General features: G+C 43.6%; 122 protein-coding genes, 11 tRNA genes, 8 rRNA genes and 2 other annotated features (2 of these 143 cut by a window edge). Of the genes, 140 read left to right on the top strand and 1 reads right to left on the bottom strand.

Going from position 1 to position 115343, the window contains the following annotated elements; translation table 11 throughout:
* The 15 genes from MY9_RS00165 to rsmI form a co-directional block, all read left to right on the top strand.
* A 23S ribosomal RNA gene (locus tag MY9_RS00165) occupies window positions 1-38 on the top strand; it begins 2890 nt to the left of the window's first position.
* 54 nt (window positions 39-92) lie between these two features.
* Window positions 93-208: ribosomal RNA gene (rrf, locus tag MY9_RS00170) — 5S ribosomal RNA — on the top strand.
* Window positions 209-386: 178 nt separating this feature from the next.
* Window positions 387-581, top strand: coding sequence for an anti-sigma-G factor (csfB, locus tag MY9_RS00175; protein WP_014662469.1), 195 nt, complete (start codon window positions 387-389; stop codon window positions 579-581).
* Between the two features lie 119 nt (window positions 582-700).
* On the top strand, window positions 701-1315 hold the full coding sequence (locus tag MY9_RS00180; RefSeq protein WP_014662470.1) for a 5-bromo-4-chloroindolyl phosphate hydrolysis family protein: 615 nt from the start codon (window positions 701-703) through the stop codon (window positions 1313-1315).
* A gap of 18 nt (window positions 1316-1333) precedes the next feature.
* Window positions 1334-2494, top strand: a complete 1161-nt coding sequence (locus MY9_RS00185; protein ID WP_014662471.1) for a toxic anion resistance protein — start codon at window positions 1334-1336, stop codon at window positions 2492-2494.
* A gap of 81 nt (window positions 2495-2575) precedes the next feature.
* Entirely contained in the window at window positions 2576-4018 is a 1443-nt protein-coding gene (locus MY9_RS00190) for an aminotransferase class I/II-fold pyridoxal phosphate-dependent enzyme (protein WP_014662472.1), read from the top strand.
* Complete coding sequence (gene tmk, locus MY9_RS00195; protein WP_014662473.1) at window positions 4015-4653, top strand: dTMP kinase; 639 nt, start codon at window positions 4015-4017, stop codon at window positions 4651-4653. Before MY9_RS00190 ends, tmk begins: the two co-directional genes overlap by 4 nt.
* Window positions 4654-4726: 73 nt before the next feature.
* A complete protein-coding gene (darA, locus tag MY9_RS00200; protein WP_003242755.1) occupies window positions 4727-5056 on the top strand; it encodes a cyclic di-AMP receptor DarA in 330 nt (109 codons plus the stop codon).
* 12 nt (window positions 5057-5068) lie between these two features.
* Window positions 5069-5509 (top strand): YaaR family protein, encoded by a 441-nt coding sequence (locus MY9_RS00205; RefSeq protein WP_014662474.1) that lies wholly within the window; start codon window positions 5069-5071, stop codon window positions 5507-5509.
* Between the two features lie 11 nt (window positions 5510-5520).
* Window positions 5521-6510, top strand: coding sequence for a DNA polymerase III subunit delta' (gene holB / locus MY9_RS00210; protein WP_014662475.1), 990 nt, complete (start codon window positions 5521-5523; stop codon window positions 6508-6510).
* 2 nt (window positions 6511-6512) lie between these two features.
* Window positions 6513-7340, top strand: coding sequence for a competence/sporulation regulator complex protein RicT (gene ricT, locus MY9_RS00215; RefSeq protein ID WP_003226767.1), 828 nt, complete (start codon window positions 6513-6515; stop codon window positions 7338-7340).
* Between the two features lie 14 nt (window positions 7341-7354).
* The gene (yabA, locus tag MY9_RS00220) at window positions 7355-7714 is read left to right on the top strand and encodes a replication initiation-control protein YabA (RefSeq protein ID WP_003218308.1); all 360 of its coding nucleotides are present in this window, start codon (window positions 7355-7357) and stop codon (window positions 7712-7714) included.
* Window positions 7715-7772: 58 nt separating this feature from the next.
* Window positions 7773-8516: a tRNA1(Val) (adenine(37)-N6)-methyltransferase gene (locus MY9_RS00225; protein ID WP_014662476.1), complete on the top strand. Its 744-nt coding sequence runs from the start codon at window positions 7773-7775 to the stop codon at window positions 8514-8516.
* A complete protein-coding gene (locus tag MY9_RS00230) occupies window positions 8503-8802 on the top strand; it encodes a GIY-YIG nuclease family protein (protein WP_014662477.1) in 300 nt (99 codons plus the stop codon). Before MY9_RS00225 ends, MY9_RS00230 begins: the two co-directional genes overlap by 14 nt.
* Window positions 8777-9655: a 16S rRNA (cytidine(1402)-2'-O)-methyltransferase gene (rsmI, locus tag MY9_RS00235; RefSeq protein ID WP_014662478.1), complete on the top strand. Its 879-nt coding sequence runs from the start codon at window positions 8777-8779 to the stop codon at window positions 9653-9655. The genes MY9_RS00230 and rsmI overlap by 26 nt, the downstream gene beginning before the upstream one ends.
* A 48-nt stretch (window positions 9656-9703) precedes the next feature.
* On the opposite strand, the gene abrB is transcribed toward rsmI, so the two are convergent.
* Window positions 9704-9994, bottom strand: coding sequence for a transition state genes transcriptional regulator AbrB (gene abrB / locus MY9_RS00240; protein ID WP_003226760.1), 291 nt, complete (start codon window positions 9992-9994; stop codon window positions 9704-9706).
* 494 nt (window positions 9995-10488) lie between these two features.
* Between abrB and metG the strand changes: the two genes are divergently transcribed.
* From metG to rplQ, 125 genes are all read left to right on the top strand, one after another.
* Window positions 10489-12483: a methionine--tRNA ligase gene (gene metG / locus MY9_RS00245; protein WP_014662479.1), complete on the top strand. Its 1995-nt coding sequence runs from the start codon at window positions 10489-10491 to the stop codon at window positions 12481-12483.
* Window positions 12484-12561: 78 nt separating this feature from the next.
* A complete protein-coding gene (locus MY9_RS00250) occupies window positions 12562-13329 on the top strand; it encodes a TatD family hydrolase (RefSeq protein ID WP_014475570.1) in 768 nt (255 codons plus the stop codon).
* 155 nt (window positions 13330-13484) lie between these two features.
* Window positions 13485-14798, top strand: a complete 1314-nt coding sequence (locus tag MY9_RS00255) for a ubiquitin-like domain-containing protein (protein ID WP_014662480.1) — start codon at window positions 13485-13487, stop codon at window positions 14796-14798.
* Between the two features lie 143 nt (window positions 14799-14941).
* Complete coding sequence (rnmV, locus tag MY9_RS00260; RefSeq protein WP_014662481.1) at window positions 14942-15502, top strand: ribonuclease M5; 561 nt, start codon at window positions 14942-14944, stop codon at window positions 15500-15502.
* Window positions 15495-16373 carry a 16S rRNA (adenine(1518)-N(6)/adenine(1519)-N(6))-dimethyltransferase RsmA gene (gene rsmA, locus MY9_RS00265; RefSeq protein ID WP_014662482.1) on the top strand — a complete coding sequence of 293 codons (879 nt, stop codon included), beginning with the start codon at window positions 15495-15497 and terminating at the stop codon, window positions 16371-16373. Before rnmV ends, rsmA begins: the two co-directional genes overlap by 8 nt.
* A gap of 360 nt (window positions 16374-16733) precedes the next feature.
* Complete coding sequence (gene prtG / locus MY9_RS00270) at window positions 16734-17606, top strand: sporulation-specific protease PrtG (RefSeq protein ID WP_040081075.1); 873 nt, start codon at window positions 16734-16736, stop codon at window positions 17604-17606.
* A gap of 209 nt (window positions 17607-17815) precedes the next feature.
* A complete protein-coding gene (gene veg, locus MY9_RS00275; protein WP_003218330.1) occupies window positions 17816-18076 on the top strand; it encodes a biofilm formation stimulator Veg in 261 nt (86 codons plus the stop codon).
* 160 nt (window positions 18077-18236) lie between these two features.
* A complete protein-coding gene (locus tag MY9_RS00280; protein ID WP_040081073.1) occupies window positions 18237-18422 on the top strand; it encodes a small, acid-soluble spore protein, alpha/beta type in 186 nt (61 codons plus the stop codon).
* Between the two features lie 146 nt (window positions 18423-18568).
* Window positions 18569-19438, top strand: a complete 870-nt coding sequence (ispE, locus tag MY9_RS00285) for a 4-(cytidine 5'-diphospho)-2-C-methyl-D-erythritol kinase (RefSeq protein WP_040081072.1) — start codon at window positions 18569-18571, stop codon at window positions 19436-19438.
* A 55-nt stretch (window positions 19439-19493) separates the two neighbouring features.
* Window positions 19494-20351, top strand: a complete 858-nt coding sequence (purR, locus tag MY9_RS00290) for a pur operon repressor (protein WP_014662485.1) — start codon at window positions 19494-19496, stop codon at window positions 20349-20351.
* Window positions 20348-20725: a 2-iminobutanoate/2-iminopropanoate deaminase gene (gene ridA / locus MY9_RS00295; protein ID WP_003226738.1), complete on the top strand. Its 378-nt coding sequence runs from the start codon at window positions 20348-20350 to the stop codon at window positions 20723-20725. Before purR ends, ridA begins: the two co-directional genes overlap by 4 nt.
* 194 nt (window positions 20726-20919) lie before the next feature.
* A complete protein-coding gene (gene spoVG / locus MY9_RS00300; RefSeq protein ID WP_003218346.1) occupies window positions 20920-21213 on the top strand; it encodes a septation regulator SpoVG in 294 nt (97 codons plus the stop codon).
* A gap of 192 nt (window positions 21214-21405) precedes the next feature.
* On the top strand, window positions 21406-22776 hold the full coding sequence (glmU, locus tag MY9_RS00310; protein WP_014662487.1) for a bifunctional UDP-N-acetylglucosamine diphosphorylase/glucosamine-1-phosphate N-acetyltransferase GlmU: 1371 nt from the start codon (window positions 21406-21408) through the stop codon (window positions 22774-22776).
* A gap of 22 nt (window positions 22777-22798) precedes the next feature.
* Window positions 22799-23752: a ribose-phosphate diphosphokinase gene (locus tag MY9_RS00315; RefSeq protein ID WP_003218353.1), complete on the top strand. Its 954-nt coding sequence runs from the start codon at window positions 22799-22801 to the stop codon at window positions 23750-23752.
* 84 nt (window positions 23753-23836) lie between these two features.
* The gene (locus tag MY9_RS00320; protein ID WP_041521232.1) at window positions 23837-24454 is read left to right on the top strand and encodes a 50S ribosomal protein L25/general stress protein Ctc; all 618 of its coding nucleotides are present in this window, start codon (window positions 23837-23839) and stop codon (window positions 24452-24454) included.
* 106 nt (window positions 24455-24560) lie between these two features.
* Complete coding sequence (gene pth, locus MY9_RS00325) at window positions 24561-25127, top strand: aminoacyl-tRNA hydrolase (RefSeq protein WP_003226727.1); 567 nt, start codon at window positions 24561-24563, stop codon at window positions 25125-25127.
* 59 nt (window positions 25128-25186) lie between these two features.
* Window positions 25187-25417 carry an anti-sigma-F factor Fin gene (gene fin / locus MY9_RS00330; RefSeq protein WP_014662488.1) on the top strand — a complete coding sequence of 77 codons (231 nt, stop codon included), beginning with the start codon at window positions 25187-25189 and terminating at the stop codon, window positions 25415-25417.
* Between the two features lie 69 nt (window positions 25418-25486).
* Window positions 25487-29020: a transcription-repair coupling factor gene (gene mfd, locus MY9_RS00335; protein ID WP_014662489.1), complete on the top strand. Its 3534-nt coding sequence runs from the start codon at window positions 25487-25489 to the stop codon at window positions 29018-29020.
* 135 nt (window positions 29021-29155) lie between these two features.
* Window positions 29156-29692, top strand: a complete 537-nt coding sequence (gene spoVT / locus MY9_RS00340; RefSeq protein ID WP_014662490.1) for a stage V sporulation protein T — start codon at window positions 29156-29158, stop codon at window positions 29690-29692.
* A 182-nt stretch (window positions 29693-29874) separates the two neighbouring features.
* Window positions 29875-31473 (top strand): putative polysaccharide biosynthesis protein, encoded by a 1599-nt coding sequence (locus MY9_RS00345; RefSeq protein ID WP_014662491.1) that lies wholly within the window; start codon window positions 29875-29877, stop codon window positions 31471-31473.
* Window positions 31463-32932 (top strand): nucleoside triphosphate pyrophosphohydrolase, encoded by a 1470-nt coding sequence (gene mazG, locus MY9_RS00350; protein WP_014662492.1) that lies wholly within the window; start codon window positions 31463-31465, stop codon window positions 32930-32932. Before MY9_RS00345 ends, mazG begins: the two co-directional genes overlap by 11 nt.
* A 2-nt stretch (window positions 32933-32934) precedes the next feature.
* Complete coding sequence (locus tag MY9_RS00355; protein WP_014662493.1) at window positions 32935-33195, top strand: RNA-binding S4 domain-containing protein; 261 nt, start codon at window positions 32935-32937, stop codon at window positions 33193-33195.
* A gap of 78 nt (window positions 33196-33273) precedes the next feature.
* Window positions 33274-33576: a sporulation protein YabP gene (yabP, locus tag MY9_RS00360; protein WP_003226714.1), complete on the top strand. Its 303-nt coding sequence runs from the start codon at window positions 33274-33276 to the stop codon at window positions 33574-33576.
* Window positions 33573-34208, top strand: coding sequence for a spore cortex biosynthesis protein YabQ (gene yabQ / locus MY9_RS00365; protein WP_014662494.1), 636 nt, complete (start codon window positions 33573-33575; stop codon window positions 34206-34208). The genes yabP and yabQ overlap by 4 nt, the downstream gene beginning before the upstream one ends.
* A gap of 17 nt (window positions 34209-34225) precedes the next feature.
* On the top strand, window positions 34226-34603 hold the full coding sequence (gene divIC / locus MY9_RS00370) for a cell division protein DivIC (protein ID WP_040081060.1): 378 nt from the start codon (window positions 34226-34228) through the stop codon (window positions 34601-34603).
* An 80-nt stretch (window positions 34604-34683) separates the two neighbouring features.
* Complete coding sequence (locus tag MY9_RS00375) at window positions 34684-35070, top strand: S1 domain-containing RNA-binding protein (RefSeq protein WP_003218379.1); 387 nt, start codon at window positions 34684-34686, stop codon at window positions 35068-35070.
* A 168-nt stretch (window positions 35071-35238) separates the two neighbouring features.
* A tRNA-Met gene (locus MY9_RS00380) sits at window positions 35239-35315 on the top strand.
* 9 nt (window positions 35316-35324) lie between these two features.
* Window positions 35325-35396: transfer RNA gene (locus tag MY9_RS00385), tRNA-Glu, on the top strand.
* Between the two features lie 199 nt (window positions 35397-35595).
* Window positions 35596-38079, top strand: coding sequence for a stage II sporulation protein E (spoIIE, locus tag MY9_RS00390; protein WP_040081059.1), 2484 nt, complete (start codon window positions 35596-35598; stop codon window positions 38077-38079).
* 84 nt (window positions 38080-38163) lie between these two features.
* The gene (locus tag MY9_RS00395; RefSeq protein WP_003243782.1) at window positions 38164-38901 is read left to right on the top strand and encodes a VWA domain-containing protein; all 738 of its coding nucleotides are present in this window, start codon (window positions 38164-38166) and stop codon (window positions 38899-38901) included.
* On the top strand, window positions 38867-39883 hold the full coding sequence (prkT, locus tag MY9_RS00400; RefSeq protein ID WP_014662496.1) for a serine/threonine protein kinase PrkT: 1017 nt from the start codon (window positions 38867-38869) through the stop codon (window positions 39881-39883). Before MY9_RS00395 ends, prkT begins: the two co-directional genes overlap by 35 nt.
* Window positions 39884-39986: 103 nt before the next feature.
* On the top strand, window positions 39987-41405 hold the full coding sequence (gene tilS / locus MY9_RS00405; RefSeq protein WP_041521233.1) for a tRNA lysidine(34) synthetase TilS: 1419 nt from the start codon (window positions 39987-39989) through the stop codon (window positions 41403-41405).
* Window positions 41402-41944 carry a hypoxanthine phosphoribosyltransferase gene (gene hpt / locus MY9_RS00410; RefSeq protein ID WP_014662497.1) on the top strand — a complete coding sequence of 181 codons (543 nt, stop codon included), beginning with the start codon at window positions 41402-41404 and terminating at the stop codon, window positions 41942-41944. Before tilS ends, hpt begins: the two co-directional genes overlap by 4 nt.
* A gap of 97 nt (window positions 41945-42041) precedes the next feature.
* Window positions 42042-43955 carry an ATP-dependent zinc metalloprotease FtsH gene (gene ftsH, locus MY9_RS00415; RefSeq protein WP_014662498.1) on the top strand — a complete coding sequence of 638 codons (1914 nt, stop codon included), beginning with the start codon at window positions 42042-42044 and terminating at the stop codon, window positions 43953-43955.
* Window positions 43956-44147: 192 nt separating this feature from the next.
* A complete protein-coding gene (locus tag MY9_RS00420; protein ID WP_003218395.1) occupies window positions 44148-44924 on the top strand; it encodes a type III pantothenate kinase in 777 nt (258 codons plus the stop codon).
* 11 nt (window positions 44925-44935) lie between these two features.
* Entirely contained in the window at window positions 44936-45811 is an 876-nt protein-coding gene (gene hslO, locus MY9_RS00425) for a redox-regulated molecular chaperone HslO (protein ID WP_014662499.1), read from the top strand.
* Window positions 45812-45857: 46 nt separating this feature from the next.
* Window positions 45858-46751 carry a peptidyl-prolyl cis-trans isomerase gene (locus tag MY9_RS00430; protein WP_014662500.1) on the top strand — a complete coding sequence of 298 codons (894 nt, stop codon included), beginning with the start codon at window positions 45858-45860 and terminating at the stop codon, window positions 46749-46751.
* 75 nt (window positions 46752-46826) lie between these two features.
* The gene (gene cysK / locus MY9_RS00435; RefSeq protein WP_014662501.1) at window positions 46827-47753 is read left to right on the top strand and encodes a cysteine synthase A; all 927 of its coding nucleotides are present in this window, start codon (window positions 46827-46829) and stop codon (window positions 47751-47753) included.
* 163 nt (window positions 47754-47916) lie between these two features.
* Entirely contained in the window at window positions 47917-49329 is a 1413-nt protein-coding gene (locus MY9_RS00440; protein WP_040082473.1) for an anthranilate synthase component I family protein, read from the top strand.
* Window positions 49330-49342: 13 nt separating this feature from the next.
* Window positions 49343-49927: an aminodeoxychorismate/anthranilate synthase component II gene (gene pabA, locus MY9_RS00445; protein ID WP_014478610.1), complete on the top strand. Its 585-nt coding sequence runs from the start codon at window positions 49343-49345 to the stop codon at window positions 49925-49927.
* Window positions 49927-50808 carry an aminodeoxychorismate lyase gene (pabC, locus tag MY9_RS00450; protein ID WP_014662503.1) on the top strand — a complete coding sequence of 294 codons (882 nt, stop codon included), beginning with the start codon at window positions 49927-49929 and terminating at the stop codon, window positions 50806-50808. The genes pabA and pabC overlap by 1 nt, the downstream gene beginning before the upstream one ends.
* Window positions 50790-51647, top strand: coding sequence for a dihydropteroate synthase (gene folP / locus MY9_RS00455; RefSeq protein ID WP_014662504.1), 858 nt, complete (start codon window positions 50790-50792; stop codon window positions 51645-51647). The genes pabC and folP overlap by 19 nt, the downstream gene beginning before the upstream one ends.
* Window positions 51640-52002, top strand: a complete 363-nt coding sequence (gene folB / locus MY9_RS00460; RefSeq protein WP_014662505.1) for a dihydroneopterin aldolase — start codon at window positions 51640-51642, stop codon at window positions 52000-52002. Before folP ends, folB begins: the two co-directional genes overlap by 8 nt.
* The gene (folK, locus tag MY9_RS00465; protein ID WP_014662506.1) at window positions 51999-52502 is read left to right on the top strand and encodes a 2-amino-4-hydroxy-6-hydroxymethyldihydropteridine diphosphokinase; all 504 of its coding nucleotides are present in this window, start codon (window positions 51999-52001) and stop codon (window positions 52500-52502) included. Before folB ends, folK begins: the two co-directional genes overlap by 4 nt.
* Window positions 52454-52663: a helix-turn-helix domain-containing protein gene (locus MY9_RS00470; RefSeq protein WP_014662507.1), complete on the top strand. Its 210-nt coding sequence runs from the start codon at window positions 52454-52456 to the stop codon at window positions 52661-52663. Before folK ends, MY9_RS00470 begins: the two co-directional genes overlap by 49 nt.
* A 23-nt stretch (window positions 52664-52686) precedes the next feature.
* Window positions 52687-53688: a tRNA dihydrouridine synthase DusB gene (dusB, locus tag MY9_RS00475; protein WP_014662508.1), complete on the top strand. Its 1002-nt coding sequence runs from the start codon at window positions 52687-52689 to the stop codon at window positions 53686-53688.
* A 91-nt stretch (window positions 53689-53779) separates the two neighbouring features.
* Window positions 53780-55279 carry a lysine--tRNA ligase gene (gene lysS / locus MY9_RS00480; protein WP_014662509.1) on the top strand — a complete coding sequence of 500 codons (1500 nt, stop codon included), beginning with the start codon at window positions 53780-53782 and terminating at the stop codon, window positions 55277-55279.
* Window positions 55280-55587: 308 nt separating this feature from the next.
* Window positions 55588-57137: ribosomal RNA gene (locus MY9_RS00485) — 16S ribosomal RNA — on the top strand.
* 170 nt (window positions 57138-57307) lie between these two features.
* A 23S ribosomal RNA gene (locus MY9_RS00490) occupies window positions 57308-60235 on the top strand.
* A gap of 53 nt (window positions 60236-60288) precedes the next feature.
* Window positions 60289-60404, top strand: a 5S ribosomal RNA gene (rrf, locus tag MY9_RS00495).
* A gap of 22 nt (window positions 60405-60426) precedes the next feature.
* Window positions 60427-60502: transfer RNA gene (locus MY9_RS00500), tRNA-Val, on the top strand.
* Between the two features lie 4 nt (window positions 60503-60506).
* Window positions 60507-60582: transfer RNA gene (locus MY9_RS00505), tRNA-Thr, on the top strand.
* Window positions 60583-60619: 37 nt separating this feature from the next.
* Window positions 60620-60695 (top strand) — tRNA-Lys (locus MY9_RS00510).
* A gap of 6 nt (window positions 60696-60701) precedes the next feature.
* Window positions 60702-60784: transfer RNA gene (locus tag MY9_RS00515), tRNA-Leu, on the top strand.
* Between the two features lie 40 nt (window positions 60785-60824).
* Window positions 60825-60899: transfer RNA gene (locus tag MY9_RS00520), tRNA-Gly, on the top strand.
* Window positions 60900-60913: 14 nt separating this feature from the next.
* A tRNA-Leu gene (locus MY9_RS00525) sits at window positions 60914-60999 on the top strand.
* 9 nt (window positions 61000-61008) lie between these two features.
* A tRNA-Arg gene (locus MY9_RS00530) sits at window positions 61009-61085 on the top strand.
* A gap of 27 nt (window positions 61086-61112) precedes the next feature.
* Window positions 61113-61189 (top strand) — tRNA-Pro (locus MY9_RS00535).
* Between the two features lie 7 nt (window positions 61190-61196).
* Window positions 61197-61272: transfer RNA gene (locus MY9_RS00540), tRNA-Ala, on the top strand.
* 173 nt (window positions 61273-61445) lie between these two features.
* Window positions 61446-62995: ribosomal RNA gene (locus tag MY9_RS00545) — 16S ribosomal RNA — on the top strand.
* 169 nt (window positions 62996-63164) lie between these two features.
* Window positions 63165-66092: ribosomal RNA gene (locus MY9_RS00550) — 23S ribosomal RNA — on the top strand.
* A gap of 56 nt (window positions 66093-66148) precedes the next feature.
* Window positions 66149-66264: ribosomal RNA gene (gene rrf / locus MY9_RS00555) — 5S ribosomal RNA — on the top strand.
* Together the 16S, 23S and 5S rRNA genes with 9 tRNA genes alongside form the textbook arrangement of a ribosomal RNA operon.
* Window positions 66265-66504: 240 nt before the next feature.
* Window positions 66505-66969, top strand: coding sequence for a transcriptional regulator CtsR (ctsR, locus tag MY9_RS00565; RefSeq protein WP_014662512.1), 465 nt, complete (start codon window positions 66505-66507; stop codon window positions 66967-66969).
* A 13-nt stretch (window positions 66970-66982) separates the two neighbouring features.
* Window positions 66983-67540, top strand: a complete 558-nt coding sequence (mcsA, locus tag MY9_RS00570) for a protein-arginine kinase activator protein McsA (RefSeq protein WP_041521234.1) — start codon at window positions 66983-66985, stop codon at window positions 67538-67540.
* Window positions 67540-68631: a protein arginine kinase gene (locus MY9_RS00575; protein WP_014662514.1), complete on the top strand. Its 1092-nt coding sequence runs from the start codon at window positions 67540-67542 to the stop codon at window positions 68629-68631. Before mcsA ends, MY9_RS00575 begins: the two co-directional genes overlap by 1 nt.
* Window positions 68628-71060, top strand: coding sequence for an ATP-dependent protease ATP-binding subunit ClpC (gene clpC / locus MY9_RS00580; RefSeq protein ID WP_014475592.1), 2433 nt, complete (start codon window positions 68628-68630; stop codon window positions 71058-71060). The genes MY9_RS00575 and clpC overlap by 4 nt, the downstream gene beginning before the upstream one ends.
* A 91-nt stretch (window positions 71061-71151) precedes the next feature.
* The gene (gene radA, locus MY9_RS00585; RefSeq protein WP_014662515.1) at window positions 71152-72528 is read left to right on the top strand and encodes a DNA repair protein RadA; all 1377 of its coding nucleotides are present in this window, start codon (window positions 71152-71154) and stop codon (window positions 72526-72528) included.
* Window positions 72529-72531: 3 nt separating this feature from the next.
* A complete protein-coding gene (disA, locus tag MY9_RS00590) occupies window positions 72532-73614 on the top strand; it encodes a DNA integrity scanning diadenylate cyclase DisA (RefSeq protein ID WP_014662516.1) in 1083 nt (360 codons plus the stop codon).
* Window positions 73615-73729: 115 nt separating this feature from the next.
* Window positions 73730-74830, top strand: coding sequence for a PIN/TRAM domain-containing protein (locus tag MY9_RS00595; protein WP_014662517.1), 1101 nt, complete (start codon window positions 73730-73732; stop codon window positions 74828-74830).
* 14 nt (window positions 74831-74844) lie between these two features.
* The gene (gene ispD, locus MY9_RS00600; protein ID WP_014662518.1) at window positions 74845-75543 is read left to right on the top strand and encodes a 2-C-methyl-D-erythritol 4-phosphate cytidylyltransferase; all 699 of its coding nucleotides are present in this window, start codon (window positions 74845-74847) and stop codon (window positions 75541-75543) included.
* Window positions 75536-76012, top strand: coding sequence for a 2-C-methyl-D-erythritol 2,4-cyclodiphosphate synthase (ispF, locus tag MY9_RS00605; protein WP_014475594.1), 477 nt, complete (start codon window positions 75536-75538; stop codon window positions 76010-76012). Before ispD ends, ispF begins: the two co-directional genes overlap by 8 nt.
* Window positions 76013-76102: 90 nt before the next feature.
* Window positions 76103-77554: a glutamate--tRNA ligase gene (gltX, locus tag MY9_RS00610; RefSeq protein ID WP_014662519.1), complete on the top strand. Its 1452-nt coding sequence runs from the start codon at window positions 76103-76105 to the stop codon at window positions 77552-77554.
* A 2-nt stretch (window positions 77555-77556) separates the two neighbouring features.
* Window positions 77557-77787, top strand: a binding site (T-box leader).
* Window positions 77788-77855: 68 nt separating this feature from the next.
* Entirely contained in the window at window positions 77856-78509 is a 654-nt protein-coding gene (gene cysE / locus MY9_RS00620) for a serine O-acetyltransferase (protein ID WP_003225749.1), read from the top strand.
* The gene (cysS, locus tag MY9_RS00625) at window positions 78506-79906 is read left to right on the top strand and encodes a cysteine--tRNA ligase (RefSeq protein WP_014662522.1); all 1401 of its coding nucleotides are present in this window, start codon (window positions 78506-78508) and stop codon (window positions 79904-79906) included. The genes cysE and cysS overlap by 4 nt, the downstream gene beginning before the upstream one ends.
* Before the next feature lie 3 nt (window positions 79907-79909).
* Complete coding sequence (locus tag MY9_RS00630; RefSeq protein WP_014662523.1) at window positions 79910-80341, top strand: mini-ribonuclease 3; 432 nt, start codon at window positions 79910-79912, stop codon at window positions 80339-80341.
* Window positions 80325-81074, top strand: a complete 750-nt coding sequence (rlmB, locus tag MY9_RS00635; protein ID WP_003225755.1) for a 23S rRNA (guanosine(2251)-2'-O)-methyltransferase RlmB — start codon at window positions 80325-80327, stop codon at window positions 81072-81074. The genes MY9_RS00630 and rlmB overlap by 17 nt, the downstream gene beginning before the upstream one ends.
* 6 nt (window positions 81075-81080) lie before the next feature.
* Window positions 81081-81593, top strand: a complete 513-nt coding sequence (gene rae1 / locus MY9_RS00640; RefSeq protein ID WP_003225756.1) for a ribosome-dependent mRNA decay endonuclease Rae1/YacP — start codon at window positions 81081-81083, stop codon at window positions 81591-81593.
* A 62-nt stretch (window positions 81594-81655) separates the two neighbouring features.
* Window positions 81656-82312 (top strand): RNA polymerase sporulation sigma factor SigH, encoded by a 657-nt coding sequence (gene sigH, locus MY9_RS00645; RefSeq protein WP_014662524.1) that lies wholly within the window; start codon window positions 81656-81658, stop codon window positions 82310-82312.
* A gap of 92 nt (window positions 82313-82404) precedes the next feature.
* Window positions 82405-82554, top strand: a complete 150-nt coding sequence (gene rpmG / locus MY9_RS00650) for a 50S ribosomal protein L33 (protein WP_003156421.1) — start codon at window positions 82405-82407, stop codon at window positions 82552-82554.
* Between the two features lie 34 nt (window positions 82555-82588).
* Window positions 82589-82768 carry a preprotein translocase subunit SecE gene (secE, locus tag MY9_RS00655; protein ID WP_004399676.1) on the top strand — a complete coding sequence of 60 codons (180 nt, stop codon included), beginning with the start codon at window positions 82589-82591 and terminating at the stop codon, window positions 82766-82768.
* Window positions 82769-82946: 178 nt separating this feature from the next.
* Window positions 82947-83480 carry a transcription termination/antitermination protein NusG gene (gene nusG, locus MY9_RS00660; protein WP_003225764.1) on the top strand — a complete coding sequence of 178 codons (534 nt, stop codon included), beginning with the start codon at window positions 82947-82949 and terminating at the stop codon, window positions 83478-83480.
* Between the two features lie 167 nt (window positions 83481-83647).
* Window positions 83648-84073, top strand: a complete 426-nt coding sequence (rplK, locus tag MY9_RS00665) for a 50S ribosomal protein L11 (protein WP_003156430.1) — start codon at window positions 83648-83650, stop codon at window positions 84071-84073.
* A 94-nt stretch (window positions 84074-84167) separates the two neighbouring features.
* Window positions 84168-84866: a 50S ribosomal protein L1 gene (gene rplA, locus MY9_RS00670; protein ID WP_003242022.1), complete on the top strand. Its 699-nt coding sequence runs from the start codon at window positions 84168-84170 to the stop codon at window positions 84864-84866.
* 45 nt (window positions 84867-84911) lie between these two features.
* Window positions 84912-85052: a sequence feature (ribosomal protein L10 leader region), on the top strand.
* 65 nt (window positions 85053-85117) lie between these two features.
* Entirely contained in the window at window positions 85118-85618 is a 501-nt protein-coding gene (gene rplJ, locus MY9_RS00675; protein ID WP_014662526.1) for a 50S ribosomal protein L10, read from the top strand.
* 45 nt (window positions 85619-85663) lie between these two features.
* Window positions 85664-86035 carry a 50S ribosomal protein L7/L12 gene (rplL, locus tag MY9_RS00680; protein WP_003156436.1) on the top strand — a complete coding sequence of 124 codons (372 nt, stop codon included), beginning with the start codon at window positions 85664-85666 and terminating at the stop codon, window positions 86033-86035.
* An 89-nt stretch (window positions 86036-86124) separates the two neighbouring features.
* Window positions 86125-86730, top strand: a complete 606-nt coding sequence (locus tag MY9_RS00685; RefSeq protein WP_014662527.1) for a class I SAM-dependent methyltransferase — start codon at window positions 86125-86127, stop codon at window positions 86728-86730.
* A gap of 245 nt (window positions 86731-86975) precedes the next feature.
* Window positions 86976-90557 (top strand): DNA-directed RNA polymerase subunit beta, encoded by a 3582-nt coding sequence (rpoB, locus tag MY9_RS00690; protein ID WP_009966326.1) that lies wholly within the window; start codon window positions 86976-86978, stop codon window positions 90555-90557.
* Between the two features lie 61 nt (window positions 90558-90618).
* Window positions 90619-94218, top strand: a complete 3600-nt coding sequence (rpoC, locus tag MY9_RS00695) for a DNA-directed RNA polymerase subunit beta' (RefSeq protein ID WP_004399688.1) — start codon at window positions 90619-90621, stop codon at window positions 94216-94218.
* 178 nt (window positions 94219-94396) lie between these two features.
* Window positions 94397-94645: a 50S ribosomal protein L7ae-like protein gene (locus MY9_RS00700; RefSeq protein ID WP_003242012.1), complete on the top strand. Its 249-nt coding sequence runs from the start codon at window positions 94397-94399 to the stop codon at window positions 94643-94645.
* A gap of 113 nt (window positions 94646-94758) precedes the next feature.
* Window positions 94759-95175: a 30S ribosomal protein S12 gene (rpsL, locus tag MY9_RS00705; protein WP_003225781.1), complete on the top strand. Its 417-nt coding sequence runs from the start codon at window positions 94759-94761 to the stop codon at window positions 95173-95175.
* 41 nt (window positions 95176-95216) lie between these two features.
* Entirely contained in the window at window positions 95217-95687 is a 471-nt protein-coding gene (gene rpsG, locus MY9_RS00710; protein WP_003225784.1) for a 30S ribosomal protein S7, read from the top strand.
* A gap of 52 nt (window positions 95688-95739) precedes the next feature.
* A complete protein-coding gene (fusA, locus tag MY9_RS00715) occupies window positions 95740-97818 on the top strand; it encodes an elongation factor G (RefSeq protein ID WP_014662529.1) in 2079 nt (692 codons plus the stop codon).
* A gap of 119 nt (window positions 97819-97937) precedes the next feature.
* Window positions 97938-99128: an elongation factor Tu gene (tuf, locus tag MY9_RS00720; RefSeq protein ID WP_003242008.1), complete on the top strand. Its 1191-nt coding sequence runs from the start codon at window positions 97938-97940 to the stop codon at window positions 99126-99128.
* A gap of 99 nt (window positions 99129-99227) precedes the next feature.
* The gene (locus MY9_RS00725) at window positions 99228-100184 is read left to right on the top strand and encodes an alpha/beta fold hydrolase (RefSeq protein WP_014662530.1); all 957 of its coding nucleotides are present in this window, start codon (window positions 99228-99230) and stop codon (window positions 100182-100184) included.
* A gap of 236 nt (window positions 100185-100420) precedes the next feature.
* Window positions 100421-100729, top strand: coding sequence for a 30S ribosomal protein S10 (gene rpsJ, locus MY9_RS00730; RefSeq protein WP_003156464.1), 309 nt, complete (start codon window positions 100421-100423; stop codon window positions 100727-100729).
* A 39-nt stretch (window positions 100730-100768) separates the two neighbouring features.
* Window positions 100769-101398, top strand: a complete 630-nt coding sequence (gene rplC, locus MY9_RS00735; RefSeq protein ID WP_014662531.1) for a 50S ribosomal protein L3 — start codon at window positions 100769-100771, stop codon at window positions 101396-101398.
* A 27-nt stretch (window positions 101399-101425) separates the two neighbouring features.
* Window positions 101426-102049: a 50S ribosomal protein L4 gene (gene rplD, locus MY9_RS00740; protein ID WP_003225792.1), complete on the top strand. Its 624-nt coding sequence runs from the start codon at window positions 101426-101428 to the stop codon at window positions 102047-102049.
* Window positions 102049-102336, top strand: a complete 288-nt coding sequence (rplW, locus tag MY9_RS00745; RefSeq protein ID WP_003156467.1) for a 50S ribosomal protein L23 — start codon at window positions 102049-102051, stop codon at window positions 102334-102336. Before rplD ends, rplW begins: the two co-directional genes overlap by 1 nt.
* 31 nt (window positions 102337-102367) lie before the next feature.
* The gene (gene rplB, locus MY9_RS00750) at window positions 102368-103201 is read left to right on the top strand and encodes a 50S ribosomal protein L2 (RefSeq protein ID WP_003225795.1); all 834 of its coding nucleotides are present in this window, start codon (window positions 102368-102370) and stop codon (window positions 103199-103201) included.
* Window positions 103202-103258: 57 nt separating this feature from the next.
* On the top strand, window positions 103259-103537 hold the full coding sequence (gene rpsS / locus MY9_RS00755; protein ID WP_003156472.1) for a 30S ribosomal protein S19: 279 nt from the start codon (window positions 103259-103261) through the stop codon (window positions 103535-103537).
* A 16-nt stretch (window positions 103538-103553) separates the two neighbouring features.
* Window positions 103554-103895: a 50S ribosomal protein L22 gene (gene rplV, locus MY9_RS00760; RefSeq protein WP_014662532.1), complete on the top strand. Its 342-nt coding sequence runs from the start codon at window positions 103554-103556 to the stop codon at window positions 103893-103895.
* 3 nt (window positions 103896-103898) lie between these two features.
* The gene (gene rpsC / locus MY9_RS00765; protein WP_003242001.1) at window positions 103899-104555 is read left to right on the top strand and encodes a 30S ribosomal protein S3; all 657 of its coding nucleotides are present in this window, start codon (window positions 103899-103901) and stop codon (window positions 104553-104555) included.
* A gap of 1 nt (window position 104556) precedes the next feature.
* The gene (rplP, locus tag MY9_RS00770; protein ID WP_003225801.1) at window positions 104557-104991 is read left to right on the top strand and encodes a 50S ribosomal protein L16; all 435 of its coding nucleotides are present in this window, start codon (window positions 104557-104559) and stop codon (window positions 104989-104991) included.
* A complete protein-coding gene (gene rpmC, locus MY9_RS00775; RefSeq protein ID WP_003156482.1) occupies window positions 104981-105181 on the top strand; it encodes a 50S ribosomal protein L29 in 201 nt (66 codons plus the stop codon). Before rplP ends, rpmC begins: the two co-directional genes overlap by 11 nt.
* A 22-nt stretch (window positions 105182-105203) precedes the next feature.
* The gene (gene rpsQ, locus MY9_RS00780; RefSeq protein ID WP_003225804.1) at window positions 105204-105467 is read left to right on the top strand and encodes a 30S ribosomal protein S17; all 264 of its coding nucleotides are present in this window, start codon (window positions 105204-105206) and stop codon (window positions 105465-105467) included.
* Window positions 105468-105507: 40 nt separating this feature from the next.
* Complete coding sequence (rplN, locus tag MY9_RS00785; RefSeq protein ID WP_003225805.1) at window positions 105508-105876, top strand: 50S ribosomal protein L14; 369 nt, start codon at window positions 105508-105510, stop codon at window positions 105874-105876.
* Between the two features lie 36 nt (window positions 105877-105912).
* Window positions 105913-106224, top strand: a complete 312-nt coding sequence (gene rplX, locus MY9_RS00790; protein ID WP_003156486.1) for a 50S ribosomal protein L24 — start codon at window positions 105913-105915, stop codon at window positions 106222-106224.
* Between the two features lie 26 nt (window positions 106225-106250).
* Entirely contained in the window at window positions 106251-106790 is a 540-nt protein-coding gene (gene rplE, locus MY9_RS00795) for a 50S ribosomal protein L5 (protein ID WP_003225809.1), read from the top strand.
* 22 nt (window positions 106791-106812) lie between these two features.
* Window positions 106813-106998: a 30S ribosomal protein S14 gene (gene rpsN, locus MY9_RS00800; protein WP_003156488.1), complete on the top strand. Its 186-nt coding sequence runs from the start codon at window positions 106813-106815 to the stop codon at window positions 106996-106998.
* A gap of 31 nt (window positions 106999-107029) precedes the next feature.
* Window positions 107030-107428: a 30S ribosomal protein S8 gene (gene rpsH / locus MY9_RS00805; RefSeq protein ID WP_003241998.1), complete on the top strand. Its 399-nt coding sequence runs from the start codon at window positions 107030-107032 to the stop codon at window positions 107426-107428.
* Window positions 107429-107457: 29 nt separating this feature from the next.
* Entirely contained in the window at window positions 107458-107997 is a 540-nt protein-coding gene (gene rplF, locus MY9_RS00810) for a 50S ribosomal protein L6 (protein WP_014662533.1), read from the top strand.
* Between the two features lie 32 nt (window positions 107998-108029).
* Window positions 108030-108392: a 50S ribosomal protein L18 gene (rplR, locus tag MY9_RS00815; RefSeq protein WP_003225816.1), complete on the top strand. Its 363-nt coding sequence runs from the start codon at window positions 108030-108032 to the stop codon at window positions 108390-108392.
* 24 nt (window positions 108393-108416) lie between these two features.
* Entirely contained in the window at window positions 108417-108917 is a 501-nt protein-coding gene (gene rpsE / locus MY9_RS00820) for a 30S ribosomal protein S5 (protein ID WP_003328273.1), read from the top strand.
* A gap of 13 nt (window positions 108918-108930) precedes the next feature.
* Complete coding sequence (gene rpmD / locus MY9_RS00825; RefSeq protein ID WP_003156497.1) at window positions 108931-109110, top strand: 50S ribosomal protein L30; 180 nt, start codon at window positions 108931-108933, stop codon at window positions 109108-109110.
* Between the two features lie 30 nt (window positions 109111-109140).
* Window positions 109141-109581 carry a 50S ribosomal protein L15 gene (gene rplO / locus MY9_RS00830; protein ID WP_014662534.1) on the top strand — a complete coding sequence of 147 codons (441 nt, stop codon included), beginning with the start codon at window positions 109141-109143 and terminating at the stop codon, window positions 109579-109581.
* Window position 109582: 1 nt separating this feature from the next.
* On the top strand, window positions 109583-110878 hold the full coding sequence (gene secY / locus MY9_RS00835) for a preprotein translocase subunit SecY (protein WP_014662535.1): 1296 nt from the start codon (window positions 109583-109585) through the stop codon (window positions 110876-110878).
* 54 nt (window positions 110879-110932) lie between these two features.
* Entirely contained in the window at window positions 110933-111586 is a 654-nt protein-coding gene (locus MY9_RS00840) for an adenylate kinase (protein WP_003241987.1), read from the top strand.
* Window positions 111583-112329: a type I methionyl aminopeptidase gene (gene map, locus MY9_RS00845; RefSeq protein ID WP_014662536.1), complete on the top strand. Its 747-nt coding sequence runs from the start codon at window positions 111583-111585 to the stop codon at window positions 112327-112329. Before MY9_RS00840 ends, map begins: the two co-directional genes overlap by 4 nt.
* 59 nt (window positions 112330-112388) lie before the next feature.
* Window positions 112389-112592: a ribosome-binding protein gene (locus tag MY9_RS00850; protein WP_014662537.1), complete on the top strand. Its 204-nt coding sequence runs from the start codon at window positions 112389-112391 to the stop codon at window positions 112590-112592.
* A gap of 48 nt (window positions 112593-112640) precedes the next feature.
* Window positions 112641-112859, top strand: coding sequence for a translation initiation factor IF-1 (gene infA / locus MY9_RS00855; RefSeq protein WP_003156508.1), 219 nt, complete (start codon window positions 112641-112643; stop codon window positions 112857-112859).
* Window positions 112860-112892: 33 nt separating this feature from the next.
* On the top strand, window positions 112893-113006 hold the full coding sequence (rpmJ, locus tag MY9_RS00860; RefSeq protein ID WP_003156543.1) for a 50S ribosomal protein L36: 114 nt from the start codon (window positions 112893-112895) through the stop codon (window positions 113004-113006).
* A 22-nt stretch (window positions 113007-113028) separates the two neighbouring features.
* Window positions 113029-113394 carry a 30S ribosomal protein S13 gene (gene rpsM, locus MY9_RS00865; protein ID WP_003235095.1) on the top strand — a complete coding sequence of 122 codons (366 nt, stop codon included), beginning with the start codon at window positions 113029-113031 and terminating at the stop codon, window positions 113392-113394.
* 20 nt (window positions 113395-113414) lie between these two features.
* A complete protein-coding gene (gene rpsK / locus MY9_RS00870) occupies window positions 113415-113810 on the top strand; it encodes a 30S ribosomal protein S11 (protein ID WP_009966385.1) in 396 nt (131 codons plus the stop codon).
* A 176-nt stretch (window positions 113811-113986) separates the two neighbouring features.
* Window positions 113987-114931, top strand: coding sequence for a DNA-directed RNA polymerase subunit alpha (locus tag MY9_RS00875; protein WP_003225835.1), 945 nt, complete (start codon window positions 113987-113989; stop codon window positions 114929-114931).
* Window positions 114932-115008: 77 nt separating this feature from the next.
* A protein-coding gene (gene rplQ, locus MY9_RS00880) for a 50S ribosomal protein L17 (RefSeq protein WP_003225836.1) crosses the window boundary here: on the top strand, window positions 115009-115343 show its 5' portion. The gene runs 28 nt beyond the window's last position; the window shows 335 of its 363 coding nt (coding positions 1-335); the start codon lies at window positions 115009-115011; the stop codon falls past the right edge of the window.

The raw sequence follows: 115343 nt of genomic DNA on the forward strand, positions 1-115343 counted from the left end.
GGAGCTGACAGATACTAATCGATCGAGGACTTAACCACATTTTGAATGATGTCACACCTGTTATCTAGTTTTGAGAGAACACTCTCAACTTGTTTGGTGGCGATAGCGAAGAGGTCACACCCGTTCCCATACCGAACACGGAAGTTAAGCTCTTCAGCGCCGATGGTAGTCGGGGGTTTCCCCCTGTGAGAGTAGGACGCCGCCAAGCAAGTTTAAACCCAGCTCATTGAGCTGGGTTTTTTGTTTACCCAAGATCGAGAAAAACAAACAAATACAAACACCGAGAGCTTATGTAGCCCATATACTGATTCCAAGTTTCAAAAAGGTCTAAATAGTGTATACAATATCCGTTTTAAGGGGAGGCTAATTGTACGGAGGTGGAGAAGGTGGACGAAACAGCTAAACTTAATCATACATGTGTGATTTGTGATCAAGAGAAGAATAGAGGCATTCATCTTTATACGAAATTCATATGCTTAGATTGTGAGAGAAAAGTAATTTCTACATCAACTTCTGATCCTGAATATGCCTTTTACGTGAAAAAACTAAAGAGCATTCATACACCGCCATTATATTCATAGACCTGAAAAGGTCTTTTTTTGTACGCTTTATAATAAAAAGAAGATGAAACTTGTTTAAGAATTGAACGTAGTAGATAATAATATTAAAACTGAGTATAGACACAGGAGTCGATTATCTCATGCAGAGATTTTTTCACTTTTTAATGTGGAGTTTAACTAGCAGTGCGACTTTTGTTTTCATAGGGATATTGTGCTTTTTCGGTTTAAATCAGTCGCTTTTTTTATCTCTTGTTTATGGGCTTGCTTCAGGAGCAGTCGTATACACAGCAGGTATCTGGAATGCAAGACGGTTATTTCTTAAAAAGCATGAATTGACAGGAAGAGAGTATGCTTACATTAAGGAAAACCTAGAGGAAGCAAGGCGGAAAATCATACGTCTTAGAAAAGCATTGTTTCAGGCTAAAAGCATTCAAATGTTTAAGCAAAATGCGGAAATCCTTAGGCTTGTAAGAAGGATTTATTTGCTAACCAAAAAAGAGCCAAAGCGGTTTTATCAGGCAGAGCGATTTTTTTATCAAACTCTCGATTCGGTTGTTGAATTGACAGAGAAGTATGCTTTTCTATCATCTCACCCGAAAAAAAGCAAAGAATTGTCGATGTCGTTAAGTGAGACACGCATCACTCTTACTGAATTGACCAAGCGTTTAGAGGAAGATTTAACTCAAGTAATGGGTGATGAAATTGACGAGTTGCAATTTGAATTAGATGCAGCAAAACATTCATTAAAGAAATAATGGAAGAGGGTAAAAGCGATGAACCGAGATCAAAGCGACCTTCATATAGATGAATTATTGGCAGACCCTTTTGGTGGTGATATAGCGATATCAGGTTCGGAGGCTGTAAAAGCAGAGAAAGAGCAAGTACGGCTTGTTGATGTTCTTCCTGAGGAAAACAAGGAAAAAGCAATTCAGCTTGCTGGACAGATTGATCATAAAAATATGCAAAGCATTGTCTTATACGGTTCACAAGCTCAGTCTAAACTGCTGAACTTTTCTCATGATATGATTAACCATGTTCAAAAGAAGGATGTCGGGGAGATTGGCGAAATACTTGGAGAGCTGATGAAAAAGCTGGAGCAAGTAAATCCTGTTGATCTTCAATCCAAGAAAAAGGGTTTTTTGGCACGCATGTTTGGAAGAGTATCAAATTCTCTTCAAGAGGTGCTGTCTAAATATCAAAAGACCAGCGTGCAGATAGACAGAATCAGCTTGAAGCTGGAGCACTCTAAAAATGCTTTAATCAGTGACAATAAACTATTAGAGCAGTTATATGAAAAAAATAAAGAGTATTTCGCAGCGCTGAATGTTTATATTGCTGCAGGAGAACTGAAGCTGGAGGAATTAAAAACAAAAACAATTCCTGAACAGAAGCAACAGGCTGAATCGAGTGATCATAACCAAATGGCCGTTCAAGAAGTAAATGATTTGATGCAATTTGCTGACCGATTAGATAAAAGAGTGCACGATTTGCTGCTGAGCAGGCAAATTACAATCCAAAGTGCTCCGCAAATCAGACTGATTCAAAATACAAACCAAGCGTTAGCTGAAAAGATCCAGTCATCCATTGTGACAGCGATTCCGCTTTGGAAAAATCAAGTTGCGATCGCACTGACACTTTTAAGGCAGCGGAATGCAGTGGATGCACAGCAGAAAGTATCGGATACAACCAATGAGCTTTTGCTGAAAAATGCGGAGCTTTTAAAAACCAATACAATTGAAACCGTACGGGCAAATGAACGAGGCCTAGTTGATATAGATACCTTAAAAAAGGTGCAGGAAAGCTTAATAAGCACGCTTGAAGAAACATTGACTATACAAGAAGAAGGACGGATCAAACGCCGTCAGGCAGAAGAAGAGCTCATGATGATGGAAGGCGACCTAAAGCAAAAGCTGCTTACAATAAAGGAAAGATAGTTACCAGTAAGTCTGGCTTTAAGTTCTGTCAGAGGCACGATATAATAAAGTGTAAGAAGACACATTCAAAGGATTGTTTTCATGAACACACCTTTATATAAAGCATTAATTCAACATGCGAGAAGAAATTCTCATTCATTTCATGTTCCGGGACATCACAATGGAGATGTCTTTTTTGATGACGCCAAGTCAATATTCGATCCTCTTCTCACCATTGATGTAACTGAACTGGCAGGGCTGGATGATCTCCATCATCCTTCCGGGGTAATTAAGGAAGCTCAGGAGCTTGTCAGTCAATTATATGGTTCGGCCGAAAGTTTTTTTCTGGTGAATGGTACGACTGTCGGAAACTTAGCGATGATTTTATCTGTTTGTGAACCTGGTGATACAATTTTGGTTCAAAGAAACTGTCATAAGTCTGTATTTCATGCTGTTGATTTGGGTGGTGCAGAGCCGGTTTATCTCGCACCTGACGTTGATCCAGCGATGCATGTGCCTATGCATGTTCCGCTTGGTACAATTAAAGAAGCCTTAGCAGCATATCCTGATGCGAAAGGCTTGGTACTGACCAATCCCACATATTATGGGCATAGTGCTGATTTGACCGAAATCATTACGGAGGCCCATCATTACGGGATTCCTGTTTTGGTGGACGAAGCACATGGCGCACATTTTATTTTAGGAGAGCCTTTTCCAGTCTCAGCTTTAAAAATGGGGGCAGATATTGTTGTTCAGTCGGCCCACAAAACGTTGCCTGCCATGACGATGGGCTCTTATTTGCACCTCAACAGCAGCTGCAGAGTTAACAGGGATCGGGTGGCAGAGTATTTAAACCGATTACAAAGCAGCAGCCCGTCTTATCCGATTATGGGTTCGTTAGACATTGCCCGTGCTTATGTACAGCATATTATAGAAGAACAAAAGCTTCCTGACATTTTGCAGCGAATACAAACACTTAAACAAACGTTTGATTCACTTACAAATGCAGAAGCTGTTAACCCTGCTAATACACAGGTTATAGCGGACCCGCTGAAGCTTACCATTCGTTCAAAACGCGGGCATTCTGGCTATACACTGCAAAGCATATTAGAGCGTGCCAACATATTCACTGAGCTTGCTGACGAAAATCAAGTACTGCTCGTTCTCCCACTGGGAGGAAAACGGAGAATAAACGCTGAAACCATTAGAAGCATTGATGAGGAGATTGAGAAAACGCCTCCGGATCAGCCGTTTGTGCCTGCTGAATGGGGAGCGCAGCCTGTTACTGTCTTGCCTTATCCAAAAAAGGTCTTACTTTCGTTTAAGAAAGAATATGTGGACTTTGGGGAAGCAGCAGGCCGGCTGAATGCAGAGGATATCATCCCTTATCCTCCGGGTATCCCGATGATTATGGCGGGAGAAAGAATAACAAAAGAAAGTGTGCAAAAGCTCAGCCGCTTGATCAGCATGAAAACGCATGTTCAAGGGAATATGAAAATCAAAGAGAAACAACTACTTGTTTATATAGAAGAGGAGAAATCATGAGCGGTTTATTTATTACATTCGAAGGTCCTGAAGGGGCGGGGAAAACAACTGTTCTCCAGGAAATCAAAAACATACTGTCAGCTGAAGGCCTTCAGGTTATGGCAACTCGAGAGCCGGGCGGAATAGATATTGCAGAACAAATTCGAGAGGTTATTCTGAATGAGCACAACACATTAATGGACCCAAAAACAGAAGCGCTTTTATATGCGGCTGCGAGACGCCAGCATTTAGTTGAAAAAGTAAAACCTGCTTTAGAAGAGGGGCATGTCGTTCTTTGCGACAGATTCATAGACAGTTCGCTTGCGTATCAAGGATATGCAAGAGGACTTGGGATTGATGAGGTCCTGTCCATTAATGAATTTGCCATTGGAGATATGATGCCCCATGTAACGGTTTATTTTTCAATTGATCCGGAAGAAGGACTGAAGCGTATTTATGCAAACGGCTCACGGGAAAAAAATAGGCTCGATTTAGAAAAACTGGACTTTCATACAAAGGTACAGGAAGGTTATCAAGAGCTGATGAAACGATTTCCGGAAAGATTCCATTCAGTTGATGCCGGGCAATCTAAAGACCTTGTCGTTCAGGATGTTCTAAAGGTGATCAATGAAGCATTGAAAAAAATTCAATTGTGACCTGTTTCCCAATAGTTGATATAATAATGTAAACGAGATCATGTTGTTTCCAATCTAAAGGAGGCCTTCACAGATGAAATTGATAGTGGCAGTTGTACAAGATCAGGACAGCAACAGACTTTTGAAAACCTTAACGGATCACAACTTCAGGGTCACAAAGCTTGCGACGACGGGAGGATTTCTTAAATCAGGCAATACAACGTTTATGATTGGTGTTGAGGATATACGCGTCAATAAAGCGTTGAGTCTTATTAAAGAAAACGGACAGAAACGTGACCAAATGATTGCCCCTGTATCTCCAATGGGCGGAAATGCTGATTCTTATGTCCCTTATCCAGTCGAAGTTGAAGTTGGCGGAGCGACAGTATTTGTCCTTCCAGTCGATGAATTTCATCAATTTTAAGGATTTGAAACTGTGAAAATTAATAAAGATATACGTACATTTATAGATAATAAGCAGCTTCCCTCTGTGAAAACATCTGAGATCACAGCATCATTTAAAACATCAATGGAAAACCAAAGCAGCAAATTGAAGCTTGATCAGCTTACCAGGCTGTTATCCGACATAGAGGCATTTGGAAAAAGGCTAACGAAATCGCGGAACTTTAAAGACTTAGCGAGATTTAAAGGACTTGTGAAACGTTTTGTCAAAGAAGCTGTGGACAGCGGCCTTTCACATGAAACGTCGAAAAGCTTTGATCTTTACGGGAACAGCAGAACGCTGGGACTTGTGAAAGAAATAGATGAAAAATTGATACAGCTTACAGAAGAGATGATGGATCAGGAAAAACCGGCAATTGATTTGCTGGAGCGTATTGGCGAAATAAAAGGTTTATTGATTAACCTTTACACATAGAGAGTGATACAATGGCAATATCCTGGAAGGAAATGAACGAGCTTCAGCCCAGAGTGATGAAGCTTTTATATAATAGTATTGAGAAGGACAGATTATCACACGCTTATTTGTTTGAGGGGAAAAAAGGAACAGGCAAGCTTGATGCCGCGCTGCTTCTTGCAAAAAGCTTCTTTTGTTTGGAGGATGGCGCGGAGCCTTGTGAGAGCTGCCGAAACTGTAAACGGATAGAGTCGGGGAACCATCCCGATCTCCATCTTGTTCAGCCTGATGGCTTATCGATCAAAAAGGCGCAAATTCAAGCGTTGCAAGAAGAGTTTTCTAAGACTGGACTTGAATCGCATAAAAAGCTGTATATTATTTCGCACGCAGATCAAATGACAGCAAATGCGGCGAACAGCCTGCTGAAATTTTTAGAAGAACCGAATAAAGACACTATGGCCATCCTCATCACTGAGCAGCCCCAAAGGTTATTGGATACCATCATTTCAAGATGCCAAACCCTTCCCTTTCAGCCTTTGCAGCCAAAAGCAATTGAAGACAGACTGATCGAACAGGACGTCTCGCCTCATATGGCAAGGCTTCTGGCCAACATGACCAATAATGTGGCAGAAGCAGTCGAATTAAGTCGAAATGATGAGTTTGCAGAGTCTAGAGCGAAAGTGATAAAATTGTATGAAGTCCTACACCAGCGGAAAGGACATGCTTTTTTCTTTATTCAAGATCAATGGATGCCCTTTTTCAAAGAAAAAACCCATCAAGAAATGGGTCTTGATATGCTCTTATTGATATATCGTGATGTGTTGTCCATCCAAATAGGAAATGAAGATAAATTGATTTATCAAGACTTATTCCAATCAATAAAACAGCATGCGCTACAATCAACACAACAAAGCGTTACGAATCAGATACTTGCTGTTTTAGAAGCAAAGAAACGGCTTCATTCCAATGTGAATGTACAAGGATTAATGGAGCACTTGGTGTTAATGTTGCAGGAGGGATAAGCTTGTACAATGTAATTGGTGTCCGCTTTAAGAAAGCGGGTAAAATATATTATTTTGATCCGAATGGATTTCATATAGAACATGACAGCTGCGTAATTGTAGAAACTGTCAGAGGCGTTGAGTACGGCCAGGTCGTGATTGCAAATAAACAGGTGGATGAGCATGATGTGGTGCTTCCCCTTCGAAAAGTGATACGTGTGGCTGACGAGCGCGATCTTCTCATTGTAGAAGAGAATAAACAAGAAGCACTATCAGCATTTGATATCTGCCAAAAGAAAGTGATTGAACACGGCTTGGATATGAAGCTGGTCGATGTTGAATTCACGTTTGATCGCAATAAAGTCATTTTTTACTTCACTGCTGACGGCCGAGTGGATTTTAGAGAGCTTGTAAAGGATTTGGCTTCTATCTTTAAGACAAGAATTGAGCTGCGCCAAATCGGAGTGAGGGATGAGGCGAAAATGCTCGGAGGAATCGGTCCTTGCGGAAGAATGCTTTGCTGTTCAACTTTTCTTGGAGATTTTGAACCCGTTTCCATTAAAATGGCCAAGGATCAGAACTTGTCTTTAAATCCTACGAAGATTTCAGGTCTTTGCGGACGTTTGATGTGCTGTTTAAAATATGAGAACGATGAGTATGAGACCGCAAAAGAACAGCTTCCGGATATTGGAGAAATGATTACGACAGCAAACGGTCCCGCGAAGGTCGTCGGACTAAATATTCTGGAACGGGTGCTTCAGGTGGAACTGATAAACCGTGAAAAAGTGATAGAATATACTTGGGAAGAGCTCTTGGAAGAGGGCGTCGTATCCGCACAAACCACAGATTAACGAGGTGTGGAACCTTGGATAAAAAAGAGTTATTTGATACAGTCATTAACTTAGAAGAACAAATTGGTTCACTGTACCGGCAGCTGGGGGATTTGAAGCAGCATATCGGTGAGATGATTGAGGAAAATCATCATTTACAGCTTGAAAACAAGCATTTGCGCAAACGGCTGGACGATACGACGCAGCAGATTGAAAAGTTCAAAGCTGATAAAAAAGAATCAAAAACACAGAAGACAGAGCAAACTGATATAGGGGAAGGATATGATAATCTGGCACGACTGTATCAAGAAGGATTTCATATCTGCAATGTCCACTATGGAAGTGTTCGAAAAGAAGATTGTCTTTTCTGTCTGTCATTCTTAAATAAAAAATAGGGAAAAGGCTTCCGCATAAGACGGGAGCCTTTTTCAAAGGTACTGAAAGGATAAGAAGATGGTTTCATTACGTGATGATGAAAGATTAGATTATTTGCTGGCAGAGGACATGAAAATCATACAAAGTCCAAAGGTGTTTGCTTTTTCATTGGACGCTGTGCTTCTGTCCAAATTTGCGTACGTTCCGATACAAAAAGGAAAAATTGTTGATTTGTGCACCGGCAATGGCATTGTGCCGCTGCTGCTCAGTACAAGATCAAAAGCAGACATTCTTGGAGTCGAAATTCAAGAAAGGCTGCATGATATGGCTATTCGCAGTGTGGAGTACAATAAGCTGCAGGGTCAGATTCAGATCATACATGATGATCTGAAAAACATGCCGGAGAAACTTGGACATAATCGATATGATGTTGTCACCTGCAACCCGCCGTATTTTAAAACGCCGAAACAAACTGAACAAAACATGAACGAGCATCTCCGTATCGCAAGACATGAAATCCACTGCACACTGGAGGATGTCATTTCAGTCAGCAGCAAGCTGCTCAAACAAGGAGGAAAAGCAGCGCTTGTTCACCGGCCGGGACGGCTTCTCGAGATTTTTGAACTGATGAAGGCTTATCAAATCGAGCCAAAGCGTGTGCAATTTGTCTATCCGAAGCAAGGGAAAGAAGCCAATACCATTTTGGTTGAAGGGATCAAAGGTGGGCGTCCAGATTTAAAAATTCTTCCTCCTTTGTTCGTTTATGATGAACAAAATGAATACACAAAAGAGATCAGGACCATTTTATATGGAGACAAATAATCATTTCTTCTACGTCGTGAAATGTAGGGACAATAGCTGGTATGCCGGGTATACCAACGATCTGCATAAACGGGTGAAAACACACAATGACGGAAAGGGCGCAAAGTATACAAAAGTAAGACGTCCGGTTGAATTGATTTTTGCTGAAGCTTTCGATACCAAACGAGAAGCTATGCAGGCTGAATATTATTTCAAAAAACTAACTCGAAAGAAAAAAGAGCTTTATATAGAAGAAAAGCGGAACAGCAAGGAGGCTGTATATGTTAAGGCGCCAAATGAGCTTTAATGGAAAGTCGGACATGGGAATTCTTTACTTGGTCCCAACCCCAATTGGAAATTTAGAGGATATGACATTCCGGGCGATCGATACGCTGAAATCAGTGGATGCGATTGCTGCGGAAGATACGAGGCAAACGAAAAAGCTTTGTCATGTATATGAAATTGAAACACCGCTGGTCAGCTATCATGAACACAATAAAGAAAGCAGCGGGCACAAAATTATTGAATGGCTGAAATCGGGAAAAAACATTGCTCTTGTCAGTGATGCCGGTCTGCCGACAATTTCTGATCCTGGAGCTGAAATCGTGAAAGATTTTACGGATATAGGCGGTTATGTTGTTCCGTTGCCGGGAGCTAACGCTGCATTAACAGCTCTTATTGCTTCAGGTATTGTACCGCAGCCTTTTTTCTTTTACGGTTTTCTCAACAGACAGAAAAAAGAAAAGAAGAAGGAGCTTGAAGCCCTTAAAAAACGGCGGGAAACGATCATTTTTTATGAAGCGCCTCACAGATTGAAGGAAACCTTGTCAGCGATGGCAGAGATATTAGGGGATCGAGAAATCGCTGTAACGCGTGAACTCACTAAAAAATATGAAGAGTTTATCCGAGGAACGATATCCGAGGTCATCGAATGGGCAAACGAGGATCAGATACGCGGCGAGTTTTGTCTTGTCGTAGAAGGAAGTAATAATGAAGAAGCAGATGAGGAAGAACAATGGTGGGAAACCCTCACTGCGAAAGAACATGTCGAGCATTACATCTCGAAAGGCGCTACTTCTAAAGAAGCCATTAAAAAAGCAGCAGTCGACCGCAATGTACCAAAGCGTGAAATGTACGATGCTTACCATATTAAGCAATAAAAAAACGTTCTTGTGTCATAACAAGAACGTTTTTTGTACAAGAAATGATTATTTAAGGTTTTGAAGCTGGTTTTGGATTTCGCTGATGATTTGCTCAGCGCCTTCTTTACTAAGAACCAATTTACCGCCTGCAAGTTTAAGGTTATCATCAGAAACTTCACCAGTTACTTGGCAAGTCATGTTTGGTTTATATTTTTTAAGGATGATTTTTTCATCATCAACATAAATTTCAAGAGCATCTTTTTCTGCGATTCCGAGAGTACGACGCAATTCGATAGGAATAACTACACGTCCTAATTCATCAACTTTACGTACAATACCAGTAGATTTCATAAACATTCTCCTCCCAAGAGATACTTATTTGTTTAAATTATATTTTTCTTCGTCATTATTCGACAAAATCCTTACCTTCATAGCATAACAAGGTTTCCAATAATCGTCAATCATTTTGTTTACTATTGATTGTAAGAATTAGTTCTTATAGTCAGTAATGTCTTGGAAACTACCGAAATAACAGCATTTTATAAATATTTAATAAAGCTATTATCCTACTAAAAATCCTTTTAAATCAAGACTTTCGAACCAAAGTTTTTTATTTCATTTGATTATATACGACAAAATTCGACACGAACAGACTTTTTTTATTTTCATTAAAGATTTTTAATTTTAATTATTCTTTTTCAGGGCATATGTATATATTCTTGATCTTAAAGGCTAAGATGGTATCATAGATAAAGGATAAATATAAAAAATATGCATATATGATTTGCACTTATCGCCGCTCTCGTCCTTTGGGCGGGAGCTTTTTGACATTCTGATTAGGAGGTTTCAAGATGCCGCAAGAAAACAATACTTTTTACATTACAACACCGATTTATTATCCGAGCGGAAAATTACATATCGGCCATGCATATACGACAGTCGCGGGAGATGCAATGGCACGCTATAAAAGATTAAAAGGGTTCGATGTTCGCTATTTAACGGGAACGGACGAGCATGGACAAAAGATTCAGCAAAAAGCTGAACAGGAAAACATTACACCTCAGGAGTATGTGGATCGCGCAGCGGCAGATATTCAAAAACTGTGGAAGCAGCTTGAAATCTCAAACGACGACTTTATCCGTACGACAGAAAAACGGCATAAAGTTGTCATTGAAAAGGTGTTTCAAAAGCTTCTAGATAATGGGGACATCTATCTTGATGAGTATGAAGGCTGGTACAGCATCCCTGATGAAACGTTCTACACGGAAACGCAGCTTGTTGATATCGAGCGGAATGAAAAGGGAGAGGTCATCGGCGGAAAAAGCCCTGACAGCGGTCACCCAGTTGAATTGATCAAAGAGGAGTCTTATTTCTTCCGTATGGGCAAATACGCGGATCGTCTTTTGAAATACTATGAAGAAAATCCGACCTTCATCCAGCCGGAATCACGCAAAAATGAAATGATTAATAACTTTATCAAGCCTGGACTCGAGGATTTGGCAGTATCACGTACCACTTTTGATTGGGGCGTAAAGGTGCCGGAAAATCCAAAGCACGTTGTATATGTTTGGATTGACGCACTATTTAACTATTTAACAGCACTAGGTTATGATACAGAAAATGATGAGCTGTATCAAAAATATTGGCCTGCCGATGTTCATTTAGTCGGTAAGGAGATTGTACGATTCCATACGATTTACTGGCCAATTATGCTGATGGCTCTGGATCTGCCTCTGCCAAAGCAAGTATTCGCTCATGGCTGGCTTTTGATGAAAGACGGAAAAATGTCGAAATCAAAAGGAAACGTTGTAGATCCGGTTACATTAATTGAACGCTATGGGTTAGACGAACTTCGCTATTACCTGCTTCGCGAAGTGCCGTTCGGATCTGACGGTGTATTCACGCCGGAAGGATTTGTTGAGCGGATCAACTATGATCTAGCGAATGATTTAGGAAACCTATTGAATCGTACTGTTGCGATGATCAATAAGTATTTTGACGGACAGATCGGTTCTTACAAAGGTGCTGTTACGGAATTTGACCAAACGCTCACTTCGGTTGCTGAAGAAACAGTGAAAGCTTATGAGAAAGCAATGGAAAACATGGAATTCTCGGTAGCACTTTCGACTTTATGGCAGCTCATCAGCCGCACCAACAAATACATTGATGAGACAGCTCCATGGGTGCTTGCGAAAGATCCGGCAAAAGAAGAAGAATTGCGATCCGTTATGTATCATCTCGCTGAATCATTGCGTATTTCAGCGGTACTGCTTCAGCCCTTCTTAACAAAAACACCCGAAAAAATGTTCGAGCAGTTGGGCATTACTGATGAATCTTTAAAAGCTTGGGACAGCATTACAGCTTTCGGCCAGCTGAAAGATACAAAAGTACAAAAAGGCGAGCCGTTGTTCCCACGTTTAGAGGCAGAGGAAGAAATTGCTTATATCAAAGGGAAAATGCAAGGTTCGGCACCAGCGAAAGAAGAAACAAAAGAAGAAGAGCCGCAAGAGGTCGATCGTTTACCTGAAATTACGATTGATCAATTCATGGATGTAGAGCTTCGCGTAGCTGAGGTCATTGAGGCAGAGCCAGTGAAAAAAGCAGACCGGTTATTGAAGCTGCAGCTGGATCTTGGTTTTGAAAAGCGCCAAGTGGTATCTGGCATAGCGAAGCATTATACGCCTGAAGAGCTTGTTGGAAAGAAACTCGTTTGTGTAACAAATCTAAAACCGGTTAAACTGAGAGGCGAGCTTTCTCAAGGTATGATCCTTGCAGGGGAAGCAGACGGCGTCCTAAAAGTCGTATCTATCGATCAGTCGTTACCAAAAGGCACAAGAATTAAATAATGATAAACAAAAGGTGTTTCACGTGTAACAATTCGTCGAACACCTTTTGTGTTTCGACAAGAAAGGAGTTTTTCACTTATGTTGTTTGACACACACGCGCATTTAAATGCGGAACAATATGATACTGATCTGGAAGAGGTTATTGAACGGGCAAAAGCTGAAAAAGTTGAACGAATTGTCGTAGTTGGTTTTGACCGTCCAACGATTACCCGTGCGATGGAAATGATTGAGGAATATGATTTTATTTATGCAGCCATCGGCTGGCACCCTGTTGACGCGATTGACATGACAGAGGAAGATTTAGCATGGATTAAAGAGCTTTCTGCTCATGAGAAAGTGGTAGCGATAGGTGAAATGGGACTTGATTATCACTGGGATAAATCACCTAAAGACATTCAAAAAGAGGTGTTTAGAAAACAAATTGCATTAGCGAAAGAGGTCAATCTGCCTATTATCATTCATAACCGTGATGCAACGGAGGATGTCGTGACTATTCTGAAAGAGGAAGGCGCAGAAGCTGTGGGCGGAATCATGCACTGCTTTACAGGAAGTGCGGAAGTGGCAAGAGAATGCATGAAAATGAATTTTTATTTATCATTTGGAGGGCCGGTGACATTCAAAAACGCGAAGAAACCGAAGGAAGTAGTGAAGGAAATTCCGAATGACCGGTTGCTGATTGAAACGGACTGCCCGTTTCTCACGCCTCACCCTTTCCGCGGGAAAAGAAATGAACCGAGCTATGTGAAATATGTGGCAGAACAAATCGCAGAATTAAAAGAAATGACATTTGAGGAGATTGCCTCAATCACGACTGAAAATGCGAAAAGACTTTTCCGTATAAACTGACAAAAAACGCTAGCGGGTTTTGTAAGAGCTTGTCCCTTACAGCGTTTTTCTATAAAAGTTCTACATGCTTTCTTCTCCTCATAGGATAGGTTTGTCGACAAGTCTTTCTTCCGTTTCTCAGTGTATTTCAGGATAATGAAGAAGACACTGAGCTTTTGGGAGAAAGAGAAGGGAGGGTTGACAGCCTTTTAGATACTCTATATAATCTCTCCGAGGAGAAGGAGGCGTTTTTCATCACACAAAAAATGAAAAAGCTGTTTTCCGTAAAGCTTAGCAAAAGCAAAGTCATTCTGGTTGCTGCTTGTTTGCTTTTGGCAGGAAGCGGGACTGCGTACGCGGCTCATGAGCTGACGAAACAATCAGTCTCAGTTTCTATCAATGGCAAAAAGAAACATATACGCACACATGCAAGTACAGTCGGTGATCTTTTGGAGACGCTTGATATCAAGACAAGAGACGAAGACAAGATCACACCTGCTAAACAGACAAAGATAACAGCAGATATGGACGTTGTGTATGAGGCTGCAAAACCTGTGAAGCTTACAATAAACGGGGAAGAAAAGACATTATGGTCAACAGCAAAAACGGTCGGTGCATTACTGGACGAACAAGATGTTGATGTGAAAGAACAAGATCAAGTTGATCCCGCAATAGATACAGATATTTCGAAAGACATGAAGATTAACATAGAGCCCGCATTTCAGGTTACTGTGAATGATGCAGGAAAACAAAAGAAGATCTGGACGACTTCGACTACGGTCGCTGACTTTTTAAAACAGCAAAAGATGCACATAAAAGACGAAGATAAAATCAAGCCTGCGTTAGATGCAAAGCTGACGAAAGGAAAGGCTGATATTACAATTACTCGTATCGAAAAGGTCACCGATGTAGTTGAAGAGAAGATTGCGTTCGATGTGAAAAAGCAAGAAGACGCTTCTCTTGAAAAAGGGGAAGAAAAGGTCGTCCAAAAAGGAAAAGAAGGCAAGCTTAAGAAACATTTCGAGGTCGTTAAAGAAAACGGCAAAGAAGTGTCCAGAGAGCTTGTAAAAGAAGAAACAGCTGAACAAAGCAAAGATAAAGTGATTGCTGTCGGCACAAAGCAGAGCAGTCCAAATGTTGAAAAGGTCAGCGCTTCAGGTGATTCAAAAACAGTTGTGTCCCGCAGCAATGAATCATCAGGAAAAGTCATGACTGTATCTTCTACGGCTTATACGGCAAGCTGCAGCGGCTGTTCAGGACATACAGCGACAGGCATCAATTTAAAAAATAATCCGAATGCCAAAGTCATCGCTGTGGATCCCAATGTCATTCCGCTAGGCTCCAAAGTCCACGTGGAAGGCTATGGATATGCCATTGCTGCAGATACTGGTTCAGCGATTAAAGGGAACAAAATAGACGTCTTTTTCCCAGAGAAATCATCGGCGTACCGATGGGGAAATAAAACAGTCAAAATTAAAGTCTTAAATTAATATATACTTATGATTCAGAGGGTTTTGCGCCCTCTGTTTTTTTCGTTATAATAGACAAAGTGTATTTTATGCTTATTAGACGCTCGACATAAGAAAAAGTTTCATAAATATACAAAAGTTTTTATTTTGTCTTGGAGGAAATAATGAAAATAAAAGAGATCATTGTGGTCGAGGGGCGTGACGATACGGCCCGCATCAAATTGGCTGTTGATGCAGACACAATTGAAACAAATGGTTCAGCTATCGACGATCATGTGATTGACCAAATCCGTTTGGCTCAGAAGACCAGAGGCGTGATTATTTTAACGGATCCGGACTTTCCGGGAGAGAAGATCCGCAAAACCATTTCAGAGGCTGTACCCGGCTGTAAGCATGCATTTTTGCCAAAGCACCTTGCCAAACCTAAAAACAAGCGGGGAATTGGTGTGGAGCATGCATCGGTTGAAAGCATTAGGGCATGTTTAGAAAATGTCCATGAAGAGATGGAAGCGCAGCCGAGTGAGATTTCGGCTGAGGATTTGATTCATGCCGGACTAATAGGCGGATCTGCGGCCAAACGCCGCCGCGAACGACTGGGTGATCTGTTGAAAATCGGCTATACAAATGGCAAACAACTTCAAAAACGGCTGCAAATGTTTCAAATTAAAAAAAGTGATTTTATGAGTGCGCTCGATACCGTTATGCGGGAGGAACAGAATGAATAAAGATATTGCGACACCGATTAGAACGAAAGAGATATTGAAGAAATACGGTTTTTCTTTTAAAAAGAGCTTAGGACAGAATTTCTTAATTGATACGAACATTTTAAACCGAATTGTCGATCACGCAGAAGTGACGGAGAAAACAGGTGTCATTGAAATCGGCCCAGGAATCGGTGCTTTAACCGAACAGCTTGCCAAGCGGGCGAAAAAAGTCGTGGCATTTGAGATTGACCAGCGTTTACTGCCGATTCTGAAGGACACGCTGTCACCTTACGACAATGTCACTGTCATTCATCAGGACGTGTTAAAGGCTGATGTCAAATCGGTCATTGAAGAACAATTTCAAGACTGCGATGAGATCATGGTAGTAGCCAACCTTCCTTATTACGTAACAACACCGATTATCATGAAACTGCTTGAAGAGCATCTTCCGCTGAAAGGGATTGTGGTCATGCTGCAAAAAGAAGTGGCTGAGCGCATGGCGGCTGATCCTTCATCTAAGGAATACGGCTCGCTTTCAATCGCGGTGCAGTTTTATACAGAAGCCAAAACGGTGATGATCGTTCCGAAAACCGTATTTGTCCCTCAGCCTAATGTCGATTCCGCAGTCATCCGTCTGATTCTCCGAGACGGCCCGGCAGTGGACGTAGAAAACGAATCCTTTTTCTTTCAGCTCATCAAGGCAAGCTTTGCACAGCGCCGTAAAACGCTGCTCAATAACTTAGTTAACAATCTGCCTGAAGGAAAAGCACAAAAATCAACGATTGAGCAAGTGCTCGAAGAAACAAATATTGACGGCAAGCGCCGAGGTGAATCCCTGTCTATCGAGGAGTTCGCAGCGCTGTCTAACGGATTGTATAAAGCCCTTTTCTAAAAGGGCTTTCAGCGTATCGACAAACCCTCGCATTCGTTGTCAAGGCTGCGCTTCAATGCTCACGAATTATAACATTCGCTGCGCTCCGATGCTCGCCTTTCCTAGACTTCAAGGGTTTTCAATCACGCTGAAAGGAGAAAAAAACGCTAAAGAGAAACCGTTTTAGCGTTTTTTCAACAATAGGAAAGCCCTTTTCTAAAAGGGCTTTTTGTTTTGCGCACCACATGGACTGCCGCTACATAGGCTAGAGAAGGACCTTTCATTCAATGATAAGAAAAAACTTGGACTCAGCGAAAAAAGGCGCTTTCTCAAGGCTCTTTCTTTCATGATGAGGCTTAGTCTATGTGTGGAGTGAGGAACGTGCAATTTCAAATAGGGGATATGGTAGCCAGAAAATCCTATCAGATGGATGTTTTGTTTCGAATTATAGGAATAGAGCAAACAAGCAAAGGAAATTCAATTGCCATTTTGCATGGAGATGAAGTCAGGCTGATTGCTGATTCGGATTTTTCTGATCTGGTGGCAGTGAAAAAGGATGAGCAGATGATGCGGAAAAAGAAAGATGAGAGCAGGATGAATGAGTCGCTCGAATTGCTCCGCCAGGATTATAAGCTGCTCAGAGAAAAGCAGGAGTACTTTGCGACAAGCCAATATCAGCATCAGGAGCATTATTTCCATATGCCTGGCAAAGTGCTTCATCTGGATGGTGACGAAGCATATCTGAAAAAATGCTTGAATGTCTATAAAAAAATAGGAGTGCCGGTCTATGGCATCCATTGTCACGAAAAGAAAATGTCTGCTTCTATTGAAGAATTGCTCGACAAATATCGACCAGATATCCTGGTGATCACAGGGCATGATGCGTATTCGAAGCAAAAGGGCGGCATTGATGATTTGAATGCGTACAGACATTCTAAGCACTTTGTTGAAACCGTTCATAAAGCCCGAAAAAAGATCCCTCACTTAGATCAGCTTGTTATTTTTGCGGGGGCCTGCCAATCCCATTTTGAATCACTCATCAGAGCGGGTGCAAATTTTGCGAGTTCGCCATCAAGAGTAAATATTCACGCGCTTGATCCGGTATATATCGTCGCGAAGATCAGCTTTACGCCATTTATGGAACGGATCAATGTATGGGAAGTGCTCCGTAATACGCTGACACGAGAGAAAGGGCTTGGAGGTATTGAAACAAGAGGAGTACTGAGAATTGGCATGCCTTATAAGTCCAATTAACAGTTAAAACCTGCATAGTAGATCTATGCGGGTTTTTTATTTTGCATAATGATACATAATTTACCGAAACTTGCGGAACATAATTGAGGAATCATAGAATTTTGTCAAAATAATTTTATTGACAATGTCTTATCAACGTTGATATAATTTAAATTTTATTTGACAAAAATGGGCTCGTGTTGTACAATAAATGTAGTGAGGTGGATGCAATGGCGAAGACGTTGTCCGATATTAAAAGATCGCTTGATGGGAATTTAGGTAAAAGGCTGACGTTAAAAGCAAACGGTGGCCGCCGAAAAACGATTGAGCGTTCGGGCATTTTAGCTGAGACGTACCCTTCTGTTTTTGTGATACAACTAGATCAAGACGAGAACTCGTTTGAAAGAGTTTCATACAGTTATGCTGATATTTTGACTGAGACTGTTGAGCTGACATTTAATGATGACGCAGCAAGCTCAGTGGCATTTTAACGGGCAGTGAACCTTTTGTTTACTGCTTTTTGTTTTGCCCTTTTTTTGGTTTCCAGTAATTTTAACGAAAGTTCCATTTGATTTAACAAAAGATAAAACGGTCACATATTATCGTGACGTGCACGAATGGCTATCACTTCTAAAAAAGGGGTTGTTTCGTTTGGGCAGACGTCGTGGAGTTATGTCAGATGAGTTTAAATATGAGCTGGCTAAGGACCTTGGTTTTTATGACACAGTAAAAAATGGCGGTTGGGGCGAAATTCGGGCCCGCGATGCTGGTAATATGGTAAAGCGCGCCATTGAAATCGCTGAACAGCAAATGGCTCAGAATCATAATAACCGATAAGGATGTGACCCGGGGGACGTGCCGTTCCCCGGTTTTTTATATTGGATATAAATACATAATGGGCTGAATATGGATATGTTCATCCTGTACTTCAAATGTGATACAATGTTCATACTTATGTTTAGATGGAGAAGTAGGTGAAAGCTATGCGTATTTTAGAAAAAGCGCCAGCCAAGATCAATCTGTCACTTGACGTCACCCGAAAACGCCCGGATGGTTATCATGAAGTCGAAATGATCATGACGACAATTGATTTAGCTGATCGAATTGAATTGACGGAGCTGGCAGAGGATGAAGTGAGGGTTTCCTCCCACAACCGTTTTGTGCCTGATGACCAAAGAAACTTAGCTTATCAGGCCGCCAAGCTGATCAAGGACAGATACAACGTGAAAAAGGGAGTTTCCATCATGATTACGAAGGTAATTCCGGTGGCTGCCGGTCTTGCCGGCGGAAGCAGTGATGCGGCGGCGACGCTCAGAGGGCTGAACAGACTGTGGAATTTAAATCTTTCTGCGGAAACGCTTGCTGAGCTTGGAGCGGAAATTGGCTCCGACGTTTCATTTTGTGTCTATGGAGGAACTGCACTTGCAACAGGGCGCGGCGAGAAAATTAAACATATCAGCACGCCTCCGCACTGCTGGGTCATTTTAGCGAAGCCGACAATCGGTGTTTCAACTGCTGAAGTGTACAGAGCGCTGAAACTGGATGACATAGAGCATCCCGATGTACAAGGCATGATCGAGGCGATAGAGGAAAAGAGTTTTCAGAAGATGTGCAGCCGTTTAGGCAATGTGCTCGAATCTGTTACGCTTGATCTGCATCCTGAAGTCGCGATGATCAAAAACCAGATGAAACGCTTTGGTGCAGATGCCGTGTTAATGAGCGGGAGCGGTCCGACAGTGTTTGGACTGGTTCAGTATGAGTCGAAGGTGCAGAGAATTTATAACGGGTTAAGAGGCTTCTGCGATCAAGTTTATGCGGTGAGAATGATCGGCGAACAGAACGCTCTTGATTAAATCCGTATGTTAAGTTATATTGATCTTAAAATATTCGGATTTTGGGGGTAAGTTCATGAAGTTTCGTCGCAGCGGCAGATTGGTGGACTTAACAAATTACTTGTTAACCCATCCGCACGAGTTAATACCGCTAACCTTTTTCTCTGAGCGGTATGAATCTGCAAAATCATCGATCAGTGAAGATTTAACAATTATTAAACAAACCTTTGAACAGCAGGGGATCGGTACTTTGCTTACTGTTCCCGGTGCTGCCGGAGGCGTTAAATATATTCCGAAAATGAAGCAGGCTGAAGCTGAAGAGTTTGTGCAGACTCTTGGACAGTCGCTGGCAAATCCTGAACGTATCCTTCCGGGCGGTTATGTATATTTAACGGATATCTTAGGAAAGCCATCTGTACTCTCCAAGGTAGGGAAGCTGTTTGCTTCCGTGTTTGCAGAGCGCGATATTGATGTTGTCATGACCGTTGCCACGAAAGGCATCCCTCTTGCGTACGCAGCTGCGAGCTATTTGAATGTGCCTGTTGTGATCGTTCGTAAAGACAATAAGGTAACAGAAGGCTCCACAGTCAGCATTAATTACGTTTCAGGCTCCTCAAACCGCATTCAAACAATGTCACTTGCGAAAAGAAGCATGAAAACGGGTTCAAACGTACTCATTATTGATGACTTTATGAAAGCAGGCGGCACAATAAATGGTATGATTAACCTGTTGGATGAGTTTAACGCAAATGTGGCGGGAATCGGCGTCTTAGTAGAGGCCGAAGGAGTAGATGAACGTCTTGTTGATGAATATATGTCACTTCTTACTCTTTCAACCATCAACATGAAAGAGAAGTCCATTGAAATTCAGAATGGCAATTTTCTGCGTTTTTTTAAAGACAATCTTTTGAAGAATGGAGAGACAGAATCATGACAAAAGCAGTCCACACAAAACATGCCCCAGCGGCAATTGGGCCTTATTCACAAGGGATTATCGTCAACAATATGTTTTACAGCTCAGGCCAAATTCCTTTGACTCCTTCAGGCGAAATGGTGAACGGAGATATTAAGGAGCAGACTCATCAAGTATTCAGCAACTTAAAAGCGGTTCTGGAAGAAGCGGGTGCTTCTTTTGAAACAGTTGTAAAAGCAACTGTGTTTATCGCGGATATGGAACAGTTTGCGGAAGTAAACGAAGTGTACGGACAATATTTTGACACTCACAAACCGGCGAGATCTTGTGTGGAAGTCGCAAGACTCCCGAAGGATGCGCTAGTCGAAATTGAAGTTATTGCATTAGTAAAATAATAAGAAAAGTGATTCTGGGGGTGCCCGGGATCACTTTTTTATTTACCTTATGCCCGAAATAAAAGCGATATGACCTAATTGTGTAACTATATCCTATTTTTTCAAAAAATATTTTAAAAACGAGCAGGATTTCAGAGAAAATCGTGGAATTGATACACTAATGCTTTTATATAGGGAAAAGGTGGTGAACTACTGTGGAAGTTACTGACGTAAGATTACGCCGCGTGAATACCGATGGTCGCATGAGAGCGATTGCATCCATCACGCTGGATCACGAATTTGTTGTACATGATATTCGTGTGATTGATGGAAACAATGGTCTTTTCGTTGCGATGCCGAGTAAACGCACCCCTGATGGAGAGTTCCGCGATATTGCTCATCCTATTAATTCAAGCACGCGAGGAAAGATTCAAGATGCCGTGTTAAATGAGTATCATCGTCTGGGTGACACTGAAGCATTAGAATTCGAAGAAGCTGGAGCTTCTTAAAAAATAACCAAAAAGCAAGGACTGCTGAAAGGGCTGACATAAGCCTTTTGCCGGCGGTCCTTTTTTAATTCTGATTTTTCAAACGTATTTGCACTCAATAGAAAATTCTTGCACTTCATGAAGTCTCCTTGAAATCAGAAGATATTTAGGATATATTTTTCTATGGATAAAAGGGATATTGGAGGCCAATAAATGGATAAGCGGTTTGCAGTTGTTTTAGCGGCTGGACAAGGAACGAGAATGAAATCGAAGCTTTATAAAGTCCTTCATCCAGTTTGCGGTAAGCCTATGGTAGAGCACGTCGTGGACGAAGCCTTAAAATTATCTTTATCGAAGCTTGTCACGATTGTCGGACATGGTGCGGAAGAAGTGAAAAAGCAGCTTGGTGATAAAAGCGAGTACGCGCTTCAAGCAGAACAGCTTGGCACTGCTCATGCTGTAAAACAGGCACAGCCATTTCTTGCTGACGAAAAAGGCGTCACGATTGTCATTTGCGGAGATACGCCGCTTTTAACAGCAGAGACGATGGAAGAGATGCTGAAAGAACATACACAAAGAGAAGCGAAAGCTACGATTTTAACTGCGGTTGCAGAAGATCCAACCGGATATGGCCGCATTATTCGCAGCCAAAACGGAGCGGTTCAAAAAATCGTTGAGCATAAGGACGCCTCTGAAGAAGAACGTTTTGTAACTGAGATCAATACTGGTACGTATTGTTTTGACAATGAAGCGCTATTCCGGGCTATTGATCAGGTGTCTAATGATAATGCCCAAGGCGAGTATTATTTGCCGGATGTCATAGAGATTCTTAAAAATGAAGGCGAAACTGTTGCCGCTTACCAGACTGGTAATTTCCAAGAAACGCTCGGAGTTAATGATAGAGTTGCTCTTTCTCAAGCAGAACAATTTATGAAAGAGCGTATTAATAAACGGCATATGCAAAATGGCGTGACGTTGATTGACCCGATGAATACGTATATTTCTCCTGAGGCTGTTATCGGAAGCGATACTGTGATTTATCCTGGAACTGTAATTAAAGGTGAGGTGCAAATCGGAGAAGATACGATAATTGGCCCTCATACGGAGATTATGAATAGTTCCATCGGCAGCCGTACGGTTATTAAACAATCGGTAGTCAATCACAGTAAAGTGGGGAATGATGTAAACATAGGACCTTTTGCTCACATCAGACCTGATTCTGTCATCGGGAATGAAGTGAAGATCGGCAACTTTGTAGAAATTAAAAAGACTCAATTCGGAGACCGAAGCAAGGCATCTCATCTAAGCTATGTCGGTGATGCTGAGGTAGGCACTGATGTAAACCTGGGCTGCGGTTCAATTACTGTCAATTATGATGGGAAGAATAAGTATTTGACAAAAATTGAAGATGGCGCGTTTATCGGCTGCAACTCCAACTTGGTTGCCCCAGTCACAGTCGGAGAAGGCGCTTATGTGGCGGCAGGTTCAACTGTTACGGAAGATGTACCTGGAAAAGCGCTTGCTATTGCCAGAGCGAGACAAGTTAATAAAGACGATTATGTGAAAAATATTCATAAAAAATAATCCTAAATTCGGAGGTTTATCCATGTCTAATCAATACGGAGATAAGAATTTAAAGATTTTTTCTTTGAATTCGAATCCAGAGCTTGCAAAAGAAATCGCAGATATAGTTGGAGTTCAATTAGGGAAATGTTCTGTCACAAGATTTAGTGACGGGGAAGTCCAAATTAATATCGAAGAAAGTATTCGCGGATGTGATTGTTACATCATCCAGTCTACAAGTGACCCCGTTAACGAGCATATTATGGAACTGCTGATTATGGTAGATGCGTTAAAACGCGCTTCTGCAAAAACGATTAACATTGTTATTCCTTATTACGGTTATGCGCGTCAAGACAGAAAAGCAAGATCCCGTGAGCCAATCACAGCTAAACTTTTCGCTAACCTGCTTGAAACAGCTGGTGCGACTCGTGTGATTGCACTCGACCTGCATGCGCCGCAAATTCAAGGATTCTTTGATATACCGATTGACCACTTAATGGGTGTTCCGATTTTAGGAGAATATTTTGAAGGCAAAAACCTTGAAGATATCGTCATTGTTTCACCAGACCACGGCGGTGTGACACGTGCCCGCAAACTGGCTGACCGACTAAAAGCGCCGATTGCGATTATCGATAAACGCCGTCCGCGTCCAAACGTGGCGGAAGTTATGAATATTGTAGGTAATATCGAAGGGAAGACTGCTATCCTCATCGATGACATTATTGATACTGCAGGTACGATTACACTTGCTGCTAATGCGCTCGTAGAAAACGGAGCGAAAGAAGTATATGCATGCTGTACACACCCTGTACTATCAGGCCCTGCAGTTGAACGAATTAATAATTCAACAATTAAAGAGCTCGTTGTGACAAACAGCATCAAGCTTCCTGAAGAAAAGAAAATTGAACGCTTTAAGCAGCTTTCAGTCGGACCGCTTCTGGCTGAGGCGATTATTCGCGTTCATGAGCAGCAATCAGTCAGCTATCTGTTCAGCTAAACCGTTTTTTGAGGTTTAAATCCTAATCGTTATGGGTATTGTTTGTAATAGGACAATTAAAACGATAATAGGATGGTGCTGAATATGGCAACTTTAACGGCAAAAGAAAGAACGGACTTTACTCGTTCATCTCTTCGGAATATCCGTACTTCAGGACATGTTCCAGGTATCATATATGGGAAGGATACTGGCAACAAACCAGTGTCATTAGACAGTGTGGAGCTGATCAAAACGCTGAGGGACGAAGGCAAAAATGCCGTCATTACGCTTGAGGTCAGCGGAGAAAAACACTCTGTCATGGTGACAGACCTGCAAACGGACCCGCTGAAAAATGAAATCACTCATGCTGATTTTCAAGTAGTCAATATGAGTGAGGACATTGAAGTGGAAGTTCCGATTCATCTGACCGGAGAAGCCATTGGTGTGAAAAACGGAGGCGTATTGCAGCAGCCGCTATATGCACTTACTGTAAAGGCTAAGCCAAAAGCCATTCCGCAAACGATTGAGGCTGATATTTCTAATCTCGATGTAAATGAAGTACTGACGATCGCGGATTTGCCTGCTGGCGGTGACTACTCCTTTCATCATGAATCAGATGAGGTCGTGGCTTCTATCCTTCCTCCGCAGCAGCAGGAAGCAGCTGAGATCGATGAAGAGGAATCTGCTGATGCTCAGCCTGAAGGTGAAAACAAAGAACAATAATAGCTTAAGGCGTAACCCTCCCGCGGTTACGTCTTTTGTGCTAGAATGAGAAGAATTATAGCCCGTTTATGAAGGCGGGAGTTATGTGACTAAGGGAGGATTCGCCATGCTTGTGATTGCCGGTCTCGGAAACCCGGGAAAGAACTATGAAAATACACGGCATAATGTCGGATTTATGGTGATAGATCAGCTTGCAAAGGAATGGAATATAGAGCTGAATCAAAATAAATTTAACGGATTATACGGAACCGGATTTGTTTCCGGCAAAAAGGTTCTACTTGTTAAACCGCTTACATATATGAATTTATCAGGAGAATGTTTGCGGCCTTTAATGGATTACTATGATGTCGATAACGAAGATTTGACAGTCATTTACGACGATCTCGACCTTCCGACTGGCAAGATTCGGTTAAGAACGAAAGGAAGCGCCGGAGGACACAACGGCATCAAATCACTGATCCAGCATCTTGGAACATCCGAGTTTGACCGTATCCGCATCGGAATCGGCCGGCCTGTAAACGGCATGAAGGTCGTTGATTATGTGTTAGGCTCCTTTACCAAGGAGGAGGCACCTGAGATCGAGGAAGCCGTTGATAAATCTGTGAAGGCTTGTGAGGCTTCTCTGAGTAAACCGTTTTTAGAAGTCATGAACGAATTTAACGCAAAGGTATAAAATGAAACAACAAAGTCCATACTACACCAAAATGACTTTTTCATCAGGAGGTCCCTTGTATGGCTTTGCATTATTATTGTCGTCATTGCGGAGTGAAAGTAGGCAGTCTCGAATCTTCAATGGTATCGACAGACTCACTTGGATTTCAGCACTTAACAAATGAGGAAAGAAACGATATGATTTCTTATAAAGAAAATGGAGATGTCCATGTTTTGACGATATGTGAAGACTGCCAAGAGGCGTTTGACCGAAATCCGCATTACCACGAATATCACACATTTATTCAATAAAAAGCTTTGGTGTAGACACTAGACCAAAGCGTTTTTCTGTTCTCACAGGAAACAGAGAGGAGGGGCCATATGGACAACATTCAAACCTTTATAAAAGAAAGCGATGACTTTAAATCCATCATCAACGGTTTACACGAGGGCCTGAAGGAACAACTGCTCGCGGGTCTGTCGGGTTCCGCGCGTTCTGTTTTTACTTCTGCCCTGGCTAATGAAACGAATAAGCCTATCTTTCTCATCACCCATAACTTATATCAAGCCCAGAAAGTAACAGATGATCTGACTTCACTTCTAGAGGATCGGTCTGTCCTTTTGTACCCCGTCAATGAACTCATTTCATCAGAAATCGCAGTGGCAAGCCCTGAATTGCGGGCGCAGCGATTAGATGTCATTAATAGATTAACGAATGGAGAAGCGCCGATTGTCGTTGCTCCTGTAGCTGCCATCAGAAGAATGCTGCCGCCTGTAGAGGTGTGGAAAAGCAGCCAGATGCTCATTCAAGTAGGGCATGATATCGAACCTGACCAGCTAGCGTCACGGCTGGTAGAGGTAGGGTATGAACGGTCTGATATGGTATCTGCGCCCGGAGAATTCAGTATTCGCGGAGGAATCATTGATATTTATCCGCTGACTTCAGAAAATCCGGTGAGAATTGAACTTTTTGACACTGAAGTCGATTCAATCCGCAGCTTTAATTCAGATGATCAGCGGTCAATTGAGACCCTTACTTCGATCAATATCGGTCCTGCGAAGGAATTAATTATCAGACCGGAAGAAAAAGCGCGGGCGATGGAGAAAATCGATAGCGGTCTTGCTGCGAGCTTGAAAAAATTAAAGGCTGACAAGCAAAAAGAAATACTTCATACGAATATTTCTCACGATAAAGAACGCTTGTCTGAAGGCCAGACAGATCAGGAGCTCGTGAAGTATCTCTCATATTTCTATGAAAAGCCTGCTAGTTTACTAGATTATACACCTGAAAATACACTTCTGATTTTGGATGAAGTCAGCCGGATTCATGAGATGGAAGAACAGCTTCAAAAAGAAGAAGCAGAGTTTATAACAAATCTTCTTGAGGAAGGCAAGATTTTGCATGACATTCGTTTGTCATTCAGCTTCCAAAAAATAGTGGCTGAACAAAAACGGCCTCTGCTGTACTATTCTTTATTTTTGCGGCATGTACAGCATACGAGTCCGCAAAATATCGTCAATGTGTCAGGCCGTCAAATGCAGAGTTTCCATGGGCAAATGAACGTGCTCGCGGGTGAAATGGAGCGTTTTAAAAAATCAAATTTCACTGTTGTGTTCTTAGGAGCAAACAAGGAACGTACACAGAAATTGTCATCTGTTTTGGCTGATTATGATATCGAGGCCGCCGTGACAGAAAGCAAAAAAGCGCTTGTTCAGGGACAGGTCTATATCATGGAAGGTGAGCTCCAATCGGGATTTGAGCTGCCATTAATGAAGCTTGCCGTTATTACGGAAGAAGAACTGTTCAAAAACCGTGTGAAAAAGAAGCCGCGAAAACAGAAGCTTACCAATGCAGAGCGCATCAAGAGCTATTCTGAGCTTCAAATTGGTGATTATGTCGTTCATATTAATCACGGGATCGGAAAATACCTGGGAATTGAAACCCTTGAAATCAACGGAATTCATAAAGACTATTTAAATATTCATTATCAGGGAAGTGACAAGCTTTACGTCCCTGTAGAACAAATTGATCAGGTGCAAAAATATGTCGGCTCCGAAGGAAAAGAGCCGAAGCTGTATAAATTAGGCGGAAGCGAATGGAAACGGGTTAAGAAAAAAGTAGAGACATCCGTTCAGGATATTGCTGATGACTTAATTAAGCTCTATGCCGAAAGAGAAGCGAGCAAGGGATACGCGTTTTCTCCTGACCATGAGATGCAGCGTGAATTCGAATCAGCTTTCCCTTATCAAGAGACTGAGGATCAGCTCCGTTCGATTCACGAAATCAAAAAAGACATGGAAAGAGAACGTCCGATGGACCGCTTGCTGTGCGGAGATGTGGGCTACGGTAAAACAGAGGTTGCCATACGTGCCGCGTTTAAGGCGATCGGCGACGGAAAGCAGGTAGCTCTGCTCGTTCCGACAACCATTTTGGCACAGCAGCACTATGAAACCATTAAAGAGCGCTTCCAGGACTATCCGATTAATATCGGCCTTCTCAGCAGGTTCAGAACAAGAAAAGAAGCAAACGAAACAATCAAAGGATTGAAAAATGGGACGGTTGATATCGTCATCGGGACGCATCGGCTGCTATCAAAAGATGTCGTGTATAAAGACTTAGGGCTCCTCATCATTGATGAAGAGCAGCGTTTCGGTGTAACCCATAAAGAAAAGATCAAGCAAATTAAGGCCAATGTTGATGTTTTAACGCTAACAGCAACGCCGATTCCTCGTACGCTGCATATGTCTATGCTTGGCGTAAGGGATCTTTCAGTCATCGAAACTCCGCCGGAAAACCGCTTCCCCGTACAGACGTATGTTGTGGAATACAATGGCGCTCTTGTCAGAGAGGCAATTGAACGTGAGCTTGCACGCGGGGGCCAGGTCTATTTCTTGTACAACCGGGTAGAGGACATCGAGCGGAAAGCGGATGAGATCTCAATGCTTGTCCCTGACGCAAAGGTGACGTACGCCCACGGAAAAATGACAGAAAATGAATTAGAAACCGTTATGCTGAGTTTCCTTGAAGGAGAATCAGACGTTCTCGTCAGTACAACCATTATTGAAACAGGTGTGGACATCCCGAACGTCAATACGCTGATCGTATTTGACGCCGACAAGATGGGGCTTTCTCAGCTTTACCAGCTGCGGGGGCGTGTCGGCCGTTCTAACCGTGTGGCGTATGCGTACTTCACATACCGTCGGGATAAAGTGCTGACAGAAGTAGCTGAAAAAAGGCTGCAGGCTATTAAAGAATTCACTGAGCTAGGTTCCGGTTTTAAAATCGCAATGCGTGACTTAACCATTCGCGGAGCCGGGAATCTTCTTGGCGCCCAGCAGCATGGCTTCATCGATTCGGTCGGATTTGACCTCTATTCCCAAATGCTGAAAGAGGCCATTGAAGAACGTAAAGGAGACACAGCGAAGACAGAGCAGTTTGAAACAGAAATTGATGTCGAGCTTGATGCGTATATTCCAGAAACATATATTCAAGACGGCAAACAGAAAATTGATATGTATAAACGCTTTAGATCTGTGGCGACAATCGAAGAGAAGAACGAGCTTCAGGATGAAATGATCGACCGTTTTGGAAACTATCCAAAAGAAGTCGAATACTTGTTTACTGTTGCAGAAATGAAGGTTTATGCGAGACAGGAACGTGTCGAGCTGATTAAGCAGGATAAAGACGCTGTCAGATTGACGATCTCTGAAGAAGCAAGTGCTGAAATTGACGGACAGAAGCTGTTTGAGCTTGGCAATCAATATGGCAGACAAATCGGACTGGGAATGGAAGGGAAAAAACTCAAAATCTCCATACAGACGAAAGGCCGTAGTGCCGATGAGTGGCTCGACACCTTGCTGGGCATGCTGAAGGGCTTAAAAAATGTGAAAAAGCAAACCATTTCATCAACGTAAATTTTGTTACTCTCTGGTGTATATTACATTTGATGTGACGGATACTAATTTCAAGCGAGGCGGAAGGTACATAAAGTAACTGCTTTAGGTCTTTCCCACATATATATACCATCAAATGAAAGAGAGGCACCAGAGATGAAAGCAACCGGTATCGTACGTCGTATTGATGACTTAGGTCGGGTCGTGATTCCTAAAGAAATTCGAAGAACTCTGAGAATCAGGGAAGGCGATCCGCTTGAGATTTTTGTGGATCGTGACGGAGAAGTGATTTTGAAAAAGTACTCTCCGATCAGTGAGCTTGGAGACTTTGCAAAAGAGTATGCAGACGCGCTTTACGACAGTCTCGGCCATTCAGTGCTGATTTGTGATCGTGATGTATATATTGCCGTGTCTGGCAGCTCCAAAAAAGATTACTTAAACAAGTCAATCAGCGAAATGCTGGAAAGAATAATGGATCAGCGCAGCTCTGTGCTTGAGAGTGATGCGAAATCAGTACAGCTTGTGAATGGCATAGATGAGGACATGAATTCTTATACTGTCGGCCCAATAGTGGCGAATGGCGATCCGATAGGTGCTGTGGTGATTTTTTCAAAAGATCAATCAATGGGCGAAGTAGAGCATAAAGCCGTTGAAACAGCAGCTGGATTTTTGGCTCGTCAAATGGAACAGTAGGTCTTATTCCTTTTATCGAAAATAGGTATGAAAAGAACAGCTCTCCTTTGAGACGCTGTTCTTTTTCATGCGTGCCGAAATAGGATTCCAAGGGTTGGGATATGGTATAATAACCTCGTTTTTATTTGTGCCGCGGTAATACGTGAACCGTATTGCCCTTGACGTTGGGAAGGAGCTTTTGGATGGACGATTCAATAGGCGTTAAACGGCATTGGGTTTGGCAGGGGGCATTTGTTTTAATTCTGGCAGGCGTCATCACAAAAATTTTAAGCGCCGTTTACAGAGTCCCGTTTCAAAACATTGTCGGCGATGTTGGATTCTATATATATCAGCAGGTATATCCCTTTCTTGGTATTGCGGTTATGCTGTCAACATCAGGATTTCCGGTCATTATTTCGAAACTGATGAATGATTATAGCGAAAAAAATCATCACACTATATTAAAAATATCAGCGTGTTTTTTGTCTTTAATCGGTATGTTATTATTTCTTTGTTTATATTTGGGGGCTGTTCCCATCGCGCTCTTTATGGGGGATTCGCATCTCGCTGAGTTAATTCAAGTGACCGCGTATGCATTTCTGTTGTTCCCATTTGTCGCGTTGCTTAGAGGCGGTTTTCAAGGGCGGCACGAAATGCTCCCTTCGGCTCTATCACAGATGACAGAGCAGTTTCTGCGAGTTGCAGTGCTCTTAGGGTTATCATTTTGGCTCGTCAAAAAAGGAGCCTCACTTTATACTGCGGGAGCGGCAGCAGCTTCCGGATCTCTTGCCGGAAGTTTCGTTGCATTGATAATACTCGGATTTTTTTGGTTCAAAATGGGAAGAGACAAGCAAACGGGTAGGCAAAATGAAAATGACATCACAACAAAAGAATTAGCGAAAAAACTGCTGTTATATTCGGTTACAATTTGTGTAAGCAGTTTGCTGCTTTTGTTTATCCAGCTTGTTGATGCTTTGAATTTATATGCTTTGCTATCAGGTGGTGAGGCAAGCGAAGAAGCGAAACGCCTAAAGGGAATTTATGATCGGGGACAGCCCTTGCTGCAGCTCGGCTCAGTGTTTGCCGTAAGCATTGCGACGTCACTCGTTCCGTATATTTCTATGGCTGTAAAAAACAAAGAGCTGAAGATCATGAAAGAAAAAATCACGTCATCTTTGAAACTGTGCCTTGTGCTCGGTACAGGCGCATCGGCTGGGTTAATTTGTATTCTTAAGCCGGTGAATATCATGCTGTTTCAAAATGGAGAAGGGACAGGCGCGATACAAATATTTAGCAGCTCTATTTTGTTTGCATCTATGGCGGTAACGGCAGCGGCAGTCTTACAGGGCGCGGGGTACACAGTTTTTCCTGCGATAGCGGTAGGCATGGGTGTTGCAGTGAAATGGGTGTTAAACACTCTTTTGGTTCCGCGCTATGGGATTGAAGGTGCATCGCTTGCGACAGCGGCTTCTTTTGCTGCTGTCGCCGGCCTTAACTTGTATCAGCTTCGGCAAAAGGAATGGCTCGATAAGCTTAGAGGTGTTTTGATTCCGATTATTGGATCTGCTCTTTTGATGTCAGCTGTTTTGCTTGCTTATACGCGTCTCTGGACTTTCTTGTTTCCTGCAACAGGAAGAGGAGCGGCTGTGATTGAGAGTCTTTCTGCTGTTGCTATTGGTGGCGCGGTGTTTATTTATTGTATGATGAGATTGGGAATATTTACAGATGAAGAGCTGAACAGTGTGCCATTCGGCAGCAAGTTAAGCAAATTCATGAGAAGGAGAGAACAAAATGGCGGGTAAAATTACTGTCGTCGGACTTGGTGCCGGAGACATGGACCAATTGACAATTGGTATACACAAGCTGCTGACGAAGGCAGATACGCTGTATGTCAGAACCAAGGATCATCCTTTAATTGAGGAGCTTGAAAAAGAAACGAAGAACATCCGTTACTTTGACGATATATATGAGAAGCATGATCAGTTTGAGGCGGTATATGAAGAAATTGCTGACATCCTCTTTGAAGCGGCGCAGCATGAGGATGTGGTTTATGCTGTACCGGGACACCCGTTTGTCGCAGAAAAAACAGTTCAGCTGCTGACGGAGCGGCAGGAAAAGGAAAATGTTCAAGTGAAAGTCGCGGGGGGACAAAGTTTCCTTGATGCCACATTCAATGCCTTGCAAATCGACCCGATTGAAGGTTTTCAATTTGTGGATGCCGGCACATTGTCCGCGGATGAGCTAGAGCTCAGCCATCATTTGATTATATGTCAGGTTTACGACCAAATGACGGCCTCAGAAGTGAAGCTGACATTAATGGAGAAGCTGCCTGATGATTATGAGGTCGTGATCGTGACTGCAGCAGGCAGCCGTGACGAAGATATCAGGACAGTGCCATTATTTGAACTGGACCGCAATGTCGCCTTGAATAACTTAACAAGTGTGTATATTCCGCCGATTAAAGAAGAGAAGCTTCTTTATCACGAATTCTCCACGTTCCGAAGCATCATCAGAGAGCTTCGCGGACCTAATGGATGTCCGTGGGATAAAAAGCAGACGCATCAGTCATTAAAGCAGTACATGATTGAAGAATGTTATGAGCTTCTCGAAGCAATTGACGAAGAAGACACAGACCATATGATCGAAGAGCTTGGCGACGTTTTGCTTCAGGTCTTGCTTCACGCGCAAATTGGTGAAGATGAAGGTTATTTCACAATTGATGATGTCATAAAAGGAATCAGTGAAAAAATGGTCCGAAGACATCCCCATGTGTTTAAAGATGTTAAGGTTCAGGATGAGAACGATGTATTGGCAAATTGGGAAGATATAAAAAAGGCTGAAAAAAACACATCTGAATCATCGTTATTAGACAGCGTACCGAAGACTCTTCCAGCTCTTTCGAAAGCTGCTAAATTGCAGAAAAAAGCAGCGAAGGTCGGTTTTGACTGGGAAGACGTCAGCGATATTTGGGAAAAGGTAAGTGAGGAAATGAAGGAATTTTCTTCTGAGGTTTCTGAAGCTCCTCATGAACACAATCTTAAAGCCGAGTTTGGCGACATTTTGTTCGCGCTGGTGAATGTAGCCCGCTTCTACAAAATAGAGCCAGAGGAAGCGCTGACTATGACTAATGACAAATTCCGGAGACGGTTCTCATACATTGAAGAAACAGCGAAGGAAAAGGGAATCGAGCTGGCTGATATGTCTCTTGAGGACATGGACAAACTGTGGAACGAAGCAAAAGAAACTGAGAGGAGATCATAGATATGAGATTAGATAAATTTTTAAAAGTATCACGGCTGATCAAACGACGTACACTAGCGAAGGAAGTAGCTGACCAAGGACGAATCTCTATAAACGGAAACCAGGCGAAAGCAAGCTCTGACGTAAAACCGGGAGATGAACTAATGGTCCGCTTCGGACAAAAGCTTGTAACGGTTCAAGTTAATGAATTGAAAGACACAACGAAAAAAGAAGAAGCTGCAAATATGTATACGATTCTAAAAGAAGAAAAACTCGGCGAATAGGCTTGTTCTAAAAAAATCCCCCTCCTCATACAATGCAGTAATAGTGCTAAAAGTATCGAGGATATGGGGGCTGAATAGATGAATTCATATTATGATCAAAAAGGTTCTTCGTCTGTTCCGGAACAGCATGATGTGACAATGAAAGGCCGGAAGCATTTAGATATTTCTGGGGTTAAGCATGTGGAGAGCTTCGATAATGAAGAATTCCTGCTAGAAACGGTGATGGGAATGCTCTCCGTCAGAGGCCAAAACCTGCAGATGAAAAATCTAGATGTGGAAAAAGGGATTGTTTCTATTAAAGGCAGGGTATTTGATTTAGTGTACTTAGACGAACAACAAGGGGATAAAGCTAAAGGATTTTTTAGCAAGTTGTTTAAATGACGCTGACGACACAATTCTATACAATGCTGGCGATGTCCGGTATGGGTCTCTGGCTTGGTGCTTCGCTTGATACATACCGGCTCTTTGTCATTCGTGCTAAAACAGCCAGATGGCTATTATTTATTCATGATATTCTTTTCTGGATTGTGCAAGGGCTGCTTTTCTTTTATGTCTTGCTTCATGTAAATGAGGGAGAATTCAGGATTTACATCTTTTTAGCGGTTCTGCTGGGCATTGCGACGTATCAGAGCCTTTGCAAACGAATCTATATAAAAATACTGAAATTCGTCATTTACCTTGTTGTTTCTGTTTATCAATTCTTCAAAAAACTCATTCAGCACGTGTTATTTCGTCCTATTGTGTGGACATGCGGAGCGATCATCTGGATGGCGGCATTTTTATTCAAGAAAACATACCGCCTGATCGGTTTTCTCCTGCTGTGTCTTTATAAAATAGTCATGGTTCTGTGTTTTCCGATCCGTTTTATCGTGAAACAATGTTTGAAACTTCTTCCTGTGAGAATGCGTCTAACTTTTAGACGTTTATTTGAAAAAGGTGCAGGATTTCTCAAAAAGAAGAAGAAACTATTGATAACCATAAGAACGACCATCACAAGTTTTTTGAAGAGATGAAAGGAGGACCGTCTGGTTTGAATTTTTCCAGGGAACGAACGATAACTGAAATACAAAACGACTATAAAGAACAAGTGGAACGGCAGAATCAGCTGAAGAAAAGAAGACGCAAAGGGCTGTACAGACGGTTGACTGTATTCGGCGCCCTAGTATTCCTGACGGCAATTGTGCTGGCAAGCTCTGTATGGTCCCAAACATCTTCCCTTAGCGCAAAAGAAGAAAAGAAAGAACAGCTTGAAAAAGAACTGAAAAATTTAAAGACAAAACAAGCGGATTTAAAAGAAGAAATATCCAAATTGAAGGATGAGGATTACGTCACAGAGCTTGCCAGAAGGGACTTATTCATGTCTGGAGACGGAGAAATTATCTTCAATGTGGAGAAGAAGAGCAAGTAGCCTTGTTGACACTTAAATTTTTATTTAGGTATAATTAAGCAAACGATCTTTTTATAAGCCTAAGGAGGAGCACTTTTTTTATGTCGATTGAAGTTGGCAGCAAGTTGCAAGGGAAAATTACAGGTATTACAAATTTTGGAGCATTTGTTGAATTGCCTGGAGGCTCAACCGGTCTCGTTCACATTAGTGAGGTAGCTGATAATTATGTCAAAGACATTAACGACCACTTAAAAGTCGGCGACCAAGTTGAAGTGAAAGTCATCAACGTTGAAAAAGACGGGAAAATTGGTTTATCTATTAAAAAAGCTAAAGACCGTCCGCAAGCCAGACCTAGAAATGATTTCCGTCCGAAAGAATCTTTTGAACAGAAAATGAATAAGTTTTTAAAAGACAGCGAAGATCGCTTGTCATCTTTAAAACGCAATACGGAATCAAAACGTGGAGGGCGCGGAGCAAGAAGAGGATAACTTGCTGCTTTCTATAAAATAAATGAAGCATCCGTTCATCCCGACGGATGCTTTTTTATTATCCTCACCCTCTCCAATAGTTAGAAAATTACAACATTAAAGTTTCTGTTGACGAAAGAGACAAACCTTTGTATTATATAACTTGTGCTTAGAAGCACAAAACAATATGGCGGTGTAGCTCAGCTGGCTAGAGCGTACGGTTCATACCCGTGAGGTCGGGGGTTCGATCCCCTCCGCCGCTACCATATTTGTTTGGCCCGTTGGTCAAGCGGTTAAGACACCGCCCTTTCACGGCGGTAACACGGGTTCGAATCCCGTACGGGTCATCCTAAAAAATCGGTTTCTCTTGCAGAAACCGATTTTTTTCATTTTTAGACAACATTCCAGAAATTCTTTTGATAAACGAATATCAAGGCAGAAACCGTCGAAGATTTCTTCAGTATTGTTACCTTCTTTTGACAAAATCCTATCAGTGCATTCGCTATAATGACAGGCAACGAATATAACAGGTGGGAGATGAGAGGAATGGAAAAAGCAGAAAGAAGAGTGAACGGGCCAATGGCGGGACAGGCTTTGGAAAAACTCCAATCGTTTTTTAACAGGGGAACGAAGCTGGTGACCCATCATTTGCATTCACTGTTTTTCTATAAAGGATTCATTTATGTCGTCATCGGATTTTTGCTTGGACGAGCTTTCATATTATCCGAGGTGCTTCCTTTCGCACTTCCTTTCTTTGGAGCGATGCTTCTCATCAGAAGAGACAAAGCGTTTTATGCGGTTTTGGCCGTGCTTGCAGGTGCGCTGACTATATCTCCGAAGCACTCATTGCTCATACTAGCGGCATTGCTGGCATTCTTCGTATTTTCTAAAGTGGCTGCTTTCATTACCGACGATCGCGTAAAAGCACTCCCGATTGTCGTGTTCTTCTCCATGGCTGCAGCAAGAGCCGGGTTTGTTTATGCCCAAAATGGCGCATTTACAACCTATGATTATGTAATGGCTGTCGTTGAGGCTGGACTATCGTTTATCTTAACATTGATTTTCCTTCAGAGCCTTCCAGTTTTCACTGTGAAAAAAGTGAAACAATCATTAAAAATAGAGGAAATCATTTGCTTTATGATCCTGATTGCTTCTGTGTTAACGGGACTGGCCGGCTTGTCCTACCAAGGGATGCAGGCAGAACATATATTGGCTCGCTATGTTGTATTGAGTTTTTCCTTTATTGGCGGAGCAAGCATTGGATGTACGGTTGGCGTCGTGACCGGCCTGATTCTTGGCTTGGCGAATATCGGAAACCTCTATCAAATGAGTCTGCTTGCTTTTTCCGGTTTATTAGGCGGCTTGCTGAAGGAAGGGAAAAAAGCAGGTGCGGCGATCGGCCTGATCGTTGGGTCGCTTCTTATATCTTTATATGGTGAAGGCTCTGCCGGTCTGATGACAACGCTCTATGAGTCACTAATCGCAGTCGGCCTGTTTTTGCTCACACCTCAATCTATTACAAGGAAAGTGGCGAGATATATTCCGGGAACTGTGGAGCATCTTCAAGAGCAGCAGCAATACGCAAGAAAAATCCGAGATGTCACTGCTCAGAAGGTAGACCAGTTCTCCAATGTATTTCACGCGCTGTCTGAAAGCTTTGCAACCTTTTACCAAGCATCAGACGAACAGACAGATGACAGCGAAGTGGATCTGTTTTTAAGCAAAATCACGGAGCATTCCTGTCAGACGTGTTACAAGAAAAACAGGTGCTGGGTACAGAACTTTGATAAAACATATGATTTAATGAAACAAGTTATGCTTGAAACAGAAGAAAAAGAATATGCATCAAACCGAAGGCTGAAAAAAGAGTTTCATCAGCATTGTTCTAAATCAAAGCAGGTTGAAGAGCTGATTGAGGATGAACTCGCACATCATCATGCCCATTTGACGCTCAAGAAAAAAGTCCAGGACAGCAGGCGTCTTGTTGCCGAACAGCTTTTAGGCGTTTCTGAGGTCATGGCCGACTTTTCTCGGGAAATAAAAAGAGAGCGAGAACAGCACTTTCTGCAGGAAGAGCAAATCATAGAGGCACTTCAGCATTTCGGAATTGAGATTCAGCATGTAGAGATCTATAGCCTCGAACAAGGAAATATCGATATTGAAATGACGATTCCGTTCAGCGGACATGGAGAAAGTGAAAAAATCATTGCCCCTATGCTTTCTGACATTCTGGAAGAACAAATTCTTGTGAAAGCCGAACAGCACTCTCCGCATCCGAATGGATACAGCCATGTCGCCTTTGGATCAACTAAATCATACAGGGTGTCTACAGGTGCAGCACACGCTGCGAAGGGCGGCGGCCTTGTCTCCGGCGACAGCTACAGCATGATGGAGCTAGGAGCCAGAAAATATGCTGCGGCAATCAGTGACGGAATGGGCAATGGCGCAAGAGCGCACTTTGAAAGCAATGAAACGATCAAGCTTCTTGAAAAAATCCTTGAATCCGGCATTGATGAAAAAATAGCAATTAAAACGATTAACAGCATACTGTCCCTAAGGACAACTGACGAGATATATTCCACACTTGACCTATCTATTATCGATCTACAAGATGCAAGCTGTAAATTTTTGAAGGTTGGATCGACGCCTAGCTTTATCAAACGGGGTGATCAGGTCATGAAAGTTCAAGCGAGCAATCTGCCAATCGGTATTATTAATGAATTCGATGTGGAGGTTGTGAGTGAACAGTTAAAAGCGGGTGACCTCTTAATTATGATGAGTGATGGCATTTTTGAGGGGCCTAAGCATGTGGAAAATCACGACTTATGGATGAAGCGTAAAATGAAAGGGTTGAAAACAAATGACCCGCAGGAGATTGCCGATTTGCTTATGGAAGAAGTCATCCGCACAAGGTCCGGCCAAATTGAGGACGATATGACTGTTGTTGTCGTCCGGATTGATCACAATACACCGAAGTGGGCATCCATTCCTGTTCCGGCAATCTTTCAAAACAAACAAGAAATTTCATAACGCTTTCGTATAAATCAAATTTCTTCTGGCGAAGATGGGAATATATGAATCTGAGAATCCGCGTATTCTCCAGGAGGAATGAATGTGAATAACGGACATTTAAATCAAATTTTGCTGATAACGGATGGCTGCTCGAACCATGGGGAAGACCCGCTTGCAATGGCTGCTTTTGCTAAAGAGCAGGGGATTACGGTAAACGTCATAGGTATAATGGAAGAAAATCAAATTGACCCTGAGGCTATGAAGGAAGTTGAAGGGATTGCACTTGCCGGAGGCGGCGTGCACCAGGTCGTTTATGCATCTCAGCTTTCACAAACCGTTCAAATGGTAACAAAAAAAGCGATGACGCAAACCCTGCAAGGTGTCGTCAATCAAGAACTGAAACAAATTCTCGGAAAGAATGTGGAAATGGAAGAGCTTTCTCCGGAAAAACGCGGCGAAGTCATGGAAGTGGTAGACGAGCTTGGAGAAACGGTGCATCTTCAGGTTTTGGTTCTTGTTGATACAAGTGCAAGTATGGCGCCAAAGCTTCCAACAGTAAAAGAGGCGCTGATTGATTTGTCTGTCAGCCTCAATTCCCGAATCGGGAATAACGAATTTGCGATGTGTATATTTCCCGGGAAAAAACAAGAGGTCGAGCTTGTGCTGAACTGGACACCGAAGCTGCAATCTCTTTCCACCCTCTTTGCAAAGCTTTCGACAGGAGGCATCACGCCGACAGGTCCGGCGATTCGTGAAGCGACACTGCAATTTGAAAAAATACGCTCAAGAAGGGGCATGCTGGCAGATGATGAACGACGCTTTGACGAGTTTGGCATGTAGCCTAAAGCCTGGTACGACAATCAAAGGCAAGTGGAATGGAAACACTTATACATTGCGTAAACAGCTTGGTAAAGGGGCCAATGGAATTGTGTATTTGGCAGAAGCATCAGATGGACATGTTGCCTTAAAGGTGAGTGATGACAGCCTGTCGATTACTTCTGAAGTGAATGTCTTGAAATCTTTCTCAAAGGCCCAGTCCGTTACGATGGGGCCTTCTTTTTTTGATACGGATGATGCCTATATTCCCAGTGCCAATACGAAGGTTTCATTTTATGCAATGGAATACATAAAAGGGCCGCTGCTTTTGAAGTATGTCAGTGATAAAGGAGCAGAATGGATACCGGTATTAATGATTCAGCTATTATCCAGTTTATCGCTGCTTCACCAGCAAGGATGGATATTCGGCGATCTTAAACCTGATAATCTGATCGTAACTGGCCCGCCCGCAAGGATCCGCTGTATTGATGTGGGCGGCACGACAAAGGAAGGCCGGGCGATAAAAGAGTATACGGAGTTTTATGACAGAGGCTATTGGGGGTATGGAACAAGAAAGGCAGAGCCATCCTACGATTTGTTCGCGGTTGCTATGATTATGATCAACAGTGTGCACAAAAAAGAATTTAAGAAAACAAACCAGCCCAAAGAACAGCTTAGGTCGCTCGTTGAAGGAAACCCGTTGCTGCATAAGTATAAAAAAGTGCTTCTTTCAGCCTTGAACGGAGAATATCAATCGGCAGATGAAATGAAGAAGGATATGCTCGACGCGGGGCAAAAAGCAGTACAAAGAAAACAACCTATAAAAACATCACCGCAGCCTGCCGCACGACAGAGGCAGCAAAAACCTCGTCAAGGAAAAGTAGCGAAGACCCGGTACACCCCAAAACAGAAACCGGCTAAGTCTGGGGGGTTATTTGAAACAACGCTCATCGTGATCAGTGTTTTAGCGCTTTATTTCGCCTACATTATCTTTTTCTTAATCTGAATGGCGCAAACTCCAGAGCCTATGCTTCTTCTTTGCTTGGAGGGATTGAAAGTGATAGGATATGAATATCTTTAAAATACCTGCTCATTGTGAGGAGGACATTGTGAAAAGTGTCAAAGATTTTTTAAACAAACACAATCTTACGTTAAAAGGGGCGACAATTATTGTAGGCGTTTCCGGCGGTCCGGACTCAATGGCTCTTCTTCACGCATTGCATACTTTATGCGGCCGTTCAGCAAATATTATTGCAGCTCACGTTGATCATCGGTTCAGAGGCGCGGAATCCGAGGAGGATATGCGTTTTGTCCAAGCTTATTGTAAGGCTCAACAGCTCGTGTGTGAAACGGCTCAAATCAATGTAACCGCATATGCGCAGGAAAAAGGACTCAATAAGCAGGCTGCAGCACGTGATTGCCGCTATCAGTTTTTTGAGGAAATCATGTCAAAGCACCAAGCGGACTATCTGGCGCTTGCTCATCATGGAGATGACCAGGTTGAAACAATGCTTATGAGATTGGCTAAGGGCGCGCTTGGAACGGGGCTTACGGGAATGCAGCCGGTTAGACGTTTTGGGACGGGGCGGATCATCAGGCCGTTCCTAACGATTACAAAGGAAGAGATCCTTCGCTATTGCCGTGAAAACGGCTTGAGCTACCGGACGGATGAAAGCAACGCCAAAGATGACTACACAAGAAACAGATTCAGAAAAACAGTGCTCCCGTTCTTGAAAAAGGAGTCTCCGGATGTGCATAAAAGGTTTCAGAAAGTGAGTGAAGCACTGACGGAAGATGAGCAATTCTTACAGTCATTAACGAAAGATGAAATGAATAAAGTAATCACAAGCCAGTCTAATACATCAGTTGAAATCAATTCCTCTCAATTGCTTGCCCTCCCGATGCCTTTACAAAGAAGAGGAGTTCAACTAATATTAAACTATCTTTATGAAAACGTTCCATCATCCTTTTCAGCCCATCACATTCAACAGTTTCTTGATTGGGCGGAAAATGGCGGTCCTTCAGGAGTATTGGACTTTCCGAAAGGGCTGAAGGTGGTCAAATCATATCAGACATGTTTGTTTACATTTGAACAATGGCAGTGCAAAAATGTTCCCTTTGAATACCAAATAAGCGGAGCTGCTGATGAAACGGCAGTGCTCCCCAATGGATATCTGATAGAGGCAAAGCATTATACGGATTCGCCTGAAGAACATGGGAATGCTGTTTTTATCACAAGTGAAAAAAAGGTGCAATTTCCCTTAACTATCCGGACAAGAAAAGCTGGAGACCGGATCAAACTAAAAGGGATGAACGGCACAAAAAAGGTAAAGGATATATTTATTGATAAGAAAATGCCTCTCCAAGAAAGAGACAACTGGCCGATTGTGACGGACGCAAGCGGTGAAATTATCTGGATACCTGGCTTGAAAAAATCAATTTTTGAAGATCTTGTGATTCCAAACAGCGACCGCATTGTATTACAATATAGACAGCATGAAAAGTGTAGGGGGCAAGCAAAATCATGATGAAACATGATATCGAGAAAGTACTGATCTCAGAGGCAGAGATACAAGAGAAAGTAAAAGAGTTAGGCGCAGAATTAACGAGCGAGTATCAAGATACATTTCCGTTGGCAATCGGTGTGTTAAAAGGAGCACTTCCTTTTATGGCGGATCTTATCAAGCATATTGATACATATTTGGAAATGGATTTCATGGATGTATCAAGCTATGGAAATTCTACGGTTTCTTCTGGAGAAGTCAAAATCATTAAAGATTTGGATACATCTGTAGAGGGCCGGGACATCTTAATTATTGAAGATATCATCGACAGTGGGTTAACCTTAAGTTATCTCGTAGAGCTCTTCCGATACCGTAAAGCAAAATCAATTAAGATTGTTACCCTTTTGGATAAACCGAGCGGAAGAAAAGCGGACATCAAAGCAGACTTTGTAGGTTTTGAAGTTCCTGACGCGTTTGTAGTGGGTTACGGACTTGATTATGCTGAGCGCTATCGCAATCTGCCTTATATCGGAGTGTTAAAACCGGCAGTTTATGAAAGCTGATCGGCAGCCTGCTTCCGAGATGGTTATTGTTTGTATTGGAATGATTTTCTATGGTACTATTGAACATAGTTGTGCTTACTGTGGGAGGAGGTAAGGAATGAATCGGGTCTTCCGTAATACCATTTTTTATTTACTTATTTTATTAGTAGTAATCGGGGTTGTGAGCTACTTCCAGACCTCAAATCCGAAAACAGAAAATATGTCGTACAGTACGTTCATCAAAAACCTGGATGACGGGAAAGTTGATAGCGTATCGGTTCAGCCTGTCAGAGGTGTTTATGAGGTAAAAGGGCAGCTGAAAAACTACGACAAAGATCAATACTTTTTGACTCATGTTCCTGAAGGAAAGGGAGCAGACCAGATATTTAACGCTTTGAAAAAAACGGACGTAAAGGTTGATCCCGCTCAAGAAACAAGCGGATGGGTGACATTTCTGACGACCATCATCCCGTTTGTTATTATCTTTATTCTGTTTTTCTTCCTGCTCAATCAGGCTCAAGGCGGCGGCAGCCGTGTCATGAACTTTGGTAAGAGTAAGGCGAAGCTGTATACAGAGGAAAAGAAACGCGTCAAATTTAAAGACGTTGCAGGGGCTGACGAAGAAAAGCAAGAACTCGTTGAAGTTGTTGAGTTTCTGAAAGATCCCCGCAAGTTTGCCGAGCTTGGCGCCAGAATACCGAAAGGCGTGCTTTTAGTCGGACCTCCGGGTACCGGTAAAACATTGCTCGCCAAGGCTTGTGCAGGTGAAGCCGGTGTACCTTTCTTCAGCATCAGCGGATCTGATTTCGTTGAAATGTTTGTAGGTGTCGGTGCTTCCCGTGTGCGTGACTTGTTTGAAAATGCGAAAAAGAATGCGCCATGTTTGATTTTCATTGATGAAATTGACGCAGTGGGACGCCAGCGTGGAGCGGGTCTCGGCGGCGGACACGATGAACGTGAACAGACGCTAAACCAATTGCTTGTTGAAATGGACGGATTCAGCGCTAATGAAGGAATTATCATCATTGCTGCGACGAACCGTGCGGACATCTTGGACCCAGCCTTACTTCGTCCGGGACGTTTTGACCGTCAAATCACAGTGGATCGTCCAGATGTCATTGGCCGTGAAGCTGTATTGAAAGTCCATGCGAGAAACAAACCGCTGGATGAAACGGTTAACCTTAAATCAATTGCCATGAGAACACCAGGCTTCTCAGGCGCTGACTTAGAAAATCTCTTGAATGAAGCTGCGCTTGTGGCGGCTCGTCAAAATAAGAAAAAAATCGATGCGCGTGATATTGACGAAGCGACGGACCGTGTAATTGCCGGACCTGCTAAGAAGAGCCGCGTTATCTCCAAGAAAGAACGCAATATCGTGGCTTATCACGAAGGCGGACACACTGTTATCGGACTCGTTTTAGATGAGGCAGATATGGTTCATAAAGTAACGATTGTACCTCGGGGTCAGGCTGGCGGTTATGCTGTTATGCTGCCAAGAGAAGACCGTTACTTCCAAACGAAGCCGGAGCTGCTTGATAAAATTGTCGGCCTCTTGGGCGGGCGTGTTGCTGAAGAGATTATCTTCGGTGAAGTCAGCACAGGAGCGCACAATGACTTCCAGCGTGCGACGAATATTGCAAGACGAATGGTTACGGAATTCGGTATGTCAGAAAAACTGGGGCCGTTGCAATTTGGACAGTCTCAGGGCGGTCAGGTATTCTTAGGCCGTGATTTCAACAACGAACAGAACTACAGTGATCAAATCGCTTACGAAATTGATCAGGAAATTCAGCGCATCATCAAAGAATGTTATGAACGCGCGAAACAAATCCTGACTGAAAATCGTGACAAGCTTGAATTGATTGCCCAAACGCTTCTGAAAGTTGAAACGCTTGACGCTGAACAAATCAAACACCTTGTCGATCATGGAACATTGCCAGAACGCAATTTCTCTGATGATGAGAAGAATGATGATGTGAAAGTAAACATTCTGACAAAAACAGAAGAAAAGAAAGACGATACGAAAGAATAATTCGCTTTCTCTCTAAAAACTGCCGGCTGACGCTGGCAGTTTTTTTATGTAAATGATGGGCTCAGCTGCGTCTTTTACAATCATCCAAATCTGGTATCGATTTGTTTACAAATGAGCCGCTGATCGTGTATGGTATTGTAGAATGTTTGTAAAAAGTAAAGTAGAGAAACTATTCAAAAGTGGTGATAGAGGTTGTTACTGGTTATCGATGTTGGGAACACCAATACTGTACTTGGTGTATATCATGATGGAAAATTAGAATATCACTGGCGTATAGAAACAAGCAGGCATAAAACAGAAGATGAGTTTGGAATGATTTTACGCTCGTTATTTGAGCATTCCGGGCTTATGTTTGAACAGATAGATGGCATCATTATTTCATCAGTAGTGCCGCCAATCATGTTTGCGTTAGAAAGAATGTGCACAAAATACTTTCATATCGAACCGCAAATTGTCGGTCCGGGTATGAAAACTGGTTTAAATATAAAATACGACAATCCGAAAGAAGTGGGGGCAGACAGAATCGTAAATGCTGTCGCTGCGATACACTTATACGGCAATCCATTAATTGTCGTTGATTTCGGAACGGCCACAACGTACTGCTATATTGATGAAAATAAACAATACATGGGCGGGGCGATTGCTCCTGGGATTACAATTTCGACAGAGGCGCTTTACTCACGTGCAGCGAAGCTACCGCGTATCGAAATTACCCGGCCCGACAATATTATCGGTAAAAACACTGTAAGCGCGATGCAATCTGGAATTTTATTTGGCTATGTAGGCCAAGTGGAAGGAATCGTTAAGCGAATGAAATGGCAGGCAAAACAGGAACCAAAGGTCATTGCGACAGGAGGACTGGCGCCGCTCATTGCAAACGAATCAGATTGTATTGATATCGTTGATCCATTCCTAACCCTAAAAGGGCTGGAATTGATTTATGAAAGAAACCGCGTAGGAAGTGTATAGGAGGTTTTGTAATGGATTATTTAGTAAAAGCACTTGCGTATGACGGAAAAGTTCGGGCTTATGCAGCGAGAACGACTGATATGGTAAATGAAGGACAGAGACGCCATGGTACGTGGCCGACAGCATCCGCTGCATTAGGGCGCACAATGACAGCTTCACTTATGCTCGGCGCTATGCTGAAAGGCGAAGATAAGCTGACTGTGAAAGTCGAGGGCGGAGGTCCGATTGGAGCTATTGTAGCTGATGCCAATGCCAAAGGAGAAGTCAGAGCCTATGTCTCTAACCCACAAGTTCATTTCGATTTAAATGAACAAGGCAAGCTTGATGTCAGACGTGCGGTTGGAACAAGCGGAACGTTAAGTGTTGTAAAAGATTTAGGTTTGCGTGAGTTCTTCACAGGACAAGTAGAAATCGTTTCAGGAGAATTAGGAGATGATTTTACTTACTATCTTGTGTCATCTGAGCAGGTTCCTTCATCAGTGGGTGTAGGCGTGCTCGTCAATCCTGACAATACCATTCTTGCGGCAGGGGGCTTTATTATTCAGCTGATGCCGGGAACAGATGATGAAACCATCACAAAAATTGAACAGCGCCTATCTCAAGTTGAGCCGATTTCTAAGCTCATCCAAAAGGGATTGACACCGGAAGAAATTTTAGAAGAAGTCCTAGGCGAGAAACCAGAGATTTTGGAAACGATGCCTGTCAGATTCCATTGTCCTTGTTCAAAAGAACGGTTCGAAACAGCCATTTTAGGACTAGGCAAAAAAGAAATTCAAGATATGATAGAAGAAGATGGACAAGCCGAAGCAGTATGCCATTTTTGTAATGAAAAGTACTTATTTACAAAAGAAGAGCTGGAAGGGCTTCGTGACCAAACTACCCGCTAAGCTCTTTAGCGGGTTTTTAATTTGAGAAAAGGGGCTGAAAGCAGGTTTGAAATCAAGAACAATCTGGACCATTATTTTAGGGGCGCTGTTGGTTTGCTGTATTGCTGTTGCGTATACGCTGACGAAATCCCAAGCCGGCGCATCGTCATCCGGTGAGTCTATTGCGACTATCGGAGGCAAGAGTGTGACAAGAGAAGAATGGCTGAAAGAAATGGAAGACCAGTATGGGAAGTCAACGCTTGAAGATATGATCAATGTCCGAGTCGTTGAGCAGCTGGCCAAAAAGAACAATCTTAAAGTATCCAAAAGCGAAATTGATCGGGAGTTTTTGCTGATCAAAGCGGTCAATAATTCCTTTTACGAAGATGAACATACGACTGAGAAAGAGTGGAAAGACCAAATTCGTTATAATATCCTCCTTGAACAATTGTTAACAAGGGATATCGACATCTCAAACAAAGAATTGGAATCATTTTATCATAAAAATAAGGAACTATATCAGTTTGATGATTCGTATCGAATTCGGCACATTGTTGTAAAAGATGAAGAAGAAGCGAGAGAAGTCCTGAAAGAACTGAAAGGCGGCTCAAGCTTTGAAGCTGCCGCGGCGGAGAGATCTACTGACAGATATACATCACCATACGGCGGAGATTTAGGTTTTGTCACAGAGGCATCAGACAACATTCCGTCAGCATACATTGAAGAGGCGAAAACACTCAAAACGGATGAATGGTCTCAGGAACCCATCAAGGTCAGCAATGGATATGCCATTATCCAGCTTAAAGAAAAACTAAAAGCAAGAACATTCTCATATGATGAAGTAAAGGACCAGATCAGACGGCAAATCGCAATGGATCAGCTGGGCGATAAAGCGACAGTTAAAACACTTTGGAAAGAAGCCGATGTATCTTGGTTTTATGGGGAAAAAAGTACTAAGTGATTGACAAAAAATTTTGAAATTGATAGATTATATACATAATACCAATACAAATAGTCGGAAATTGAGGTGTCGAGAATGGTACGTGTAGCAAACTCCATTACTGAATTAATTGGGAATACGCCAATCGTTAAATTAAATCGCCTTGCAGATGAAAACAGTGCGGATGTATATCTAAAGCTTGAATACATGAACCCTGGAAGCAGTGTAAAAGACCGTATCGGTTTAGCCATGATTGAAGCGGCTGAAAAAGAAGGAAAATTAAAAGCCGGTGATACAATCATTGAACCGACAAGCGGAAATACTGGAATCGGGCTTGCAATGGTTGCTGCTGCTAAAGGATTAAAAGCTATTTTGGTTATGCCTGATACAATGAGCATGGAGCGCCGCAACCTTCTTCGCGCATACGGTGCTGAGCTTGTGCTGACTCCTGGCGCGGAAGGCATGAAAGGCGCCATTCAGAAAGCTGAAGAGCTTGCTGAAAAGCACGGATACTTTGTGCCGCAGCAGTTCAACAACCCGTCTAACCCAGAAATTCACCGCCAAACAACGGGTAAAGAAATCGTTGAGCAATTCGGTGACGACCAGCTTGACGCATTTGTAGCCGGAATTGGCACAGGCGGAACGATTACGGGAGCGGGCGAAGTACTGAAGGAAGCATACCCTTCCATCAAGATTTACGCTGTTGAACCGTCAGATTCCCCAGTGCTTTCAGGAGGAAAACCAGGCCCCCACAAAATTCAGGGAATCGGAGCTGGATTCGTGCCGGACATCTTAAACACTGAAGTATACGATGAAATCTTCCCGGTGAAGAATGAAGAAGCATTCGAATATGCCCGCAGAGCTGCACGTGAAGAAGGAATTCTCGGAGGCATCTCATCAGGTGCGGCAATTTATGCTGCACTTCAAGTAGCGAAAAAACTCGGAAAAGGCAAAAAAGTATTGGCCATCATTCCAAGTAACGGTGAACGTTATCTAAGCACGCCGCTGTATCAATTCGATTAAAAAAAGCCAAAACTCCCGGTTCGCCGGGAGTTTTTTTATTTCGTGCATCAAATATGCCATGTCTGCGACGAATGTTATTCTTGGAAGAGAAATTCACTTTTTTCACTAACAACATTGCTTTACAATGAAAACAAGCAAAAAAGAAAATAGAGGAATGATACAAATGGCACAACGCAGACCGGCAGGCAAAAAAGTACCTTTTCAAAAAGACTCATTCTTACAACAATTTGAGAAACTTGCGCAATCCCGAAAACATCATGTACTTCTCGAAAGTGCAAGAGGCGGCAGATACAGTATAGCCGGTCTTGATCCAATTGCGACTGTAAAAGGAAAAGACGGAATAACGACTATTAAGCATGGTGATGACATGCTGTTTAGAGAAGGTGACCCATTACGGGCCTTCCACAGCTGGTTTAAAACACTGGAAACAGAAACGAATCATGAGTTCCCCGACTTTCAAGGCGGAGCAATCGGGTTTCTCAGCTATGATTACGCACGTTATATTGAAAATTTTAAAATGCTCTCGTTAGATGATCTAGAAACGCCAGATATTTATTTTCTTGTTTTTGATGATATAGCGGTTTATGACCATCAAGAAGAATCTCTATGGCTGATTACTCATGTAAATGACTCTGATCAGGAAACAGCGGATGTGAAGCTATCTGAGTTAGAGCAGATGTGGCTGACTGAGCTTCCCGCTGTCCCTTCGCGAGAGATGAAGCCTAAAACAGATGGTTCCTTCGCGGCGCCATTTACCGAGGATGGATTCTCACAAGCTGTAGAGAAAATCAAACAATACATTGCCAACGGAGATGTGTTTCAAGTTAATCTATCAATAAGGCAGTCACAGTCACTGCCAGCTCATCCATATCAAATTTACAAAACCTTGAGAGAAGTAAATCCTTCTCCGTACATGGCGTATTTAGAAACGCCTGATTTCCAAATCATTTGCGGATCGCCTGAACTGCTTGTCAGCAAAAAGGGCAAACGATTAGAGACGAGACCGATCGCTGGCACCCGTTCCAGAGGGAAAACGAATGAAGAAGATGAGGCGCTTGCAAACGAATTGATCCACAACGAAAAAGAACGCGCGGAACATGTCATGCTGGTTGATCTTGAGCGAAATGATCTGGGAAGAGTATCACGTTACGGGTCTGTGCGCGTGAATGAATTCATGGCGATTGAAAAATACTCGCATGTGATGCACATTGTGTCTAACGTCCAGGGTGAACTGCAGGATGGGTATGATGCTGTAGATATTATTCATGCTGTGTTTCCTGGGGGGACCATTACAGGTGCACCAAAAGTAAGGACAATGGAAATTATAGAAGAACTTGAGCCGACACGCCGCGGGCTTTATACTGGATCTATAGGATGGTTTGGATATAATCACGATCTGCAGTTTAATATCGTTATTCGAACCATTTATGCAACCGGAGGGCAGGCATTTATGCAGTCCGGCGCAGGAGTTGTGATTGATTCTGTTCCAAAGCATGAATACAGGGAATCATTCAAAAAAGCTTTTGCGATGCAAAAGGCGTTAGAGCTGAGCAAAGAAGAGACAAAAATTAGATGAGGTGAGCGGAGAAATGATTTTAATGATTGATAACTACGATTCATTCACGTACAACTTGGTACAGTATTTGGGCGAGCTTGGGGAAGAGCTGGTTGTGAAACGCAACGACAGCATCACAATCGAAGAAATTGAAGAACTGTCTCCGGACTTTCTGATGATATCTCCCGGACCGTGCAGCCCTGATGAGGCGGGAATCAGCCTCGAAGCCATTAAACATTTTGCAGGGGAAATTCCTATTTTCGGTGTGTGCCTCGGACATCAATCCATTGCACAAGTGTTCGGTGGCGACGTGGTTAGGGCAGAACGGCTTATGCACGGGAAAACCTCGGATATCGAGCATGACGGCAAGACCATTTTTGAAGGGTTAAAGAATCCCCTTGTTGCGACACGTTACCACTCGCTGATCGTAAAACCTGAGACGCTGCCAAGCTGTTTTACAGTAACAGCCCAAACGAAAGAAGGAGAAATCATGGCTATTCGCCACAATGACCTCCCGATAGAGGGCGTGCAATTTCACCCCGAGTCTATCATGACCTCCTTTGGAAAAGAAATGCTCAGAAATTTTATTGAGACATACCGCAAGGAAGTTATTGCGTGATGATATATGTGAACGGCCGGTATATGGAGGAGAAAGATGCAGTTCTTTCTCCTTTTGACCATGGTTTTTTATACGGGATCGGTGTTTTCGAAACCTTCAGGCTCTACGAAGGCTGCCCGTTTTTGATTGATTGGCATATAGAACGGCTTGAACGCGCGCTTAAGGATCTGCAAATTGAATATACTGTTTCAAAGCATGAGATCCTTGAGATGTTGGACAAGCTGCTAAAGCTAAATGATATCAAGGATGGAAATGCCCGCGTCAGACTGAACATATCAGCGGGGATCAGCGATAAAGGCTTTGTCGCCCAGACGTACGATAAGCCGACCGTTTTATGCTTTGTGAATCAGCTGAAACCAGAAAGCCTCCCATTGCACAAAGAAGGAAAGGTTTTATCGATACGGAGAAACACTCCAGAGGGATCGTTCCGGTTAAAATCTCATCATTATCTAAATAATATGTATGCGAAACGGGAGATTGGAAATAACCCGCGTGTCGAGGGAATATTCTTAACGGAGGATGGAGCTGTTGCAGAGGGTATCATATCTAATGTCTTCTGGAGAAAAGGCAGCTGTATCTATACGCCATCTCTTGATACTGGTATTCTGGACGGCGTCACGAGGCGTTTTATCATAGAAAATGCAAAGAATGCAGGTTTGGATCTCAAAACGGGCCGATATGAGCTAGAAGCTCTCTTGACAGCTGACGAAGCGTGGATGACGAACTCGGTTCTTGAAATCATCCCGTTTACTAAAATAGAAGAAGTAACCTATGGAAGCCAAAGCGGAGAAGCAGTCTCCGCTCTTCAATTGCTATATAAGAAAGAGATAAAGAACATGATACATGAAAAGGGAGGAAGAGCATGGCGCAGCAAACGATAAATCAAACACAAGTCATCCACACCAAGCCCAGCGCTTTATCATATAAAGAGAAGACGCTGGTGATGGGAATTTTAAACGTAACGCCTGACTCTTTCTCGGACGGCGGGAAGTATGACAGCTTGGACAAGGCACTGCTGCACGCGAAAGAAATGATCGATGACGGTGCCCATCTCATAGATATCGGAGGAGAATCGACAAGGCCTGGCGCTGAGTGTGTGTCTGAAGATGAGGAGATGTCCAGAGTCATTCCGGTGATTGAGCGAATTACAAAGGAGCTTGGTGTTCCTATTTCTGTAGATACGTACAAGGCTTCTGTCGCAGATGAAGCTGTGAAAGCCGGCGCATCCATTATCAATGATATTTGGGGAGCCAAACATGATCCGAGGATGGCTTCCGTTGCAGCTGAACACAATGTTCCGATTGTTCTCATGCATAACCGCCCAGAAAGAAACTACAATGACTTATTGCCGGATATGCTGTCGGACTTAATGGAGAGTGTAAAAATTGCTGTTGAGGCTGGAGTAGACGAGAAGAACATTATTCTTGATCCCGGTATCGGTTTCGCGAAAACCTATCACGACAACTTGGCAGTGATGAACAAGCTGGAGATTTTCAGCGGATTGGGATATCCGGTTCTTCTGGCAACCTCCCGCAAAAGATTCATCGGACGTGTTCTGGATCTTCCGCCCGAGGAGCGGGCTGAGGGCACAGGTGCGACTGTGTGTCTCGGCATTCAAAAAGGCTGTGACATTGTCAGGGTCCATGATGTAAAACAAATTGCCAGAATGGCGAAAATGATGGACGCGATGCTGAATAAGGGAGGGATGCACCATGGATAAAGTTTATGTAGAAGGTATGGAGTTTTACGGATATCACGGTGTGTTCAAAGAAGAAAACAAACTTGGCCAGCGGTTTAAAGTCGATTTAACCGCTGAGCTGGATTTAAGCAAAGCCGGACAAACAGACGACCTTGAGCAAACGATCAACTATGCTGAGCTCTATCACGTATGTAAAGATGTCGTGGAAGGGGAGCCTGTAAAATTGGTGGAAACGCTGGCAGCACGTATCGCCGACACTGTTCTCAAACAATTTCAGCCGGTTCAGCAATGTACGGTGAAAGTCATTAAGCCAGATCCGCCAATTCCCGGACACTATAAATCAGTAGCAATTGAAATCACGAGAAAAAAGTCATGAACAACATAGCTTATATTGCACTTGGATCTAACATTGGAAATAGAGAAACGTATTTAAGGCAAGCAGTGGCCCTGCTGCATCAGCATGCTGCAGTGACAGTCACTAAAGTGTCGTCAATTTACGAAACTGACCCGGTCGGATACGAAGACCAAGATGAGTTTTTGAATATGGCTGTTGAAATCAAAACATCACTAAACCCTTTTGAACTCCTTGAACTGACGCAGCAGATAGAAAACGAATTAGGCAGAACAAGGGAAGTAAGATGGGGGCCGCGGACGGCAGACCTTGACATTTTGTTATTTAATCGTGAAAATATTGAAACAGAGCAACTAATTGTTCCGCATCCGAGAATGTATGAGCGTTTGTTTGTCCTTGCGCCGCTTGCGGAAATTTGCCAGCAGGTTGAAAAAGAGGCTACAAGCGCTGAAACAAACCAAGAAGGTGTAAGAGTATGGAAGCAGAAATCTGGGGTAGACGAATTCGTGCATTCAGAAAGCTGAAAGGTTATACTCAAGAAGGATTTGCAAAGGCGTTAGGTATATCAGTTTCTATTCTCGGCGAAATTGAACGCGGAAACCGATTGCCGTCGGCTGTCATCATTCAAGATGCGGCAGATGTTTTAAATATAAGTGCGGACGAATTGGCACCGCCAGAAAAATAGAACAAACGAAAGGAGGAGAAAAATTGTTCAAAATCGGAGATATTCAATTGAAAAACCGGGTTGTGCTCGCACCTATGGCTGGTGTCTGCAACTCTGCGTTCAGATTGACTGTAAAGGAATTCGGAGCCGGATTGGTATGCGCTGAAATGGTCAGTGACAAAGCGATCCTTTACAACAATGCAAGAACAATGGGTATGCTTTATATCGATGAACGTGAGAAACCTCTAAGCCTACAAATTTTCGGAGGACAAAAGGATACCCTTGTGGAAGCGGCGAAGTTTGTAGACCAGAACACAACTGCTGATATCATTGATATTAACATGGGATGTCCTGTGCCAAAGATTACAAAATGCGATGCGGGAGCCAAATGGCTTCTTGATCCTGATAAGATTTATGAGATGGTTTCTGCAGTAGTAGATGCCGTCGATAAACCAGTAACAGTGAAAATGAGAATGGGCTGGGATGAAGACCATATTTTCGCGGTAAAAAATGCACAAGCTGTAGAACGTGCGGGCGGTAAAGCAGTTGCGCTTCACGGCCGTACGAGAGTGCAGATGTATGAAGGAACGGCAAACTGGGTCATCATCAAGGAAGTGAAACAATCCGTTTCGATTCCGGTTATCGGAAACGGCGATGTTAAAACACCGCAGGATGCTAAGCGCATGCTTGATGAAACAGGAGTAGACGGTGTCATGATCGGACGCGCTGCATTGGGCAACCCGTGGATGATTTACCGTACGGTTCAGTATCTTGAAACAGGTGAATTAAAAGAAGAGCCGCAAGTACGCGAAAAAATGGCCGTATGCAAACTGCATCTTGACCGCCTGATTGACTTAAAAGGTGAAAACGTAGCGGTAAGAGAAATGAGAAAGCATGCTGCATGGTATCTGAAAGGTGTAAAAGGCAATGCGAACGTTCGTAATGAAATCAATCATTGCGAGACAAGAGAAGAGTTTGTACAGCTTTTAGATGCGTTTACGGTTGAAGTTGAGGCAAAAGAGCTTCAAAATGCAAAAGTAGGATAATACCCACCTCTATTTGCTGCTCACTGCTAGTTTTGCGCTGGCAGTTTTTCTGCTTTTTTCATGAAACAATAACTGTAATGGAGTGATAACAATGAGTCAAGAAGAGCATAACCATGAAGAATTGAATGATCAGCTGCAAGTCAGACGCGATAAAATGAATCAGCTGAGAGATAACGGCATCGATCCATTTGGGGCACGTTTTGAAAGAACTCATCAGTCTCAAGAAGTTATTTCGGCATATCAAGATCTAACCAAAGAAGAGTTAGAAGAAAAAGCGATTGAAGTTACAATCGCAGGCCGCATGATGACAAAACGCGGCAAAGGAAAAGCCGGCTTTGCTCATATTCAGGACTTAGAAGGGCAAATCCAAATCTACGTAAGAAAAGACAGTGTCGGTGACGACCAGTATGAAATCTTCAAGTCTTCTGACCTTGGTGATCTGATCGGCGTAACCGGAAAAGTCTTCAAAACAAATGTAGGCGAATTGTCTGTTAAGGCAACTTCCTTTGAATTGCTGACAAAAGCGCTTCGTCCGCTTCCTGACAAATACCATGGTTTAAAAGACGTTGAGCAGCGCTATCGTCAACGCTACCTGGATCTTATCGTAAACCCAGACAGCAAACATACATTCATTACCCGAAGCAAGATCATTCAAGCTATGAGAAGATATCTTGATGATCATGGATACTTAGAAGTAGAAACACCTACAATGCACAGCATTCCTGGGGGAGCTTCTGCACGTCCATTTATCACTCACCACAATGCGTTAGATATTCCACTCTATATGCGTATTGCAATTGAACTACACCTAAAACGCCTAATTGTCGGCGGTTTAGAAAAAGTATATGAAATCGGCCGTGTTTTCCGTAACGAAGGTGTCTCTACACGCCATAACCCTGAATTTACGATGATTGAATTATACGAAGCATATGCGGACTATAAAGATATCATGAGCTTAACTGAAAACCTTGTCGCTCATATCGCCCAAGAAGTGCTTGGCACAACTACGATTCAATACGGGGAAGAGGAAATAGACCTTAAACCGGAGTGGAAAAGAATCCATATGGTTGACGCAGTCAAAGAAGCGACTGGCGTTGATTTCTGGAAAGAGGTTACTGTTGAACAGGCGCGTGAATATGCAAAAGAACACGGTGTAGAAATTAAAGATTCTATGACAGTAGGGCATATCATCAACGAATTCTTCGAACAAAAAATTGAAGAAACGCTTATTCAGCCAACGTTTATTTACGGGCATCCTGTAGAAATTTCTCCTCTTGCTAAGAAAAACCCTGAGGACCCGCGTTTTACAGACCGTTTTGAACTGTTTATCGTCGGCCGTGAACATGCCAACGCGTTTACAGAGCTGAATGATCCTATTGATCAAAGAGAACGCTTTGAAGAGCAATTAAAAGAACGTGAAGCCGGTAATGATGAAGCTCATCTAATGGATGAAGACTTTGTTGAAGCTCTGGAATACGGTATGCCGCCAACAGGAGGTTTAGGCATTGGTATCGACCGTCTGGTTATGCTGTTGACGAATGCCCCTTCTATTCGCGATGTGCTGTTATTCCCGCAAATGAGACAACGCTAATAAAGAAGAGCGGTATCCTTTCTCTATGGAGGATACCGCTCTTTTTAAATTCTTAGTATTTCTTCAAAAAAACTATTGCACTATTATTTACAAGGTGGTATATTATTATTCGTTGCCGCTAAACAAGGCGATAACGAAAAAAGAACTTCAAAAAAAGTTATTGACTTCACTGAGTCAACGAGTTATAATAATAAAGTCGCTTGAACGAAGTGAACAAAATGATCTTTGAAAACTAAACAAGACAAAACGTACCTGTTAATTCATTTTTTATAAATCGCACAGCGATGTGCGTAGTCAGTCAAACTACTTTATCGGAGAGTTTGATCCTGGCTCAGGACGAACGCTGGCGGCGTGCCTAATACATGCAAGTCGAGCGGACAGATGGGAGCTTGCTCCCTGATGTTAGCGGCGGACGGGTGAGTAACACGTGGGTAACCTGCCTGTAAGACTGGGATAACTCCGGGAAACCGGGGCTAATACCGGATGCTTGTTTGAACCGCATGGTTCAAACATAAAAGGTGGCTTCGGCTACCACTTACAGATGGACCCGCGGCGCATTAGCTAGTTGGTGAGGTAATGGCTCACCAAGGCAACGATGCGTAGCCGACCTGAGAGGGTGATCGGCCACACTGGGACTGAGACACGGCCCAGACTCCTACGGGAGGCAGCAGTAGGGAATCTTCCGCAATGGACGAAAGTCTGACGGAGCAACGCCGCGTGAGTGATGAAGGTTTTCGGATCGTAAAGCTCTGTTGTTAGGGAAGAACAAGTACCGTTCGAATAGGGCGGTACCTTGACGGTACCTAACCAGAAAGCCACGGCTAACTACGTGCCAGCAGCCGCGGTAATACGTAGGTGGCAAGCGTTGTCCGGAATTATTGGGCGTAAAGGGCTCGCAGGCGGTTTCTTAAGTCTGATGTGAAAGCCCCCGGCTCAACCGGGGAGGGTCATTGGAAACTGGGGAACTTGAGTGCAGAAGAGGAGAGTGGAATTCCACGTGTAGCGGTGAAATGCGTAGAGATGTGGAGGAACACCAGTGGCGAAGGCGACTCTCTGGTCTGTAACTGACGCTGAGGAGCGAAAGCGTGGGGAGCGAACAGGATTAGATACCCTGGTAGTCCACGCCGTAAACGATGAGTGCTAAGTGTTAGGGGGTTTCCGCCCCTTAGTGCTGCAGCTAACGCATTAAGCACTCCGCCTGGGGAGTACGGTCGCAAGACTGAAACTCAAAGGAATTGACGGGGGCCCGCACAAGCGGTGGAGCATGTGGTTTAATTCGAAGCAACGCGAAGAACCTTACCAGGTCTTGACATCCTCTGACAATCCTAGAGATAGGACGTCCCCTTCGGGGGCAGAGTGACAGGTGGTGCATGGTTGTCGTCAGCTCGTGTCGTGAGATGTTGGGTTAAGTCCCGCAACGAGCGCAACCCTTGATCTTAGTTGCCAGCATTCAGTTGGGCACTCTAAGGTGACTGCCGGTGACAAACCGGAGGAAGGTGGGGATGACGTCAAATCATCATGCCCCTTATGACCTGGGCTACACACGTGCTACAATGGACAGAACAAAGGGCAGCGAAACCGCGAGGTTAAGCCAATCCCACAAATCTGTTCTCAGTTCGGATCGCAGTCTGCAACTCGACTGCGTGAAGCTGGAATCGCTAGTAATCGCGGATCAGCATGCCGCGGTGAATACGTTCCCGGGCCTTGTACACACCGCCCGTCACACCACGAGAGTTTGTAACACCCGAAGTCGGTGAGGTAACCTTTTAGGAGCCAGCCGCCGAAGGTGGGACAGATGATTGGGGTGAAGTCGTAACAAGGTAGCCGTATCGGAAGGTGCGGCTGGATCACCTCCTTTCTAAGGATATTATACGGAATATAAGACCTTGGGTCTTATAAACAGAACGTTCCCTGTCTTGTTTAGTTTTGAAGGATCATTCCTTCGAAACGTGTTCTTTGAAAACTAGATAACAGTAGACATCACATTCAATTAGTAATACAAGATATCACATAGTGATTCTTTTTAACGGTTAAGTTAGAAAGGGCGCACGGTGGATGCCTTGGCACTAGGAGCCGATGAAGGACGGGACGAACACCGATATGCTTCGGGGAGCTGTAAGCAAGCTTTGATCCGGAGATTTCCGAATGGGGAAACCCACCACTCGTAATGGAGTGGTATCCATATCTGAATTCATAGGATATGAGAAGGCAGACCCGGGGAACTGAAACATCTAAGTACCCGGAGGAAGAGAAAGCAAATGCGATTCCCTGAGTAGCGGCGAGCGAAACGGGATTAGCCCAAACCAAGAGGCTTGCCTCTTGGGGTTGTAGGACACTCTGTACGGAGTTACAAAGGAACGAGGTAGATGAAGAGGTCTGGAAAGGCCCGCCATAGGAGGTAACAGCCCTGTAGTCAAAACTTCGTTCTCTCCTGAGTGGATCCTGAGTACGGCGGAACACGTGAAATTCCGTCGGAATCCGGGAGGACCATCTCCCAAGGCTAAATACTCCCTAGTGACCGATAGTGAACCAGTACCGTGAGGGAAAGGTGAAAAGCACCCCGGAAGGGGAGTGAAAGAGATCCTGAAACCGTGTGCCTACAAGTAGTCAGAGCCCGTTAACGGGTGATGGCGTGCCTTTTGTAGAATGAACCGGCGAGTTACGATCCCGTGCAAGGTTAAGCAGAAGATGCGGAGCCGCAGCGAAAGCGAGTCTGAATAGGGCGCATGAGTACGTGGTCGTAGACCCGAAACCAGGTGATCTACCCATGTCCAGGGTGAAGTTCAGGTAACACTGAATGGAGGCCCGAACCCACGCACGTTGAAAAGTGCGGGGATGAGGTGTGGGTAGGGGTGAAATGCCAATCGAACCTGGAGATAGCTGGTTCTCTCCGAAATAGCTTTAGGGCTAGCCTCAAGGTAAGAGTCTTGGAGGTAGAGCACTGATTGGACTAGGGGCCCCTACCGGGTTACCGAATTCAGTCAAACTCCGAATGCCAATGACTTATCCTTGGGAGTCAGACTGCGAGTGATAAGATCCGTAGTCGAAAGGGAAACAGCCCAGACCGCCAGCTAAGGTCCCAAAGTATACGTTAAGTGGAAAAGGATGTGGAGTTGCTTAGACAACCAGGATGTTGGCTTAGAAGCAGCCACCATTTAAAGAGTGCGTAATAGCTCACTGGTCGAGTGACTCTGCGCCGAAAATGTACCGGGGCTAAACGTATCACCGAAGCTGCGGACTGTTCTTCGAACAGTGGTAGGAGAGCGTTCTAAGGGCTGTGAAGCCAGACCGGAAGGACTGGTGGAGCGCTTAGAAGTGAGAATGCCGGTATGAGTAGCGAAAGAGGGGTGAGAATCCCCTCCACCGAATGCCTAAGGTTTCCTGAGGAAGGCTCGTCCGCTCAGGGTTAGTCGGGACCTAAGCCGAGGCCGAAAGGCGTAGGCGATGGACAACAGGTTGATATTCCTGTACCACCTCCTCACCATTTGAGCAATGGGGGGACGCAGGAGGATAGGGTAAGCGCGGTATTGGATATCCGCGTCCAAGCAGTTAGGCTGGGAAATAGGCAAATCCGTTTCCCATAAGGCTGAGCTGTGATGGCGAGCGAAATATAGTAGCGAAGTTCCTGATTCCACACTGCCAAGAAAAGCCTCTAGCGAGGTGAGAGGTGCCCGTACCGCAAACCGACACAGGTAGGCGAGGAGAGAATCCTAAGGTGATCGAGAGAACTCTCGTTAAGGAACTCGGCAAAATGACCCCGTAACTTCGGGAGAAGGGGTGCTCTGTTAGGGTGCAAGCCCGAGAGAGCCGCAGTGAATAGGCCCAGGCGACTGTTTAGCAAAAACACAGGTCTCTGCGAAGCCGTAAGGCGAAGTATAGGGGCTGACGCCTGCCCGGTGCTGGAAGGTTAAGAGGAGCGCTTAGCGTAAGCGAAGGTGCGAATTGAAGCCCCAGTAAACGGCGGCCGTAACTATAACGGTCCTAAGGTAGCGAAATTCCTTGTCGGGTAAGTTCCGACCCGCACGAAAGGCGCAACGATCTGGGCACTGTCTCAACGAGAGACTCGGTGAAATTATAGTACCTGTGAAGATGCAGGTTACCCGCGACAGGACGGAAAGACCCCGTGGAGCTTTACTGCAGCCTGATATTGAATGTTGGTACAGCTTGTACAGGATAGGTAGGAGCCTTGGAAACCGGAGCGCCAGCTTCGGTGGAGGCATCGGTGGGATACTACCCTGGCTGTATTGACCTTCTAACCCGCCGCCCTTATCGGGCGGGGAGACAGTGTCAGGTGGGCAGTTTGACTGGGGCGGTCGCCTCCTAAAAGGTAACGGAGGCGCCCAAAGGTTCCCTCAGAATGGTTGGAAATCATTCGCAGAGTGTAAAGGCACAAGGGAGCTTGACTGCGAGACCTACAAGTCGAGCAGGGACGAAAGTCGGGCTTAGTGATCCGGTGGTTCCGCATGGAAGGGCCATCGCTCAACGGATAAAAGCTACCCCGGGGATAACAGGCTTATCTCCCCCAAGAGTCCACATCGACGGGGAGGTTTGGCACCTCGATGTCGGCTCATCGCATCCTGGGGCTGTAGTCGGTCCCAAGGGTTGGGCTGTTCGCCCATTAAAGCGGTACGCGAGCTGGGTTCAGAACGTCGTGAGACAGTTCGGTCCCTATCCGTCGCGGGCGCAGGAAATTTGAGAGGAGCTGTCCTTAGTACGAGAGGACCGGGATGGACGCACCGCTGGTGTACCAGTTGTTCTGCCAAGGGCATCGCTGGGTAGCTATGTGCGGACGGGATAAGTGCTGAAAGCATCTAAGCATGAAGCCCCCCTCAAGATGAGATTTCCCATTCCGCAAGGAAGTAAGATCCCTGAAAGATGATCAGGTTGATAGGTCTGAGGTGGAAGTGTGGCGACACATGGAGCTGACAGATACTAATCGATCGAGGACTTAACCACATTTTGAATGATGTACACCTGTTATCTAGTTTTGAGAGAACACTCTCAATTTGTTTGGTGGCGATAGCGAAGAGGTCACACCCGTTCCCATACCGAACACGGAAGTTAAGCTCTTCAGCGCCGATGGTAGTCGGGGGTTTCCCCCTGTGAGAGTAGGACGCCGCCAAGCAATTGCACGTTAGTGCAATTATGGAGGATTAGCTCAGCTGGGAGAGCATCTGCCTTACAAGCAGAGGGTCGGCGGTTCGAGCCCGTCATCCTCCACCATTTTGCCGGTGTAGCTCAATTGGTAGAGCAACTGACTTGTAATCAGTAGGTTGGGGGTTCAAGTCCTCTTGCCGGCACCACTTTTATATGATATAATACTCAAGTCTCTTGTAAGAAGAGCCATTAGCTCAGTTGGTAGAGCATCTGACTTTTAATCAGAGGGTCGAAGGTTCGAGTCCTTCATGGCTCACCATTTTACGCGGGTGTGGCGGAATTGGCAGACGCGCTAGACTTAGGATCTAGTGTCTTTATGACGTGGGGGTTCAAGTCCCTTCACCCGCATTATATAGGATGACAGTTAGAAAAACTGGACATCCTGTCTGCGGAAGTAGTTCAGTGGTAGAACACCACCTTGCCAAGGTGGGGGTCGCGGGTTCGAATCCCGTCTTCCGCTCCAACTATACCATCCACGCCGGGGTGGTGGAATTGGCAGACACACAGGACTTAAAATCCTGCGGTAGGTGACTACCGTGCCGGTTCAAGTCCGGCCCTCGGCATTATTATTTGCGCCCGTAGCTCAATTGGATAGAGCGTTTGACTACGGATCAAAAGGTTAGGGGTTCGACTCCTCTCGGGCGCGCCATATCTTTTAATAGAATAGATAGGAAATCGGGAAGTAGCTCAGCTTGGTAGAGCACATGGTTTGGGACCATGGGGTCGCAGGTTCGAATCCTGTCTTCCCGACCATTTTCATGGGGCCTTAGCTCAGCTGGGAGAGCGCCTGCTTTGCACGCAGGAGGTCAGCGGTTCGATCCCGCTAGGCTCCACCAAAAGTTTTTTTGAAAAAAGTTGTTGACTTTGAAGAAGTGACATTGTATACTAATAAAGTTGCTTTAACAAAGCAAACAATCAAAATGATCTTTGAAAACTAAACAAGACAAAACGTACCTGTTAATTCATTTTTATAAATCGCACAGCGATGTGCGTAGTCAGTCAAACTACTTTATCGGAGAGTTTGATCCTGGCTCAGGACGAACGCTGGCGGCGTGCCTAATACATGCAAGTCGAGCGGACAGATGGGAGCTTGCTCCCTGATGTTAGCGGCGGACGGGTGAGTAACACGTGGGTAACCTGCCTGTAAGACTGGGATAACTCCGGGAAACCGGGGCTAATACCGGATGCTTGTTTGAACCGCATGGTTCAAACATAAAAGGTGGCTTCGGCTACCACTTACAGATGGACCCGCGGCGCATTAGCTAGTTGGTGAGGTAATGGCTCACCAAGGCAACGATGCGTAGCCGACCTGAGAGGGTGATCGGCCACACTGGGACTGAGACACGGCCCAGACTCCTACGGGAGGCAGCAGTAGGGAATCTTCCGCAATGGACGAAAGTCTGACGGAGCAACGCCGCGTGAGTGATGAAGGTTTTCGGATCGTAAAGCTCTGTTGTTAGGGAAGAACAAGTACCGTTCGAATAGGGCGGTACCTTGACGGTACCTAACCAGAAAGCCACGGCTAACTACGTGCCAGCAGCCGCGGTAATACGTAGGTGGCAAGCGTTGTCCGGAATTATTGGGCGTAAAGGGCTCGCAGGCGGTTTCTTAAGTCTGATGTGAAAGCCCCCGGCTCAACCGGGGAGGGTCATTGGAAACTGGGGAACTTGAGTGCAGAAGAGGAGAGTGGAATTCCACGTGTAGCGGTGAAATGCGTAGAGATGTGGAGGAACACCAGTGGCGAAGGCGACTCTCTGGTCTGTAACTGACGCTGAGGAGCGAAAGCGTGGGGAGCGAACAGGATTAGATACCCTGGTAGTCCACGCCGTAAACGATGAGTGCTAAGTGTTAGGGGGTTTCCGCCCCTTAGTGCTGCAGCTAACGCATTAAGCACTCCGCCTGGGGAGTACGGTCGCAAGACTGAAACTCAAAGGAATTGACGGGGGCCCGCACAAGCGGTGGAGCATGTGGTTTAATTCGAAGCAACGCGAAGAACCTTACCAGGTCTTGACATCCTCTGACAATCCTAGAGATAGGACGTCCCCTTCGGGGGCAGAGTGACAGGTGGTGCATGGTTGTCGTCAGCTCGTGTCGTGAGATGTTGGGTTAAGTCCCGCAACGAGCGCAACCCTTGATCTTAGTTGCCAGCATTCAGTTGGGCACTCTAAGGTGACTGCCGGTGACAAACCGGAGGAAGGTGGGGATGACGTCAAATCATCATGCCCCTTATGACCTGGGCTACACACGTGCTACAATGGACAGAACAAAGGGCAGCGAAACCGCGAGGTTAAGCCAATCCCACAAATCTGTTCTCAGTTCGGATCGCAGTCTGCAACTCGACTGCGTGAAGCTGGAATCGCTAGTAATCGCGGATCAGCATGCCGCGGTGAATACGTTCCCGGGCCTTGTACACACCGCCCGTCACACCACGAGAGTTTGTAACACCCGAAGTCGGTGAGGTAACCTTTTAGGAGCCAGCCGCCGAAGGTGGGACAGATGATTGGGGTGAAGTCGTAACAAGGTAGCCGTATCGGAAGGTGCGGCTGGATCACCTCCTTTCTAAGGATATTTACGGAATATAAGACCTTGGGTCTTATAAACAGAACGTTCCCTGTCTTGTTTAGTTTTGAAGGATCATTCCTTCGAAACGTGTTCTTTGAAAACTAGATAACAGTAGACATCACATTCAATTAGTAATACAAGATATCACATAGTGATTCTTTTTAACGGTTAAGTTAGAAAGGGCGCACGGTGGATGCCTTGGCACTAGGAGCCGATGAAGGACGGGACGAACACCGATATGCTTCGGGGAGCTGTAAGCAAGCTTTGATCCGGAGATTTCCGAATGGGGAAACCCACCACTCGTAATGGAGTGGTATCCATATCTGAATTCATAGGATATGAGAAGGCAGACCCGGGGAACTGAAACATCTAAGTACCCGGAGGAAGAGAAAGCAAATGCGATTCCCTGAGTAGCGGCGAGCGAAACGGGATTAGCCCAAACCAAGAGGCTTGCCTCTTGGGGTTGTAGGACACTCTGTACGGAGTTACAAAGGAACGAGGTAGATGAAGAGGTCTGGAAAGGCCCGCCATAGGAGGTAACAGCCCTGTAGTCAAAACTTCGTTCTCTCCTGAGTGGATCCTGAGTACGGCGGAACACGTGAAATTCCGTCGGAATCCGGGAGGACCATCTCCCAAGGCTAAATACTCCCTAGTGACCGATAGTGAACCAGTACCGTGAGGGAAAGGTGAAAAGCACCCCGGAAGGGGAGTGAAAGAGATCCTGAAACCGTGTGCCTACAAGTAGTCAGAGCCCGTTAACGGGTGATGGCGTGCCTTTTGTAGAATGAACCGGCGAGTTACGATCCCGTGCAAGGTTAAGCAGAAGATGCGGAGCCGCAGCGAAAGCGAGTCTGAATAGGGCGCATGAGTACGTGGTCGTAGACCCGAAACCAGGTGATCTACCCATGTCCAGGGTGAAGTTCAGGTAACACTGAATGGAGGCCCGAACCCACGCACGTTGAAAAGTGCGGGGATGAGGTGTGGGTAGGGGTGAAATGCCAATCGAACCTGGAGATAGCTGGTTCTCTCCGAAATAGCTTTAGGGCTAGCCTCAAGGTAAGAGTCTTGGAGGTAGAGCACTGATTGGACTAGGGGCCCCTACCGGGTTACCGAATTCAGTCAAACTCCGAATGCCAATGACTTATCCTTGGGAGTCAGACTGCGAGTGATAAGATCCGTAGTCGAAAGGGAAACAGCCCAGACCGCCAGCTAAGGTCCCAAAGTATACGTTAAGTGGAAAAGGATGTGGAGTTGCTTAGACAACCAGGATGTTGGCTTAGAAGCAGCCACCATTTAAAGAGTGCGTAATAGCTCACTGGTCGAGTGACTCTGCGCCGAAAATGTACCGGGGCTAAACGTATCACCGAAGCTGCGGACTGTTCTTCGAACAGTGGTAGGAGAGCGTTCTAAGGGCTGTGAAGCCAGACCGGAAGGACTGGTGGAGCGCTTAGAAGTGAGAATGCCGGTATGAGTAGCGAAAGAGGGGTGAGAATCCCCTCCACCGAATGCCTAAGGTTTCCTGAGGAAGGCTCGTCCGCTCAGGGTTAGTCGGGACCTAAGCCGAGGCCGAAAGGCGTAGGCGATGGACAACAGGTTGATATTCCTGTACCACCTCCTCACCATTTGAGCAATGGGGGGACGCAGGAGGATAGGGTAAGCGCGGTATTGGATATCCGCGTCCAAGCAGTTAGGCTGGGAAATAGGCAAATCCGTTTCCCATAAGGCTGAGCTGTGATGGCGAGCGAAATATAGTAGCGAAGTTCCTGATTCCACACTGCCAAGAAAAGCCTCTAGCGAGGTGAGAGGTGCCCGTACCGCAAACCGACACAGGTAGGCGAGGAGAGAATCCTAAGGTGATCGAGAGAACTCTCGTTAAGGAACTCGGCAAAATGACCCCGTAACTTCGGGAGAAGGGGTGCTCTGTTAGGGTGCAAGCCCGAGAGAGCCGCAGTGAATAGGCCCAGGCGACTGTTTAGCAAAAACACAGGTCTCTGCGAAGCCGTAAGGCGAAGTATAGGGGCTGACGCCTGCCCGGTGCTGGAAGGTTAAGAGGAGCGCTTAGCGTAAGCGAAGGTGCGAATTGAAGCCCCAGTAAACGGCGGCCGTAACTATAACGGTCCTAAGGTAGCGAAATTCCTTGTCGGGTAAGTTCCGACCCGCACGAAAGGCGCAACGATCTGGGCACTGTCTCAACGAGAGACTCGGTGAAATTATAGTACCTGTGAAGATGCAGGTTACCCGCGACAGGACGGAAAGACCCCGTGGAGCTTTACTGCAGCCTGATATTGAATGTTGGTACAGCTTGTACAGGATAGGTAGGAGCCTTGGAAACCGGAGCGCCAGCTTCGGTGGAGGCATCGGTGGGATACTACCCTGGCTGTATTGACCTTCTAACCCGCCGCCCTTATCGGGCGGGGAGACAGTGTCAGGTGGGCAGTTTGACTGGGGCGGTCGCCTCCTAAAAGGTAACGGAGGCGCCCAAAGGTTCCCTCAGAATGGTTGGAAATCATTCGCAGAGTGTAAAGGCACAAGGGAGCTTGACTGCGAGACCTACAAGTCGAGCAGGGACGAAAGTCGGGCTTAGTGATCCGGTGGTTCCGCATGGAAGGGCCATCGCTCAACGGATAAAAGCTACCCCGGGGATAACAGGCTTATCTCCCCCAAGAGTCCACATCGACGGGGAGGTTTGGCACCTCGATGTCGGCTCATCGCATCCTGGGGCTGTAGTCGGTCCCAAGGGTTGGGCTGTTCGCCCATTAAAGCGGTACGCGAGCTGGGTTCAGAACGTCGTGAGACAGTTCGGTCCCTATCCGTCGCGGGCGCAGGAAATTTGAGAGGAGCTGTCCTTAGTACGAGAGGACCGGGATGGACGCACCGCTGGTGTACCAGTTGTTCTGCCAAGGGCATCGCTGGGTAGCTATGTGCGGACGGGATAAGTGCTGAAAGCATCTAAGCATGAAGCCCCCCTCAAGATGAGATTTCCCATTCCGCAAGGAAGTAAGATCCCTGAAAGATGATCAGGTTGATAGGTCTGAGGTGGAAGTGTGGCGACACATGGAGCTGACAGATACTAATCGATCGAGGACTTAACCACACATTTTGAATGATGTCATACCTGTTATCTAGTTTTGAGAGAACACTCTCAATTTGTTTGGTGGCGATAGCGAAGAGGTCACACCCGTTCCCATACCGAACACGGAAGTTAAGCTCTTCAGCGCCGATGGTAGTCGGGGGTTTCCCCCTGTGAGAGTAGGACGCCGCCAAGCAAGTTTAAACCCAACTCATTGAGTTGGGTTTTTTGTGTTCTGTTTTATTGGTATCATAAAATTCCACTTAACTGTATAATATAATAACTTTATACCGAATTTTAAATCAGCATTCAGGTTTTATGGGCCGGGAAAATGGAAATAATAAAGGATAGAGCGAGAAAGTTGAAAATTCCTGAGAAACGGCTTATAGTAAGATTAAAGTCAAATATAGTCAAAGTCAGTAAAGGAGGGGGTTGAGTGGGACATAATATTTCTGACATCATTGAACAATATTTAAAACGAGTGTTAGATCAAAATGGCAAGGAAATTTTAGAGATTAAGCGAAGTGAAATTGCAGATAAATTTCAATGCGTTCCTTCCCAAATAAATTATGTCATCAACACCAGGTTTACAAGCGAAAGAGGATATATTGTTGAGAGCAAACGCGGGGGCGGCGGTTACATCAGAATCATTAAAATTAAAATGAACAATGAAGTTGTCCTGATCAATAATATTATTTCTCAAATTAGTACCCATTTGTCTCAAGCAGCCTCTGATGACATTATTTTAAGGCTATTAGAAGACAAGGTGATTTCAGAAAGAGAAGCAAAAATGATGGTCAGCGTAATGGACCGCTCAGTTTTACACATTGACTTGCCTGAACGTGATGAATTAAGAGCAAGAATGATGAAGGCTATGCTGACTGCTTTAAAATTAAAATAAGCGGGTGAAAAGATTGATTTGTCAAGAGTGCCACGAGAGACCAGCCACTTTTCACTTTACAAAGGTTGTTAACGGAGAAAAAATAGAAGTTCATATTTGTGAACAATGTGCCAAAGAAAATAGTGATTCATATGGTATAAGTGCAAATCAAGGTTTCTCTATTCATAATTTACTTTCGGGTTTGCTGAACATGGATTCTTCATTTCAAAATGCAGGGACTCAAATGTTCAGTCACTCGGAGCAAATATCTGCTTGTCCGAAATGCGGAATGACGTTTCAGCAATTCAGAAAAATTGGCCGCTTTGGATGTTCTGAATGTTACAAAACATTCCATAACAACATTACACCTATCCTACGTAAAGTGCACAGCGGAAACACTGTGCATGCAGGTAAGATACCGAAACGAATAGGCGGCAATCTTCATGTTAGACGGCAGATTGATATGCTGAAAAAAGAATTAGAATCCTTAATCCATCAAGAAGAATTTGAAAACGCAGCTCATGTGAGAGATCAAATTCGTTCTTTAGAACAATCACTCAAAAGTACAGATAGTGAGGAGGAACAGGGGTAATGTCGCTAAAGCATTTTATTCAGGACGCACTAAGCAGTTGGATGAAGCAGAAAGGACCTGAAAGTGACATTGTACTCAGCAGCCGCATACGTTTAGCAAGGAACTTTGAACATATTCGGTTCCCTACGCGGTATTCCAATAAAGAAGCCTCATCCATCATACAGCAATTTGAAGATCAGTTTTCAGAGCAAGAAATTCCCGGAATCGGCAAATTCGTTTTGATTAGAATGAATGATGCACAGCCTTTAGAAAAGCGTGTACTTGTTGAAAAACATCTAATCAGTCCGAATTTGACAGAGTCTCCTTTTGGCGGCTGTTTGCTTTCTGAAAATGAGGAAGTAAGCGTCATGCTAAATGAAGAGGATCATATTAGAATACAATGTCTTTTCCCTGGATTTCAGCTTCTAGAAGCAATGAAAGCCGCGAACCAGGTCGATGACTGGATTGAAGAAAAAGTTGATTATGCATTCAATGAGCAGAGAGGGTACTTAACCAGCTGTCCTACAAACGTAGGTACAGGTTTAAGGGCTTCAGTCATGATGCATCTGCCAGCGCTGGTTTTAACTAGGCAAATAAATCGAATTATACCGGCAATTAATCAATTAGGCTTAGTTGTTAGAGGAATTTATGGGGAAGGCAGCGAAGCAGTAGGGAATATCTTTCAAATTTCAAATCAGATCACGCTTGGTAAGTCCGAGCAGGATATTGTAGATGATCTTAACAGTGTTGCTGCTCAACTGATTGAACAAGAGCGATCTGCCCGAGAAGCGATTTATCAAACTTCTAAAATTGAACTTGAGGATCGGGTATATCGGTCTTATGGGGTCTTGTCTAATTGCCGGATGATAGAATCTAAAGAAACTGCAAAGTGCCTTTCAGATGTTCGGTTAGGCATAGACCTAGGCATTATAAAAGGACTTTCAAGCAACATACTTAACGAACTAATGATTTTGACGCAGCCAGGTTTTTTACAGCAGTACTCGGGAGGCGCTTTGCGTCCGAACGAAAGGGACATTCGAAGAGCGGCTCTCATAAGAGAACGGCTTCACTTAGAAATGAATGGGAAAAGACAGGAGGATGAATCGATATGATGTTTGGAAGATTTACAGAACGGGCTCAAAAGGTACTGGCGCTAGCACAGGAAGAAGCACTTCGTTTAGGTCATAATAATATTGGCACTGAGCATATTTTATTAGGACTGGTAAGAGAAGGAGAGGGCATTGCTGCCAAAGCTCTTCAAGCGCTTGGACTCGGTTCAGATAAAATTCAGAAAGAAGTAGAAAGTTTGATCGGGCGCGGGCAGGAAATGTCTCAAACGATTCATTATACTCCTAGAGCTAAAAAAGTCATTGAACTTTCGATGGATGAAGCAAGAAAACTCGGTCATTCTTATGTCGGAACAGAACATATTCTTCTTGGCCTGATTCGTGAAGGAGAAGGTGTTGCCGCGAGAGTTCTGAATAACCTCGGTGTCAGCTTAAATAAAGCAAGACAGCAGGTGCTCCAGCTTCTTGGAAGCAATGAAACAGGATCATCAGCGGCAGGAACAAACAGCAATGCGAATACGCCTACGCTTGATAGCTTGGCAAGAGACTTGACTGCTATTGCGAAGGAAGACAGTCTTGATCCTGTAATCGGCAGAAGCAAGGAAATCCAGCGTGTCATTGAAGTGTTAAGCCGCAGAACGAAAAACAACCCTGTTCTCATTGGTGAACCAGGTGTTGGTAAAACGGCTATCGCAGAAGGTTTGGCACAGCAAATTATCAATAATGAAGTACCCGAAATCTTGCGTGATAAACGTGTGATGACATTAGACATGGGAACGGTTGTTGCCGGCACAAAATATCGCGGAGAATTTGAGGATCGCCTGAAGAAGGTCATGGATGAAATTCGCCAGGCAGGAAATATCATTCTATTCATCGATGAGCTCCATACATTAATCGGGGCAGGCGGAGCAGAAGGTGCTATTGATGCATCTAATATCTTAAAACCTTCACTTGCTCGCGGTGAGCTCCAATGTATTGGAGCAACGACTCTTGATGAGTACCGTAAATATATTGAAAAAGACGCAGCACTGGAACGCCGTTTTCAGCCGATCCAGGTAGATCAGCCATCTGTCGATGAAAGTATTCAAATTTTACAAGGTCTTCGTGACAGATACGAAGCCCACCACCGTGTTTCTATCACTGATGATGCCATTGAAGCTGCGGTTAAGCTTTCTGACAGATATATTTCTGACCGCTTCCTTCCGGATAAAGCCATTGACTTAATCGATGAAGCTGGTTCAAAGGTGAGACTGCGCTCCTTTACAACGCCTCCTAACTTAAAAGAGCTTGAGCAGAAGCTTGATGAGGTTCGTAAAGAGAAGGATGCGGCAGTGCAAAGTCAAGAGTTTGAAAAAGCTGCTTCCTTGCGTGATACTGAGCAGCGCCTGCGCGAGCAAGTTGAGGATACGAAGAAATCATGGAAAGAGAAGCAAGGGCAGGAAAATTCAGAGGTTACTGTGGATGATATTGCGATGGTTGTATCCAGCTGGACCGGTGTGCCTGTATCTAAAATCGCCCAAACTGAAACTGATAAGCTTCTCAATATGGAAAACATTCTTCACTCTCGTGTCATCGGCCAGGATGAAGCGGTTGTAGCTGTTGCAAAAGCCGTCAGACGTGCGAGAGCAGGGTTAAAAGATCCTAAACGCCCAATCGGCTCATTCATTTTCTTAGGCCCTACAGGTGTAGGTAAAACAGAGCTTGCGCGAGCACTTGCTGAATCCATTTTTGGCGATGAAGAATCCATGATCAGAATAGATATGTCTGAATACATGGAAAAACACTCAACTTCAAGACTTGTCGGTTCACCTCCGGGATACGTGGGATACGATGAAGGCGGTCAATTGACTGAGAAAGTCAGAAGAAAACCTTACTCTGTCGTGCTTCTTGATGAGATTGAGAAAGCGCACCCTGATGTCTTCAATATCCTTCTGCAAGTTCTTGAAGACGGACGATTGACTGATTCTAAAGGACGTACAGTCGATTTCCGCAATACTATTTTGATCATGACATCAAACGTCGGAGCAAGTGAGCTGAAACGCAATAAATATGTCGGCTTTAACGTTCAGGATGAGACTCAAAATCATAAAGACATGAAAGATAAAGTGATGGGTGAATTGAAACGGGCGTTTAGACCTGAGTTCATCAACCGTATCGATGAAATCATCGTCTTCCATTCACTTGAGAAAAAACATCTTACTGAAATCGTGTCATTAATGTCTGATCAATTGACGAAACGCCTGAAAGAACAGGATCTTTCTATCGAATTGACTGATGCTGCAAAAGCAAAAGTCGCGGAAGAGGGCGTTGATCTGGAGTACGGAGCCCGTCCGTTAAGAAGAGCGATCCAAAAACACGTAGAGGATCGTTTATCTGAAGAACTCCTCAGAGGAAATATTCATAAAGGACAGCATATTGTTCTTGATGTAGAAGATGGCGAATTTGTCGTAAAAACGACTGCTAAAACGAATTAATATAGAAGACAGAAATGAGGCATACAGCATGTAAGTGTATGCCTCACTTTCATATCAAGAAATAGAACAAGGGAGAGGTCTTACACTATATATGGCTAAAACAAAATCGAAATTCATCTGCCAATCCTGCGGCTACGAGTCTCCAAAATGGATGGGGAAATGTCCGGGCTGCGGTGCTTGGAATACAATGGTTGAAGAAATGATTAAAAAAGCACCGGCCAATCGGAGAGCGGCTTTTTCTCATTCTGTTCAAACTGTACAGAAACCTTCACCTATTACATCAATCGAAACATCAGAAGAACCCCGCGTTAAAACCCAGCTTGGCGAGTTTAACAGAGTACTCGGCGGAGGTGTCGTTAAAGGCTCCCTCGTTTTAATCGGCGGTGATCCTGGTATCGGAAAGTCAACGTTATTACTTCAGGTTTCCTCTCAATTATCAGGCTCATCAAACAGTGTGCTGTATATTTCGGGAGAAGAATCTGTAAAGCAAACGAAGCTTCGAGCTGACCGCCTCGGCATTAATAATCCGTCACTGCATGTTTTATCTGAAACCGATATGGAGTATATTTCGTCTGCTATACAAGAGATGAATCCAGCGTTTGTCGTTGTTGACTCTATTCAAACGGTATACCAAAGCGATATCACATCGGCACCGGGCAGCGTTTCACAGGTCAGAGAATGTACCGCTGAGCTCATGAAAATTGCAAAAACAAAAGGTATCCCGATTTTTATCGTGGGACACGTGACGAAAGAAGGGTCTATTGCAGGGCCGAGACTGTTGGAGCATATGGTTGACACTGTTTTATATTTTGAAGGAGAACGTCACCATACTTTCCGCATTTTGCGGGCTGTAAAAAACCGTTTCGGATCTACAAACGAAATGGGCATATTTGAAATGCGGGAAGAGGGGCTGACTGAGGTTTTGAATCCTTCAGAAATTTTCTTAGAGGAACGCTCTGCGGGTTCCGCGGGCTCGAGTATCACTGCTTCTATGGAGGGCACTAGACCGATTCTCGTTGAAATTCAGGCGCTCATCTCGCCAACAAGCTTTGGAAATCCAAGGCGTATGGCAACGGGAATAGACCACAACAGGGTTTCTCTGTTAATGGCTGTATTAGAAAAAAGAGTGGGGCTGCTGCTGCAAAATCAGGATGCTTATTTGAAAGTGGCTGGCGGCGTTAAGCTTGATGAACCGGCAATTGATCTTGCCATTGCGATCAGTATCGCATCAAGCTTTAGAGACACACCTCCAAATCCTGCAGATTGTTTTATTGGAGAAGTGGGATTAACCGGAGAAGTGCGACGGGTTTCAAGAATTGAACAGCGTGTGAAAGAAGCGGCAAAGCTTGGTTTTAAACGCATGATCATACCCGCGGCTAATCTGGATGGATGGACAAAACCAAAAGGGATTGAGGTTATCGGAGTAGCAAATGTTGCAGAGGCGCTTCGTACTTCATTAGGAGGATAATAGATGGAAAAAGAGAAAAAAGGGGCGAAACACGAGTTAGACCTGTCATCTATATTGCAGTTTGTTGCTCCGGGTACACCGCTCAGAGCGGGGATGGAGAACGTCTTGAGAGCAAATACAGGCGGTCTGATCGTTGTTGGATATAATGATAAAGTAAAAGAAGTGGTGGATGGAGGATTTCACATCAACACGGCTTTTTCTCCGGCGCATTTGTATGAGCTGGCTAAAATGGATGGCGCGATCATTTTAAGTGATTCGGGTCAAAAGATCCTATATGCGAATACACAGCTGATGCCGGATGCCACAATTGCTTCATCAGAAACAGGAATGCGGCACAGAACTGCCGAAAGAGTAGCTAAGCAAACCGGCTGTCTTGTGATCGCTATTTCTGAAAGAAGAAATGTCATAACGTTATATCAGGAAAACATGAAGTATACACTAAAGGACATAGGATTTATTTTAACCAAGGCGAACCAAGCCATTCAAACACTTGAAAAATATAAGACAATCCTCGATAAAACGATTAATGCACTGAATGCGTTAGAGTTTGAGGAGCTTGTTACCTTTAGCGATGTCTTGTCTGTCATGCATCGTTATGAAATGGTGTTGAGAATTAAAAACGAAATAAATATGTATATCAAAGAGCTGGGGACAGAAGGACATCTGATCAAACTGCAAGTCATTGAATTGATTACGGATATGGAAGAAGAGGCCGCTTTATTTATTAAGGATTATGTAAAAGAAAAGATTAAAGATCCGTTTGTTCTTTTGAAGGAGCTGCAGGATATGTCCAGTTATGATCTGCTGGATGATTCCATTGTGTATAAGCTTCTCGGTTATCCTGCTTCTACTAATCTTGATGATTATGTATTGGCTAGAGGATACAGGCTGTTAAATAAGATACCGCGTCTGCCGATGCCAATTGTTGAAAATGTTGTAGAAGCATTTGGAGTCCTTCCAAGGATTATTGAGGCGAGTGCAGAAGAATTAGATGAAGTAGAAGGAATCGGTGAAGTACGAGCCCAAAAAATTAAAAAAGGATTAAAACGCCTGCAAGAGAAGCATTATTTAGACCGGCAGCTGTGATTTCGGTTAAAACCTGGTGAATACGGGTATATTAATGTTGGTTTTTGTTTATTCTGATATTCGTAGGGTGCATAAGACTTTGTGAAATTAAAATGTTTAAGAAGGAGGTGGGGGTATGTTAAAACGAATAGTTCAGGCGTTCTTCATTATTTTTGGTGGCGTTGTTGGTATATTTCTAATACCTGAATTGTTTGTACTGTTAAATATACAGGACATACCTTTAATAACAAACGCATATACGTCTGCGGCAATTGGGGCAATTATCTTTTTTCTCATCAGTATATGGGGTACAGAATACGTTGTGAACTGGGTGAAGTGGATAGAGGATTCATTGTTAAAAGCGCCGGTTCCAGATTTGTTATTTGGAAGTCTAGGCCTGGTTTTTGGACTTATAATTGCTTATCTTATCGTAAATGTTATTCCTTTAGACAATATACCTTACCGCATATTCAGCACAATTATCCCTGTATTTTTGGCTTTCTTCCTCGGTTATCTCGGCTTCCAGGTGGGCTTTAAGAAAAAGGATGAATTGATCAGCCTGTTTTCCATTTCCGCCAGAATGCAAAAGAAAAAAGGATCAGCTGAAGAAGAACATGAGGTTCAAGACAAGAAGCTGAAAATTTTGGACACTAGTGTTATTATTGATGGGAGAATAGCAGATATTTGCCAGACTGGATTTTTAGAGGGAGTTATCGTGATTCCGCAGTTTGTCCTTGAGGAGTTGCAGCATATTGCCGACTCTTCCGATGTGTTAAAACGAAACAGAGGACGCCGCGGTCTTGATATCCTGAACCGCATTCAGAAAGAATTAGACATTGAAGTTGAAATTTACGAAGGCGACTTTGAGGATATTCAGGAGGTTGACAGTAAGCTCGTCAAACTTGCGAAGCTGACATCCGGGGTCGTTGTGACGAATGATTTTAATTTAAATAAAGTATGCGAGCTTCAGAAGGTAGCAGTATTAAACATTAATGACCTTGCTAATGCGGTCAAGCCTGTTGTGCTTCCTGGCGAGGAAATGAATGTTCAGGTCATTAAGGATGGGAAAGAGCATAATCAGGGAGTTGCCTACTTGGATGATGGTACGATGATTGTCGTTGAAGAAGGACGCAATTATATCGGCAAGCATATTGATGTACTCGTCACAAGTGTGTTGCAGACAGCAGCGGGACGAATGATTTTTGCGAAGCCTAAGCTGTTGGAGAAGGCGCTGTAAAGGGAGAAAAAACAATGAGTTATGATGTGGTGATTCCTGCAGCCGGACAGGGAAAGCGGATGAAGGCAGGGAGAAATAAACTGTTCATTGAGCTGAAAGGAGACCCGGTGATCATACACACGTTAAGAGTGTTTGACAGCCACCGGCAGTGCAAAAAAATCATTTTGGTGATTAACGAGCAGGAGCGGGAGCAATTTCAGCAAATGCTGACCGATTATCCGTTTCAAACATCGATTGAGCTTGTTGCAGGCGGAGATGAGCGTCAGCACAGTGTTTATAAGGGGCTGAAAGCCGTAAAGCAAGAAAAGATCGTCCTTGTACATGACGGTGCCCGCCCATTTATAAAACATGAACAAATTGACGAACTGATCGCAGAGGCGGAACAGACAGGAGCGGCCATCCTCGCTGTTCCGGTAAAAGATACAATTAAACGCGTTCAAGATTTACAAGTCAGCGAGACGATTGAACGTTCAAGCTTGTGGGCTGTCCAAACGCCACAAGCTTTTCGTCTTTCTTTATTGTTGGAGGCTCACGCTGAGGCCGAGCGCAAGGGATTTTTAGGGACGGATGACGCCAGCCTCGTTGAACAGATGGAAGGCGGTTCGGTCCGTGTTGTAGAAGGCAGTTATACAAATATTAAGCTGACGACGCCAGACGATTTGACGTCAGCTGAAGCTATCATGGAATCAGAAAGTGGGAATAAACATGTTTAGAATTGGACAAGGATTTGATGTGCATCAATTAGTGGAGGGCCGTCCTCTGATTATTGGCGGAATTGAAATCCCGTACGAAAAAGGGCTGCTTGGCCATTCTGATGCAGACGTATTGCTGCATACTGTCGCTGACGCCTGCCTGGGAGCTGTGGGTGAAGGTGATATTGGCAAGCATTTTCCTGACACAGATCCTGAGTTCAAGGACGCAGACTCTTTCAAATTACTTCAGCATGTTTGGGGAATCGTGAAACAAAAAGGGTATGTCCTTGGGAACATTGATTGCACCATCATAGCGCAAAAGCCGAAGATGCTGCCATACATAGAAGATATGAGAAAAAGAATCGCTGAAGGCCTTGAGGCAGAGGTTTCACAGGTAAATGTAAAAGCAACAACGACAGAAAAGCTTGGATTTACAGGACGGGCGGAAGGAATAGCGGCTCAGGCGACAGTACTGATACAAAAAGGCTAACTTGTTTTGATGCTGGGTCTATTTGGTGGTAGAATAGATTCATACATTTTTGCCTGAGGCCATACATGACATGAAAGGAAGTATTTGAAAATGGGAAACGAAGTACGCGTCCGTTATGCACCGAGTCCAACCGGACATTTGCATATTGGAAATGCCAGAACGGCGCTTTTTAATTATTTATTTGCTCGCAATCAAGGCGGTAAGTTTATCATTCGTGTTGAGGACACTGATAAAAAGCGCAATATTGAGGGCGGAGAACAAAGCCAGCTGAATTATCTGAAGTGGCTAGGTATTGACTGGGATGAGAGTGTGGATGTCGGCGGAGAGTACGGCCCATACCGTCAGTCAGAGCGTAACGATATCTATAAAGTGTACTATGAAGAGCTCCTTGAAAAAGGGCTTGCTTATAAATGCTACTGTACGGAAGAAGAGCTTGAAAAAGAGCGTGAAGAGCAGATTGCCCGCGGAGAAATGCCACGGTATTCTGGGAAACACAGAGATCTGACTCAGGAAGAACAGGAGAAATTTATTGCTGAAGGCAGAAAGCCGAGTATTCGTTTCCGTGTTCCAGAAGGAAAAGTCATCGCCTTCAACGACATCGTAAAAGGCGAAATTTCTTTTGAATCAGATGGCATTGGCGACTTCGTTATTGTGAAAAAGGACGGAACGCCTACTTATAACTTCGCGGTAGCTATTGATGACTACTTAATGAAAATGACACACGTGCTGCGCGGTGAGGATCATATTTCTAACACACCGAAACAGATTATGATCTATCAAGCATTCGGGTGGGATATTCCACAGTTCGGACATATGACGCTGATTGTAAACGAAAGCCGTAAAAAGCTCAGCAAACGTGATGAATCCATTATTCAATTCATCGAGCAGTACAAAGAGCTTGGCTACTTGCCAGAAGCGCTGTTCAACTTTATCGGGCTGCTAGGCTGGTCACCGGTTGGAGAAGAAGAGCTTTTCACAAAAGAGCAGTTTATTGAAATTTTTGATGTAAATCGTTTATCTAAATCACCAGCTTTGTTTGATATGCATAAGCTAAAATGGGTTAACAACCAATATGTGAAGAAGCTGGATCTTGATCAGGTTGTTGAACTGACGCTTCCGCATTTGCAAAAAGCCGGCAAAGTTGGCACTGAGCTTTCTGCTGAAGAACAAGAGTGGGTTCGCAAATTGATTTCCCTGTATCATGAGCAATTAAGCTACGGTGCCGAAATTGTTGAGCTGACTGATTTGTTCTTTGCGGATGAGATCGAGTATAATCAAGAAGCGAAAGCTGTTCTGGAAGAGGAGCAGGTTCCTGAAGTGCTCAGCACATTCGCTGCGAAGCTTGAAGAGCTTGAGGAGTTCACTCCAGATAATATCAAAGCATCGATCAAAGCAGTGCAGAAAGAAACTGGCCACAAAGGGAAAAAACTGTTTATGCCGATTCGTGTTGCTGTTACAGGGCAAACTCACGGTCCGGAACTGCCGCAATCAATCGAATTGATCGGTAAAGAGACTGCGATTCAGCGTTTGAAAAATATCTAAATAAATGATTGTTGACAGGGAAGAGTATAAAGCTTTAGGCCATTACAGAAAGGATCTTCATTGGCTGAGAGAGATCCATGAGCCGGGTTTTAGAAGTGCGCCCTTAAGACCTTTGAAGAACGTTTTTAAAAATCAGTATTCAAAGGCGGCCGCCGCCGTTACAGGCTGAAGTTGGGAGAGCAGGAGTCTGCTTTTCAAACAGAGTGGAACCGCGCGGTTAAAGCGTCTCTGTCATGTTTTCATGCAGAGACGCTTTTTTTATTGGGCAGAGGAAATCAGATAGAGAAACGGGGGGAAGCATGTGTTTTTTAGAATGCTAAAAGAAGACATTGATACTGTTTTCGATCAAGATCCTGCAGCAAGAAGCTATTTTGAAGTGATTTTAACTTATTCCGGTTTACATGCTATATGGGCGCATCGGATTGCACATGCTTTATATAAACGAAAATTTTATTTCCTTGCACGCCTTATATCTCAAGTAAGCCGATTTTTTACCGGGATCGAAATCCACCCCGGCGCTACAATTGGGAGAAGATTTTTCATAGACCACGGCATGGGGGTTGTCATTGGGGAGACATGTGAAATCGGCAATAACGTAACCGTTTTTCAGGGGGTTACCCTTGGGGGAACGGGGAAAGAAAAGGGAAAAAGGCACCCAACGATTAAAGATGACGCATTGATAGCCACAGGTGCTAAAGTGCTCGGTTCAATTACGGTCGGTGAAGGCTCAAAGATTGGCGCTGGTTCAGTAGTGCTGCATGATGTTCCCGATTTTTCAACAGTTGTCGGTATCCCCGGACGGGTCGTTGTACAAAATGGCAAGAAGGTAAGACGCGATTTAAACCATCAGGATTTGCCCGATCCGGTTGCTGACCGCTTTAAGTCTTTGGAACAGCAGATTTTAGAGCTGAAGGCAGAACTTGAAGACAGAAAAGAAAGGATCAATCAAAAATGACAATCACACTTTATAATACATTGACTAGACAGAAGGAAACATTCGTTCCTCTTGAAGAGGGGAAAGTGAAAATGTACGTATGCGGACCGACAGTTTACAATTACATTCACATCGGAAACGCGCGTCCGGCTATCGTTTACGATACGGTTCGAAACTATTTGGAGTACAAAGGCTATGATGTGCAGTATGTCTCTAACTTCACAGACGTAGACGATAAATTAATTAAAGCGGCAAATGAGCTTGGTGAGGATGTGCCTACCATCTCAGAGCGTTTTATTAAAGCATATTTTGAAGATGTAGGTGCGCTCGGATGCCGAAAAGCCGACCTTCATCCGCGGGTGATGGAAAACATGGATGCCATTATTGAATTCGTAGATCAGCTCGTGAAAAAGGGCTACGCTTATGAATCAGAAGGTGACGTTTATTTCAAAACAAGAGCGTTTGAAGGATACGGAAAGCTTTCTCAGCAATCAATCGATGAGCTAAGATCAGGTGCACGCATCCGGGTCGGCGAGAAAAAAGAAGATGCTCTTGATTTCGCACTGTGGAAAGCGGCAAAAGAAGGAGAAATCTCCTGGGATAGCCCTTGGGGAAAAGGACGTCCGGGCTGGCACATTGAATGCTCAGCAATGGTGAAAAAATATCTGGGTGACCAGATTGATATCCATGCGGGCGGACAGGATTTAACATTCCCTCACCATGAAAACGAAATTGCGCAATCTGAGGCATTGACAGGAAAAACGTTTGCGAAGTACTGGCTCCATAATGGCTATATCAATATTGATAATGAAAAAATGTCAAAATCACTGGGCAACTTTGTGCTTGTGCATGACATCATTAAACAGCATGATCCGCAGCTTTTGAGATTCTTTATGCTATCTGTTCATTATCGCCATCCGATTAACTATTCAGAAGAGCTTCTAGAAAATACGAAAAGCGCATTTAACCGTTTAAAAACAGCGTACAGCAATCTTCAGCACCGTCTGAACAGCAGTACGAATTTAACGGAGGATGACGATCAATGGCTTGAGAAAGTTGAAGAACACCGCAAAGCATTTGAAGAAGCGATGGACGATGACTTTAATACGGCGAATGCGATTTCTGTCTTGTTCGACTTAGCGAAGCATGCCAATTATTATCTTCAGAAAGACCATACAGCTGATCATGTAATTACGGCGTTTATCCAGATGTTTGACCGTATTGTTTCTGTTCTCGGTTTTTCATTGGGTGAGCAGGAACTTCTCGATCAAGAGATTGAAGACTTAATTGAAAAACGAAATGAAGCGCGCCGGAATCGCGATTTTGCGTTGTCAGACCAGATTCGCGACCAGCTGAAAAGCATGAATATCATTCTTGAAGATACGGCTCAAGGCACTCGCTGGAAACGGGGAGAATAACGGATGCTTGAATTTGATACGATAAAAGATTCAAAGCAGCTTAACGGTCTTGCGCTTGCTTATATAGGTGATGCCATTTTTGAAGTGTATGTAAGGCATCACCTGCTTAAGCAGGGCTTTACCAAACCAAATGATCTTCATAAGAAATCAAGCCGGATTGTTTCGGCAAAGTCGCAGGCTGAGATCCTATTTTTTCTGCAGAATCAATCATTTTTTACGGAAGAAGAGGAAGCGGTGCTGAAAAGAGGCAGAAATGCCAAGTCAGGAACAACACCTAAAAATACAGATGTTCAGACGTACCGCTATAGTACAGCATTTGAAGCGCTTCTGGGCTACCTTTTTCTAGAGAAAAGAGAGGAACGGCTTAGTCAGCTCATAGCCGAAGCTATACAATTCGGGACGTCAGGGAGGAAAACAAATGAGTCAGCAACATGATTACGTCATAGGGAAGAATGCAGTGATCGAGACGTTAAAATCTGATCGGAAGCTGTATAAGCTGTGGATGGCGGAAAACACCGTAAAGGGACAGGCACAGCAAGTGATTGAGCTTGCGAAAAAGCAGGGAATCACGATTCAATACGTCCCGAGAAAAAAACTCGATCAAATGGTGACAGGACAGCATCAAGGCGTTGTGGCACAGGTTGCAGCGTATGAATATGCAGAACTGGACGATTTATATAAAGCGGCCGAAGAAAGAAATGAACAGCCTTTCTTCCTCATTCTGGACGAGCTTGAAGACCCTCATAATCTTGGTTCCATTATGAGAACAGCTGATGCGGTCGGCGCTCATGGCATCGTCATTCCAAAACGGAGAGCTGTCGGGCTGACAACAACAGTGGCAAAAGCTTCAACAGGGGCAATTGAACACATTCCTGTAGCAAGAGTCACCAATTTGGCACGGACGTTAGAAGAGATGAAAGAACGGGGAATCTGGGTTGTTGGAACGGATGCGTCCGCGCGTGAGGATTACCGCAATATGGACGGCAATATGCCTTTGGCTTTAGTCATCGGAAGTGAAGGAAAAGGGATGGGCCGACTCGTGAAAGAAAAGTGTGATTTTCTCATTAAACTCCCGATGGCCGGAAAGGTAACTTCACTAAATGCATCTGTCGCGGCTGGTCTTTTGATGTATGAAGTCTACCGGAAACGAAACCCTCTGGGAGAATAAAGACCCATGGATATCCTGTTAGTAGACGGGTACAACATGATTGGAGCCTGGCCGCAGCTGAAGGATTTAAAAGCGAACAGTTTCGAAGAGGCGAGAGACGTACTGATTCAGAAAATGGCGGAATATCAATCGTATACAGGAAACAGGGTTATTGTTGTTTTTGACGCGCATCTCGTTAAAGGGCTTGAGAAAAAACAGACCAACCATCGAGTTGAAGTGATTTTTACAAAAGAAAATGAGACGGCTGATGAGCGGATAGAAAAGCTCGCTCAGGCTTTGAATAATATTGCGACTCAAATTCACGTTGCGACCTCTGACTATACTGAGCAATGGGCGATTTTCGGACAGGGGGCATTGCGGAAATCGGCCCGGGAGCTTTTGAGAGAGGTAGAAGCGATTGAAAGGCGAATAGAGAGACGGGTAAGAAAAATCACTTCCGAAAAGCCGGCGGGTAAAATTGCTTTATCGGAAGAGGTTTTGAAAACGTTTGAAAAGTGGAGGCGGGGAGACTTAGATTAAGTTGACGCTTTTTTGCCCAATACTGTATAATATTTCTATCTACGTGCGCCGGGGGGATCGGAGTGAATCTACAGAACAACAAGGGAAAATTCAACAAAGAGCAGTTTTGCCAGTTGGAGGACGAGCAGGTCATTGAAAAGGTTCATGTTGGGGACAGTGATGCGTTAGATTACTTGATTACGAAGTACCGAAACTTTGTTCGGGCGAAAGCAAGATCCTATTTCTTAATAGGGGCGGACAGAGAAGATATTGTTCAGGAAGGCATGATAGGCCTCTATAAGTCTATTCGTGACTTCAAAGAGGACAAGCTTACCTCTTTCAAAGCTTTCGCAGAATTATGTATTACCCGCCAAATTATTACCGCAATAAAGACAGCTACTCGCCAGAAACACATTCCTTTGAATTCCTACGTCTCATTAGATAAACCGATTTTTGATGAAGAATCAGACCGAACGCTGCTTGATGTCATTTCAGGGGCGAAAACCTTAAATCCTGAGGAAATGATCATTAATCAGGAAGAATTTGATGACATTGAAATGAAAATGGGAGAACTACTAAGTGATTTAGAGAGAAAAGTACTCGCCTTATATCTCGACGGGAGAAGTTACCAAGAGATTTCCGATGAACTGAACCGACATGTGAAATCGATCGACAATGCCCTTCAGCGTGTGAAACGCAAGCTGGAGAAGTACTTGGAAATTCGCGAAATCAGTTTGTAATAGGAATTTAAGCTATATTGACAGTATTTTTCTGACTATGATATGTTACTAAAGATAAGAACTAATGTCTATTTAGAAAAAGGTGTAATGACATGAGAAAAAAGATTACGTTAGCATGCAAGACATGCGGAAACCGTAATTATACGACAATGAAGAGCTCTGCATCAGCGGCTGAGCGATTAGAAGTAAAGAAATACTGCAGTACTTGCAATTCACATACAGCTCATCTTGAAACAAAATAGTTTTTGCGCTTTTTAAATTGTGGAGGTCTTTTACATGCGTATTATGAAATTCTTTAAAGATGTTGGGAAAGAAATGAAAAAGGTAAGCTGGCCTAAAGGAAAAGAGTTAACGCGTTATACCATTACGGTAATTTCAACAGTTATCTTTTTTGTTATCTTTTTTGCCCTCCTTGACACAGGAATTTCTCAATTAATTCGTTTAATAGTTGAATAATGATCAGCAATACGTGCTATAATAGATCATAATATTACTTGCCAAAACCCGTTCAGCGGGTTTTTTATTGTGGCTTAAAATGAAAGTTATCATAGGCTTGCCGCCTATTTTTTGAAGCGTTATGGTAATTCACTAAAACCAAATGCGGGGAGGGAAGGACTGGACAGTCCTGAAGAGAATGGAAAAGAATTGGTATGTTGTTCACACGTACTCTGGTTACGAGAATAAAGTAAAAGCCAACTTGGAAAAACGTGTTGAATCAATGGGGATGCAGGATAAAATTTTCCGTGTAGTCGTACCCGAAGAAGAAGAAACGGATATCAAAAACGGCAAGAAAAAAGTCGTGAAAAAGAAAGTATTCCCTGGTTATGTGCTTGTTGAAATTGTAATGACAGACGACTCTTGGTATGTTGTCCGCAACACGCCGGGTGTTACTGGATTCGTAGGATCTGCCGGATCAGGTTCAAAACCGACGCCGCTTCTTCCAGGCGAAGCAGAAACCATTCTGAAGAGAATGGGCATGGACGAACGCAAAACTGATATTGACTTTGAACTGAAAGAGACAGTGAAAGTAATAGACGGACCTTTTGCTAACTTTACTGGATCGATTGAAGAGATTGATTATGACAAAAGCAAGGTCAAAGTTTTCGTTAATATGTTCGGCCGCGAAACGCCGGTTGAGCTGGAATTTACCCAAATCGATAAATTGTAATGTGAAAAAACTTGAAATTGCTATATATAAATGATAATATAGCAAAGGTACGTCTTGGACTTATCCAAGGCAACTAGCATGATATTTCGTCATTCATATAAAGAATGAAACCTTGAGTGGGAGGGTTTACCCTATTACCACATCACGGACTTAAGGAGGTGTGTCTCGTGGCTAAAAAAGTAGTTAAAGTTGTAAAATTGCAAATTCCTGCTGGAAAAGCTAACCCAGCACCACCAGTTGGACCTGCACTTGGTCAAGCCGGTGTTAACATCATGGGATTCTGTAAGGAGTTTAACGCTCGTACAGCTGACCAAGCTGGTTTAATCATTCCTGTTGAAATTTCGGTTTACGAAGACCGTTCATTTACATTTATTACAAAAACTCCACCTGCTGCAGTATTGCTTAAAAAAGCAGCTGGAATTGAGTCTGGTTCTGGTGAACCAAACCGTAATAAAGTGGCAACCGTTAAGCGCGATAAAGTACGCGAAATCGCTGAAACGAAAATGCCTGACTTAAACGCAGCAGACGTTGAAGCGGCAATGCGCATGGTTGAAGGTACTGCCCGCAGTATGGGTATTGTAATCGAGGATTAATTTGTTTCTTGTCGGGTTGCGAGTTTTAACAAGTTCGCAACCCTTATTCGTGGGAGGTTATTCCGCTATAACCACATAAGGAGGAAATTTTAAAATGGCTAAAAAAGGTAAAAAGTACGTTGAAGCTGCTAAGCTTGTAGACCGTTCTAAAGCTTACGACGTTTCTGAAGCAGTAGCTCTCGTTAAAAAAACAAACACAGCTAAATTCGACGCTACAGTTGAAGTGGCTTTCCGTTTAGGGGTTGACCCTCGTAAAAACGACCAGCAAATCCGCGGAGCAGTTGTGCTTCCAAACGGAACTGGTAAAACTCAGCGCGTTCTCGTTTTCGCAAAAGGCGAAAAAGCGAAAGAAGCTGAAGCTGCTGGTGCAGATTACGTAGGAGATACTGACTACATCAACAAAATTCAACAAGGCTGGTTCGATTTCGACGTAATCGTAGCTACACCTGACATGATGGGTGAAGTTGGTAAAATCGGTCGTGTACTTGGACCAAAAGGTTTAATGCCAAACCCTAAAACTGGTACAGTTACTTTCGAAGTTGAAAAAGCGATCGGCGAAATCAAAGCTGGTAAAGTTGAATACCGCGTAGATAAAGCTGGAAACATTCATGTTCCTATCGGTAAAGTTTCTTTCGAGGATGAAAAACTTGTTGAGAACTTCACAACAATGTACGATACAATCCTGAAAGCTAAACCTGCCGCAGCTAAAGGCGTTTACGTGAAAAACGTTGCTGTAACTTCTACTATGGGACCTGGTGTCAAAGTAGACTCTTCAACTTTTAACGTAAAATAATATTGACATGACATCAACATTCTGATATTATTCAAAATGTTGTAAAATAGAATATCATTTATACCGTAGACAGTAGGGGCCTAACCGCTTAATCATCCTACCGAGGTGTATATTATCACAGCTATTACGTTACGTATGCTTGTATATACAGCCTCCATGTCTCATGGAGGCTTTTTATATGGAATCCGTCGTCTCAGTCGTGATCACCTAACGGTATAAGTGTTACACAAGAATCTACAGGAGGTGTAACCATGAGCAGCGCAATTGAAACTAAAAAAGTTGTTGTTGAAGAAATTGCTTCTAAACTGAAAGAAAGTAAATCAACGATCATCGTTGACTATCGCGGACTTAACGTTTCTGAAGTAACTGAACTTCGTAAACAGCTTCGCGAAGCTAACGTTGAGTTCAAAGTTTACAAAAATACGATGACTCGCCGTGCGGTTGAACAAGCTGAGCTTAATGGTTTGAATGATTTCTTAACTGGACCGAACGCGATCGCATTCAGCACTGAAGATGTTGTCGCTCCGGCTAAAGTTCTGAATGACTTCGCTAAAAATCACGAAGCTCTTGAAATCAAAGCTGGCGTAATCGAAGGTAAAGTTTCTACTGTTGAAGAAGTGAAAGCTCTTGCTGAACTTCCATCACGCGAAGGCTTGCTTTCTATGTTGCTTAGCGTACTTCAAGCTCCAGTTCGCAACTTTGCTCTTGCTGCAAAAGCTGTGGCAGAACAAAAGGAAGAACAAGGCGCTTAATCTAATCAGTTTTTCATAAATTAAAACAAAATGGAGGAATTACAAATGGCTTTAAATATCGAAGAAATCATTGCTTCCGTTAAAGAAGCAACTGTACTTGAATTGAACGACCTAGTAAAAGCAATCGAAGAAGAATTTGGCGTAACTGCTGCAGCTCCTGTAGCTGTAGCTGGCGGAGCTGCTGCAGGCGGAGCTGCTGAAGAGCAAAGCGAATTCGACCTTATCCTTGCTGGTGCAGGATCTCAAAAAATCAAAGTTATCAAAGTTGTACGTGAAATCACTGGTCTTGGCTTGAAAGAAGCTAAAGAACTTGTTGACAACACTCCAAAACCACTTAAAGAAGGTATTGCTAAAGAAGAAGCTGAAGAGCTTAAAGCTAAACTTGAAGAAGTTGGCGCTTCTGTAGAAGTTAAGTAATCTTCACTTACCTGGAGGGGAAGCTCGCTTTTATGAGGCGAGCTTTTTCTTTGCCATTCTTTAAGCCATGAAAAAAGGAGGTTCTAATAATGAGTGAGCACTATTATTCAGAAAAACCTTCAGTGAAAAGCAACAAGCAAACCTGGTCTTTTAGGCTTCGGAATAAAGATTTCACGTTTACCAGCGACAGCGGGGTTTTTTCTAAAAAAGAAGTTGATTTCGGCTCCCGCCTGCTGATTGATTCTTTTGAAGAGCCTGAGGTTGAGGGCAGCATTTTGGATGTAGGCTGCGGGTACGGGCCGATTGGTTTATCGCTGGCCAGCGACTTTAAAGACCGGACTATCCACATGATTGATGTTAATGAGAGAGCCGTAGAACTATCAAATGGAAATGCGGAACAGAATGGAATAACAAACGTTAAAATTTATCAAAGCGATTTGTTTTCAAACGTTGATTCTGCTCAAACATTTGCTTCTATTCTTACAAATCCCCCAATCCGAGCCGGAAAAAAAGTTGTCCATGCTATCTTTGAGAAAAGCGCTGAACACTTAAAAGCTTCAGGTGAGTTGTGGATCGTCATACAGAAAAAGCAAGGCGCGCCTTCTGCCATTGAAAAGCTCGAGGAACTGTTCGATGAAGTTTCTGTCGTTCAAAAAAAGAAAGGCTATTATATCATAAAAGCAAAAAAAGTTTGACTCGGTATTTTAACTATGTTAATATTGTAAAATGCCAATGTATATATTTTGCTTGATATGATGAATTGTCAATATCTATGTATAAATTATACAAGTATGGAAATGCTAATAAAATCGGTATTTGTTTTTGGATGTGGTTTTCTTAATTAGAAACCCTTTTTTCTTTTGTCTTGTAAAAGTATTTTCTTTCTTTGGAAGAAATGCTTATTACACATATAATACGCATGATTTGAGGGGTGAATCAGTTGACAGGTCAACTAGTTCAGTATGGACGACACCGCCAGCGCAGAAGCTATGCTCGCATTAGCGAAGTGTTAGAATTACCAAATCTCATTGAAATTCAAACCTCTTCTTATCAGTGGTTTCTTGATGAGGGTCTTAGAGAGATGTTTCAAGACATATCACCAATTGAGGATTTCACTGGTAACCTCTCTCTTGAGTTCATTGATTATAGTTTAGGTGAGCCTAAATATCCTGTAGAGGAATCAAAAGAACGTGATGTGACTTACTCAGCTCCGCTAAGAGTGAAGGTTCGTTTAATTAACAAAGAAACTGGAGAGGTAAAAGACCAAGATGTCTTCATGGGTGATTTCCCTATTATGACAGATACAGGTACTTTTATCATTAACGGTGCGGAACGCGTTATCGTTTCCCAGCTTGTTCGGTCTCCAAGTGTATATTTCAGTGGTAAAGTAGACAAGAACGGTAAAAAAGGTTTTACCGCAACTGTCATTCCAAACCGTGGCGCATGGTTAGAATACGAAACTGATGCGAAAGATGTTGTTTATGTCCGCATTGATCGCACACGTAAGTTGCCGGTTACGGTTCTTTTGCGTGCTCTCGGCTTCGGCTCCGATCAAGAGATTCTTGATCTCATAGGAGAAAACGAATACCTGAGAAATACGCTTGATAAAGATAACACAGAAAACAGCGACAAAGCGTTGCTTGAAATTTACGAGCGTCTCCGTCCTGGAGAGCCGCCTACAGTAGAAAATGCGAAAAGCTTGCTTGATTCTCGTTTCTTTGATCCGAAACGATACGATCTTGCCAATGTAGGACGCTATAAAATTAATAAAAAACTTCATATTAAGAATCGCCTCTTCAATCAGAGACTTGCTGAAACGCTCGTTGATCCTGAAACAGGAGAAATCCTTGCTGAAAAAGGGCAGATTCTTGATAGAAGAACACTTGATAAAGTACTGCCATACTTAGAAAACGGAATCGGTTTCAGAAAGCTGTATCCGAATGGCGGCGTTGTTGAAGATGAAGTGACTCTTCAATCCATTAAAATCTTTGCTCCGACTGATCAAGAAGGAGAACAGGTTATTAATGTAATCGGCAATGCTTACATTGAAGAAGAGATTAAAAACATCACGCCTGCTGATATTATTTCTTCAATCAGCTACTTCTTCAACCTGCTGCACGGAGTAGGCGACACAGATGATATCGATCATCTTGGAAACCGCCGTTTACGTTCTGTAGGCGAGCTTCTCCAGAACCAATTCCGTATCGGTTTAAGCCGTATGGAGCGTGTGGTTCGTGAGAGAATGTCAATTCAAGATACGAATACAATTACGCCTCAGCAGCTGATCAATATTCGTCCTGTTATTGCGTCCATAAAAGAGTTCTTTGGAAGCTCACAGCTTTCTCAATTCATGGATCAGACGAACCCGCTTGCTGAGTTAACGCATAAGCGCCGTCTGTCAGCATTAGGACCGGGCGGATTGACACGTGAGCGTGCCGGAATGGAAGTGCGTGACGTTCACTACTCCCACTATGGCCGTATGTGTCCGATTGAAACGCCTGAGGGCCCGAACATCGGTTTGATCAACTCACTATCATCTTATGCAAAAGTAAACCGTTTTGGCTTTATTGAAACGCCATATCGCCGCGTTGATCCTGAAACAGGGAAGGTAACGGGCAGAATCGATTACTTAACTGCTGATGAAGAGGATAACTATGTTGTCGCTCAAGCAAACGCTCGTCTTGATGACGAAGGCGCCTTTATTGATGACAGCATCGTAGCTCGTTTCCGCGGGGAGAACACTGTTGTTTCCAGAAACCGTGTAGACTACATGGATGTATCGCCTAAGCAGGTTGTATCTGCTGCGACAGCATGTATCCCGTTCTTAGAAAACGATGACTCCAACCGTGCCCTCATGGGAGCGAACATGCAGCGTCAGGCTGTGCCTTTGATGCAGCCAGAAGCGCCATTCGTTGGAACTGGTATGGAATACGTATCAGGAAAAGACTCTGGTGCCGCTGTAATTTGTAAACACCCTGGTATCGTTGAACGCGTAGAAGCGAAAAACGTTTGGGTTCGACGTTATGAAGAAGTAGACGGTCAAAAAGTAAAAGGAAACCTGGATAAATACAGCCTGCTGAAATTTGTCCGCTCTAACCAAGGTACGTGCTACAACCAGCGTCCGATCGTAAGTGTCGGCGATGAAGTGGTAAAAGGAGAAATCCTTGCTGACGGTCCTTCTATGGAGCTTGGTGAACTTGCACTTGGCCGTAACGTAATGGTCGGCTTCATGACATGGGATGGTTACAACTATGAGGATGCCATCATCATGAGTGAACGCCTTGTAAAGGATGATGTTTATACATCTATCCACATTGAAGAATACGAATCAGAAGCACGTGATACGAAACTTGGACCTGAAGAAATCACTCGCGATATTCCAAACGTCGGTGAAGATGCGCTTCGCAATCTTGATGACCGCGGAATCATCCGTATCGGGGCAGAAGTAAAAGACGGAGATCTTCTTGTTGGTAAAGTAACGCCTAAAGGCGTAACTGAACTGACTGCTGAAGAACGCCTGCTTCACGCCATCTTTGGCGAGAAAGCCCGCGAGGTTCGTGATACTTCTCTTCGTGTGCCTCACGGCGGCGGAGGAATTATCCATGACGTTAAAGTTTTCAACCGTGAAGACGGAGACGAACTTCCTCCAGGTGTGAACCAGTTAGTACGCGTATATATCGTTCAGAAACGTAAGATTTCTGAAGGGGATAAAATGGCCGGTCGTCACGGTAACAAAGGTGTTATCTCTAAGATTCTTCCTGAAGAGGATATGCCTTACCTTCCTGACGGCACACCAATTGATATCATGCTTAACCCGCTGGGCGTACCATCACGTATGAACATCGGGCAGGTATTGGAACTTCATATGGGTATGGCCGCTCGTTACCTCGGCATTCACATTGCATCTCCTGTATTTGACGGAGCTCGAGAAGAGGATGTCTGGGAAACACTTGAAGAAGCCGGCATGTCTCGTGACGCCAAAACAGTGCTTTACGACGGACGTACTGGAGAGCCGTTTGATAACCGCGTATCTGTCGGTATCATGTATATGATCAAACTGGCTCACATGGTTGACGATAAACTTCATGCGCGTTCTACAGGCCCTTACTCACTTGTTACGCAGCAGCCTCTTGGCGGTAAAGCTCAATTTGGCGGACAGCGTTTCGGTGAGATGGAGGTTTGGGCACTTGAAGCTTACGGTGCGGCTTACACTCTTCAAGAAATTCTGACTGTTAAGTCTGATGACGTGGTTGGGCGTGTGAAAACATACGAAGCCATCGTTAAAGGCGACAATGTTCCTGAACCAGGTGTTCCGGAATCATTCAAAGTGTTAATCAAAGAACTTCAAAGCTTAGGTATGGATGTCAAAATCCTTTCTGGTGATGAAGAAGAAATAGAAATGAGAGATTTAGAAGACGAAGAAGATGCGAAACAAGCTGACGGCCTGGCATTATCAGGTGATGAAGAGCCGGAAGAAACAGCATCTGCAGACGTTGAACGTGATGTAGTAACAAAAGAATAATCTCTAGTTATAAAGGCAAGTGACATCGGTTAATCCGAAGATAAAAAGGGAGGTAGGCCCCTTGCTAGATGTGAACAATTTTGAGTATATGAACATCGGTCTTGCTTCACCGGATAAAATCCGTTCATGGTCTTTTGGTGAAGTGAAAAAGCCTGAAACGATAAACTATCGTACGTTAAAACCTGAAAAGGACGGTCTATTCTGCGAACGCATTTTCGGACCGACTAAGGACTGGGAATGTCATTGCGGGAAGTACAAGCGAGTTCGTTATAAAGGCGTAGTTTGTGACCGCTGCGGAGTCGAAGTAACACGGGCTAAAGTCCGTCGTGAGAGAATGGGGCACATTGAACTGGCTGCCCCAGTTTCCCACATTTGGTATTTCAAAGGTATTCCAAGCCGTATGGGTCTTGTGCTGGATATGTCACCTCGTGCTTTAGAAGAAGTGATTTACTTTGCTTCTTACGTTGTAACTGACCCGGCAAATACACCGCTTGAAAAGAAACAGCTTCTGTCTGAGAAAGAATACCGTGCTTATCTTGATAAATACGGTAATAAATTCCAAGCATCTATGGGTGCTGAAGCAATTCATAAACTTCTTCAAGATATCGATCTTGTAAAAGAAGTTGATATGTTAAAAGAAGAGCTGAAAACTTCACAAGGACAACGACGTACTCGTGCGATCAAACGTCTTGAAGTTTTAGAAGCCTTCCGTAACTCAGGAAACAAGCCTTCTTGGATGATCCTTGATGTGCTTCCTGTTATTCCTCCGGAGCTTAGACCGATGGTTCAGCTAGATGGCGGACGTTTTGCGACTTCTGATTTGAACGATCTTTATCGTCGTGTCATCAACCGTAACAATCGTTTGAAACGCCTTCTGGACCTTGGTGCGCCAAGCATCATCGTTCAAAACGAAAAGCGTATGCTTCAAGAGGCTGTCGATGCCTTAATTGACAACGGCCGCCGCGGACGCCCTGTAACAGGTCCTGGTAACAGACCGTTAAAATCTCTTTCTCACATGTTGAAAGGGAAGCAAGGCCGTTTCCGTCAAAACCTTCTTGGTAAACGTGTCGATTACTCCGGACGTTCTGTAATCGTTGTTGGTCCTCATTTGAAAATGTACCAATGCGGATTACCGAAGGAAATGGCGCTTGAACTCTTCAAGCCTTTCGTTATGAAAGAACTTGTTGAAAAGGGTCTTGCTCACAACATTAAGAGTGCGAAACGCAAAATTGAGCGCGTACAGCCTGAAGTTTGGGATGTATTAGAATCAGTTATTAAGGAGCACCCAGTACTGCTGAACCGTGCCCCTACACTTCACAGATTAGGTATTCAGGCGTTTGAACCAACGCTTGTTGAAGGACGCGCAATCCGCCTTCACCCGCTCGTATGTACAGCTTACAACGCTGACTTTGACGGTGACCAAATGGCGGTTCACGTACCATTATCTGCTGAAGCACAAGCTGAAGCACGCATCTTGATGCTTGCTGCTCAAAACATCTTGAACCCTAAAGATGGTAAACCGGTTGTAACTCCGTCTCAGGATATGGTACTTGGTAACTATTACCTGACACTTGAGCGTGCCGGTGCTGTCGGTGAAGGTATGGTCTTCAAGAATACAGACGAAGCGCTTCTTGCTTATCAAAACGGATATGTTCACCTTCATACGAGAGTAGCTGTTGCAGCTAACTCCCTTAAGAATGTGACATTTACCGAAGAACAGCGCTCAAAATTGTTAATTACAACTGTCGGTAAGCTTGTCTTCAATGAAATTCTTCCGGAATCATTCCCTTACATGAATGAACCAACGAAGAGCAACATTGAAGAGAAAACACCTGACCGTTTCTTCTTGGAAAAAGGTGCTGACGTTAAAGCTGTCATCGCACAGCAGCCAATCAATGCACCGTTCAAAAAAGGTATTCTGGGTAAAATCATCGCGGAAATCTTTAAACGATTCCATATCACGGAAACGTCTAAAATGCTTGACCGCATGAAAAACCTAGGTTTCAAATATTCAACAAAAGCTGGTATTACAGTTGGGGTTTCTGACATCGTCGTACTCGATGATAAACAAGAAATTCTTGAAGAAGCGCAAAGCAAAGTTGACAACGTTATGAAGCAGTTCCGCCGCGGTCTTATCACTGAAGAAGAACGCTATGAGAGAGTCATCTCTATCTGGAGTGCTGCAAAAGACGTTATCCAAGGCAAACTGATGAAATCACTTGATGAACTCAACCCGATCTACATGATGAGTGACTCTGGTGCCCGTGGTAACGCATCTAACTTTACGCAGCTTGCCGGAATGCGCGGCCTGATGGCCAACCCGGCTGGACGTATCATTGAGTTGCCGATCAAATCAAGTTTCCGTGAAGGTCTGACAGTATTGGAGTACTTTATCTCCACACACGGTGCGCGTAAAGGTCTTGCCGATACCGCTCTTAAAACTGCTGACTCAGGTTACCTTACACGCCGTCTCGTTGACGTTGCGCAGGATGTTATCATCCGTGAAACTGATTGCGGAACTGACCGAGGCATTCTTGCTAAGCCTCTTAAAGAAGGAACTGAAACAATTGAGCGCTTAGAAGAACGCTTAATCGGCCGTTTTGCACGAAAACAAGTGAAGCACCCTGAAACAGGTGAAGTGCTTGTGAATGAAAACGAACTAATCGATGAAGATAAGGCGCTGGAGATTGTCGAAGCTGGCATTGAAGAAGTGTGGATCCGTTCTGCCTTCACATGTAATACGCCTCATGGTGTATGTAAACGATGCTATGGCCGAAATCTTGCAACTGGCTCCGATGTTGAAGTCGGTGAAGCTGTCGGAATCATTGCTGCCCAATCAATCGGTGAGCCTGGTACACAGTTAACAATGCGTACATTCCATACAGGCGGGGTTGCCGGAGACGATATCACACAGGGTCTTCCGCGTATCCAAGAGCTTTTCGAAGCGCGTAATCCGAAAGGTCAGGCAACAATTACAGAAATCGACGGTACAGTCGTTGAGATTAATGAAGTTCGTGATAAGCAGCAGGAAATTGTGGTTCAAGGCGCAGTGGAAACACGTTCTTATACGGCACCTTACAACTCCCGCCTGAAAGTAGCGGAAGGAGATAAAATTACTCGTGGCCAAGTACTGACAGAAGGTTCAATCGATCCGAAAGAACTTCTTAAAGTGACTGACCTGACGACTGTTCAAGAGTATCTTCTCCATGAGGTTCAAAAGGTTTACCGTATGCAGGGTGTTGAAATCGGTGATAAACACGTAGAAGTAATGGTTCGCCAGATGCTTCGTAAAGTACGCGTAATTGATGCCGGTGACACTGATGTGCTTCCAGGTACATTGCTTGACATCCACCAATTTACTGAAGCGAACAAAAAGGTGTTGCTCGAAGGCAATCGACCTGCTACAGGCCGTCCTGTCTTACTCGGTATTACAAAAGCATCTCTTGAAACTGATTCATTCTTATCTGCTGCTTCCTTCCAGGAAACAACGCGTGTCCTTACAGATGCAGCGATCAAAGGTAAGCGTGACGAGCTTCTCGGCTTGAAAGAGAATGTTATCATCGGTAAACTTGTTCCAGCTGGTACAGGAATGATGAAATACCGTAAAGTAAAACCAGTATCAAATGTTCAGCCGACTGACGATATGGTTCCGGTTGAATAACTGATTTCATTCTGCTGAAAGACTGTTTTTGCAGTCTTTCAGCAGATATATTTATTAAAAAGTCACTCTATGAGAAGATAGAAACTAAAAAATGTCATACCTTGTTGACATTCGTCTTCTAGAATGATAATATAACCAAGGTGCTCGAAATAAACCTGTTACTTTGGAGGATATGTTTATGTCTTATGATAAAGTATCACAGGCCAAATCAATTATTATTGGTACGAAGCAAACAGTGAAAGCTCTAAAGCGAGGTTCAGTAAAGGAAGTAGTCGTTGCAAAGGACGCAGATCCGATACTCACGTCAAGTGTTGTTTCACTTGCGGAAGATCAAGGTATCTCTGTCTTAATGGTTGAATCCATGAAAAAGCTCGGCAAAGCCTGCGGAATTGAGGTAGGAGCAGCCGCTGTTGCCATTATTTTATAACGTACTTTTGTTTTTGCGTAAGATTCAATCTTGTGTAAAGACATTGTTTTTTGCCTTTTGATGAACCACCTGGGTATGTGGGTTATAAAACGTAATGAAGGGAGGAAAAAATCATGCCTACAATTAATCAGCTAATTCGCAAAGGACGCGTGAGTAAAGTAGAAAACTCAAAGTCTCCTGCACTTAACAAAGGATACAACAGCTTTAAAAAAGAGCACACTAACGTATCTTCTCCACAAAAACGCGGGGTATGTACTCGTGTTGGTACAATGACACCGAAAAAACCGAACTCAGCACTTCGTAAATATGCTCGTGTTCGTTTGACTAACGGAATCGAGGTTACTGCTTACATTCCTGGTATCGGTCACAACCTGCAAGAGCACAGTGTTGTACTTATCCGCGGTGGACGTGTAAAAGACTTACCAGGGGTACGTTACCACATCGTTCGTGGTGCGCTTGATACTGCTGGAGTTGAAAACCGTGCACAAGGCCGTTCTAAATACGGTACGAAAAAACCTAAAGCAAAATAATAAACGAAAATACGCATAATTGATGAAGGGAGGATATTCAGATGCCACGTAAAGGTCCTGTAGCAAAAAGAGATGTTTTACCTGATCCGATTTACAACTCTAAGCTTGTATCTCGTCTAATCAACAAAATGATGATCGATGGTAAAAAAGGTAAGTCTCAAACAATCCTATACAAGTCATTCGATATCATTAAAGAACGTACTGGCAATGATGCAATGGAGGTTTTCGAACAAGCATTGAAAAACATCATGCCTGTACTTGAAGTAAAAGCACGCCGTGTAGGTGGTGCGAACTACCAAGTTCCTGTAGAAGTTCGTCCTGAACGTCGTACGACTCTTGGACTTCGCTGGTTAGTAAACTACGCTCGTCTTCGTGGAGAAAAAACGATGGAAGAGCGTTTAGCTAACGAAATCCTTGACGCAGCTAACAACACTGGTGCTGCTGTTAAGAAACGTGAAGATACTCATAAGATGGCTGAAGCAAACAAAGCATTTGCTCACTATCGTTGGTAGGATTTATATACTAAAAAACACAATTTCCCAATAAGGAAGGAGAAATTACCCAATGGCAAGAGAGTTCTCCTTAGACAAAACTCGTAATATCGGGATCATGGCTCACATTGATGCCGGTAAAACGACTACTACAGAACGTATCTTGTTCTATACTGGTCGTATCCACAAAATTGGTGAAACTCATGAAGGAGCTTCACAAATGGACTGGATGGAGCAGGAACAAGAACGTGGTATCACAATCACTTCCGCTGCGACAACTGCACAGTGGAAAGGATACCGCGTAAACATCATCGATACTCCAGGACACGTAGACTTCACAGTTGAAGTTGAACGTTCTCTTCGTGTACTTGATGGTGCTGTTGCTGTACTTGATGCGCAATCAGGCGTTGAGCCTCAAACAGAAACTGTTTGGCGTCAGGCAACAACTTACGGAGTACCGCGTATCGTTTTTGTTAACAAAATGGACAAAATCGGTGCAGACTTCCTTTACTCTGTAGGAACTTTAAGAGATCGTCTTCAAGCAAACGCTCATGCAATTCAATTGCCGATCGGTGCTGAAGATAATTTCGAAGGTATCATCGACCTTGTAGAAAACGTTGCGTATTTCTACGAAGATGACCTCGGAACTCGTTCTGATGCAAAAGAAATCCCTGAAGAGTATAAAGAGCAAGCTGAAGAGCTTCGCAACAGCCTTATTGAAGCTGTATGTGAGCTTGATGAAGAGCTTATGGATAAATACCTTGAGGGTGAAGAAATCACAATTGACGAGTTAAAAGCAGGTATCCGTAAAGGTACATTAAATGTTGAATTCTACCCTGTTCTTGTTGGTTCTGCCTTCAAAAACAAAGGTGTTCAACTCGTACTTGATGCTGTTCTTGACTACCTTCCTGCACCAACTGACGTTGCTGCAATCAAAGGTACACGTCCTGATACAAATGAAGAGATTGAGCGTCATTCTTCTGATGAAGAGCCATTCTCTGCATTAGCATTTAAAGTTATGACTGACCCTTACGTTGGTAAGTTGACGTTCTTCCGTGTGTACTCTGGAACACTTGATTCCGGTTCATACGTGAAAAACTCTACTAAAGGCAAACGTGAGCGTGTTGGACGTATTCTTCAAATGCACGCTAACAGCCGTGAAGAAATCTCTACTGTATACGCAGGGGATATCGCAGCTGCTGTAGGTCTAAAAGATACAACTACTGGAGATACTCTATGTGATGAGAAGGATCTTGTTATCCTTGAGTCAATGGAATTCCCAGAACCAGTTATCGACGTTGCTATTGAGCCTAAATCAAAAGCTGACCAAGATAAAATGGGTATCGCTTTAGCGAAACTTGCTGAAGAAGATCCTACATTCCGTACTCAAACAAACCCAGAAACTGGCCAAACGATCATCTCTGGTATGGGTGAACTTCACCTTGATATCATTGTTGACCGTATGAAGCGCGAATTTAAAGTAGAAGCCAATGTTGGTGCTCCTCAAGTTGCGTACCGTGAAACATTCCGTACCGGTGCAAAAGTTGAAGGTAAATTCGTACGTCAGTCTGGTGGACGCGGTCAGTTCGGACACGTTTGGATCGAATTCGAACCAAACGAAGAAGGCGCGGGCTTTGAATTTGAAAATGCGATTGTTGGTGGGGTCGTTCCTCGTGAATACATCCCAGCTGTTCAAGCAGGTCTGGAAGATGCACTTGAAAATGGTGTACTAGCAGGCTTCCCGCTTATCGACATTAAAGCTAAACTTTTCGACGGTTCTTACCATGATGTTGACTCAAACGAAATGGCATTTAAAGTTGCTGCTTCTATGGCATTGAAAAATGCAGTCAGCAAATGTAACCCAGTTCTTCTTGAACCAATCATGAAAGTAGAAGTGGTTATTCCAGAAGAATACATGGGAGATATCATGGGTGATATCACTTCACGTCGCGGACGCGTAGAAGGTATGGAAGCACGCGGTAACGCTCAAGTTGTTCGTGCTATGGTTCCTCTTGCTGAAATGTTCGGTTACGCTACTGCACTTCGTTCTAATACGCAAGGTCGCGGTACGTTCACTATGTTCATGGATCACTACGAAGAAGTGCCGAAAAGCGTTTCTGAAGAAATTATCAAAAAAAATAAAGGCGAATAATTGATTTTGCCGCTTAACTCAAGTATAACTACTATTGTAAGATGAGGAAGTGAAAGCTTTCTTTCACTTCCTATCACTCTATACATTACTAATTAAAAGCTCTTAAGGAGGATTTTAGAATGGCTAAAGAAAAATTCGACCGTTCCAAATCACATGCCAATATTGGTACAATTGGACACGTTGACCATGGTAAAACAACTTTAACTGCTGCTATCACAACAGTACTTCATAAGAAATCTGGTAAAGGTACAGCTATGGCGTACGATCAAATTGATGGTGCTCCAGAAGAACGTGAGCGCGGTATCACAATCTCTACTGCACACGTTGAGTACGAAACTGAAACTCGTCACTATGCACACGTTGACTGCCCAGGACACGCTGACTATGTTAAAAACATGATCACTGGTGCTGCGCAAATGGACGGAGCTATCCTTGTAGTATCTGCTGCTGATGGCCCAATGCCACAAACTCGTGAGCACATCCTTCTTTCTAAAAACGTTGGTGTACCATACATCGTTGTATTCTTAAACAAATGCGACATGGTAGACGACGAAGAGCTTCTTGAACTAGTTGAAATGGAAGTTCGCGATCTTCTTAGCGAATACGACTTCCCTGGTGATGATGTACCAGTAATCAAAGGTTCTGCTCTTAAAGCTCTTGAAGGTGACGCTGAGTACGAAGCTAAAATCTTCGAACTTATGGATGCGGTTGATGAGTACATCCCAACTCCAGAACGCGACACTGAAAAACCATTCATGATGCCAGTTGAGGACGTATTCTCAATCACTGGTCGTGGTACAGTAGCGACTGGCCGTGTAGAACGCGGACAAGTTAAAGTCGGTGACGAAGTTGAAATCATCGGTCTACAAGAAGAGAACAAGAAAACAACTGTTACAGGTGTTGAAATGTTCCGTAAGCTTCTTGATTATGCTGAAGCTGGTGACAACATTGGTGCCCTTCTTCGTGGTGTATCTCGTGAAGAAATCCAACGTGGTCAAGTACTTGCTAAACCAGGTACAATCACTCCACACAGCAAATTCAAAGCTGAAGTTTACGTTCTTTCTAAAGAAGAGGGTGGACGTCACACTCCATTCTTCTCTAACTACCGTCCTCAGTTCTACTTCCGTACAACTGACGTAACTGGTATCATCCATCTTCCAGAAGGCGTAGAAATGGTTATGCCTGGAGATAACACTGAAATGAACGTTGAACTTATCTCTACAATCGCTATCGAAGAAGGAACTCGTTTCTCTATTCGTGAAGGCGGACGTACTGTTGGTTCAGGCGTTGTTTCTACAATCACTGAGTAATAGTATGATTTTAAACGAGACCCACTGTGGGTCTCGTTTTTTGTTTGCTTATCTTTTTCTTGTATAATAGGATCTATCATATTCGAGGGGCTACTATCTATGATTCCTGAAAAGAGATCAATCGCAATCATGAAAGAACTGAGCATTGAAAATACAAAGCAAATGCTGATGATTAATGGAGTTGATATTGAAAATCCATTGCTGCTTTTTTTACATGGCGGGCCGGGTACGCCGCAAATCGGATACATTAGACATTATCAAAAAGAGCTGGAACGGTATTTCACTGTAGTTCATTGGGATCAGAGAGGATCAGGGCTTTCATATTCTAAACGAATTTCACAACACTCCATGACAATAAATCACTTCATTAAAGATACAATCCACGTCACTCAATGGCTCTTAGCTCACTTTTCAAAAACAAAACTATATCTGGCCGGTCATTCTTGGGGGTCAATGCTGGCGCTTCATGCAGTGCAGCAGCGCCCGGACTTGTTTTACGCTTATTATGGAATCAGTCAGGTTGTCAGCCCTCACGATGAAGAATCAACTGCTTATCGACATATTCGTAAAATTTCTGAAGCAAAGAAAGCCAGCATATTATCTTTGCTCACACGTTTCATTGGGGCTCCGCCTTGGAAGCAGGATATCCAGCTTCTTATCTATCGATTTTGCGTTGAGGTAAGCAGAGGAGGATTCACTCGCCTGCATCGGCATTCTCTTGCTGTTTTATTTCAAATGCTTACTGGTAATGAATATGGTGTGCGAAACATTCATAGCGTCCTCAATGGACTGCGCTTCAGCAAAAAACATTTAACAGATGAGTTGTACAGGTTTAATGCATTTAGATCTGTTCCTTCTATTAAAGTACCGTGTGTTTTCATTTCAGGGAAACATGACTTAATTGTTCCAGCTGAAATATCGAAACAGTATTATCAAGAACTCGTGGCGCCCGAAAAGCGCTGGGTTCAATTTGAGAATTCAGCTCATACCCCGCATATTGAGGAGCCGTCATTATTCGCTAGTACACTAAGTCGTCATGCACGGTACCATTTATGATAGGTCCTTGATAAATAAGAAAAACCCCTGTATAATATAAAAAGTGTGCAAACCATGCATATTTTAAATAAGTCTTGCAACATACGCCTATTTTCTGTATAATGGTGTATGTTGGTCTTTGACTGCGATGAAGTGAGAGGTTGCTGACACACCCGGCCGCTTTGCCATGGCAAGGTGTTCAGGTTTTTCTCACGGAGAACTGTCTAACGTGATGTAGGCGAAAAGGAGGGAAAATAATGGCAAAACAAAAAATTCGTATTCGTTTGAAAGCATATGATCATAGAATCCTTGATCAATCTGCAGAGAAGATTGTTGAAACGGCAAAACGTTCTGGTGCCAGCGTATCTGGTCCGATTCCGTTGCCAACTGAAAAATCAGTTTACACAATCCTTCGTGCGGTGCACAAATACAAAGATTCTCGTGAGCAATTTGAAATGCGTACACATAAACGTTTAATCGACATTGTGAACCCAACACCACAAACTGTTGATGCTCTTATGCGATTAGACTTACCATCTGGTGTCGATATCGAAATTAAACTTTAATTCTAAAATATAGAATGATCTTAATAGGAGGTGTGACGAATGACCAAAGGAATCTTAGGAAGAAAAATTGGTATGACGCAAGTATTCGCTGAGAACGGTGATCTTATTCCGGTAACTGTTATCGAGGCTGCTCCAAACGTTGTTCTTCAAAAGAAAACAGCTGAAAACGACGGTTACGAAGCAATCCAGCTTGGTTTTGACGACAAGCGTGAAAAGCTTTCTAACAAACCTGAAAAAGGGCACGTTGCAAAAGCGGAAACTGCTCCTAAGCGCTTCGTTAAAGAATTACGCGGAGTGGAAATGGATGCGTATGAAGTTGGTCAGGAAGTCAAGGTTGAAATTTTCTCTGCTGGAGAAATCGTAGATGTAACAGGAGTATCTAAAGGTAAAGGTTTCCAAGGTGCGATCAAGCGCCACGGACAATCTCGCGGACCTATGTCTCACGGTTCACGCTACCACCGTCGTCCTGGTTCAATGGGACCTGTAGATCCTAACCGTGTATTCAAAGGTAAATTATTACCTGGACGTATGGGCGGAGAGCAAATCACTGTTCAAAACCTTGAAATCGTAAAAGTTGATGCAGAACGCAATCTTCTTTTGATCAAAGGTAACGTACCTGGTGCGAAGAAAACTTTAATCACTGTTAAAAGTGCTGTTAAATCTAAATAACTCTCTTAGGAAAGGAGGAAATTGATCATGCCAAAAGTAGCATTATACAACCAAAACGGTTCTACTGCTGGTGACATCGAATTAAATGCTTCTGTATTTGGTATCGAACCAAATGAGAGTGTTGTATTCGACGCTATTCTTATGCAAAGAGCTTCCTTACGTCAAGGAACTCACAAAGTAAAAAATCGTTCTGAAGTACGCGGCGGAGGTCGTAAACCATGGCGTCAAAAAGGTACTGGACGTGCCCGTCAAGGTTCAATCCGTTCACCGCAATGGCGCGGAGGTGGTGTCGTATTCGGCCCAACACCACGCAGCTATTCTTATAAATTACCTAAAAAAGTTCGCCGCTTGGCAATCAAATCAGTATTGTCTTCTAAAGTGAACGACAACAACATCATCGTTCTTGAAGATCTTACTCTTGATACGGCTAAAACAAAAGAAATGGCAGCTATCCTTAAAGGATTATCTGTTGAGAAAAAAGCTTTAATCGTAACTGCGGATGCAAACGAAGCAGTAGCTTTATCTGCTCGTAACATTCCTGGAGTTACTGTTGTTGAAGCTAACGGAATCAACGTTTTAGACGTTGTCAACCACGAGAAGCTTCTGATTACAAAAGCAGCGGTTGAAAAAGTAGAGGAGGTGCTTGCATAATGAAAGATCCTCGTGATGTTCTAAAGCGCCCCGTCATTACTGAACGTTCTGCTGATTTAATGACTGAAAAGAAATATACTTTTGAAGTTGATGTAAGAGCTAACAAAACAGAAGTGAAAGACGCGGTTGAAAGCATCTTTGGAGTGAAAGTTGACAAAGTCAACATCATGAACTACAAAGGTAAATCAAAACGTGTTGGACGCTACACTGGTATGACTAGCCGTCGCAGAAAAGCGATCGTAAAACTTACTGCAGACAGCAAAGAAATCGAAATTTTTGAAGCTTAATTATCTGTAAAAAGAAGGAGGGAAATTCAAAATGGCGATTAAAAAGTATAAACCGACCTCTAATGGACGTCGTGGCATGACAACTTCAGATTTTGCTGAAATCACGACTGACAAGCCGGAAAAATCCTTGCTTGCTCCCCTTCACAAAAAAGGCGGACGTAACAACCAAGGTAAATTGACTGTACGTCACCAAGGTGGCGGACATAAACGCCAATACCGTGTTATCGACTTCAAACGCGATAAAGATGGTATACCTGGACGCGTTGCTACAGTTGAATACGATCCAAACCGTTCAGCTAACATCGCTCTAATCAACTATGCAGACGGAGAAAAACGTTACATTCTTGCTCCTAAAGGAATTCAAGTGGGTACTGAAATCATGTCAGGTCCTGAAGCTGACATTAAAGTAGGTAATGCACTTCCACTTATCAACATCCCTGTTGGTACAGTTGTGCATAACATTGAATTAAAACCTGGTAAAGGCGGACAGCTTGTACGTTCAGCTGGTACATCTGCTCAGGTTCTTGGTAAAGAAGGTAAATACGTTCTTGTACGTCTTAACTCTGGTGAAGTTCGCATGATCCTTTCTGCTTGCCGTGCTTCTATCGGTCAAGTAGGTAACGAACAGCACGAACTTATCAACATTGGTAAAGCTGGACGTTCTCGCTGGAAAGGCATCCGTCCTACAGTTCGTGGTTCTGTAATGAACCCTAACGATCACCCACACGGTGGTGGTGAAGGACGTGCGCCAATCGGACGTAAATCACCAATGTCTCCATGGGGTAAACCAACTCTTGGATTCAAGACTCGTAAGAAAAAGAACAAATCCGATAAATTTATCGTACGTCGTCGTAAAAATAAATAACGGGGTTGTCTACGGTTCTTTTCGGACCGTAGTGCAATCACGAAGGGAGGTTCCAAAATGGCTCGCAGCTTAAAAAAAGGACCATTTGTCGATGGACACTTGATGACTAAAATCGAGAAATTAAATGAAACAGACAAGAAACAAGTCGTAAAAACTTGGTCTCGTCGTTCTACTATTTTCCCACAGTTTATTGGTCACACAATCGCAGTCTATGACGGACGTAAACACGTGCCTGTATTCATCTCTGAAGATATGGTAGGGCACAAGTTGGGTGAATTCGCTCCAACTCGTACGTACAAAGGTCATGCTAGTGATGACAAAAAAACAAGACGCTAAGAGAGGAGGCTTTTAAATGCAAGCTAAAGCTGTTGCAAGAACAGTCCGTATTGCTCCTCGTAAAGCACGTCTAGTAATGGACCTGATTCGAGGCAAGCAAGTAGGTGAGGCAGTATCAATCTTGAACCTTACACCAAGAGCTGCTTCTCCAATTATCGAGAAAGTATTAAAATCCGCTATTGCAAATGCTGAGCATAACTATGAAATGGACGTTAACAACCTGGTTATTTCTCAAGCATTCGTTGACGAAGGCCCTACGTTAAAAAGATTCCGCCCACGTGCTATGGGACGTGCGAGCCAAATCAACAAACGTACGAGCCACATTACAATCGTTGTATCAGAAAAGAAGGAGGGATAAGTAGTGGGTCAAAAGGTAAATCCAGTCGGTCTTCGTATCGGAGTCATTCGTGATTGGGAATCTAAGTGGTACGCTGGTAAAGATTACGCTGACTTCCTGCACGAAGATTTAAAAATTCGTGAATACATTAGCAAACGCCTTTCTGACGCTTCTGTTTCTAAAGTAGAAATCGAGCGTGCAGCAAACCGCGTTAACATTACGATCCACACAGCTAAGCCTGGTATGGTTATCGGTAAAGGCGGTTCTGAAGTCGAAGCACTTCGCAAAGCCCTTAACAGCCTTACTGGCAAGCGTGTACACATTAACATTCTTGAAATCAAAAGAGCAGATCTTGATGCACAGCTAGTTGCTGACAACATCGCTCGTCAATTAGAAAACCGTGTTTCTTTCCGCCGTGCGCAGAAACAACAAATTCAACGTACTATGCGTGCTGGAGCACAAGGTGTGAAAACAATGGTTTCTGGTCGTCTTGGCGGTGCAGATATCGCTCGTTCTGAATACTACAGTGAAGGAACTGTTCCATTGCACACATTACGTGCGGACATTGACTATGCAACATCTGAAGCTGATACTACTTACGGTAAGCTTGGTGTGAAAGTCTGGATCTATCGTGGAGAGGTTCTTCCTACTAAGAAGAAAACTGAGGAAGGAGGAAAATAATATGTTATTACCAAAACGCGTTAAATATCGCAGAGAGCATCGCGGAAAAATGCGTGGCCGTGCGAAAGGCGGTACTGAAGTACATTTCGGTGAATTCGGTATCCAAGCTCTTGAAGCTTCTTGGATCACTAACCGTCAAATCGAAGCTGCACGTATTGCGATGACTCGTTACATGAAACGTGGCGGTAAAGTTTGGATCAAAATTTTCCCTTCTAAACCTTACACTGCTAAACCACTTGAGGTACGTATGGGATCCGGTAAAGGGGCTCCAGAAGGTTGGGTAGCTGTTGTAAAACCGGGCAAAGTTTTATTTGAGATTTCTGGTGTGTCTGAAGAGGTTGCTCGTGAAGCGCTTCGTCTTGCATCTCACAAATTGCCAATTAAAACGAAGTTCGTAAAACGTGAAGAAATTGGTGGTGAATCAAATGAAAGCTAATGAAATTCGTGACCTTACCACTGCTGAAATTGAACAAAAAGTAAAGTCTCTTAAAGAAGAACTTTTCAATCTTCGCTTTCAATTAGCGACAGGACAACTTGAAAATACTGCTCGCATTCGTGAAGTGCGCAAAGCTATCGCGCGCATGAAAACTGTGATTCGTGAAAGAGAAATTGCTGCTAATAAATAATCACTGAGGGGAGGTCGTGAGCATGAGCGAACGTAACCAACGCAAGGTTTACCAAGGCCGTGTTGTTTCTGACAAAATGGATAAAACCATCACTGTTGTTGTTGAGACATACAAAAAACATACACTTTACGGTAAACGCGTAAAATACTCAAAAAAATTCAAAGCACATGATGAAAATAATCAAGCTAAAATCGGTGACATCGTTAAGATTATGGAAACTCGTCCATTGTCTGCAACTAAGCGTTTCCGTCTAGTTGAAGTTGTCGAAGAAGCTGTTATTATCTAATAAAGTTCGGAATTCTTTTTCCGAAGGGAGGTAACAAATAATGATTCAACAAGAGACTCGTTTAAAAGTAGCTGACAACTCTGGCGCACGTGAAGTACTTACTATTAAAGTTCTTGGTGGTTCTGGACGTAAAACAGCTAACATTGGTGATGTAATTGTTTGCACGGTTAAACAAGCAACACCAGGAGGCGTTGTCAAAAAAGGTGAAGTCGTAAAAGCTGTTATCGTTCGCACTAAAAGCGGAGCGCGCAGAAGTGATGGTTCATACATCAGCTTCGATGAGAATGCATGTGTTATCATCCGTGACGACAAGAGCCCACGCGGAACTCGTATCTTCGGACCAGTTGCTCGTGAATTGCGTGAAAACAACTTTATGAAAATTGTTTCTCTAGCTCCAGAAGTTATCTAATGAAATAAATGCCTTACTCAAGGAGGTGCGATCAGGATGCATGTAAAAAAAGGCGATAAAGTTATGGTTATCTCTGGTAAAGATAAAGGCAAACAAGGAACAATCCTTGCTGCTTTCCCTAAAAAGGACCGCGTTTTAGTTGAAGGTGTTAACATGGTAAAGAAACACTCTAAACCAACTCAAGCTAACCCTCAAGGCGGTATTTCTAATCAAGAGGCGCCAATTCATGTATCAAACGTTATGCCGCTCGATCCTAAAACAGGTGAAGTGACTCGCGTAGGATACAAAGTGGAAGATGGCAAAAAAGTTCGTGTTGCAAAAAAATCTGGGCAAGTTCTAGATAAATAGTATTAAAAGGAAGGGAGGTCTATCTCATGAACCGCCTTAAAGAAAAGTACAATAAAGAAATTGCACCTGCTTTAATGACTAAGTTCAACTATGATTCAGTCATGCAAGTGCCTAAAATCGAAAAAATCGTAATCAACATGGGTGTTGGTGACGCTGTTCAAAACGCAAAAGCAATCGACAGTGCTGTTGAAGAATTAACGTTTATCGCAGGTCAAAAACCTGTCGTTACTCGTGCGAAGAAATCAATTGCTGGATTCCGTCTTCGTGAGGGAATGCCTATCGGTGCGAAAGTAACTCTTCGCGGAGAGCGCATGTATGATTTCCTTGATAAACTTATTTCTGTATCTTTACCGCGTGTACGTGACTTCCGCGGGGTTTCTAAAAAATCTTTCGACGGTCGCGGTAACTACACACTTGGTATTAAAGAACAGTTAATCTTCCCTGAAATTGACTACGATAAAGTAACAAAGGTTCGAGGAATGGACATCGTTATCGTAACAACTGCTAATACTGACGAAGAAGCTCGTGAGCTATTAACTCAAGTAGGTATGCCGTTCCAGAAATAATCAATGAAAGGGAGGCGAAATCGTGGCTAAAAAGTCTATGATTGCGAAACAACAACGTACACCAAAGTTTAAAGTACAAGAGTACACACGCTGTGAACGCTGCGGACGTCCGCATTCAGTCATTCGTAAATTTAAACTTTGCCGTATTTGTTTCCGTGAGCTTGCATATAAAGGACAAATTCCTGGCGTGAAAAAAGCCAGCTGGTAATCCCCAAGAAAGGGAAGGAGGTAATTATATAATGGTTATGACAGATCCAATTGCAGATATGCTAACTCGTATTCGCAATGCAAACATGGTACGTCATGAGAAGCTTGAAATTCCTGCTTCTAAATTGAAAAGAGAAATTGCTGAAATTTTAAAGCGTGAAGGTTTCATTCGTGACGTTGAGTTCGTAGAAGACAGCAAACAAGGTATCATCCGCGTTTTCTTGAAATACGGACAAAACAACGAGCGCGTTATCACTGGTCTTAAAAGAATCAGCAAGCCTGGTTTGCGTGTTTATGCTAAATCTAATGAAGTACCTCGCGTACTTAACGGTCTTGGAATCGCGATTATTTCTACATCACAAGGTGTTTTAACGGACAAAGAAGCCCGTGCAAAACAAGCTGGTGGAGAAGTTCTAGCATACGTTTGGTAAGAAGTTTAACATGAATGGAGGTGTTTGGTATGTCTCGTGTAGGTAAGAAGCTACTTGAGATTCCTTCTGATGTTACAGTAACGTTAAATGATAACAACACTGTAGCTGTGAAAGGACCAAAAGGAGAATTAACTCGTACGTTTCACCCTGATATGGAGATTAAAGTAGAGGACAATGTGCTTACAGTCGTTCGTCCTTCTGATCAAAAAGAGCACCGTGCCCTGCATGGTACGACTCGCAGTCTGCTTGGCAACATGGTTGAGGGTGTATCTAAAGGATTTGAAAGAGGTTTGGAATTAGTCGGTGTCGGTTACCGTGCTTCTAAATCCGGAAATAAACTTGTTTTAAACGTTGGATACTCTCATCCTGTTGAGATCGTTCCTGAAGAAGGTATCGAAATCGAAGTCCCTTCTCAAACTAAAGTAGTTGTAAAAGGTACAGACAAAGAACGTGTAGGAGCTATTGCTGCTAACATCCGCGCTGTACGTTCTCCAGAGCCTTACAAAGGTAAAGGAATCCGCTACGAAGGTGAAGTTGTTCGCCGTAAAGAAGGTAAATCTGCTAAGTAAGATCGCTTAAAGTGAAGAAAGGAGTGACCTAGATGATTACGAAAACTAGCAAAAATGCTGCTCGTCTTAAAAGACACGCTCGTGTTCGCGCTAAACTTTCCGGTACTGCTGAAAGACCGCGTCTGAACGTTTTCCGTTCTAACAAGCACATTTACGCTCAAATCATCGATGATGTAAATGGTGTAACACTTGCTAGTGCATCTACTCTCGATAAAGACTTGAACGTTGAAAGCACTGGAGATACTTCTGCTGCTACTAAAGTTGGAGAATTAGTTGCAAAACGCGCTGCTGAAAAAGGCATTTCTGACGTAGTATTTGACCGTGGCGGATACTTATACCATGGACGTGTAAAAGCTTTGGCTGATGCCGCTCGTGAAGCTGGACTTAAATTTTAATAAAAGAAGGAGGGACACATGATTATGCGTCGTATTGACCCAAGCAAATTAGAGTTAGAAGAACGCTTAGTTACGGTTAACCGCGTAGCGAAAGTTGTTAAAGGTGGTCGTCGTTTCCGCTTCGCAGCTCTAGTCGTTGTCGGTGACAAAAACGGACACGTAGGATTCGGTACTGGTAAAGCACAAGAAGTACCAGAAGCGATCCGCAAAGCTGTTGAAGATGCGAAAAAGAATTTGATTGAAGTACCAATGGTTGGAACTACAATTCCACACGAAATCATCGGACGTTTCGGTGCAGGTAACATCTTGTTAAAACCTGCTTCTGAAGGTACTGGAGTTATCGCTGGAGGCCCTGTACGTGCGGTACTTGAGCTAGCTGGTGTAGCTGATATCCTTTCTAAGTCTTTAGGTTCTAACACACCGATCAACATGATTCGTGCAACACTTCAAGGTTTAAGTGAACTTAAACGTGCTGAAGACGTTGCGAAGCTTCGTGGAAAATCTGTAGAAGAACTGTTAGGATAAGGAGGGAACATTAATGGCTAAATTAGAAATTACCCTCAAACGAAGTGTAATCGGTCGCCCGGAAGACCAACGCGTTACTGTAAGAACACTTGGTTTAAAGAAAACAAACCAAACTGTTGTTCATGAAGACAACGCTGCGATCCGTGGCATGATTAATAAAGTATCTCATTTAGTTTCTGTTAAAGAACAATAAAAATATTTGATCGGATAAGGAGGTGTCCTAATGAAACTTCATGAATTAAAACCTTCAGAAGGTTCACGCAAAACGCGTAATCGCGTAGGTCGTGGTATTGGTTCTGGTAACGGTAAAACAGCTGGTAAAGGTCACAAAGGTCAAAACGCTCGTTCTGGCGGCGGTGTACGCCCTGGATTCGAGGGGGGACAAATGCCTTTATTCCAACGTCTTCCTAAACGCGGTTTCACTAACATCAACCGCAAGGAATACACTGTAGTCAACCTAGACAAATTGAACGGTTTTGCAGAAGGAACGGAAGTCACTCCTGAACTTCTTCTTGAGACTGGTGTTATTAGCAAACTTAATGCAGGAGTAAAGATTCTTGGCAACGGTAAATTAGAGAAAAAATTAACTGTAAAAGCCAATAAATTCTCTGCTTCTGCGAAAGAAGCTGTTGAAGCTGCTGGCGGTACAGCTGAGGTGATCTAACTTGTTTAAAACAATCTCCAACTTTATGCGTGTGAGTGATATCAGGAATAAAATCATATTCACTTTACTCATGCTTATCGTCTTTCGCATAGGTGCGTTTATTCCTGTGCCTTATGTTAACGCTGAAGTGTTACAGGCACAGTCTCAAATGGGTGTTTTTGATCTCCTTAATACATTTGGCGGCGGTGCGCTTTACCAATTTTCCATTTTTGCAATGGGAATTACTCCTTATATCACGGCTTCGATCATCATTCAGCTGCTTCAGATGGATGTTGTACCGAAGTTTACCGAGTGGTCTAAGCAAGGTGAAGTTGGCCGCCGTAAATTAGCTCAGTTCACAAGGTACTTTACGATTGTGCTTGGGTTCATCCAGGCGTTAGGTATGTCTTATGGATTCAACAATCTGGCAAACGGTATGCTGATCGAAAAATCCGGTGTATCGACATATCTTATTATTGCTTTAGTGCTCACTGGCGGAACTGCCTTTTTAATGTGGCTTGGGGAACAAATTACGTCTCATGGAGTAGGCAACGGAATATCGATCATTATCTTCGCGGGGATTGTGTCTAGTATTCCAAAAACAATTGGGCAAATATATGAGACTCAATTTGTCGGCAGCAACGATCAGTTGTTTATTCATATTGTGACAATCGCACTTCTTGTGATTGCGATTTTAGCAGTTATTGTTGGAGTTATTTTCATTCAGCAAGCCGTACGGAAAATTGCGATTCAATATGCTAAAGGCACAGGTCGTTCACCTGCTGGCGGAGGTCAGTCTACACACCTTCCATTGAAAGTGAATCCTGCAGGGGTTATTCCGGTAATCTTTGCGGTTGCGTTTTTGATAACGCCGCGGACGATCGCGTCATTCTTTGGAACAAACGATGTGACAAAGTGGATTCAAAACAACTTTGATAATACGCATCCGGTGGGGATGGCGATATATGTTGCGTTGATTATTGCCTTTACGTACTTTTATGCTTTTGTGCAGGTAAACCCTGAACAAATGGCTGATAACCTTAAAAAACAGGGTGGCTATATCCCGGGGGTTCGTCCAGGGAAAATGACTCAAGATAGAATTACGAGCATTTTGTATCGACTTACGTTTGTGGGTTCTATATTCTTAGCCGTGATTTCCATTCTTCCTATCTTTTTCATTCAATTCGCTGGATTGCCTCAAAGTGCACAAATTGGCGGAACATCTTTGTTAATTGTTGTCGGGGTAGCCTTGGAGACAATGAAACAACTAGAAAGCCAGTTGGTGAAACGAAACTACCGTGGATTTATGAAAAACTAGAGGAAATGGATTTATCCATTCCCTCTTAATAAAGAGAGGACGGGGGAAATCCGAATGAACTTAGTCTTAATGGGGCTTCCTGGTGCCGGCAAAGGCACACAGGGCGAACGAATTGTTGAGGATTATGGGATTCCTCATATCTCAACAGGAGATATGTTCCGTGCTGCTATGAAAGAAGAAACACCACTCGGACTCGAAGCAAAATCTTATATTGATAAGGGAGAGCTCGTACCTGACGAAGTCACAATCGGAATTGTAAAAGAAAGACTTGGCAAAGATGATTGTGAAAGAGGTTTTCTTCTGGACGGATTTCCGCGAACAGTCGCTCAAGCCGAAGCTCTTGAAGAAATTCTTGAGGAATACGGCAAGCCGATTGATTATGTCATTAACATTGAAGTCGACAAAGACGCTCTTATGGAACGTCTGACTGGACGCAGAATTTGCAGTGTTTGCGGCACAACCTATCATTTAGTTTTTAATCCGCCGAAAACGCCGGGTATTTGTGATAAAGACGGAGGCGAACTCTATCAACGGGCAGATGATAATGAGGAAACCGTCTCTAAACGGCTTGAGGTAAACATGAAGCAAACTCAGCCTTTACTGGATTTCTATTCAGAGAAAGGTTATCTTGCAAACGTGAATGGCCAACAGGACATTCAAGATGTTTATGCAGATGTGAAGGATCTTCTTGGAGGATTAAAAAAATGATTATCTGTAAAACCCCACGTGAACTTGGTATCATGCGGGAAGCAGGGCGAATCGTGGCTTTAACTCATGAAGAGTTAAAAAAGCACATTAAACCAGGAATCTCGACAAAAGAATTGGATCAAATTGCCGAACGTTTTATTAAGAAGCAGGGTGCAATCCCATCTTTTAAGGGGTATAATGGGTTTCGCGGGAGCATTTGCGTATCAGTTAATGAAGAACTCGTTCATGGCATTCCTGGCAGCAGGGTGCTGAAGGACGGTGACATCATCAGTATTGATATCGGTGCTAAATTAAGTGGTTATCATGGTGACTCTGCATGGACATATCCGGTAGGAAACATCAGCGATGATGACAAAAAACTTCTGGAAGTGACAGAGGAGTCTTTATATAAAGGCTTGCAGGAAGCAAAACCAGGTGAACGTTTGTCGAATATTTCCCACGCAATACAAACGTATGTCGAAAATGAGCAGTTTTCAGTTGTTAGGGAGTATGTCGGACATGGTGTTGGTCAAGACTTGCATGAGGACCCGCAAATTCCTCATTACGGTCCGCCCAACAAAGGACCACGGCTCAAACCTGGCATGGTTCTCGCTATTGAGCCTATGGTGAACGCTGGCAGCCGCTACGTGAAAACATTGGCTGATAACTGGACGGTTGTAACGGTAGATGGGAAAAAGTGTGCTCATTTTGAACATACGATTGCGATTACGGAAACGGGTTTTGATATACTGACGAGAGTCTAGATGATGAAAATATTTCCGAAGACAGATGTTTTTTCGGCTTGATAGGGCAGAAAGCTTGGATGAACATTGGCAGGACTGAATTCATCTTGCCGCTTGTCATTGGAATTTTGACCATCATCAATGTACTAACAGCAGACGGAGAAAAGCGTACATTTCATTCTCCTAAGAAAAAGAATATCAATCATGTAACCCTTTATGATTGCGTATCTCCGGAAGTTCAGAACAGTATAAACGAAACAGGGCGTGTGACAAACTTCTTTTGAAATTTGTCAGAAAGCAAGTTACTGATTTGATGAAGGGAGAACACTTGAATGGCGAAAGACGATGTAATTGAAGTGGAAGGTACTATAGTCGAAACACTGCCAAACGCGATGTTCAAAGTTGAACTTGAAAATGGCCACACTGTTTTGGCTCATGTATCTGGTAAAATCCGCATGCACTTCATTCGCATTTTACCTGGAGACAAAGTTACGGTAGAATTATCTCCATATGACTTAACTCGTGGCAGGATTACGTACCGTTACAAATAAAGCACTCCGGAAACTGAAGGAGGTTGGAAACACATGAAAGTGAGACCATCAGTTAAACCAATCTGCGAAAAATGTAAAGTTATTCGCAGAAAAGGAAAAGTAATGGTGATCTGTGAAAATCCAAAGCATAAACAAAAACAAGGATAATTTATAAGGAGGTGCCCAGAGAATGGCTCGTATTGCTGGTGTAGATATCCCACGTGACAAACGTGTTGTTATTTCTTTAACATACATCTTCGGAATTGGCCGCACAACGGCTCAGCAAGTTTTAAAAGAAGCTGGAGTTTCAGAAGATACTCGTGTGCGCGATCTTACTGAAGAAGAACTTGGTAAAATCCGTGATATTATTGATAAACTGAAAGTAGAAGGTGACCTTCGCCGTGAAGTTTCTCTTAATATCAAACGTCTGATCGAAATCGGAAGCTACCGCGGAATCCGTCATCGCAGAGGATTACCTGTTCGCGGACAAAACTCTAAAAACAATGCGCGTACTCGTAAAGGTCCGCGTCGTACTGTAGCTAACAAGAAAAAATAAGTAAGGGAGGTTCTTAAACAATGGCTGCTGCTCGTAAATCTAACACGCGTAAACGTCGCGTGAAAAAGAATATTGAGTCTGGTATTGCTCATATTCGTTCAACTTTCAATAACACGATCGTTACGATCACTGACACTCATGGTAATGCTATTTCTTGGTCTAGTGCCGGAGCTTTAGGATTCAGAGGTTCTCGTAAATCTACTCCTTTCGCTGCGCAAATGGCTGCAGAAACAGCTGCTAAAGGTTCAATCGAACATGGTCTTAAAACTCTAGAGGTTACTGTTAAAGGACCTGGTTCAGGCCGTGAAGCTGCAATCCGTGCACTTCAAGCTGCTGGACTAGAAGTCACTGCTATCAGAGACGTAACTCCTGTTCCTCATAACGGATGCCGTCCACCAAAACGTCGCCGCGTGTAATTTGTTTGTATAGATTTTGTGTCCCTGTCAATAATGGGTTATGATACAGTTATTTATGAAACGAATGCACCGACTCGTTGCCTGAGCACATACGGGACTAAACAATGGGGAATTTCGGATGGAATCTCATATGATTCTATTCGAGGTTTCGACGTTTTGAAGGAGGGTTTTAAGTAATGATCGAGATTGAAAAACCAAAAATCGAAACGGTTGAAATCAGCGACGATGCCAAATTTGGTAAGTTTGTCGTAGAGCCACTTGAGCGTGGATATGGTACAACTCTGGGTAACTCCTTACGTCGTATCCTCTTATCCTCACTCCCTGGTGCCGCTGTAACATCAATCCAGATAGATGGTGTACTGCACGAATTCTCGACAATTGAAGGCGTTGTGGAAGATGTTACAACGATTATCTTACACATTAAAAAGCTTGCATTGAAAATCTACTCTGATGAAGAGAAGACGCTAGAAATTGATGTACAGGGTGAAGGAACTGTAACGGCAGCTGATATTACACACGATAGTGATGTAGAGATCTTAAATCCTGATCTTCATATCGCGACTCTTGGTGAGAATGCGAGTTTCCGAGTTCGCCTTACTGCTCAAAGAGGACGTGGGTATACGCCTGCTGACGCAAACAAGAGAGACGATCAGCCAATCGGCGTGATTCCGATCGATTCTATCTATACGCCAGTTTCTCGTGTATCTTATCAGGTAGAGAACACTCGTGTAGGCCAAGTTGCAAACTATGATAAACTTACACTTGATGTTTGGACTGATGGAAGCACTGGACCGAAAGAAGCAATTGCGCTTGGTTCAAAGATTTTAACTGAACACCTTAATATATTCGTTGGTTTAACTGACGAAGCTCAACATGCTGAAATCATGGTTGAAAAAGAAGAAGATCAAAAAGAGAAAGTTCTTGAAATGACAATTGAAGAATTGGATCTTTCTGTTCGTTCTTACAACTGCTTAAAGCGTGCGGGTATTAACACGGTTCAAGAGCTTGCGAACAAGACGGAAGAAGATATGATGAAAGTTCGGAATCTAGGACGCAAATCACTTGAAGAAGTGAAAGCGAAACTAGAAGAACTTGGACTCGGACTTCGCAAAGACGATTGACTAGTTTCCCTTGTGAACTAGGATTTTCGTGTGTTTATTATTCAGAAACAGCATTCCAATAAAGGAGGGGACATCACATGTCATACAGAAAACTAGGACGTACGAGTGCACAGCGTAAAGCTATGCTTCGTGATCTTACAACTGATTTGATCATCAACGAAAGAATCGAAACAACTGAAACACGTGCGAAAGAACTTCGCTCTGTAGTTGAAAAAATGATCACGCTTGGCAAACGCGGTGATCTTCACGCTCGCCGTCAAGCTGCTGCATACATCCGCAACGAGGTTGCAAACGAAGAAAATAACCAAGATGCACTTCAAAAATTATTCTCTGACATTGCAACTCGTTACGAGGAGCGCCAAGGCGGATACACACGTATTATGAAGCTTGGTCCTCGCCGTGGTGACGGAGC

The sequence above is a fragment of the Bacillus sp. JS genome (genome assembly GCF_000259365.1).
Lineage (GTDB): Bacteria > Bacillota > Bacilli > Bacillales > Bacillaceae > Bacillus > Bacillus stercoris.

Coding starts and splice junctions, on each gene's coding strand:
- MY9_RS00180 (WP_014662470.1), top strand. CDS start 701: ATGCAGAGATTTTTTCACTTTTTAATGTGGAGTTTAACTAGCAGTGCG.
- MY9_RS00185 (WP_014662471.1), top strand. CDS start 1,334: ATGAACCGAGATCAAAGCGACCTTCATATAGATGAATTATTGGCAGAC.
- MY9_RS00190 (WP_014662472.1), top strand. CDS start 2,576: ATGAACACACCTTTATATAAAGCATTAATTCAACATGCGAGAAGAAAT.
- tmk (WP_014662473.1), top strand. CDS start 4,015: ATGAGCGGTTTATTTATTACATTCGAAGGTCCTGAAGGGGCGGGGAAA.
- darA (WP_003242755.1), top strand. CDS start 4,727: ATGAAATTGATAGTGGCAGTTGTACAAGATCAGGACAGCAACAGACTT.
- holB (WP_014662475.1), top strand. CDS start 5,521: ATGGCAATATCCTGGAAGGAAATGAACGAGCTTCAGCCCAGAGTGATG.
- MY9_RS00225 (WP_014662476.1), top strand. CDS start 7,773: ATGGTTTCATTACGTGATGATGAAAGATTAGATTATTTGCTGGCAGAG.
- MY9_RS00230 (WP_014662477.1), top strand. CDS start 8,503: ATGGAGACAAATAATCATTTCTTCTACGTCGTGAAATGTAGGGACAAT.
- rsmI (WP_014662478.1), top strand. CDS start 8,777: ATGTTAAGGCGCCAAATGAGCTTTAATGGAAAGTCGGACATGGGAATT.
- abrB (WP_003226760.1), bottom strand. CDS start 9,994: ATGTTTATGAAATCTACTGGTATTGTACGTAAAGTTGATGAATTAGGA.
- metG (WP_014662479.1), top strand. CDS start 10,489: ATGCCGCAAGAAAACAATACTTTTTACATTACAACACCGATTTATTAT.
- MY9_RS00250 (WP_014475570.1), top strand. CDS start 12,562: ATGTTGTTTGACACACACGCGCATTTAAATGCGGAACAATATGATACT.
- rnmV (WP_014662481.1), top strand. CDS start 14,942: ATGAAAATAAAAGAGATCATTGTGGTCGAGGGGCGTGACGATACGGCC.
- rsmA (WP_014662482.1), top strand. CDS start 15,495: ATGAATAAAGATATTGCGACACCGATTAGAACGAAAGAGATATTGAAG.
- veg (WP_003218330.1), top strand. CDS start 17,816: ATGGCGAAGACGTTGTCCGATATTAAAAGATCGCTTGATGGGAATTTA.
- ispE (WP_040081072.1), top strand. CDS start 18,569: ATGCGTATTTTAGAAAAAGCGCCAGCCAAGATCAATCTGTCACTTGAC.
- purR (WP_014662485.1), top strand. CDS start 19,494: ATGAAGTTTCGTCGCAGCGGCAGATTGGTGGACTTAACAAATTACTTG.
- ridA (WP_003226738.1), top strand. CDS start 20,348: ATGACAAAAGCAGTCCACACAAAACATGCCCCAGCGGCAATTGGGCCT.
- glmU (WP_014662487.1), top strand. CDS start 21,406: ATGGATAAGCGGTTTGCAGTTGTTTTAGCGGCTGGACAAGGAACGAGA.
- MY9_RS00315 (WP_003218353.1), top strand. CDS start 22,799: ATGTCTAATCAATACGGAGATAAGAATTTAAAGATTTTTTCTTTGAAT.
- MY9_RS00320 (WP_041521232.1), top strand. CDS start 23,837: ATGGCAACTTTAACGGCAAAAGAAAGAACGGACTTTACTCGTTCATCT.
- pth (WP_003226727.1), top strand. CDS start 24,561: ATGCTTGTGATTGCCGGTCTCGGAAACCCGGGAAAGAACTATGAAAAT.
- fin (WP_014662488.1), top strand. CDS start 25,187: ATGGCTTTGCATTATTATTGTCGTCATTGCGGAGTGAAAGTAGGCAGT.
- mfd (WP_014662489.1), top strand. CDS start 25,487: ATGGACAACATTCAAACCTTTATAAAAGAAAGCGATGACTTTAAATCC.
- spoVT (WP_014662490.1), top strand. CDS start 29,156: ATGAAAGCAACCGGTATCGTACGTCGTATTGATGACTTAGGTCGGGTC.
- MY9_RS00345 (WP_014662491.1), top strand. CDS start 29,875: ATGGACGATTCAATAGGCGTTAAACGGCATTGGGTTTGGCAGGGGGCA.
- mazG (WP_014662492.1), top strand. CDS start 31,463: ATGGCGGGTAAAATTACTGTCGTCGGACTTGGTGCCGGAGACATGGAC.
- MY9_RS00355 (WP_014662493.1), top strand. CDS start 32,935: ATGAGATTAGATAAATTTTTAAAAGTATCACGGCTGATCAAACGACGT.
- yabP (WP_003226714.1), top strand. CDS start 33,274: ATGAATTCATATTATGATCAAAAAGGTTCTTCGTCTGTTCCGGAACAG.
- yabQ (WP_014662494.1), top strand. CDS start 33,573: ATGACGCTGACGACACAATTCTATACAATGCTGGCGATGTCCGGTATG.
- MY9_RS00375 (WP_003218379.1), top strand. CDS start 34,684: ATGTCGATTGAAGTTGGCAGCAAGTTGCAAGGGAAAATTACAGGTATT.
- spoIIE (WP_040081059.1), top strand. CDS start 35,596: ATGGAAAAAGCAGAAAGAAGAGTGAACGGGCCAATGGCGGGACAGGCT.
- prkT (WP_014662496.1), top strand. CDS start 38,867: ATGATGAACGACGCTTTGACGAGTTTGGCATGTAGCCTAAAGCCTGGT.
- hpt (WP_014662497.1), top strand. CDS start 41,402: ATGATGAAACATGATATCGAGAAAGTACTGATCTCAGAGGCAGAGATA.
- ftsH (WP_014662498.1), top strand. CDS start 42,042: ATGAATCGGGTCTTCCGTAATACCATTTTTTATTTACTTATTTTATTA.
- hslO (WP_014662499.1), top strand. CDS start 44,936: ATGGATTATTTAGTAAAAGCACTTGCGTATGACGGAAAAGTTCGGGCT.
- cysK (WP_014662501.1), top strand. CDS start 46,827: ATGGTACGTGTAGCAAACTCCATTACTGAATTAATTGGGAATACGCCA.
- MY9_RS00440 (WP_040082473.1), top strand. CDS start 47,917: ATGGCACAACGCAGACCGGCAGGCAAAAAAGTACCTTTTCAAAAAGAC.
- pabA (WP_014478610.1), top strand. CDS start 49,343: ATGATTTTAATGATTGATAACTACGATTCATTCACGTACAACTTGGTA.
- pabC (WP_014662503.1), top strand. CDS start 49,927: ATGATATATGTGAACGGCCGGTATATGGAGGAGAAAGATGCAGTTCTT.
- folP (WP_014662504.1), top strand. CDS start 50,790: ATGGCGCAGCAAACGATAAATCAAACACAAGTCATCCACACCAAGCCC.
- folB (WP_014662505.1), top strand. CDS start 51,640: ATGGATAAAGTTTATGTAGAAGGTATGGAGTTTTACGGATATCACGGT.
- folK (WP_014662506.1), top strand. CDS start 51,999: ATGAACAACATAGCTTATATTGCACTTGGATCTAACATTGGAAATAGA.
- MY9_RS00470 (WP_014662507.1), top strand. CDS start 52,454: ATGGAAGCAGAAATCTGGGGTAGACGAATTCGTGCATTCAGAAAGCTG.
- lysS (WP_014662509.1), top strand. CDS start 53,780: ATGAGTCAAGAAGAGCATAACCATGAAGAATTGAATGATCAGCTGCAA.
- MY9_RS00575 (WP_014662514.1), top strand. CDS start 67,540: ATGTCGCTAAAGCATTTTATTCAGGACGCACTAAGCAGTTGGATGAAG.
- clpC (WP_014475592.1), top strand. CDS start 68,628: ATGATGTTTGGAAGATTTACAGAACGGGCTCAAAAGGTACTGGCGCTA.
- radA (WP_014662515.1), top strand. CDS start 71,152: ATGGCTAAAACAAAATCGAAATTCATCTGCCAATCCTGCGGCTACGAG.
- disA (WP_014662516.1), top strand. CDS start 72,532: ATGGAAAAAGAGAAAAAAGGGGCGAAACACGAGTTAGACCTGTCATCT.
- MY9_RS00595 (WP_014662517.1), top strand. CDS start 73,730: ATGTTAAAACGAATAGTTCAGGCGTTCTTCATTATTTTTGGTGGCGTT.
- ispD (WP_014662518.1), top strand. CDS start 74,845: ATGAGTTATGATGTGGTGATTCCTGCAGCCGGACAGGGAAAGCGGATG.
- ispF (WP_014475594.1), top strand. CDS start 75,536: ATGTTTAGAATTGGACAAGGATTTGATGTGCATCAATTAGTGGAGGGC.
- gltX (WP_014662519.1), top strand. CDS start 76,103: ATGGGAAACGAAGTACGCGTCCGTTATGCACCGAGTCCAACCGGACAT.
- cysS (WP_014662522.1), top strand. CDS start 78,506: ATGACAATCACACTTTATAATACATTGACTAGACAGAAGGAAACATTC.
- MY9_RS00630 (WP_014662523.1), top strand. CDS start 79,910: ATGCTTGAATTTGATACGATAAAAGATTCAAAGCAGCTTAACGGTCTT.
- rlmB (WP_003225755.1), top strand. CDS start 80,325: ATGAGTCAGCAACATGATTACGTCATAGGGAAGAATGCAGTGATCGAG.
- rae1 (WP_003225756.1), top strand. CDS start 81,081: ATGGATATCCTGTTAGTAGACGGGTACAACATGATTGGAGCCTGGCCG.
- rpmG (WP_003156421.1), top strand. CDS start 82,405: ATGAGAAAAAAGATTACGTTAGCATGCAAGACATGCGGAAACCGTAAT.
- secE (WP_004399676.1), top strand. CDS start 82,589: ATGCGTATTATGAAATTCTTTAAAGATGTTGGGAAAGAAATGAAAAAG.
- nusG (WP_003225764.1), top strand. CDS start 82,947: ATGGAAAAGAATTGGTATGTTGTTCACACGTACTCTGGTTACGAGAAT.
- rplA (WP_003242022.1), top strand. CDS start 84,168: ATGGCTAAAAAAGGTAAAAAGTACGTTGAAGCTGCTAAGCTTGTAGAC.
- rplJ (WP_014662526.1), top strand. CDS start 85,118: ATGAGCAGCGCAATTGAAACTAAAAAAGTTGTTGTTGAAGAAATTGCT.
- rplL (WP_003156436.1), top strand. CDS start 85,664: ATGGCTTTAAATATCGAAGAAATCATTGCTTCCGTTAAAGAAGCAACT.
- MY9_RS00685 (WP_014662527.1), top strand. CDS start 86,125: ATGAGTGAGCACTATTATTCAGAAAAACCTTCAGTGAAAAGCAACAAG.
- MY9_RS00700 (WP_003242012.1), top strand. CDS start 94,397: ATGTCTTATGATAAAGTATCACAGGCCAAATCAATTATTATTGGTACG.
- rpsL (WP_003225781.1), top strand. CDS start 94,759: ATGCCTACAATTAATCAGCTAATTCGCAAAGGACGCGTGAGTAAAGTA.
- rpsG (WP_003225784.1), top strand. CDS start 95,217: ATGCCACGTAAAGGTCCTGTAGCAAAAAGAGATGTTTTACCTGATCCG.
- fusA (WP_014662529.1), top strand. CDS start 95,740: ATGGCAAGAGAGTTCTCCTTAGACAAAACTCGTAATATCGGGATCATG.
- tuf (WP_003242008.1), top strand. CDS start 97,938: ATGGCTAAAGAAAAATTCGACCGTTCCAAATCACATGCCAATATTGGT.
- MY9_RS00725 (WP_014662530.1), top strand. CDS start 99,228: ATGATTCCTGAAAAGAGATCAATCGCAATCATGAAAGAACTGAGCATT.
- rpsJ (WP_003156464.1), top strand. CDS start 100,421: ATGGCAAAACAAAAAATTCGTATTCGTTTGAAAGCATATGATCATAGA.
- rplC (WP_014662531.1), top strand. CDS start 100,769: ATGACCAAAGGAATCTTAGGAAGAAAAATTGGTATGACGCAAGTATTC.
- rplD (WP_003225792.1), top strand. CDS start 101,426: ATGCCAAAAGTAGCATTATACAACCAAAACGGTTCTACTGCTGGTGAC.
- rplW (WP_003156467.1), top strand. CDS start 102,049: ATGAAAGATCCTCGTGATGTTCTAAAGCGCCCCGTCATTACTGAACGT.
- rplB (WP_003225795.1), top strand. CDS start 102,368: ATGGCGATTAAAAAGTATAAACCGACCTCTAATGGACGTCGTGGCATG.
- rpsS (WP_003156472.1), top strand. CDS start 103,259: ATGGCTCGCAGCTTAAAAAAAGGACCATTTGTCGATGGACACTTGATG.
- rplV (WP_014662532.1), top strand. CDS start 103,554: ATGCAAGCTAAAGCTGTTGCAAGAACAGTCCGTATTGCTCCTCGTAAA.
- rplP (WP_003225801.1), top strand. CDS start 104,557: ATGTTATTACCAAAACGCGTTAAATATCGCAGAGAGCATCGCGGAAAA.
- rpmC (WP_003156482.1), top strand. CDS start 104,981: ATGAAAGCTAATGAAATTCGTGACCTTACCACTGCTGAAATTGAACAA.
- rpsQ (WP_003225804.1), top strand. CDS start 105,204: ATGAGCGAACGTAACCAACGCAAGGTTTACCAAGGCCGTGTTGTTTCT.
- rplN (WP_003225805.1), top strand. CDS start 105,508: ATGATTCAACAAGAGACTCGTTTAAAAGTAGCTGACAACTCTGGCGCA.
- rplX (WP_003156486.1), top strand. CDS start 105,913: ATGCATGTAAAAAAAGGCGATAAAGTTATGGTTATCTCTGGTAAAGAT.
- rplE (WP_003225809.1), top strand. CDS start 106,251: ATGAACCGCCTTAAAGAAAAGTACAATAAAGAAATTGCACCTGCTTTA.
- rpsH (WP_003241998.1), top strand. CDS start 107,030: ATGGTTATGACAGATCCAATTGCAGATATGCTAACTCGTATTCGCAAT.
- rplF (WP_014662533.1), top strand. CDS start 107,458: ATGTCTCGTGTAGGTAAGAAGCTACTTGAGATTCCTTCTGATGTTACA.
- rplR (WP_003225816.1), top strand. CDS start 108,030: ATGATTACGAAAACTAGCAAAAATGCTGCTCGTCTTAAAAGACACGCT.
- rpsE (WP_003328273.1), top strand. CDS start 108,417: ATGCGTCGTATTGACCCAAGCAAATTAGAGTTAGAAGAACGCTTAGTT.
- rpmD (WP_003156497.1), top strand. CDS start 108,931: ATGGCTAAATTAGAAATTACCCTCAAACGAAGTGTAATCGGTCGCCCG.
- rplO (WP_014662534.1), top strand. CDS start 109,141: ATGAAACTTCATGAATTAAAACCTTCAGAAGGTTCACGCAAAACGCGT.
- MY9_RS00840 (WP_003241987.1), top strand. CDS start 110,933: ATGAACTTAGTCTTAATGGGGCTTCCTGGTGCCGGCAAAGGCACACAG.
- map (WP_014662536.1), top strand. CDS start 111,583: ATGATTATCTGTAAAACCCCACGTGAACTTGGTATCATGCGGGAAGCA.
- MY9_RS00850 (WP_014662537.1), top strand. CDS start 112,389: ATGAACATTGGCAGGACTGAATTCATCTTGCCGCTTGTCATTGGAATT.
- infA (WP_003156508.1), top strand. CDS start 112,641: ATGGCGAAAGACGATGTAATTGAAGTGGAAGGTACTATAGTCGAAACA.
- rpmJ (WP_003156543.1), top strand. CDS start 112,893: ATGAAAGTGAGACCATCAGTTAAACCAATCTGCGAAAAATGTAAAGTT.
- rpsM (WP_003235095.1), top strand. CDS start 113,029: ATGGCTCGTATTGCTGGTGTAGATATCCCACGTGACAAACGTGTTGTT.
- rpsK (WP_009966385.1), top strand. CDS start 113,415: ATGGCTGCTGCTCGTAAATCTAACACGCGTAAACGTCGCGTGAAAAAG.
- MY9_RS00875 (WP_003225835.1), top strand. CDS start 113,987: ATGATCGAGATTGAAAAACCAAAAATCGAAACGGTTGAAATCAGCGAC.